The 95,267-nt window shown below is 73.4% G+C and carries 76 protein-coding genes, 3 pseudogenes and 1 riboswitch; of the genes and pseudogenes, 39 read left to right on the forward strand and 40 right to left on the reverse strand.

Going from position 1 to position 95,267, the window contains the following annotated elements; genetic code table 11:
• The 6 genes from ACY1JF_RS21995 to ACY1JF_RS22020 all read left to right on the forward strand — a co-directional run.
• On the forward strand, positions 1–4,144 hold a 4,144-nt coding region (locus ACY1JF_RS21995), incomplete at its 5' end, for a TIGR02680 family protein (protein WP_462706909.1).
• Positions 4,141–5,433 (forward strand): TIGR02679 family protein, encoded by a 1,293-nt coding sequence (locus ACY1JF_RS22000; RefSeq protein WP_462706910.1) that lies wholly within the window; start codon positions 4,141–4,143, stop codon positions 5,431–5,433. The genes ACY1JF_RS21995 and ACY1JF_RS22000, both read left to right, overlap by 4 nt.
• Before the next feature lie 328 nt (positions 5,434–5,761).
• Positions 5,762–6,355 (forward strand): TetR/AcrR family transcriptional regulator, encoded by a 594-nt coding sequence (locus ACY1JF_RS22005; protein ID WP_462706911.1) that lies wholly within the window; start codon positions 5,762–5,764, stop codon positions 6,353–6,355.
• Positions 6,356–6,562: 207 nt separating this feature from the next.
• Positions 6,563–6,766, forward strand: coding sequence for a DoxX family protein (locus tag ACY1JF_RS22010; RefSeq protein WP_462706912.1), 204 nt, complete (start codon positions 6,563–6,565; stop codon positions 6,764–6,766).
• 1,008 nt (positions 6,767–7,774) lie between these two features.
• Entirely contained in the window at positions 7,775–8,509 is a 735-nt protein-coding gene (locus ACY1JF_RS22015; protein ID WP_462706913.1) for a type 1 glutamine amidotransferase domain-containing protein, read from the forward strand.
• Positions 8,506–8,799: a DUF1330 domain-containing protein gene (locus ACY1JF_RS22020; protein ID WP_462706914.1), complete on the forward strand. Its 294-nt coding sequence runs from the start codon at positions 8,506–8,508 to the stop codon at positions 8,797–8,799. The genes ACY1JF_RS22015 and ACY1JF_RS22020 overlap by 4 nt, the downstream gene beginning before the upstream one ends.
• Before the next feature lie 477 nt (positions 8,800–9,276).
• Here ACY1JF_RS22020 and ACY1JF_RS22025 read toward each other — a convergent pair whose 3' ends face one another.
• The gene (locus ACY1JF_RS22025) at positions 9,277–9,687 is read right to left on the reverse strand and encodes a four-helix bundle copper-binding protein (RefSeq protein WP_462706915.1); all 411 of its coding nucleotides are present in this window, start codon (positions 9,685–9,687) and stop codon (positions 9,277–9,279) included.
• Positions 9,688–10,080: 393 nt separating this feature from the next.
• On the opposite strand from ACY1JF_RS22025, the gene ACY1JF_RS22030 reads away from it, so the two are divergent.
• A complete protein-coding gene (locus ACY1JF_RS22030; RefSeq protein WP_462706916.1) occupies positions 10,081–10,893 on the forward strand; it encodes an SDR family NAD(P)-dependent oxidoreductase in 813 nt (270 codons plus the stop codon).
• A 307-nt stretch (positions 10,894–11,200) separates the two neighbouring features.
• On the opposite strand, the gene ACY1JF_RS22035 is transcribed toward ACY1JF_RS22030, so the two are convergent.
• Positions 11,201–13,615 carry an Orn/Lys/Arg family decarboxylase gene (locus ACY1JF_RS22035; protein WP_462706917.1) on the reverse strand — a complete coding sequence of 805 codons (2,415 nt, stop codon included), beginning with the start codon at positions 13,613–13,615 and terminating at the stop codon, positions 11,201–11,203.
• Between the two features lie 301 nt (positions 13,616–13,916).
• On the opposite strand from ACY1JF_RS22035, the gene ACY1JF_RS22040 reads away from it, so the two are divergent.
• Both ACY1JF_RS22040 and ACY1JF_RS22045 read left to right on the forward strand, forming a co-directional pair.
• Positions 13,917–14,294: a hypothetical protein gene (locus tag ACY1JF_RS22040; RefSeq protein ID WP_462706918.1), complete on the forward strand. Its 378-nt coding sequence runs from the start codon at positions 13,917–13,919 to the stop codon at positions 14,292–14,294.
• 36 nt (positions 14,295–14,330) lie between these two features.
• On the forward strand, positions 14,331–15,536 hold the full coding sequence (locus ACY1JF_RS22045; protein WP_462706919.1) for an ABC transporter substrate-binding protein: 1,206 nt from the start codon (positions 14,331–14,333) through the stop codon (positions 15,534–15,536).
• Positions 15,537–15,719: 183 nt separating this feature from the next.
• Here the strand turns inward: ACY1JF_RS22045 and ACY1JF_RS22050 are convergent, their stop codons facing one another.
• From ACY1JF_RS22050 to ACY1JF_RS22060, 3 genes are all read right to left on the reverse strand, one after another.
• Complete coding sequence (locus tag ACY1JF_RS22050) at positions 15,720–17,807, reverse strand: SpoIIE family protein phosphatase (protein ID WP_462706920.1); 2,088 nt, start codon at positions 17,805–17,807, stop codon at positions 15,720–15,722.
• Positions 17,808–17,811: 4 nt separating this feature from the next.
• Positions 17,812–19,023 (reverse strand): acyl-CoA dehydrogenase family protein, encoded by a 1,212-nt coding sequence (locus ACY1JF_RS22055; RefSeq protein WP_462706921.1) that lies wholly within the window; start codon positions 19,021–19,023, stop codon positions 17,812–17,814.
• 773 nt (positions 19,024–19,796) lie between these two features.
• Complete coding sequence (locus tag ACY1JF_RS22060; RefSeq protein WP_462706922.1) at positions 19,797–21,698, reverse strand: sigma-54-dependent Fis family transcriptional regulator; 1,902 nt, start codon at positions 21,696–21,698, stop codon at positions 19,797–19,799.
• 219 nt (positions 21,699–21,917) lie between these two features.
• Here ACY1JF_RS22060 and ACY1JF_RS22065 point away from each other — a divergent pair, with 219 nt between their 5' ends.
• The 5 genes from ACY1JF_RS22065 (at position 21,918) to ACY1JF_RS22085 (ending at position 25,977) form a co-directional block, all read left to right on the forward strand.
• Positions 21,918–22,715 (forward strand): acetoin reductase, encoded by a 798-nt coding sequence (locus tag ACY1JF_RS22065; RefSeq protein ID WP_462706923.1) that lies wholly within the window; start codon positions 21,918–21,920, stop codon positions 22,713–22,715.
• A 43-nt stretch (positions 22,716–22,758) separates the two neighbouring features.
• Positions 22,759–23,766, forward strand: a complete 1,008-nt coding sequence (locus ACY1JF_RS22070) for an amidohydrolase family protein (RefSeq protein ID WP_462706924.1) — start codon at positions 22,759–22,761, stop codon at positions 23,764–23,766.
• Position 23,767: 1 nt separating this feature from the next.
• Complete coding sequence (locus ACY1JF_RS22075; RefSeq protein ID WP_462706925.1) at positions 23,768–24,535, forward strand: metal-sulfur cluster assembly factor; 768 nt, start codon at positions 23,768–23,770, stop codon at positions 24,533–24,535.
• Positions 24,532–25,557 carry an NAD(P)-dependent alcohol dehydrogenase gene (locus tag ACY1JF_RS22080; protein WP_462706926.1) on the forward strand — a complete coding sequence of 342 codons (1,026 nt, stop codon included), beginning with the start codon at positions 24,532–24,534 and terminating at the stop codon, positions 25,555–25,557. The genes ACY1JF_RS22075 and ACY1JF_RS22080 overlap by 4 nt, the downstream gene beginning before the upstream one ends.
• A gap of 90 nt (positions 25,558–25,647) precedes the next feature.
• Positions 25,648–25,977 (forward strand): putative quinol monooxygenase, encoded by a 330-nt coding sequence (locus tag ACY1JF_RS22085; RefSeq protein WP_462706927.1) that lies wholly within the window; start codon positions 25,648–25,650, stop codon positions 25,975–25,977.
• 73 nt (positions 25,978–26,050) lie between these two features.
• On the opposite strand, the gene ACY1JF_RS22090 is transcribed toward ACY1JF_RS22085, so the two are convergent.
• Positions 26,051–26,278, reverse strand: a complete 228-nt coding sequence (locus ACY1JF_RS22090; RefSeq protein WP_462706928.1) for a hypothetical protein — start codon at positions 26,276–26,278, stop codon at positions 26,051–26,053.
• The gene (locus ACY1JF_RS22095; protein ID WP_462706929.1) at positions 26,275–26,496 is read right to left on the reverse strand and encodes a hypothetical protein; all 222 of its coding nucleotides are present in this window, start codon (positions 26,494–26,496) and stop codon (positions 26,275–26,277) included. Before ACY1JF_RS22095 ends, ACY1JF_RS22090 begins: the two co-directional genes overlap by 4 nt.
• A gap of 199 nt (positions 26,497–26,695) precedes the next feature.
• Here ACY1JF_RS22095 and ACY1JF_RS22100 point away from each other — a divergent pair.
• The 5 genes and pseudogenes from ACY1JF_RS22100 to ACY1JF_RS22120 form a co-directional block, all read left to right on the forward strand.
• Positions 26,696–27,537: pseudogene (locus tag ACY1JF_RS22100) on the forward strand (helix-turn-helix domain-containing protein).
• Positions 27,519–27,728, forward strand: coding sequence for a DUF397 domain-containing protein (locus ACY1JF_RS22105; RefSeq protein ID WP_462706930.1), 210 nt, complete (start codon positions 27,519–27,521; stop codon positions 27,726–27,728). The pseudogene ACY1JF_RS22100 and the gene ACY1JF_RS22105 overlap by 19 nt, the downstream one beginning before the upstream one ends.
• A 28-nt stretch (positions 27,729–27,756) precedes the next feature.
• Positions 27,757–28,281, forward strand: a complete 525-nt coding sequence (locus ACY1JF_RS22110) for a hypothetical protein (protein ID WP_462706931.1) — start codon at positions 27,757–27,759, stop codon at positions 28,279–28,281.
• A 692-nt stretch (positions 28,282–28,973) separates the two neighbouring features.
• Positions 28,974–29,966, forward strand: a complete 993-nt coding sequence (locus tag ACY1JF_RS22115; RefSeq protein WP_462706932.1) for a DUF6891 domain-containing protein — start codon at positions 28,974–28,976, stop codon at positions 29,964–29,966.
• A 233-nt stretch (positions 29,967–30,199) separates the two neighbouring features.
• Positions 30,200–30,493, forward strand: a pseudogene (locus ACY1JF_RS22120) (Cmx/CmrA family chloramphenicol efflux MFS transporter); the annotation flags it as partial.
• A gap of 20 nt (positions 30,494–30,513) precedes the next feature.
• Here the strand turns inward: ACY1JF_RS22120 and ACY1JF_RS22125 are convergent.
• From ACY1JF_RS22125 to ACY1JF_RS22180, 12 genes and pseudogenes are all read right to left on the reverse strand, one after another.
• Entirely contained in the window at positions 30,514–30,711 is a 198-nt protein-coding gene (locus ACY1JF_RS22125; protein WP_462706933.1) for a hypothetical protein, read from the reverse strand.
• 200 nt (positions 30,712–30,911) lie between these two features.
• Complete coding sequence (locus ACY1JF_RS22130; RefSeq protein ID WP_462706934.1) at positions 30,912–31,769, reverse strand: PIG-L deacetylase family protein; 858 nt, start codon at positions 31,767–31,769, stop codon at positions 30,912–30,914.
• Entirely contained in the window at positions 31,766–32,998 is a 1,233-nt protein-coding gene (locus ACY1JF_RS22135) for a glycosyltransferase family 4 protein (RefSeq protein WP_462706935.1), read from the reverse strand. Before ACY1JF_RS22135 ends, ACY1JF_RS22130 begins: the two co-directional genes overlap by 4 nt.
• 56 nt (positions 32,999–33,054) lie before the next feature.
• Positions 33,055–33,963 (reverse strand): sugar phosphate isomerase/epimerase family protein, encoded by a 909-nt coding sequence (locus ACY1JF_RS22140; protein ID WP_462706936.1) that lies wholly within the window; start codon positions 33,961–33,963, stop codon positions 33,055–33,057.
• Entirely contained in the window at positions 33,960–35,447 is a 1,488-nt protein-coding gene (locus ACY1JF_RS22145; RefSeq protein ID WP_462706937.1) for a YcaO-like family protein, read from the reverse strand. Before ACY1JF_RS22145 ends, ACY1JF_RS22140 begins: the two co-directional genes overlap by 4 nt.
• Positions 35,444–36,271, reverse strand: a complete 828-nt coding sequence (locus ACY1JF_RS22150; protein WP_462706938.1) for an MBL fold metallo-hydrolase — start codon at positions 36,269–36,271, stop codon at positions 35,444–35,446. Before ACY1JF_RS22150 ends, ACY1JF_RS22145 begins: the two co-directional genes overlap by 4 nt.
• Positions 36,268–37,395, reverse strand: a complete 1,128-nt coding sequence (locus tag ACY1JF_RS22155) for a Gfo/Idh/MocA family protein (protein ID WP_462706939.1) — start codon at positions 37,393–37,395, stop codon at positions 36,268–36,270. Before ACY1JF_RS22155 ends, ACY1JF_RS22150 begins: the two co-directional genes overlap by 4 nt.
• The gene (locus ACY1JF_RS22160; protein ID WP_462706940.1) at positions 37,392–38,615 is read right to left on the reverse strand and encodes a class I SAM-dependent methyltransferase; all 1,224 of its coding nucleotides are present in this window, start codon (positions 38,613–38,615) and stop codon (positions 37,392–37,394) included. The genes ACY1JF_RS22155 and ACY1JF_RS22160 overlap by 4 nt, the downstream gene beginning before the upstream one ends.
• Positions 38,612–39,562: a hypothetical protein gene (locus ACY1JF_RS22165; protein ID WP_462706941.1), complete on the reverse strand. Its 951-nt coding sequence runs from the start codon at positions 39,560–39,562 to the stop codon at positions 38,612–38,614. Before ACY1JF_RS22165 ends, ACY1JF_RS22160 begins: the two co-directional genes overlap by 4 nt.
• Positions 39,559–40,803: an inositol-3-phosphate synthase gene (locus tag ACY1JF_RS22170; RefSeq protein ID WP_462706942.1), complete on the reverse strand. Its 1,245-nt coding sequence runs from the start codon at positions 40,801–40,803 to the stop codon at positions 39,559–39,561. The genes ACY1JF_RS22165 and ACY1JF_RS22170 overlap by 4 nt, the downstream gene beginning before the upstream one ends.
• 976 nt (positions 40,804–41,779) lie before the next feature.
• Complete coding sequence (locus ACY1JF_RS22175; RefSeq protein WP_462706943.1) at positions 41,780–42,751, reverse strand: GNAT family N-acetyltransferase; 972 nt, start codon at positions 42,749–42,751, stop codon at positions 41,780–41,782.
• Between the two features lie 247 nt (positions 42,752–42,998).
• A pseudogene (locus ACY1JF_RS22180) lies at positions 42,999–43,706 on the reverse strand (IS256 family transposase); the annotation flags it as partial.
• Between the two features lie 174 nt (positions 43,707–43,880).
• Here ACY1JF_RS22180 and ACY1JF_RS22185 point away from each other — a divergent pair.
• Positions 43,881–50,720 (forward strand): GH92 family glycosyl hydrolase, encoded by a 6,840-nt coding sequence (locus ACY1JF_RS22185; protein WP_462706944.1) that lies wholly within the window; start codon positions 43,881–43,883, stop codon positions 50,718–50,720.
• Positions 50,721–50,936: 216 nt separating this feature from the next.
• Here ACY1JF_RS22185 and ACY1JF_RS22190 read toward each other — a convergent pair whose 3' ends face one another.
• From ACY1JF_RS22190 to ACY1JF_RS22225, 8 genes are all read right to left on the reverse strand, one after another.
• A complete protein-coding gene (locus tag ACY1JF_RS22190; protein ID WP_462706945.1) occupies positions 50,937–51,728 on the reverse strand; it encodes an enoyl-CoA hydratase/isomerase family protein in 792 nt (263 codons plus the stop codon).
• Positions 51,725–52,975 (reverse strand): cytochrome P450, encoded by a 1,251-nt coding sequence (locus ACY1JF_RS22195; RefSeq protein WP_462706946.1) that lies wholly within the window; start codon positions 52,973–52,975, stop codon positions 51,725–51,727. The genes ACY1JF_RS22190 and ACY1JF_RS22195 overlap by 4 nt, the downstream gene beginning before the upstream one ends.
• A 93-nt stretch (positions 52,976–53,068) precedes the next feature.
• Positions 53,069–54,436 (reverse strand): cytochrome P450 family protein, encoded by a 1,368-nt coding sequence (locus ACY1JF_RS22200; protein WP_462706947.1) that lies wholly within the window; start codon positions 54,434–54,436, stop codon positions 53,069–53,071.
• A gap of 10 nt (positions 54,437–54,446) precedes the next feature.
• Entirely contained in the window at positions 54,447–54,977 is a 531-nt protein-coding gene (locus tag ACY1JF_RS22205) for a GTP-binding protein (protein ID WP_462706978.1), read from the reverse strand.
• A 66-nt stretch (positions 54,978–55,043) separates the two neighbouring features.
• Positions 55,044–55,427 (reverse strand): DUF742 domain-containing protein, encoded by a 384-nt coding sequence (locus ACY1JF_RS22210; protein WP_462706948.1) that lies wholly within the window; start codon positions 55,425–55,427, stop codon positions 55,044–55,046.
• Positions 55,420–56,244, reverse strand: a complete 825-nt coding sequence (locus ACY1JF_RS22215) for a roadblock/LC7 domain-containing protein (RefSeq protein WP_462706979.1) — start codon at positions 56,242–56,244, stop codon at positions 55,420–55,422. Before ACY1JF_RS22215 ends, ACY1JF_RS22210 begins: the two co-directional genes overlap by 8 nt.
• A 17-nt stretch (positions 56,245–56,261) precedes the next feature.
• Positions 56,262–57,407 (reverse strand): ATP-binding protein, encoded by a 1,146-nt coding sequence (locus tag ACY1JF_RS22220; protein WP_462706949.1) that lies wholly within the window; start codon positions 57,405–57,407, stop codon positions 56,262–56,264.
• Between the two features lie 521 nt (positions 57,408–57,928).
• A complete protein-coding gene (locus tag ACY1JF_RS22225; protein WP_462706950.1) occupies positions 57,929–58,672 on the reverse strand; it encodes an SDR family oxidoreductase in 744 nt (247 codons plus the stop codon).
• A gap of 168 nt (positions 58,673–58,840) precedes the next feature.
• Between ACY1JF_RS22225 and ACY1JF_RS22230 the strand changes: the two genes are divergently transcribed.
• The 3 genes from ACY1JF_RS22230 to ACY1JF_RS22240 all read left to right on the forward strand — a co-directional run bounded on the left by ACY1JF_RS22230 (position 58,841) and on the right by ACY1JF_RS22240 (position 63,616).
• Positions 58,841–59,785, forward strand: a complete 945-nt coding sequence (locus ACY1JF_RS22230; RefSeq protein WP_462706951.1) for a LysR family transcriptional regulator — start codon at positions 58,841–58,843, stop codon at positions 59,783–59,785.
• Between the two features lie 833 nt (positions 59,786–60,618).
• A complete protein-coding gene (locus ACY1JF_RS22235; protein ID WP_462706952.1) occupies positions 60,619–61,608 on the forward strand; it encodes a S66 peptidase family protein in 990 nt (329 codons plus the stop codon).
• A 346-nt stretch (positions 61,609–61,954) separates the two neighbouring features.
• Entirely contained in the window at positions 61,955–63,616 is a 1,662-nt protein-coding gene (locus ACY1JF_RS22240; protein WP_462706953.1) for a cellulase family glycosylhydrolase, read from the forward strand.
• On the opposite strand, the gene ACY1JF_RS22245 is transcribed toward ACY1JF_RS22240, so the two are convergent.
• Positions 63,588–63,788, reverse strand: a complete 201-nt coding sequence (locus tag ACY1JF_RS22245; protein ID WP_462706954.1) for a DUF397 domain-containing protein — start codon at positions 63,786–63,788, stop codon at positions 63,588–63,590. The two genes, ACY1JF_RS22240 and ACY1JF_RS22245, sit on opposite strands and share 29 nt — an antisense overlap.
• On the reverse strand, positions 63,785–64,618 hold the full coding sequence (locus ACY1JF_RS22250) for a helix-turn-helix domain-containing protein (RefSeq protein WP_462706955.1): 834 nt from the start codon (positions 64,616–64,618) through the stop codon (positions 63,785–63,787). The genes ACY1JF_RS22245 and ACY1JF_RS22250 overlap by 4 nt, the downstream gene beginning before the upstream one ends.
• Positions 64,619–64,993: 375 nt before the next feature.
• On the opposite strand from ACY1JF_RS22250, the gene ACY1JF_RS22255 reads away from it, so the two are divergent.
• From ACY1JF_RS22255 to ACY1JF_RS22270, 4 genes are all read left to right on the forward strand, one after another.
• Positions 64,994–65,557, forward strand: a complete 564-nt coding sequence (locus ACY1JF_RS22255) for a Uma2 family endonuclease (protein WP_462706956.1) — start codon at positions 64,994–64,996, stop codon at positions 65,555–65,557.
• 586 nt (positions 65,558–66,143) lie between these two features.
• On the forward strand, positions 66,144–68,084 hold the full coding sequence (locus ACY1JF_RS22260) for a protein kinase domain-containing protein (protein ID WP_462706957.1): 1,941 nt from the start codon (positions 66,144–66,146) through the stop codon (positions 68,082–68,084).
• A gap of 230 nt (positions 68,085–68,314) precedes the next feature.
• On the forward strand, positions 68,315–69,541 hold the full coding sequence (gene cbiE / locus ACY1JF_RS22265; protein WP_462706958.1) for a precorrin-6y C5,15-methyltransferase (decarboxylating) subunit CbiE: 1,227 nt from the start codon (positions 68,315–68,317) through the stop codon (positions 69,539–69,541).
• A 1-nt stretch (position 69,542) separates the two neighbouring features.
• The gene (locus ACY1JF_RS22270; RefSeq protein ID WP_462706959.1) at positions 69,543–70,280 is read left to right on the forward strand and encodes a cobalt-precorrin-6A reductase; all 738 of its coding nucleotides are present in this window, start codon (positions 69,543–69,545) and stop codon (positions 70,278–70,280) included.
• 58 nt (positions 70,281–70,338) lie between these two features.
• Here the strand turns inward: ACY1JF_RS22270 and ACY1JF_RS22275 are convergent, their stop codons facing one another.
• From ACY1JF_RS22275 to ACY1JF_RS22290, 4 genes are read right to left on the reverse strand one after another with little or no spacing between them, the layout of a single operon-like run.
• Positions 70,339–70,965, reverse strand: a complete 627-nt coding sequence (locus ACY1JF_RS22275) for a precorrin-8X methylmutase (protein WP_462706980.1) — start codon at positions 70,963–70,965, stop codon at positions 70,339–70,341.
• Positions 70,966–71,005: 40 nt separating this feature from the next.
• Positions 71,006–71,992 (reverse strand): methylmalonyl Co-A mutase-associated GTPase MeaB, encoded by a 987-nt coding sequence (gene meaB / locus ACY1JF_RS22280; protein ID WP_462706960.1) that lies wholly within the window; start codon positions 71,990–71,992, stop codon positions 71,006–71,008.
• On the reverse strand, positions 71,992–74,169 hold the full coding sequence (gene scpA / locus ACY1JF_RS22285) for a methylmalonyl-CoA mutase (RefSeq protein ID WP_462706961.1): 2,178 nt from the start codon (positions 74,167–74,169) through the stop codon (positions 71,992–71,994). The genes meaB and scpA overlap by 1 nt, the downstream gene beginning before the upstream one ends.
• Positions 74,166–75,983, reverse strand: coding sequence for a methylmalonyl-CoA mutase family protein (locus ACY1JF_RS22290; RefSeq protein WP_462706962.1), 1,818 nt, complete (start codon positions 75,981–75,983; stop codon positions 74,166–74,168). Before ACY1JF_RS22290 ends, scpA begins: the two co-directional genes overlap by 4 nt.
• Positions 75,984–76,187: 204 nt before the next feature.
• Between ACY1JF_RS22290 and ACY1JF_RS22295 the strand changes: the two genes are divergently transcribed.
• Positions 76,188–76,832, forward strand: a complete 645-nt coding sequence (locus ACY1JF_RS22295) for a hypothetical protein (RefSeq protein WP_462706963.1) — start codon at positions 76,188–76,190, stop codon at positions 76,830–76,832.
• Positions 76,833–77,199: 367 nt separating this feature from the next.
• Positions 77,200–77,883 (forward strand): sigma-70 family RNA polymerase sigma factor, encoded by a 684-nt coding sequence (locus ACY1JF_RS22300; RefSeq protein ID WP_462706981.1) that lies wholly within the window; start codon positions 77,200–77,202, stop codon positions 77,881–77,883.
• Positions 77,884–77,895: 12 nt separating this feature from the next.
• Here ACY1JF_RS22300 and ACY1JF_RS22305 read toward each other — a convergent pair whose 3' ends face one another.
• Genes ACY1JF_RS22305 through ACY1JF_RS22320 form a run of 4 tightly spaced genes read right to left on the reverse strand, consistent with a single transcriptional unit; the run spans position 77,896 to position 80,555 of the window.
• Entirely contained in the window at positions 77,896–78,759 is an 864-nt protein-coding gene (locus tag ACY1JF_RS22305) for an energy-coupling factor ABC transporter ATP-binding protein (protein WP_462706964.1), read from the reverse strand.
• Positions 78,756–79,505: a cobalt ECF transporter T component CbiQ gene (gene cbiQ / locus ACY1JF_RS22310; protein WP_462706965.1), complete on the reverse strand. Its 750-nt coding sequence runs from the start codon at positions 79,503–79,505 to the stop codon at positions 78,756–78,758. Before cbiQ ends, ACY1JF_RS22305 begins: the two co-directional genes overlap by 4 nt.
• Before the next feature lies 1 nt (position 79,506).
• Positions 79,507–79,848, reverse strand: a complete 342-nt coding sequence (locus ACY1JF_RS22315; protein ID WP_462706966.1) for an energy-coupling factor ABC transporter substrate-binding protein — start codon at positions 79,846–79,848, stop codon at positions 79,507–79,509.
• Positions 79,845–80,555 (reverse strand): energy-coupling factor ABC transporter permease, encoded by a 711-nt coding sequence (locus ACY1JF_RS22320; RefSeq protein WP_462706982.1) that lies wholly within the window; start codon positions 80,553–80,555, stop codon positions 79,845–79,847. Before ACY1JF_RS22320 ends, ACY1JF_RS22315 begins: the two co-directional genes overlap by 4 nt.
• 30 nt (positions 80,556–80,585) lie before the next feature.
• A riboswitch (cobalamin riboswitch) is annotated at positions 80,586–80,773 on the reverse strand.
• Positions 80,774–81,070: 297 nt separating this feature from the next.
• On the opposite strand from ACY1JF_RS22320, the gene ACY1JF_RS22325 reads away from it, so the two are divergent.
• The 5 genes from ACY1JF_RS22325 to ACY1JF_RS22345 all read left to right on the forward strand — a co-directional run bounded on the left by ACY1JF_RS22325 (position 81,071) and on the right by ACY1JF_RS22345 (position 84,871).
• Positions 81,071–81,460 (forward strand): cell division protein SepF, encoded by a 390-nt coding sequence (locus ACY1JF_RS22325; protein WP_215174469.1) that lies wholly within the window; start codon positions 81,071–81,073, stop codon positions 81,458–81,460.
• A gap of 133 nt (positions 81,461–81,593) precedes the next feature.
• Positions 81,594–82,856 (forward strand): AAA family ATPase, encoded by a 1,263-nt coding sequence (locus ACY1JF_RS22330; RefSeq protein ID WP_462706967.1) that lies wholly within the window; start codon positions 81,594–81,596, stop codon positions 82,854–82,856.
• Positions 82,853–83,215, forward strand: a complete 363-nt coding sequence (locus ACY1JF_RS22335) for a nucleotide pyrophosphohydrolase (protein ID WP_462706968.1) — start codon at positions 82,853–82,855, stop codon at positions 83,213–83,215. Before ACY1JF_RS22330 ends, ACY1JF_RS22335 begins: the two co-directional genes overlap by 4 nt.
• Positions 83,216–83,373: 158 nt before the next feature.
• Positions 83,374–83,841 carry a DUF6099 family protein gene (locus ACY1JF_RS22340; protein ID WP_462706969.1) on the forward strand — a complete coding sequence of 156 codons (468 nt, stop codon included), beginning with the start codon at positions 83,374–83,376 and terminating at the stop codon, positions 83,839–83,841.
• Between the two features lie 106 nt (positions 83,842–83,947).
• On the forward strand, positions 83,948–84,871 hold the full coding sequence (locus ACY1JF_RS22345) for an LLM class F420-dependent oxidoreductase (protein ID WP_462706970.1): 924 nt from the start codon (positions 83,948–83,950) through the stop codon (positions 84,869–84,871).
• A 243-nt stretch (positions 84,872–85,114) separates the two neighbouring features.
• Here ACY1JF_RS22345 and ACY1JF_RS22350 read toward each other — a convergent pair whose 3' ends face one another.
• A complete protein-coding gene (locus ACY1JF_RS22350) occupies positions 85,115–86,422 on the reverse strand; it encodes a cation:proton antiporter (RefSeq protein ID WP_462706971.1) in 1,308 nt (435 codons plus the stop codon).
• 244 nt (positions 86,423–86,666) lie between these two features.
• Here ACY1JF_RS22350 and ACY1JF_RS22355 point away from each other — a divergent pair, with 244 nt between their 5' ends.
• From ACY1JF_RS22355 to ACY1JF_RS22365, 3 genes are all read left to right on the forward strand, one after another.
• Positions 86,667–87,890 carry an arginine deiminase gene (locus ACY1JF_RS22355; protein WP_462706972.1) on the forward strand — a complete coding sequence of 408 codons (1,224 nt, stop codon included), beginning with the start codon at positions 86,667–86,669 and terminating at the stop codon, positions 87,888–87,890.
• 106 nt (positions 87,891–87,996) lie between these two features.
• Positions 87,997–89,004, forward strand: a complete 1,008-nt coding sequence (gene argF / locus ACY1JF_RS22360) for an ornithine carbamoyltransferase (RefSeq protein ID WP_462706973.1) — start codon at positions 87,997–87,999, stop codon at positions 89,002–89,004.
• A 115-nt stretch (positions 89,005–89,119) separates the two neighbouring features.
• Positions 89,120–90,559 carry an amino acid permease gene (locus tag ACY1JF_RS22365; protein ID WP_462706974.1) on the forward strand — a complete coding sequence of 480 codons (1,440 nt, stop codon included), beginning with the start codon at positions 89,120–89,122 and terminating at the stop codon, positions 90,557–90,559.
• Here the strand turns inward: ACY1JF_RS22365 and ACY1JF_RS22370 are convergent.
• Complete coding sequence (locus ACY1JF_RS22370; protein WP_462706975.1) at positions 90,519–90,956, reverse strand: ATP-binding protein; 438 nt, start codon at positions 90,954–90,956, stop codon at positions 90,519–90,521. The two genes, ACY1JF_RS22365 and ACY1JF_RS22370, sit on opposite strands and share 41 nt — an antisense overlap.
• A 296-nt stretch (positions 90,957–91,252) precedes the next feature.
• Here ACY1JF_RS22370 and ACY1JF_RS22375 point away from each other — a divergent pair, with 296 nt between their 5' ends.
• Together ACY1JF_RS22375 and ACY1JF_RS22380 are read left to right on the forward strand one after the other, a co-directional pair.
• Positions 91,253–92,080 (forward strand): enoyl-CoA hydratase family protein, encoded by an 828-nt coding sequence (locus ACY1JF_RS22375; protein ID WP_462706976.1) that lies wholly within the window; start codon positions 91,253–91,255, stop codon positions 92,078–92,080.
• 74 nt (positions 92,081–92,154) lie between these two features.
• Complete coding sequence (locus ACY1JF_RS22380; protein WP_462706983.1) at positions 92,155–94,416, forward strand: bifunctional salicylyl-CoA 5-hydroxylase/oxidoreductase; 2,262 nt, start codon at positions 92,155–92,157, stop codon at positions 94,414–94,416.
• Here ACY1JF_RS22380 and ACY1JF_RS22385 read toward each other — a convergent pair.
• On the reverse strand, positions 94,400–95,267 hold an 868-nt coding region (locus ACY1JF_RS22385; RefSeq protein WP_462706977.1), incomplete at its 5' end, for an elongation factor 1-alpha C-terminal domain-related protein. The genes ACY1JF_RS22380 and ACY1JF_RS22385 overlap by 17 nt on opposite strands.

Here is a 95,267-nt window from a genome sequence, read left to right on the forward strand (position 1 = left end):
GGGGGGCCCGGGCGGGCGCGCCCCCCGGGGCCGCCCCCCCCCGGCCCGCCCCCGGCGCCCCCCCCCCGCCGGGCCGCCCGCCGCCGGCAGCCGCTGGCAGCCCCACCGCGCCGGCATCCTCAACGTCTGGCGCTACTACGACGAGACGTTCACCTTCCACCAGGGCCGCCTGCTGCTGCGCGGCCAGAACGGCTCTGGCAAGTCCAAGGCCCTGGAACTGCTGCTGCCGTTCCTCCTCGACGCCAGCCTCCGCCCCAACCGCCTGTCCACGTTCGGCGGTTCGGAACGCACCATGCACTGGAACCTGCTGGGCGAGGGCGCCTCCGGCAAGACCCGCGTCGGATACGTGTGGATGGAGTTCCGCCGCGTCGGCGACGACGGCACCGAGCGGTGGTTCGGCTGCGGGGCACGCCTGCAGGCGAGCGTGCACACCAGCGCGGTGCACGCCGACTACTTCACCACCGGCTCCGGAATCGGCCGTCCCGACGGTGTGCTCCTCGTCAACGACGCGGGACAGCCACTGACCCGGGCCGCCCTCGCCGAAGCCCTGCGCGACCGCGGCGACGTCCATGCCTCGGCCACCGACTACCGCACGGCCGTACGGCGTGAACTCTTCGCGGGGATGGGGGAGCAGCGTTACGAGTCGCTGCTGTCCGCACTGCTCCAGCTGCGTCAGCCCAAACTGTCCGAGCGGCTCGACCCGTCCCTGCTCTCCACCCTGCTGTCCCGTGCCCTGCCCCCGCTGGGCGAGGGGGAGGTCGCCGAACTCGCCGAGGGCTTCGAACGGCTCGACCGGCAGCGCGAACACCTCAAACGGCTCGACGACGAGGTGACGGCCGCCGAGACCGTCGCGTCCCGGCAGCGTGCCTACGCGCGGCGCGTCCTGCGCGCGGGTTCCGCCGCGCTCATCTCGGCCACCACCGAGATGGACAACCTCACCCGCGTCGCCCGCCGGAGCGCCGAGGAACTCGAACAGGCGCTGGCGGAACGCGAGTCGACCCAGGCCCGACGCGAGGAACTGGAGCTGCGCGCGCATGCCCTGGAGGAGACCGTCGAGGGCCTGCGCGAGAGTGACGCGTACCAGCAGGGCGAGGACCTCGACCGGCTCCGCCGCCGCGCCGAGGACGCGGCAGCCGCCGCCGGGAGGCGGCGATCCGCCGCTCAGGCCGCGCAGGTCCGGTCACAGGAGGACCAGCGGCACGCCGAGGAGGCGGCGGACCAGGCCCGCACACTGGGCGAGCACGCGCGCGAAGCCGCCGGGGAAGCACACCGGGCGGCTCGGGCAGCAGGGCTGGAATCCATCCACCACGAGGTGAGGACGGTCCTCGACGCGACGGAGCCCGCGGCGGCCCTCCCCCGCACCCCGGGACGCGACCAGGGCCCCGGCGTCCCGCGCACGACGGCCGGGAGCGGAGCGCGACAGGCCCGTCGACTGGTGCGCGGCGCGGACACCGCCCGACGGCAGCAGGTCACCCTCGTCACCGAGGCGATCGACGGACACGATCGCGCCGTACGCGACCGGGGCGCCGCCGAGGAACTGCTGGACGAGGCCCGCACCCGTCTCGCGGAGGCGATCACCCGGCGGGACGAGGCGTCCGCCGCCTGGGACGACGCCCTCACCGCACAGGTGGAACGCCTGCTCGCCTGGGCCGAGGACTGCGCGGAACTGCGCATCACCGACCTCGACGAACTCGCTGCCGCAGCGGCGGCGGAGGCCGAGGTGACGGCCCTGACCGAAGCCGCCGCACGCCCGCTGGAACAGGAGATCGCCACGGCGGAGGCCACCACCCGGGCCGCGCGCCAGGGCCTGCGGGACGAGCGGAGCCGACTGGAGGAGCGGCTACGACGGCTGAGCGGTGAGACCGACCTGCCGCCCGCGCCCCCGCCCACCCGTACCGCCGTCCGTACGGCGACGGCGGGAGCGCCTCTGTGGCGATTGGTCGCCTTCCGGGAAGGGGTCCCGCTCCCCGTCCAGTCCGCGGTGGAGGCCGCACTGGAGGCGTCGGGTCTCCTGGACGCCTGGGTCAGTTCCCACGACGGACTGACGCTGCCGGGTCACGACACCCGCGCCGAGGCCGCCCTGGCCGCGACCGCCCCGGAGCCCAGCCTGCTGGAGGTGCTGAGGCCCGAGGAGGACATCCCCGTCCCGGCCGACACCGTGACCCGCATCCTCGCAGGCATCGCCTACGGCCCCACTCTGCCGGGCGGGCACCCCGCGGCGGTCTCCGCCGACGGCGCCTGGCGTCTCGCGCTCGCCACCGGCACCTGGAGCAAACCGGAGCCGGCCCACATCGGCGCTCTGGCACGTCATCGCGCCCGGCAGCGCATGATCGGCGAACTGACCGACCGTATCGGCGAGACGAACGCCTCCCTCGCCGCACTCGACGACCGGCTGCGCGACCTCGCCGCTCGCCGCGCCCGGCTGGACGCCGACCGCGCCGCCCGACCCGACCACCGGGAACTCGACGCCCGGCGGCGTGACCGGGACCGCGCGGAGGACACCGTGGCGGCTCGGGACGACGCCGTGCGTGACGTCGCCGGACGACTGGCGCGATGCGAGAGGGAGGTGGCGGTCGCTCTGCGCACGCTCGACCGCCGAGCCGCCGAACACGGACTGCCCACCGACCGCGCCCGGTTGCGTACGCTCTCCGACGCCGTCGACAGGTTCCGGGACACCGCCGAGAACTGGGTGGACGCCCGGCTCGCCGCGGCCGCCGCCACCGACCGGGCCCGCCAGCGGGCCGCCCAGGCGGACCGGTCACGCCGGACCGCGGAGGAACGCGCCGAGGAAGCGGCCGCCACCGAAGCGGAGGCGACGGGGCTGGAAGCGCGCCTGGCGGCAGTGGAAGCCACCGTCGGCGCGGACTACCGGCAGATCGTCGCGCGCCTCGCCGAGGCGCGCGACGAGCTGCGCCGCTGCCGTGAGGAGGCCGGCCGGGCCGCCGAACTCCTGCTGCGCCTGGAAGGACGGGTCGGGGAACTGCGTGCCGTCAGCGGCCAGGACGCCGAACGACGGGAACGGGCCGTCGCGACCAGGGACGCGGCGGCGCTCCGGTTCCGGCACCTGTGTCTGGCCGGGCTGGCCGAGGACGCCGGCATCCCACCGGCACTCGACGCCGGGGACGGCACCAAGGTCACCCTGGAGGCCGCCCGCGCCACAGCGGCGAAGTGGCCGGACCTCCCGCACGCCCCACGCAACCTGGGCGACGCCGCGACCCGCCTGTCCGAAGCGGTCCACGAGGCCCGCCGGCGCCTCGGCACCCGTGCCGACCTGGACCTGGAACCGGACGACGACATCCAGCTCTTCACCGCCACCCTGGACGGCGTACGCGTGGGGGCGACGGGCCTGCTCGGCACGCTCACCCAGGAGCGGGACCGCAGCCGGGACGACATCACGGCCGCCGAACGGCACCTGTTCGACCAGATCCTCACCGGCGACATCCGCCGTCACCTCGCGGCCCGCATCCGCCAGGCCGGCGAACTCCTCGACCGCATGAACGGGCACCTGGAGCGGGTCCGCACCGCCTCCAACGTCGCCGTCCAACTCGTCTGGGACGTCCGCCCGGACCTTCCGGACAGCACCCGCACCGCCCGTCAGCTGCTGCTCAAGGACCCCGGCCGGGTCACCGAGAGCGACCGGGAGGCGCTGCACGTCTTCTTCCGCGCCCGCATCGAGGAGGCCAAGGGCAGTGAGACGGCCGCGAGCTGGGAGGAACAGCTCGGTGAGGTGCTCGACTACACCACCTGGCACCGCTTCACCGTCCGCCTCGACCGGGCCAACGGGAACGGCTGGCAACCGCTGACCAAGAAGCTGCACGGCGCGCTCTCCGGCGGAGAGAAGGCCATCGCACTGCACCTGCCCCTCTTCGCCGCCGTCGCCGCCCACTACGAGGCCGTGCCCCTGGCACCCCGGCCGATCCTGCTGGACGAGGTCTTCGTCGGAGTCGACACGGCCAACCGCGGACAGGTCTTCGCGCTGCTCACCGCCCTCGACCTGGACCTCATGGTCACCTCCGACCACGAATGGTGCACCTACGGCGAATTGCCCGGCATCGCCGTCCACCAACTCCTCACCGGCGGGGACGACGACGCGGTCACCAGCGCCCGCTTCGTCTGGAACGGCGTCGACCTGGAGGCGCAATGACCAGCACCGAGGCGACGGTCCCCACGGAACCGGCCCCGGGCGGGGCCACCCTGCGCCGCCCCGAGCTCCGCCCCCTCTGGGACACGCTCCACAGCCGCCTCTCCTCCGGCCGCCCCGTCACACGGGTGCGCCTCGGACCGCTCGACGACACCCAGCGCGAGGCGCTCGCCGACCTCCTGGGCCTCGACCGTCTGCCGGACGCGCGCCCCTCCGTCCCCCTGACCCGCCTGGAGGAGGCCGTCACCGAACTCTCCGGCCGCACCGTACGGGAAATCGTCACCGAACTGGTCGGCCCCCTCGGCGACAGAGCCGGCGAGCGGCGCCGCCAGAAGGACGAGCGGGCCGAACTGTGGACCTGGCTGGCCGAGCACGAGACGGTGAGGGCCCAGCCGGCGCTCCTCGACTGGGCCGCCGCCTGCCGAGCCGCCGGCGTGGTCGCCCGCTCGGTGGAGCACACCCGTACGCTGCTCACGGACGCGCTCGAGGTGCTCGCCGAACTGCCCGGCCAGGCAGAACCCCTGCCCGTCTTCGCCGCCCGGGTCCTGAGCGGCCAGGCGCACGCACTCGACGACGGCACACCCCTGTCCGCACTCGTCCTGCGCGCCCTGGCGACCCTGTACGACACCGTCCCTCCGCAGTCCGCCGCGCAGCGGCGCGCCCTGTGGACCCGTGCGGGGGTCGCCGACGACGAGTTGTCACCCACCGTCCTCGCCGGCGGACTGCGCCCGTTCGGGAACGGCCTGCTCGCCCAGGTGGCCGCAGCGTGCGCAGACGCGGGTCAGGCCGCCTGTCTGACCCTCGCCCACGTCCGGTACCCGGGCGAGTTCATCCTTTCTGAGGCCCCCGCACCCGTCGTCCACGTCGTGGAGAACCCCAGCATCCTGGCACTGGCCCTACGCCGCTTCGGGCCCTGCTGCCCGCCGCTCGTCTGTACGTCCGGCTGGCCCAACAGCGCCGCTGTCCAGCTCCTGCGCATGCTCTCGGACCACGGCGCGGCTCTTCGCCACCACGGCGACTTCGACGGAGAAGGCATCCGCATCGCCGCCTACGTCCTGGACAAGACGCCGGCGCGTCCCTGGCGCATGGCGGCAGCGGACTATCGTGCCGCGGTCGCCCTCAACCCACGCGGTCCTCAGCCGGGACGCATCACCGAAGCGCCCTGGGATCCCGACCTGGCCGAGGCCATGGCGGAGCACGGCATCGCCGTGGTCGAGGAACTGGTGGCGGAAGTGTTGCTGGAAGACCTCGCCGGTATGGCTCAGCAGAGGCGTCGCCCTGGCTGGTCGTGACGCTCCTTTGACGCTCCAGGTGGCCGAGTGACCGTTCGGAGCGGCCGCAGATACACGCTGACCGGCGATTATTCGTCTCGCTTTTCATGTGACGTCATTTGGGGGACGCGTCATATGGAGGGCGTGGCGATTCTGGAGCCTGTGGGCAAGGGGGCCTGACCTGCGGTTTTGTGAACCGCCCGGGTTCGTTGGAGATCGGCGGCGTGCCGCACGGGCTGCTCTTCACCCACACCGCCGAGGTCGACGAAGCCCTCCTCGCCTCCCTCGAGCAGTGATCACTCCGAGAGGTCGATAGACGACTAGTCTAATCTATTGTTACCCTGCTGCCATGGCAGGAGCTACGCGCAGTACCGACACCCGTTCGAACATCCTCGGGGTGGCCCGACGTATCGTGGCCCACAAGGGCTACTCCGGTGTCGGCATCAACGAGGTGCTCGCGACGGCCGGCGTCCCGAAGGGCTCCTTCTACCACTACTTCGCCTCGAAGGACGCTTTCGGCGAAGCGCTCCTGCGGGACTACTTCGACGAGTACCTCGCGGACATGGACCGCATCGTCACCCAGCCGGGCAGGCCGGCCGTCGAGCGGCTGATGGCGTACTGGCGGCAGTGGCGGGAGACGCAGAGCTTCGACGAGTGCGAAGGCAAGTGCCTCGCGGTGAAACTCGGTGCCGAGGTCGCCGACCTGTCGGAGGCGATGCGGCTGGCCCTGAAGGAAGGCACGGACGCGATCGTCGAGCGCCTCGGGCGCACTCTCGCCGACGGTGTGGAGGACGGTTCGATCACGGTCGACGGCGACCCGGGCGAAATGGCTCAGGCGCTCTACGACATGTGGCTCGGCGCGAGCGTCATGGCCAAGATCCATCGCAGTCTCGCACCGCTCGACACCGCGGCGGCCATGACCCGGCACCTCCTCCATCTGTGACGGGACACCCGTGTTCGGCCTGGCGGGTGTCCAGCCGCACCCGCCCGAACACGCGTGGCGCAGCTCACGGGCGAGCGGGACGTCGCCGCCCGCGTCCGCGTCCGCGCCCGCGGCGTCGGTGACGGGCAGGAGAACTCCCGGCTCCGGCGGGCCGCATCGGTCGCTGCCGGCCGCACCTGCGCAAGCTGAGGTTCAACGACCCACCCGGTGATTCCGCCGCGTCGGCCCGTGCGGCCGATCGGCGTCTGGTGGAGGACACTCGGGGTCGCCGCGGCTGTCGGCCTGGCGCTCTATTTCGCCGGTGCGGTCGCCTCCCATCTGCGCGTCCGCGACCGCGAGGGCGCGTACCCGGCGATCGTTCTCACCCTGATCGCCATCGCTCTGATCGTGCTGCGCACCACCACGCTCTGACCGTCCGGGAGCACTGACGGCCACGTCCGCGTGGGCATTGCGCCAGCCGGGTGGGGGCGGACGGGTCCGTCCGCGGCCGTTGGGGGCTCTGCTGCCGATGTCGTCCTGCCGGGTGGCGCAGCCGGTCAAGACGCCGGAATCCGCGGGCCGGGGACGGCGGCTGCCCGGGGCCGGGTGTTCGACTCGCTTCAGCGGGGCACCTCGCGACTGCCGTTCCTCCGGGGAGCGGCCGGGCCTCGTGCCGGCACGCGCAACGCTTGCTCGCCCCCACCACGACGCGGGACACGTCCAGGGGGCGGGTGCGCGGGCCCGTCGTCCGCCCTCGTGCCCGGCCGGACGCGGTCGCCGGGGGCACGGCCCACTCGTCCCGGGAGACCGCGCCCGCCTGCGCGGGCAACGCGTCAAGGCGGTCATCCCGAAGAAGAAGGACCAGGTGGCCGACCGTGAGGAGGAGGGCTCCGGCGGCGGCCGGCCTGTCAGCCGCGACGCCGATCTCCGCAAGGAGCGGAACGCGGTCGAGCGCGCGATCGGCAGGACGGAGGCATGACGAGGCGTCGCCATCCGATACGACGAGACTTCGGAACGTCGCCTCACCGGGCTCGACCTCCGCGTCCGGACGTTCTGGACCCAGGCCCGCACGCGAGCCACTCCGCGATCACGGCCGAACGCGTTGCCTGGAACGGCTCGTCCGCCTCTCCGGGGGGGGGGCACGGCCTTGACTCGGAGCCGGAGCCCGATCGCCGCCTCTGGGGCTGCCGGTTGACGAACGTCGGCGCGGCCGCGGTGGCGTGCGGGGCCCGTGGCCTGCCGCGAAGCCTGTGTGCGGAGAGGGCGGCCGGGCGTCTTGGGGTCGCTGTTCCGCCCCCGCTCTCGCTGCCGCCGCTCGTGCGCACCTCTCCCATCCCTTCCCCCCGACCGGTCCGACTAGTCCGACCGGTCTACTTGACGGGCCATAGACGACTGGTCTACTTTCTTCTCGAGCGGAAAAACACTCGGAAGGAAAACGACATGACGAAGATCCTGATGGTGCTGACCTCGCACGACCAGCTCGGCGACACCGGACAGCCGACCGGATTCTGGCTGGAGGAACTGGCCGCTCCCTACTACCGGTTCAAGGAAGCCGGCTGGGACATCACTCTCGCCTCGCCCAAGGGCGGCCGCCCGCCCCTGGACCCCACGAGCGCCAAGCCCGACTTCCAGACGGACCTCACCCGGCGTTTCGTGGAAGACCCCCAGGCCCAGGCGCGGTTGGACTCGACCGTGCGCCTCGACGCGGTCTCGGCGGCGGACTTCGACACCGTGTTCTACCCGGGAGGACACGGCCCGGTCTGGGACCTCGCCGACGATCCGGTCTCGATCGGCCTCCTGGAGCAGTTCCTCGCACAGACCAAGCCGGTGGCGCTGGTGTGCCACGCCCCTGTCGCGCTGCGGCACGTACGTACTCCCGACGGCGGCCTCGCCGTCGCAGGCCGCCTGGTGACCGGCTTCACCGACACCGAGGAGGAGATCATCCTCGCCATCAAGGGCCTGCAGGAGGCCGGCGCGAAGGGAAAGGCGGCCGAGGTGATGCCCTTCCTGCTGGAGGACGACATGCTCGCCCGCGGTGCCCGGTACACCAAGGTCGCCGACTACGGCGAGAACGTCGTCACCGACGGACTGCTCATCACCGGCCAGAACCCGGCCTCCTCCGGTCCCGCCGCGGACGTCCTGGTCAAGACGGTCACGAACGGGAGTGCCAAGTGAGCGCCTACGTGGTGATGATCCGCGAGCACCTGCGCGACGCCGCGGAACTGGAGGTCTACACGGCGGGAGCCCGCGCCGCCCGCGCCGGGCACGACATCACCCCGCTGGCCGCCTACGGCCGGATCGACGTGCTCGAAGGCCCCCCGGCCGAGGGCGTGCTGATCAACCGCTTCCCCACCAGGGAGGCTGCGCTCGCCTGGTACCACAGCGAGCAGTACCAGGCCGCGCTTCCGCACCGCCGCCAGGCCGCCGACTACCGCGTCGTCATCGTCGAAGGCGTCGACGCGTAACCGCCACGCCCGCAGGGGAGCGAGGACGGCCCCGACCCGGCGGCCGTCCCCGGCGGGCCGCAAGGCCGCGTACGGATGAAGGCCGGGCGCGTTGCGGTCGAGGAGAGGCGGAACGCGCGGAGCGTCCGGACGGAAGGGAAGCGACCGACGGCCAGGCTCGAGCCCGAACTGTCCGAACGGCTCGACCCGTCCCTGCTCCCCACCCCGCTGCCCCGGACCCCGCCCCCCGCTGGGCGAGGCGGAGATCGCCGAACGCGCCGAGGGCCTCGAGCGGCTGGACCGGCAGCTCGAACACATCAAGCGGGCCGACGCGGCCCTGGCCGCGGCCGCCCGGGGAGCCGGCCCGCTGGAGGTGCTGAAGCCCGAGGAGGACACCCCCGCCGACACCGTGAACCGTGTCCTCACCGGCATCGCGTACGGGACAGCCCTGCCCGGCGGGCCCGGCCCGGGTGGTCACGGGGACCGGCCGGGCGGACGTCAGCCCAGGGATGTGAGCAGGTCGTCGCACGCCTTCTCGCAGCGGCGGCACGCCTCGGCGCAGACGCGGCAGTGCTCGTGCCGGTCGGCGTGGCTCGCGCACTCGTCGCCGCAGGCCTTGCAGACGGCGGCGCACGCCCTGAGGACGGCCCGGGTGACGTTCGCGTCGTAGCCCGTGTGGCGGGAGAGGACCGCGGCGGTCGCGGCGCAGATGTCGGCGCAGTCGGAGTCGGTCCGGACGCACTTGGTCAGCTCGGCGACCATCTCCTCCGCCAGGCACGCGTCCGCGCACGCGGTACACGCCTGGGCGCAGGCGACGCACTCCTCGATGCAGCGGGCGAGCCGGTCCCGGTCCACACCGCCCAGGCCGGCGGGGTAGGCGGCGAGCATGTCCTTGACCGCGGTGCTCATGGGAACCTCCGGTGTGCGCGGGGGCGCCGACACGCGGGGATCGGACGGCGCCCTGTACGCGTAACACGGAAGACGGGCGGGAAACCCGCCGCGGCGGACACGCCGCGTCCCTGGGACCCGTCGTCGGACGGCCGGCCCCGGAGACGGAGCCACCGGGGCGCCGGTCCCGGGGCGCGTGGTGCCGCGGGACCGCGGGCCCGCGGGCCAAGGAGGCCGCCGTCGACCCCGGACTGCCGGGCCGGTCCGGGGTGCGTGGTGCCGCGGTGCGCCGATGGCGGCAGTGCGTCCCCGCCTTCCTGGACGCGCTCCGCCGCCCGTGACGCGGCGCGGGACGAGCGGCGGCCGCGCGGTCCCGCCAGGCGTGACACGGGGCGGAACGGTTACTCGTCCGCCATGACTGAGACACGGCCACTCGCTCTGATCACCGGCGCGTCCAGCGGCATCGGCCACGAGCTGGCCCGGCAGTTCGCGCTGGGCGGCTACGACCTGGTGGTGAACGCGGAGGACGAGCGGCTGGAAGCGGCCGCGCGGGAGCTGCGGGAGACGGGCGCGCAGGTCCGGGCCGTCCGTGCCGACCTGCGGACCGGCGAGGGACGCTTCCGGCTCCTGGACGCGCTCGACGGTCTGACGGTCGACGTCGCCGCCCTCAACGCGGGGGTGGGCCGGGGCGGCGCCTTCGTCGACACCGACCTCGCCGACGACCAGGAGGTCATCGACCTCAACGTCACCGCGACCGTCCGGCTGGCCAAGCCGCTGCTGCGCGCCATGGTGCGGCGCGGCGAGGGCCGGCTCGCCTTCACCTCGTCCGTCGCCTCGACGATGCCCGGCTCCTTCCAGCCCGTCTACAACGCCTCCAAGGCGTTCGTGCAGTCCTTCGCCCAGGCACTGGCGGAAGAGGTGAAGGACACCGGCGTGACGGTCACCTCCTTCATGCCGGGCCCGACGGACACGGACTTCTTCGACCGGGCGGACATGGCGGACGACACCCGGATCGGCACCATGAAGAAGGACGATCCCGCACAGGTGGCCGAGCAGGCGTTCCGGGCCATCGTGAAGGGCGAGAAGAAGGTCGTGACCGGATCGTGGAAGACCAAGGCGCAGGGTCTGGCCGGGAAGGTGCTCCCCGACGGGGTCAAGGCGGCGGCCCACCGGCGGATGGCGGAACCGGGGACCGGTGCCGAAGAGAAGCCCGAGCGGCCGGAATGACGGCCGCCGCGGCGGCCGGTCTCCGTCCGCTTCGCGCCGGCGCCGCGGGGGTCCTGGCGGACGGCGCGGTCGGCCTGGCCGTACGGCACCGTCCGCCGACGGCGTCCCGCTGGGCGCCGCCCGGCGCACGTCCTCCGGCTCGGACGCCCGTGCTTCCCGCTCTCGCGCGGTCGGCCGTTCTCCGCCCGCGTCCCACGCCGCGTCCCGTCCCGTCCCGGTCCACCGGCTCCCGTCCCGGCCCACCGGGTACCGTCCCGCCGGGTGCCGCGGGAGTGCCCGCACCGGCGTCTCACCCGCGCCCCCGGGCTCACCCCGCCGGCCGGGCGCCCGCCCCGCCTCGCCGCTGGGCCGGCGTCACGGACCCGGCGAGCCCCTCCTGCCCGTCCGTACGCAGACACTCGATCAGGTAATCGCCGGTGTCGGGGGCACGGGTCACCCCGTGCGTCTCGCTGCCGAAGCCGGGAAAGCGGCGGTCGAAGGCCTCCAGGGCGCCGAGGTAGCGCAGCAGGGGGCCGCCCTCCGCCCCGACGCTCTCGCCCGGCATGAGGACCGGGATTCCGGGCGGCGTGACCGTGACCATGGCCGCGGCGACCCGGCCCGGCGCGTCCGCCAGGCGGATCCGCTCGGTGCCGCCGCGGATCAGGCGCTGGTAGCACAGCTGGGGCGGGGCGACCGGCTCCGGGAGCTCCTGGAAGGCCCTGTCGAGCAGCTCCACCAGACGGGCCTCCCGCAGGTGGTCGTGCATCTCCTGGCACAGGTCGCGCAGACTGAGCCCGCGGTAGCGTCCCGGGTGCGCGGCGACCAACGCGGGCAGGACGCGCTCCAACGGGACATCACCGTCGTAGAGGTCCTTGAAGTCCATCAGGGCGTCCAGCAGGGTGCCCCACTTGCCCTTGGTGATGCCCATGGAGAACAGCACCAACGTGGTGTAGCTGTCGGTCTTCTCCACGACGATGCCGCGCGTGGTCAGGTACGCGGTGAGCACCCGCGCCGGAATGCCCCGGTCGGACATCACGCCGGTCGCGTCGAGCCCCGGGCAGGTCAGGGTGACCTTGATCGGGTCGAGCATGCAGTAGCCGTCGGTCAGACCGGGAAAGCCGTGCCAGTCCGCGTCGGGCGCGAGGTGCCAGCAGGACGGCTCGGTCCGCAGCAGCTCCGCCGGAGCCTCGTCGAACGGCAGCCGCGCCCCGCTGGCGGGGTCGGTCACCTCATCCGGCTGCCACACCCCGAAGAACCACGGCGGCCGGTCCCCGGCGGCCTCGATCCGCCGCCCGATCCGCACCATCTCCTGACGGAACCGGACCGCTTCCGACACCGACTCGTCGACCAGCCACTGCCCCTGCGGACCGTCCATCATCGCCGTGGCCACGTCCAGCGAGGCGATCATCGGATACAGCGGCGACGTCGTGCCGTGCATCATCAGCGCCTCGTTGAACCGGTCGTGCTCCACCGGCGCCCGCGGCGCGGGGCGGACGTGCACCATGGCGCCCTGGGACAGCGCCGCCAGCAGCTTGTGGGTGGACTGGGTCGCGAACACCGTCGGCCGGTCGGCGCCGGGGAAGGCGCCCTCGTCCACCGACATGCCGTACCGCCCCGCGTACAGCGGGTGGAAGCGGGCGTAGGCGAACCACGCCTCGTCGAAGTGCAGCCGGGGCGTACTGGCCGCGAAGGCCCGAGCCGCCGCCACCGCGTCGTAACACAGCCCGTCGTACGTGGAGTTGGTGAACACCGCGTACTGGGCGCGCGACGACACCGCGTCCCTGGTGAGGGAGGCGCCCGCGATCCGCGCCGCCACCGAGTCCGCCGAGATCTCGGCCGGGGGCAGCGGTCCGGCGAGGCCGTAGCCGTTGCGGGTGGGGACCAGGTACACCGGCCGGGCGCCGGAGACGACCAGGCCGTGCAGGACCGACTTGTGGCAGTTGCGGTCCACCAGGGCGATCTCGTCGCGGGTCACGCTGAAGTGGCCCACCAGACGGTTGCAGGTGGAGTCGCCGTGCAGGACGAAGTAGGTGTGTTCGGAGCCGAAGACCCGCGCGGCGTTGCGCTCGGCCTCGCCGACCGGCCCGGTGTGCTCGAACAGCGAGCCGAGTTCCTCCACCGAGATCGACAGGTCGCTGCGCAGCAGCCGCTCCCCGAAGTAGTCGTGGAACGCCCGGCCCACGGGTGACTTGAGGAAGGCGACACCGCCGGAGTGCGCCGGAGTGTGCCACGAGTACTCGTGCGCGTCGTCGAAACGCCGCAGCGCCTTGAAGAACGGCGGGAGCAACGCGTCCTGATAGGCGCGCGCGGCGGTGCTGATGCGCCCCGCGATGAAGGCCGGCGTGTCCTCCAGCGGCCACACGTAGCCCACCACCGACTGCGACACCCACAGCGGCAGCTCACGCAGCCCCTCGCCCGCCATGACCAGGAACACCGGCAGGTTCTGGAAACGGCGCCCGATCCCGCGCAGCACCGACGCGCCACCGGGTCCGTCCTCGTCCCCGTCCCCGTCCCTGCCCTTGTCCCTGCCCCCGTCCCCGGACGGGAGGTCCCAGGCGATCACCGCGGCGGCCAGACCGGCCTCCGTCCTGAGCACCGCCTCGGCGTCGGAGACGCTCACCACCCACCGGACCCGCAGGCCGCGCGCCTGGATGCCCTCGGCGACGCGCGCCAACTGCCCGGCGGCGGCGCCCCCGTCCTCCGGGCGTTCCGCCACCGCCACCAGAACCGTGCCGTCGTTCACGCCGTCCCCCTTCCCCGGTGGCCCGCGCCACCCCCGGCCAGGCTCGTGGACCCGACCCGCCAGATCGGCCGACGGCCGGCCAAACCACCCCATCGGGGTATGACGCGGACCGGAGTTGACGTGTGGCGGCCATGCTTAGCCGTGCCGCCGCCGCAGGTGCCCCCTCTTGTCGAAGTACCTGGTCAACTGAATATCGGAGCATTCACCCGCTCGGCGTCGTGCCGTTCTTCCGACGGGTCGTTAGTCATAGCGCTCCGGCCACGAGGGCCGACGAGCGATCCGACGAAAGGACGAGTCACAGATGTACGGCACTCGACGCATGGCGGCAGTGACCTCGGTCGTGGGGATGCTCATGGCGGTTCCGGCCGGCATGGCCACGGCCCACGCCGGTGACGGAGACGCGGGGGCGGGCGGTGTGCTGTCCAACCTCTCCGGCCGCAACTCCTCCGGCCACGCCAACCTCTGTGGGACGGGCAAGGTGGCCCTCTTCAAGGAGCGCACCTGCGTGACCGAGGACGGCGGGAAGGGCGGCGGCGACCAGGTGGGCCCCAGCGGCGGCGTCCTGTCCAACCTGGTCTTCGCCCGGAACGCCTCGGGCCACAGCAACAACTGCGGCAACGAGACGGTGGCCGTGTTCAGCAGGACCACCTGCGTCACCACGGAACGTTCCGGTCACTGAGCGGCCGTGACAGGTCCAGCGGACAGAGGTGTCACGATGGCGTCCACTTCGTCAACTTCCCTGTGTGTCGGCGTAGTAGCGCCTCTGACAGGTCGGCTGGCCCCCCTCGGGTCACCGTTGTCGTACGCGCTGCGCAGGCTCGCTCCTCGACTCGCGCGCGTCCGCAACGGTGGCCGCCACCACGACGTGACCGTCGCCGTGCGCGACAGCCGTTCCGATCCCGGCGCGGCCCGGCGGGCCGCGCGCGACCTGGCCGACACCGACGGCGCGAACGTCGTCCTCACCATGGCCGGCACCCGGGTCCTGCCCGCGGTCACCACGGCCTGCGAGGAGGCCGGGGTCCCCTGCGTGTCGACCACGTTCCCCTGGCAGGCGTACGTCCACACGCGCGGCGTCGACCCCGGGCACCGCTTCCGGTGGACGTACCACTTCGCGTGGGGGCTCGACGACATCGCGGCCGTCTTCGCCGACCTGTGGGAGCGCGTGGACGGGCGAGGCGCCGTCGGGTGCCTGTGGAACGACGGCCTCCAGGGCGCCCTGCTGCGGCACGAGCGGTACGGCTTCGCCCCCGCGACGTCCCCGCGCGGACATACCCTCGTCGACCTCGGCGCCTACCCCGAACCGGCCGACGGCTTCCACCCGCAGGTCGGCCGGATGCGCGAGCACGGCGCCGATGTCGTCACCAGCGCCGCCACCGCCACCGACCTGGCCCTCTTCCACCGCCAGGCCCGCGAGGCCGGGCGGCGCCCGCGGCTGATCACCTGCTCACGCTGGCTGACCTACCCGCACACCCACACCACCCCCGCCCCCGGCGTCCACGGGGAACTCGCCGACGCGGGCGTGGCCACCCTGGTCTACTGGAGCCCCGACCACCCCTACCGCTCCAGCCTGGACGGCACCACATGTGCCGAACTCGCCCACGCCTACCAGCGGGACACGGGCGCGGCCTGGCTCCAGCCCCTCGGCCTGGCCCACGCCCTCCTGGAGACGGCACACCACGCCCTCACCGTCGCGGACGACCCCACCGACCGGGCCTCCGTCGCCGAGGCCCTGGCCGGCGCCCGGCTCGACACCATCGCCGGACGCCTCGACTGGACCCGGGGGCCGACGCCCAACACCGCGCTGCTTCCCCTGGTCGGCGGGCAGTGGCACCACGACGCGGCAGGCCCCCGGCTCGCCGTCGTCAGCAACCGCGCGCTCCCGGACGTACCGCTCACCGGGGAGCTCATGACGGCACGTTGACACGGGTACGGCCCCGGCGGCAGAACCCGGGGGCCGGGACCACCGGTGAACGGGCACGGGCGCGTGATGAGCGGGCCGCCCGTCGAACGGGCCGGGGCGCGTCGGCGGACGGGACGCCGCGTGCGGTTCCTCGCCCTGCCGCCGCGCGGCCCTGAGCCGCTCGTCGCGGGACCGCCCGTGCCGTCATCCGTCTTCCGCGGCGGCGTCCTCACCGGGCGGGCCGTGGTCCCCGGTCACCGTCAGGGCCAGGACGGCGAGGTCGTCGCGCAGCCGTTCGCCCCACCAGCGGTGAGCGTCGTCCATCAGGGCGGTGGCCGTCTTCCCGGCGGGCGCCGGCCCGTCGGGCGGCGACAGGGCGGCGACGAGGACGGCGAGGTCCTCCGTGGTCCGCTGGTCCGCGGCACCGGCTCCTTCGGTGAAGCCGTCGGTGTAGAGCACCAGGGTGTCACCGGCTCGCAGTTCCACCTCGGTGACCGGGTGGTACGGCGCCTCCAGCACACCGAGCAACGGACCCCGTATCGGCACCGGTGCCGTGTCGCCGGCCGCCCGGCGCAGAAGCGGCGGCGGATGGCCCGCGCTGGCGATCCGGAGTCGGGCCGGCGCGCGGGTGGCGTCGATGACCACGTAGACGAGGGTGCAGAAGGGGGTGTTCTGGCGGCGTAGCGCGACGTTGATCAGGTCGAGGACGTGGGTGGGGTCGCTGGTGTGCTGGGCGGCGGTCCACAGGGTGTGACGGACCAGGCCGGTGATGGCGGCCGCGTCGGGTCCTTTGCCGCAGACGTCCCCGAGGACCAGGACGTGCCGGCCGTCGGGGGCGGTGAAGGCGTCGTAGAAGTCGCCGCCGATGTGCAGGCCCTGACTGAAGGGGGCGTAACAGGCCGCCAGGTCGAAACCCGGCAGGTCGGGCAGGCGCGGTGGGAGGAGGGGCCGTTCCAGGGCACGGGTGGCCTCCTTCAGCCGGTTGAGCAGGCGGTCCTGCTGGACTCCGATGGCTATCTGGTCGGCGATGTTCTCCAAGGTGGCCAGGACGGTGCCGGGCAGCGCCAGGCGCGTGGTCATCACCAGTACGCCGAGCACCTCCCCGTGGGAGACGAGGGGGAAGCCCGCGACCGAGTCACGTCCGCTCCCGGACCGGCCGTCGTGCGGATCGGGCCGGGGGGCGATGTCCAGGTGCGGGCTGCGTGACGCGACGACACGTCTCACCAGCGCACGTTGGGCCGCGCGGCACGGAGAGGCGCCGGACGGTCCGCCGTCGTCCTCGGCGCACACGGCGTGTGCCAGCTCCCCACGGGTGCTCAGCGTCCAGATGCAGACACGGTCGGCGCCGAGACGGTCCGTGGTGGCGCGCACACAGGTGTGCAGGCGCGTGTCCAGTGGTCCCGGCGCCGTCATGGCGGCGGCGATCTCGGCGGTGAGCAGGGCGTGGGTGGTGCGTTCGGCGAGTCTGCGCTGGGCGTGCAGGCGGTCGGTGACGTCCTCGGTGAGGACCAGGGTGCGGCTGCGTCCCTCGCTGTCCAGGACCTGCCGGACAGCCATGCTCAGGACTTGGGAGGTGCCGTCGCCGCGGACACGTTCGAAAACCGCGTCGGGCTCGACGTCCTGGTGATGGCCGGAGACGGTCAGGTGGTGGTGCAGCGAGGTGCGCTGGTCCTCGGGGAACAGGTCGGTCACCGGCCGGCGCAGCGCCCCGGGCTCGGTCAACTCCAGTACGTCGGCGGCCCGGCGGTTCCAGGCGATGACCGCGTCGCCGTCCAGCATCAGCACACCGATCGGAGCCTGGGACAGGAACTGCCCCAGCAGCCGCTCGCCGAACTGCCGGCCGATCGACGTACCCGTGGACAGGCTCTGCTGGGCGGCGGCCTGTGCGGCGATGTGCGCACGCCGGTGACCGATGTGCCCGAGCAGCTCGCGCACCACGTGGGACATCCGCGACGCCGCCCGGTCGCTCCGGACACGACGCACGATGTCACCGGAGAACAGGAGCGGCAGTACGGCGAGTTGTTCCTCCGTGGCGGGAGTGGCCGTCACGGCGACGGCGAGGTCCGCGGGGTGCGGCCGCAAGGAGTGGACGACGCCGACGGGCGCCGTGACCGTCTCCCCGATCACGACCACCGTCGGCCGGCGTCGGCCGGGGGTGCCGCCGGTGTAGGCCAGCACGTCCTCGGCCGTGGTCTGGATGGTCTCGGTCGTCGCGGCCAGGTCGGCGGCGATGGTGCCGGCCGTCGCCGGCGGGACGCCGATGAGCAGCAGCAGGGGCGGGCTCTGGGTCATCGTGTCAGCCCTCGAGGAGAGGTTCGTCGAGCAGGGCTCTGCCGGTCCACACCCGCAGCAGGTCGGTCACGGGAGACATCACGTGCGCGGCGCGGGCGTCGCGGAGCAGACGGTGCAGGGGCGACCGCTCACCGTAGCCGGCCCCGCCCACCAGGCTCAGGGCGTCGTTGACGGTGGCCTCGGCGGCGTCGGCCACCTCGGCCTTGGCGGAGGCCAGCCCCAGCAGCGCGTTCGGGCCGCCGATCTCCGCTTCGGCGGCGGCGTGGTAGATCAGCCGCCGGGTGCGTTCCACCCGGGCCCACATCGTGCCCAGCCGGTGCTGGACGACCGGCTGGGCGGTGGCGGGCCGGCCGGTGCGCGTCCCCTTGCGCCGCAGCAGGTGGGCGCGTGCTTCTTCCAGGGCGGCCGCGGCCACTCCCAGATAGGTGCCGGCCATGGCCATCAGGAAGTAGGGAGCGACGACGTTGAACACGTACCAGATCTCGTCGCCTTCCTCTCCCAGCAGGCACCAGTCGGCGATTTCGACGCCGCGCATCTCCAGGCCGCGCGAGGCGTTTCCGCGCATGCCGAAGCCCTGCCACGGCGGCCCCCACTCCAGTCCCCGCACGGTGGCGTCGACCACCGTGCAGGAGAACTGCCCCGGCGGCGTGTCCGGTCCGACGGCCAGGGTGGAGACGACGTAGGTGTCCGCGTGGCCGGCGTTGGTGACGAAGCTCTTCGATCCGGTCAGCCGCAGCCGGTCCCCGGGCACCCGCTCCATGCGCATCTGCGGCAGCCAGAACTCCCCGCCGGTCCCCGGTTCCGACAGGGCCAGGGTCGTCAGGTGCTCACCGGCGGCGATCGGCTCCAGGTAGGCCTTCTGCTGTCTGCGGCTGGCCTTCGCGGCGATCACGGCCGAGCCGACGAGGTGCATGCCGAAGCAGATCGACGTCGAGGCGCAGGCCCGTCCCGTCGCCTCACCGACCTGCGCCACCGCCAGCAGACCGTGCCCCATCCCCCCGCATTCGGCCGGCACCACCAGGCCGCCCAGCCGGGACCGCAGCGCGGCCATGCCCTTCTCCGGCCATACCTGCCCCTCGTCCACGGCCGCGGCCTCCGGAAGCAGGACCTGCTCACCGATCTCCCGGGCCAGGGACACCGCGGCACCGAGTTCCACTCGTACCACCACTGCTCTCCACTTCGTCTCGCAGGCCCGGTCGAAAGCATCGGCGGGCACGACATCGCTCCTCGGCGCACTTCTGCCAGACGCCCCTCACCCCCACACCCTACGAGGCGCCCGGCCGGCACCCGCGAGGCGACCGTGTCCGGAGCCGCCACCCGCGCGCGGCCGACGAGGACGTCGACGGCGGCTCGGCGCCGTACCAGGTCCCCACGGGGCCGCCGCCGCATGGCCGGCCGCCGGGCCCGGGACGGCTGCGGGCCGCAGTGGTGAACCCCGGCATCCCGGCGCCGGCCGTACGCCGCCCGCCCGGAGCGCCCGCCGCTCGGGTGCGGGTCCGGCCGGCCCGGCAGCGCGCTGATCCGCCTTCCGCGTCCGCTCGCCGAGCACGGCGCCGCCCCGCGCCGCCACGGTGACTTCGGTGGCGGGCGACGTCATCGCATCGCCGCGCACCTCCCGGAAGCACCCCGGCCCGTCCCCGGCGCGCGACGGCAGCGGATCACCGCGGCGTACCCGCCCGCGCGCCGCACGGTCCTCGCCCCGGCCGTCCCACCGCGGTCTCCGGGACCCGAGCCGGCCCCTGCCATGCCCGGTCACGGCATCGCCGCGACCGGGGGACCGGTGGCCGGGGTCCTCCTGGACGACCTGGCCGGGGCGATCCGCCACGGACGGTGCTGCGGCGAGCCGGGACGCCGACTCGGCCTTCCCCGGCGCCGCCTTCCGGCACCAGGACTCGGAATCCCGGTGGTCGGCGGTCGGGCGTGTGGTGACGCTGGGTCCGGTTGTGTGGTCGGCGGTCGGGCGTGTGGTGACGCGGGGGCCCGGCCGTCTCAGTGGCGTGCGCGGGTCGGCACCGTGATGCCGTACGCCCGCATCTTGCGGTAGATCGTCGTGCGGGAGATGCCGAGGCGCTGGGCGGCCAGCAGTTTGTTGCCGTCGGCCTCCAGCAGGGCCTGCACCAGGGTGTCGCGTTCGGAGGCCTCCCAGACGCTCAGGGAGCGGCCGGCCGTGCTGTGCAGGGACGGGGGCAGGTCGCGCGGTTCGATGCGGTACGTGCGGCGGCCCGCGGCGGCCCTGCTCAGGACGTGGTTCAGCTGGCGGACGTTGCCGGGCCAGTCGTGCCGGCGCAGCAGGGGCAGGACCTCCGGCGCGCACTCCAGGTCCGGGCCGACGCGGCGCAGCAGGCAGTCGACCAGGGCGGGCAGGTCCGCGAGGCGGTGCCGCAGGGCGGGTACCGCCGCCGCTTCGGTGAAACAGCGCCTCAGGGGCTCGGGCACGCCCGCCGCGTGGTGGTGCGTGCCCATGATCCCCACGATCCAGGTGCCCTGTGCCGCGGCGGCGTCCAGGGCCCGGGCGACGGCCGGTGCCTGCTCGGCGGGTACGGCGTCGATGTTCCGCAGGACGAGGGCGCGGCCCGGCCCGGTGGGCGCGGTGCGCAGGGCGGCGGACGGGCCGGCGTCGGGTCCGGACCCGGTGCCGGCCGCGTTCGCGGCGTCGGCGCCCCCGAAGGCCGCGGCGTCCACGACGACGGGTGCCGAAGCCGCCCCGGTGAGCGCGTGCGCGGCACGGACCAGTGCGGTCTTCCCGGTGCCGGGCTCACCGTGGACCAGCAGCGGCGTCCGTTCGCGGGCGCACTGCGAGGCCGTACGGGAGACGGTGTTCCAGGCCGGGTCCGTCCCGGCCAGGCCCGGCAGCGGCCACGGCAGGGACGCGTTCCGCTCGCCACGGGAGCGGGAGCCGGTGCCGGTGCGGGAGCCGGTGCGGGAGCCGGTGTCGGTGCGGGAGCCGGTGCCGGTGCGGGCCCCGTCGGCGCCGGGGTGCTCCGGGAAGGCCAGCTCCAGCAGGTACCCGGCCGCGCCCGCGGAGCTGTCGACCTGGCGGCAGCGCATCAGCACGGTCTGCCCGCCGGTCAGCCGCACCTCCGTGCGGACGCGCGGCGCGTGTCCCGACTCGGCGGCGGCCTCGTGCAGCAGCCGGTGGTCGTCGCCGGTGAGCCGGGCCGAGGCGGCGGAGTTGGCGAGCACCAGGTCCTGGCCGAGGCAGAGCACCGGCCGGTCGCCGTAGTGGGTCACCTGCTGGAACGCCTCCAGCAGGGCACGCTGGTGGGAGCTGGTGGACTCGTACATCACACGCTCGATGTCGCCGACGGCTTCCTGCACCAGGGCCGCCATGAGGGTGCGCGTCGGGCCGTTCCAGCAGGTCAGGTTCATGGCGCCCTCGACCCGTCCGGTGACCGAGTTGCGGATCGGGGCGGCGGCGCAGGAGACGCCCTGCAGACGTTCGTTGAAGTGCTCGGTGCCCAGCACCACGTTGGGCCGGCGTTCCTCCAGCGCGACCCCGATGCCGTTGGTGCCGACGAACTGCTCGGCATAGTTGAAACCGGGTGCCAGGTGGACGCGGTCCAGGTGCGCCGACAGCCGTTTCTCGCCGACCCGGCGGTCGCGTACCCAGCCCTTGCGGTCCGTCACGATGACGCAGGCGTCCGATCCGGCCAGCGCCCGCTCCAGCCGGTCCAGGACCGGCGTGGCGGCGCGCACCAGGCGGCTCTCCCGGTCGTAGTCCGGCTGGTAGGGGACGACCACCTCGTCCGGGCGGATCCCCAGGTACTTGGAGCGCTGCCAGGAGTTGCGGATGCTCTCGGGCACGATCGGCGCGGGCGGGTCCTGGTTCTCCAGGAACTTCAGGCGTGCTCGCGCGATGGTCCGGTCCCGCGCTGTGCTGTCGCTGAGCATGGCGCCTCCGATGAGCGTGTTTCCGCCATATTACGAACGCGTTTGCACCTGTCAACGGGTGATTCGCCATGACTTTCCGGCACGTTCGCCGTGCCCTGACCACGGGTGGGCCGGGGTGTGTTCCACATTGAAAAACTCGACGCCGCTTCCCGCCCCCACGCTGATGGACAGCGCCGCACGAAGGTGCGGCCGCTCAACGTCGAGCACAGGAGCAGCACGATGACTTCTTCCTCCAGCAACGCAGCCCGTACCGCCATCGTCACCGGTGCCGCCCGCGGCATCGGCCGCGGCATCGCGGAGCGACTGGCCGCGGACGGGCTGGACGTGGCCGTCGCCGATCTCCCGGTCATGGGCGAGGAGTTGGCCGAGGTGGCGGCCGGCATCGAGAAGACGGGCCGCCGGGCCCTCGCCGTGCACGCCGACGTGACCAGCAAGGAGCAGACCGACGCGCTCGTCGCCGAGGTGGCGGACCGCTTCGGCAGGGTCGACGTCTACGTGGCCAACGCCGGCATCGCCCGGGTCACCCCGCTGCTGGACACCGACCTCGACGAGTTCGAGCAGATCATGGCCGTGAACCTGCGCGGCGTCTTCCTCTCCTACCAGGCCGCCGCCCGGCAGATGATCGCCCAGGGCGGCGGCGGAAAGATCATCGGTGCCGCCTCGATCGTCGCGTACCGCCCGTTCGCGCTGCTCGGCGCCTACTCGGCGTCCAAGTGGGGCGTACGCGGACTGACCCAGGCCGCCGCCATGGAGTGGGCGCGCTACGGCATCACCGTCAACGCGTACTGCCCTGGGATCGTCGGCACCGACATGTGGGACCTGATCGACGAGCGGCTGGCCGAGGAGGCCGGCATCCAGAAGGGCCAGGCCATCAAGAAGCACGCGGAGGCGATCGCGCTCGGCCGGGTCGAGGAACCCGCGGACGTCGCGTCCTTCGTCTCGTACCTGGCCTCGCCGGACTCGGACTACATGACCGGCCAGTCCGTCATGATCGACGGCGGCATCCAGTTCTCCTGACGCGCTCTGACGTCATTCCACTCATCGCGAACTGAGGAGAGAGATGTATTCCAAGGACGGCGAGAACTACTTCATCGTGGACGCGCACATCGCCCTGTGGGACGCGCGCCCCGAGAACCAGCGCAACATCCACGGCAAGCAGTTCATCGACTGCTTCTACGACTACCACCGCAACCTCGGCCCCGAGTCCGAGCACTGGCCGTACGAGGAGTTCCTCTACCAGGGCGGGGAACGCCTGATGAAGGACCTCTTCACCGACGGGTACGTGGACCACGCCGTCTTCCAGCCGGCCCGCCTCGGCGCCTTCTACCGCAACGGCTTCGGGCAGACCGAGGAGGCGTTCGCGCTCGCGAGCAAGCACCCGGACAAGCTGACGTACAACCACTCGTGGGACCCGCGCTACGAGCAGAAGGGGCTCGACCAACTGCGGCGGGACGCCGAGCGGTTCCAGCTCAAGGGCGTGAAGCTGTACACGGCCGAGTGGAAGGGCGACTCGCGCGGCTACAAGCTCGACGACCCCTGGTCGCGCCGCTACCTGGAGGCGGCGATCGAACTGGGCATCAAGAACATCCACATCCACAAGGGCCCGACCATCCGCCCGCTGGACCGCGACGCCTTCGACGTCGCCGACGTCGACTCGGTGGCGAGCGACTACACGGAGCTGAACTTCGTCGTCGAGCACTGCGGGCTGCCCCGCCTGGAGGACTTCTGCTGGATCGCCACGCAGGAGCCCAACGTGCACGCCGGCCTCGCGGTGGCCATCCCCTTCATCCACACCCGCCCGCGCTACTTCGCGCAGATCATCGGCGAGCTGCTGTACTGGCTGGACGAGGACCGCATCCAGTTCTCCAGCGACTACGCGCTGTGGACGCCGCGCTGGCTGATCGAGCGCTTCGTGGACTTCCAGATCCCCGAGGACATGCAGGACGAGTACCCGCCGCTCACGGTGGCCCAGAAGAAGAAGATCCTCGGGCTGAACGCGGCCGCCATGTACGGCATCGAGGTCCCGGCCGGGCTGGGCGTCGGCCTCGCCGAACCGGCGGTGGCCTGAGATGCCCGCCCGTACCGCCGCCGCGCGGGAGGAGTCCGTCCGCGCGGCGCTGGACACGGTCTACGACCCGGAGCTGGACGAGCCGATCACCGACCTCGGCTTCGTACGCTCCGTGACGACGGCCCCCGGCGGCAGGCTCACCGTCCACCTCAGGCTCCCCACCTCCTTCTGCTCGCCCAACTTCGCGTACCTGATGGCCTCCGACGCCAAGGACGCGCTGACGGCGCTGCCGTGGACCCGGGAGGTCGTGGTGCTGCTCGACGACCACCACGACTCGGACCTCATCAACCGGGGGCTGGCCGCGGACGCCGGTTACCGGGGCACCTTCGGGGCGGAGGCGGAGAAGGACCTCGAAGCGCTCCGGCTGACGTTCCGCCGCAAGGCGCACGCCGCGGCGATGGAGCGGGTGCTGACTCTGATGCTCCGCGCCGACCCGGACCTCACCGAGGAGGACCTCTACGACGTGGTCGTGGGCGACCTCCCCGACGTACCGGCGTCCGGCGCACTGCTGCGGCGACGCGAGGCCCTGGGCCTCGGCACGGCACCGACCGACCCGGTCCTGGTGGACGAGGAGGGCCGGCGCCACCCGCCGGGCGAGATCCCGCTCCGCCTGCGCTTCGCCCGCTCGGTCCGGGTGTCGATCGACGGCAACGCGCACTTCTGCCGGGGCCTGCTGCGCACCCGGTACCCGCAGTCCGCGGCCGACCAGACCCCGCGCGCGGAGGAACTCTTCCACCTCACCGCACCGCCGAAGGAGAACGTCTCGTGAAGGCAGTACAGGTCGTCGGCTACGGCAAGGACCTCGAAATGGCCGAGGTCCCGGCCCCCGAGGTCACCGGCCCGTACGACGTGATCGTCAAGATCGGCGGGGCCGGGGTGTGCCGCACCGACATCCACATCCTGGAGGGGCAGTGGGCCGAGAAGTCCGGGGTGACGCTGCCCTACACGATCGGGCACGAGAACGCCGGCTGGGTCCACGCGGTCGGCAGTGCCGTCACCAACGTCCGTGAGGGCGACAAGGTCATCGTCCACCCGCTGATCACCTGCGGGCTGTGCCGGGCGTGCCGGGCCGGTGACGACGTGCACTGCGAGAACAACCTCTTCCCCGGCATCGACACGGCCGGCGGCTACGCCGAGTACCTGAAGACCTCCGCGCGCAGTGTCGTACGGATCGACGACTCCCTCGAACCGGCCGACGTCGCAGCGCTCGCCGACGCGGGCCTGACGGCGTACCACGCCGCGGCCAAGGCGGCCCGGAAACTGCGGCCCGGCGACCGCTGCGTCGTGATCGGCGCGGGCGGCCTCGGACACATCGGCGTCCAGGTGCTCAAGGCCCTCACGGCCGCCGAGATCGTCGTCGTCGACCGCAACGCCGACGCGGTGTCCCTGGCCGTCTCCATCGGCGCCGACCACGGGGTCGTCGCCGACGGCGGACAGGTGGACCGGGTGCGCGAACTGACCGGCGGGAAGGGGGCGGAGGCGGTCATCGACTTCGTCGGCGAGGGCGGCGCCACCAAGGACGGCGTCGGCATGCTGCGCCAGGCCGGCGACTACCACGTGGTCGGCTACGGCGAGAACATCGACGTCCCCACCATCGACATCATCTCCGCCGAGATCAACTTCATCGGCAACCTCGTCGGCTCCTACAACGACCTGTGCGAGCTGATGGTCCTCGCGGCGCAGGGCCGGGTGCGCCTGCACACGGTCAAGTACCCCCTGGACCGCTTCCAGGACGCCCTGGACGACCTCGGCAAGGGCCGGGTCCGGGGCCGGGCGATCCTCACTCCGTGACGTCCGCATGACGCCGATGACGCCGATGACGTCCACGACACCCGTGACGTCAGTGACATCCATGACGTCCACGACGAAGAAAGTGACCCCTTGATCTTCATCACCGCGAAGTTCCGTGTCCTGCCCGAGCACGCCGACCGATGGCCCGAGGTGGTGGACGACTTCACCCGGGCCACCCGCGCCGAACCGGGCTGCCTGTGGTTCGACTGGTCCCGCAGCGTCGCGGACCCGACGGAGTACGTCCTGGTGGAGGCCTTCCGGGACGACGAGGCCGGCGCGGCCCACGTCAACTCGGCCCACTTCAAGGCGGCGCAGCGGACCCTGCCGCCGCACCTGGCCGCGACGCCCAGGATCGTCAACGCGAAGGTGGCGCAGGACGACTGGTCGCCGCTGGGGGAGATGGCGGTCCGCGAGGACTGACACGGTGGGACGGAGTCACGGAGGGGGCCGAAGCCGGGCGCACGGGCTTCGGCCCCCTCCGCGTACACATCGCTCACTTGGTGTGGTCGCGGCTGCGGGTGTTGGTCTCGGCGAGCCGGGCGCTCAGCAGTTCGTCCCGGGTCAGGCGTCGGAGGTGGCGCGGGTCGGCGTCCCATTCGGGGCCGCCGGCGAGGGGGCGGACCTGGAGGTACGGGCCTTCGTGGCCCATGACGTGGCCGACGCGGTCGCGGGCGGTGTCGTGGACGGGGTCTCCGGGGCCGAGCGGTTCCTCCCCGGTCATGCGTCGACCCCCTTGAGGATCACGTCCGCGAGCAGGTGCGCGACGGGGGCGGAGCAGACCCCGAGGTGGACGAGCGCGTAGCGGGCCCGCCCCGCGCGGTCGTCGGCCCAGGGAGTGCGGATCTCCATCGCGGGGAGCTGGAGGCCGGCGCGGCTGAGGGCGGAGGCGAGGGCGTCTTTCGCGTCGAGGGCTTCCCGGATTTTCGCGGACGCGCTCATCGGTGTCCCTGTCTGTCCGGTCGTACTGAATCCGTCACCCGGCCGCACCGGGCGAATTACGCCGCGTAGTCCGGGTGTCACGAGAATGCGCCCGGACGCGGGCGGTGACGGCGTGGGCCGGGGGCTGGTTCGCCGTGGCCCAGGACTCGTTCCACGCCTCCCACATCGTTCGTGTGCCGTCTCGGAAGGAGCCAGCCACATGTCGAAGCGTCGCGCCGTCACCGGCCGCAGTCAGGAACCGCGTCAGCGTTTCGCGGAGGAGCTGAGGGCCCTGCGGGCCAAGAGCGGGCTGAGTCTGCGGCAGCTCGGGGAGCGGCTGGGCTGGGACTGGTCCCTCTTCGGCAAGATGGAGAAGGGGGAGACACTGGGCAGCCCGGAGGTGGTGCAGGCCCTCGACACGTTCTACGGGACTCCGGGGTTGCTGCTGGCGCTGTGGGAGCTGGCCGCCGGGGACCACACGCAGTTCCGTGAGCGGTACCGGCGGTACATGGCGCTGGAGGCGAAGGCGGTGAGCCTGTGGCACTTCGCGGTGAGCGTGCTGCCGGGGTTGTTGCAGACGCCGGGGTACGCGCGGGAGGTGCTGTCGGCGGGTGGGCTCAAGGGGAAGGAGCTCGAGCAGCAGGTCGAGACGAGGACGGGCCGACGGGAGTTGTTGGAGGGGGAGGACGCGCCGCCGTTCCGGACGATCCTGTCGGAGGCGGTGCTGAGGACGCCGTTGAGGGAGACGGGGGAGTGGCGGGGACAGTTGGAGCATGTCGTCGACGTGGCGGAGCGGGACACCGTCACGGTTCAAGTGCTGCCGCAGAGTGCGGGTGTGCACGGCCTGGTCGGTACGGACGTGTGGTTCCTGCGCCTCACGGACGGACGTCCTGTCGCGTACACCGAGAATGCGCACTGGGGGAACTGGTCGAGGAAAGCACGAAGGTCGAGCGCTTGCTACGTGCCTACGATGTCGTACGCGACATGGCCCTGCCCCCTGGCGAGTCACGAGAGTTCATCCTGCGCATCTTGGAGGAAATGCCGTGCGACGTTCCGACCTGACCCACGTGACCTGGCGCAAGAGCAGTTACAGCAATCCGGACGGTGGCGCGTGCGTGGAGGTCTCCGGCGACCTCGCCCCCCTCATACCGGTACGCGACAGCAAGGCCCCGCGCGGACCGGTGCTCGTGTTCCCGACTCCCGCCTGGGCTTCCTTCGTGGGGGCTGTGAAGCACGGTCGGCTGAGCGGCTGACACCCGAAGTCCGACGGCCCGCGCGGGGGTGCCGTACCGCGAACGGGTCGGCGGCACCACCGTGGACCGGCTGCTGACCGGCCGCGAGCCGCAGCGCCCCTCCTGCGCGGCCCGCACGAGCGCGGCGGTCGTCCCCGGTCCGGGGCGCGAAAGACCGGAGGAACCGGTCGAGCGACTCACCACGGCAGACGAGGTGCTCGACCTCCTCGGCCTGTCACCCGGACTGCCGGAGTCGCCGGCCGCCCGGACGGACCTCCCGGAGAAAGTACTCGACCGCCACGGCCGATGGACGCGGGCCGCCACAGCCGGGGCGCGGTCCTCCGAACGGTACGTGCCAAGGCTCAGCCAGGTGATCGACGGCGGACGGCTCGGCGAACCGATCGAGATCGACGACCCGGTCGAAAACGCCCCGGTGGACCGCATCCGCCGCGTCGTCCTCACGGGCGGCCTGCGGATTCCAACTCCTTGGCCGGACACACCGGCCGGCGGGACGCCACCTCGGGACCGTCCCCTGGTCGCTGCGGCGCCATGTACCCACCGCCGCAGGACGTGAGCAGATGGGCAGTGAATGCCAGGAGGTAGCTCAAATGAGCGAAGGAAGGACGACAGGGCGGGAAGTGTTCACGTTTTTCCTGACGGGTGTTGTGTCCGGGAGGTGGCTGCTGAGCTGCCTCGAAGCCGTCGGAAGCCCTGCGGGTCGGCCGACGAGCACCGAGTACTTCGTGACCGACCGGGGGCGCGGTGGCCAGAGCGGTTCCGGCTCGCGGTGCGGGGGGCGCAGGGGGAACGCGTTCCGGTACGAGGTCCCGCACGGGTCTTTGCGGACGCGCCGGCCCACGAGACGCTCCGCCGAAGCGAGCCGTCCCCGGTCCGTGGCCTCCAGCGCCTTGATCGACCGCACCACCCGGCAGGACACCACCAGACCCTGACCCAGGGTTGTCCGGTACCGGGACGGACCGAGCTGTCACAGCAGCAGTCGCACCGCGGGCCGGTCGTGTTCCCGGTCGTGGTGTAGCCGATCACGGTCCGTCGCTTCCGCTTCGGAGCCGTCCGGTACGTGCCGTAGCCGGCCGTCGTGCGTTAACCGCTGGTCCCGGCCCAGCGAGCCTCAACGGGGCCTCCGGCGAGGGCGATTTGGGCCGCGACCTGGGGATTCCGTCAGTTTGATCGGCTACACCACTCGGCGGGACGCCATCCGCGGGCCCTGGGAGGTCCGCAGTCGGAGGGGCGTGTCAGAGTCCACGCATGCTTGAGATCGTGGTGGAGACGGAGAACCGGGAGCGGCACGTCCGCGTGTCCGCCGGGGAACTGGCGGGGCTGGTCCGGCGGATCGGTGGTGACGATGACCGGTTCTTGGTGATCCAGCGGATACCCGACCTGCCCGACGTCTTCGCCCAGGTGTGGCACGAGACCGGTGGCGACTACACGCTGGAGTACCGCGACGGCGCTGCTGACCGGCAGTTCCAGGCGATGGTCGACGGGCCCGAGGGCGTGGTCACGGCGATCGTCGGCTGGGCACGCCAGGAGGCCGGATGGGACGGTGGTCCGCAGTGGTCGCTGCTGGACATGGGCCCCGCCCGCGAAGTACCGCCACTCGACCTCGGCGAAGACGAACGCGAGGAGTTGGAGAAGCGCATGCGCGAGGTGCTGGTGGGCGGCTACACCTCCCGCGCCGAACTGGCCGAATTCGCCGAGGAGTACCTGGCCACCCATGACCGTCGGCCCGTCTCGCGCGAGCAGGCGCAGACACTGGCCGACCGGCTGTGGCTGGAACGGGTCGCGGAACAGGCCACGTGGCACGGCGAAACGGACCCTGAGCGGCTGACCCGCGCCTTCGCCGCCCTGCGGGACGCAGGTGTCACAGCCCGCGAGCACTTCACCTGCTGCCGCGGTTGTGGCCAGTCCGAGATCGGTGGCGAAGGGGAGCCCGGCGCCCGCGGCTTCGTCTGCTTCCACACCCAGTGCACGGACTCCGCGGCGGCCGGCCGCGGACTGACGCTCCTCTACGGCGGCTTCGACGGCTCGCCCGGGACCACTGCGGCCATCGGCCACGAGGTCGTGGCCGCCCTCGAAGCAGTCGGCCTGCACGCCGAATGGGACCACGACCCCGGCCGGGCCATCACCGTCACACCCTTGGACTGGCGCCGCCGCCTGGTCCAGGTGCCGCGGGACATGACGTCGGCGGCACCCGTCAACGCCGGTGGAACCAGGGTGTCTCGGCGGACTTCGGTCGGGTGACGTGCGGGCCATGTCGAGTCCTGAGCCAGACAGGGCGGGGGCTTTCGGTCACGCCGCCAGCCCCCTGAGCCACTGAGCTCGCAGTCCTGTCGTCGCGCCACGTTCCGCGGTCGGACGACGTGCGCCCCCGGGTGCTGACCGCGGTGACGGGATGACCTGCTCGTGCCCCTCCTCACCTCGGAACCCACTCGACGCCTTTCCCGCTGTACCTGCTTGCCCTGGCAATCTTCGCCATGGGCACCTCGGAATTCATGCTTGCCGGCCTCCTGCCGGACATCGCCCCAGGGCTCGACGTCACCGTCGGGACAGCGGGCACGCTCACCTCGGCATACGCGATCGAAATGATCGTCGGTGCCCCGCTCATGGCAGCACTTGCCCGCCACTGACCCGGACGGCCGAGCCCGCTCGTGTTCGTCCTCGTGTTCCTGGCAGCCCGCACGGCGGGCGCTGCCACCTCCGGCTTCCCGGCCCTGTTCGCGACCCGGGTGATCGCGGCACTCGCGAACGCCGGGTTCCTCGCCGTCGCTCCGAGAGGGCGTTGCCCCCGTCAGGACCGACGGGGGCAACCGGCGGTGTCAGCGGCCTCCTCGGCGTAGGTCTTCTGGCCGTCCTGCGAGGCCAGGCACTCGATGGACTTCTTGCCCGCGGCAGCGTTCTTGCTCGCGGTGTTCAGGCCGTAGGCGGCGGAGACGGCGCCCGGGATGCGGGTGGTGTCCGCGTCGTCCGACGCCGGCGGGGCGAACATGCCCGGCTCCGCGTCGCCGGCCTCCTTCTGCGCCTGCGGGATGCTGGTGGTGACCTGGACGACGCCGACGGCCTTGCCGGAGCCGACGTCGGCGAGGGACGCCTCGTGGGCCGCCCGGGCGGAGGGCCCGCGGCAGGAAACGCAGGAAGGGGAGAAGGCCGCGCAGGAGGGAGTGATCCCCGCCCGGCCGAACCGCCCGCTCAGCGGGTTCCCGGCTCGCCGCGGGCATGTCCGCCCTGGCGGGTGTGCCCCGGACCGGCGGTTTTCTCCAGTAACCGGCGGGCCGTGCGTCCGGCTCTCAGCGACTCGCCGTGGGTGTACGGCGTCCCGCCGCGGAGGGCCTCGGAACGGGCCACGGAGGACAGGACCTCGGCGGTTTCCCGGGGACCGCCGAACTGGAAGCCCAACTGGGTCGTGTAACACTGTGCCGCGGCGATCTTGTCGGCCAGAACAGCGTCGATGCCGACCGTCACCTCATCCACCCCCTTGAGCGTGCCAAACCGGGCCCCGGTGTCGGACACGGCCGCGCGGGCGACGTAGGGCACGTCGCGCCACCAGCCGGTGCGCGCGGGCGGTGCGACGGCGGCCGTCGCGCGGGCGGTGAGCAGGTGGTCGACGTGGCCGCCGATCGCCTGGGGGGCGAGGACGAGGTCCGCCGGCGCCAGGTGGGGGCGGAGCAACCGCTGCAGCTCCGTCTCGGCCACGTCGTCGGGACGGGGAGGTGTGAAAAGCTCCGGCGCACTGCCGTATCCCCGGTGCGGTGCCTCGGGCAGCGGGAGGTGGACCGGGACGAGCGTGCCCAGTCTCCGCTGGGCGGCCCTGTCCTCGGTACGGCGCAGGGCCATGTAGTCCACCTCGGCGGGCAGTCCCTTGTCGAGTTGGGTGGACAGCGCGAAGGGGCAGGGGTCGTCGACCGACGCGGTGAAGCAGGTGACGACCCGTACCCGCCAGCCCGTTCGGGACAGCAGCGCCAGGAGGCCTCCGGCGGAGAAGACCGCGTCGTCCAGGTGCGGGCTGACGGCGACGGCGGTGCCGGCGGCGGACACGTGCGCGGTCACAGCAGGTGGGGCTCGCGGCGGAACCGGCAGGACAGGTCCACGGGGGGTTCCGCGGATCCGTCGGCCGGGGGCTTCGCGGGCGTCGTCCTCCCCGGGCCGGCGGCGCACACCTCCTCGTACACGGCGCAGATCCGCGCGGCGGCCACCGGCCACGACCACTGGGTCAGCACCTGCCGCAGCGCCGTACGGGCGAGGCGGTGGCGCAGCGGCGCGTCGTCGAGCATCCGGTCGACGGCCTTGGCCAGGGCGCCGGGATCACGCGGGGGCGCCAGGAGCCCGTTGACACCGTCGCGTACGCAGTCCACCACGCCGACCACCTCGGTGGCCACCACCGGAAGTCCGCTCGCCATCGCTTCCAGGATGGTGTTGGAGAACCCTTCGCCCCAGGTGGGGCTGACGAAGACGTCGCCCCTGCGGTAGACGGCGGGGGCGTCGTGGTAGCCGGTGGGACCGAGCACCTCCACGGTGTCGGCCAGATCGTGCCGCCGTGCCCGGCGGATCAGCCGGTCCAGGTCGGGGCCCGTACCGGAGACCAGCAGCCGCAACCGCCTTCCCCCGGCACGCAGAAGCCCTACCGCCTCCAGCAGGTCGAGGACGCCTTTGCGGACGTCGATCCGGCCGTGGTAGAGCAGCACCGGCGGATCACCGAGGGATCCGGGTCGTCGTCGGGGCACGGGGTGGAAGAGGCCGGTGTCGGTGGCTCCGGGAATCACGGTGAAGCGTTCGGCCGGCACCTGGTGGCGGGCGGCGACCTCGGCTCCGAAGGAGGAGGAGCCGATCAGCAGGGCCGGTGCGTCCCGCAGCACTCGGCGGATCGCCGTGCGGTGGGTGCCGCAGCACGTGCCGACCCAGTGACCGTCGCCGCCCTGGACGGAGACCACGGCCGGGACCTCGAGCCGGTCGGAGGCCTCCAGTACGGCCAGGCCCGGAGGGTAGCCGTACTGGGCGTGCAGCACGTCCAGTGGTTCCCGGGCGTGCACGTCGGCGATCGCGTCGCGCAGCGCGGCGATGTCGGCCTCGAAGTCCGCGGGCAGTCCGTCGCCCACGGCCTGTTCGCCCAAGGACTCCAGCGCCACCAGACGCACGCCGTCGGGGACCCGTTCGGGCGGGGGAGGGCCGCCGCCGTAGACGGCGCGGCCCTGGCGGTCGCCTCGGTACTGGGACACCAGGGTGACCTCGTGACCCGCCGTGACAAGGGCCCGCAGCAGGTTCTCCGCGTAGGTGCTCATGCCCGACACGGCAGGCCAGTAGCGCCGTGAGACGAAACAGATCCTCATCGCACTCCTCAGGGGGCGCTGACGCCGTACGGGACGTGGCTCTCCGGGGCCCTGCCGGCTGCGGCGCGCTCGGCGTCGCGCAGCGCCTCCAGCGCGGAGCGCACCAAGGTGTCGGCGCGGTGCGCGTCCCGGGACAGCTCCAGGCTCACGAGTCCGCCGTACCGCACGGCGCGCAGCGCGCCCAGGACGGCGGGCAGGTCCATGTCGCCCTCGCCCGGGGCGCGGTGCTCGTGCCGGCCGTACGGCATGTCCTCCACGGCGACCGCGCCGAGGTCCCCGGCGTGCCGCGCCACCGCCTGATGCGGCGACAGGTCACCGGCGACCAGGCAGTGTCCGGTGTCCAGGGCCAGGCGCAGGCCGGGGACGAGGGCGGCCAGATGGGACCAGCCGGCGCAGTCCTCGACGAGCATGCCCGGCTCGGGTTCGAAGGCCGCCGTCACGCCCCGTTCGGCCGCGTACGCCGTGACGGCGCGTACCCCTTCCGTCAGATGGCCCCAGGCCGTCCCGTCCAGGGAGGTGTCCGTGCCCGCCGCGGGGACGCCCGCCCAGAACGAGACCGCCTCACTGCCCAGGTCGGCGGCGATGTCCACGCACAGGCGCAGGAACGCCAGGCGGCGGGCCCGGCCGGCCGGATCGGGGGTGATCAGGGTCGGCTCGTGCTTGTGCCGGGGGTCCAGCAGGAAGCGCGCCCCGGTCTCCACGGTGCTGCCCAGGCCCAGCCGGTCCAGGCGGCGGGCCAGCGCCGCCGTGCGGGAGGCCAGGTCCGGGGCGAAGGGGTCGTGGTGGCCCACGTCCACGGTGAGCGCGACCCCGTCGTAGCCGGTGTCGGCGAGCAGGGCCAGCGCGTCGTGCAGCCGGTGCGAGGTCATGCCGTTGGTGTTGTAGGCGTAGCGCAGCCCGCCGGCGCGGGGGGTCATCGGGTCGCTCCCGCGGCGGTGCGGGCCAGCGCGTGGCGGTCGGGCTCGCGGTAGAGCGGGTACAGCGCCCCCACCGTCTGCCGCGCGGCGTCGACGTCGAACCAGGCCGGGCCGCCCAGCCGTTCGCGGGCTTCGGGCGTCAGGTGCACCGGTCTCGCCCCGGGGCGGGGGAGCGGCCCCACCCCGGCCAGCGGGTGCCCGCGTTCCGTCAGCCTGCGCACGCCGCGTTCACCGATCCTGGCGTAGGACATCGTCTCCACCTCCATGCCGGGGACGAGCACCTTGACCGCGTACGCCCCGGGCCCGCCCGTCTCGATCACCAGGACGTCGAAGTCCTCCAGCCGTCGCAGCAGGTCCTCCAGGAGGGCGGCGGGGTCGTCCAGCGAGCCGGGGGGCACGGTCGGCAGGCAGGAGAAGGGCACGCCGGAACGCCGGGACAGCACGGTGGGCTCCAGCAGTTCCCGCAGCCGCGGGGCGTCCAGGGCGGCCCACGCCCTCATCGCCGACAGCGCCCTGGGTTCCTGCGCGGCCAGGGGCGAGGACAGTTCACGTTCGAGGTACCCCGGCGGGGCGACGCGGGCGGCCGTCTCCAGCGGGCCGTGGAAGAAGACCTTGCGCGCGCGGGAGGAGACGTACTCCGTGAGCGCCTTGCGCAACGCCGCCTCGCGGTCCGGGTGGGCGGCCTCGCCGCACGCGGTGAGCGCCAGCGCCGCCGCGTCCCCCCGCGTCCCCGGGCCGGTGTCCGTGCCGACGACGTGGATGTCGGCCAGGCCGAACTGGGTGGAGGCGAGCTTGGGCAGCACCTCGACGCCGGTTTCCCGCAGCCGGTCCAGGACGCGGCGGGTGACCGGGTCGCCCACCTCGTCCAGGTCGATGACCACGCCCTCGTCCATCGCCCGGTGCGCGGTGGCGTTGCCGTCGCGCTGGAGGATCTCCAGCAACGCGTGGGACAGGGCCCGCTCCAGGGTGTCCCCGGCCCCCAGCCCGTTGGTGACCGGTGTGGTCAGCAGGCCGTCGGGAGGGAGGCGGCCGGGCAGGTCCGAACCGCAGGAAGCGGCGAACTCGACGGGCACCAGCACCTCCTCACCCGTGCGGTGCCGGCGCGCGGGCACCCATCGCAGAGGGCGCTCGGGGGTGTAGTCGGCGCCGGCCGGCAGCACGAGACCGACCGGGTCGGCCACCCGGTCCCGGCCGCGCTCGCGCACCAGTTCCGCGTACGAGGCACGACGGCATCCGGTGCGGGCCAGGTGCCGTGCCAGCAGCACCTCCTCGGTGAGTTCGCCATAGGCCCCGGTACGGGCCTGGGCGAGGTCCGCCCCGTACCCGCAGGCGCTCTTGCGGACGCCGGCCGCGTCGAGGTGGTCCGCCGACACGACCGGCAGCCCGGTGCGGTCGACGGCGCTGATGTCGAAGTCCTGCTGTTCGCCGGGGGCGAGCGCCGCGCGGTAGGCCCTGACCACCGGGTGCTCCTCGGCGGCGCTCACCGGCCGGTTCCCAGCGGGAGGGGGGCCGTGCCGGGCCGGCCGGCCAGCTGGTGGTCGAACAGGCGCAGGACGTCCGCGGTGGTGACCGGGGCGGCGAACTCGAAGGGGGTGGCCACCGCCTCGAAGTCCAGCGCGCCGATCACCGACCGGTAGCGGCGCACCTCGTCGTGGGAGAGCGGTATCCGGGCGTGGTAGGCCTTGTGGCAGGACAGGGCACGTGGCACGGTGCCGTCCAGGTCGACCTTGAGGGCGTCGCCGCAGAACAGGATCTTGCGGCGTTCGTCGTGCAGCACGCAGTGACCGGGGAAGTGCCCGCCGGTGCGGTGCACGGTCAGACCGGGGGCCAGCTCGAGGCGCTCGTCCACCGGCCACGTGACCTGGAACGCCTTCGTCCACACCAGGTCCTGTACGCCGACGGCCACCACCGGTGGGGCGAAGCGGCGCTGGAGCTGCCACAGCGCGCCGTAACCGTGGACGTGACTGGCGCCCAGCCGGGCGACACCGCCGAGCCGTTCGATCTCGGCCAGCGCCTCGGGAGGGTAGTAGGGGGCGGCTTCCCAGGCGACGTTGCCGCCCTCGGCCTCGATCAGCCAGCCCGTCGAGGCCAGGCCGAAGGAGGGCAGGGTGCGGAAGCCGGTGACGCCCGGCACGGGCCGGCACCAGTCCGCGGTCAGAAGGGCCTCGAGCGTCTTCTCGCCGGGAATGTCCCAGCCCTCCTCGGGCAGCGCGTTGCGCACGTCGCAGCAGACCGGGCAGGCGGGCGGGGTGGCGAACCACCGCTGCCAGTGGCCGCAGTGGGCGCAGGCGTACATCGTCAGGGTCATCGTCGGCCTTCCTCGACGGTGGACGGGACCGGTGGCGGCGGTGCCGGGCGGGCGGGGGACAGGGCCCCCAGCAGCAGTCGGTGCAGGGCCAGGTCCCGGTGCAGCGGCCACGGCCATGCGCGCCCCGCCGGGCGGCCGGCGCTCACCGCGGCCGCGGAGAACTCCCGGACCTGGACGGCGAAGGGGGACGTACCGGTGTCGAACGGCACGGGCACGCGGCGCGTGGTGCGCGCGTCGGTGAGCCACAGCCTGCCCCCGGCGTCCTGGCCGAGGGTGTCGACGGCGGTCAGCTGCCCGAGGGTGCCGACGACCTCCAGCCGGCGGCGGGGCAGCGTGTCCGGGGTGTTGTAGGCGACGTGCAGGCAGACCAGCACCCCGCCGCCGGTCCGGCCGGCCAGGACGGCACCGTCGTCGACCGGGTAGGGGTGCACCCGGTGCTGCACCAGCGCCGTCAGCTCCGTCACGTCGTCCCCGCCGAGCAGGACGCCCACCAGGTCCAGTCCGTGCGGCGCCAGGTCCAGGACGGCCCCGCCGCCCGCCCGCGCCGGATCGGCACGCCAGTTGTCGTGCGGGCGGCCGTCCGGTGACCAGGCGGGCGGCAGCCAGCAGCAGTAGGTGATGCGCACCGCGGTGATCGTGCCCAGCGCCCCGGAGGCCGTCACCTCCCGCGCGGCCCGGTGGGCCGGGTGGAAACGCTGGTCGTAGGCGGTCGCCGCCGGTACCCCGGCCCGGTGGCAGGCGGCGACCAGCCGCTCGGCGTCGGCGAGGCCGGCGGCCAGCGGTTTCTCGCACAGCACCGCGGCCCCCGCCGCGGCGGCCGCCGTGACCGCGGGACGGTGGACGTGGTTGGGCGTCGCGACGTACACCGCGTCGGGCCGGTGGACGGCCAGCAGGGCGGGCAGGTCGGTGGCGGTCCGGACGCCGGGCACCCGGGCGGCCAGCCGGGCGGCGGCCGCGGGGTCGGCGTCGGTCACGGCGACCAGACGGGGCACCGCGCCGCCGGCCCGGCTGGCGGCCGCCGCCAGCAGCCCGGGCAGGAAGTGGTCCCGGGCCACCCATCCGCATCCCGCGACCGCCCATCGGCACACGGTGGCGGGGGCGGCCCGCCCGTCCGAGGCGTTCACCAGCGCTCCGGGAGGTCCAGGAGCACCCGGCGGCGGACCAGACCGGTCACCTCCGGTGTCAGCCGTCCGGCCCGGGCTTCGGCGAGGAGGGCGGGGGAGAGGTCGATCCGGTCGGGCAGGTAGGCACGGGCGGCGGCCCCGTACTCGTCCCGCCAGCGGTCTCCCGGCCAGTGCAGCAGGCCGTCGCGGTAGAGCGGGTTGGGGCGCAGGGGCCGTCCGGGGACGGGCCGGTCCGGGGACCGGGGGCCGTACCCGGGCGGCGGAGGCGGGGCACTGACCAGGGCCATGGCCTCGCAGCCCGCCAGTTGCCCCGCCGTGCGCGGCCGGGGAGGGGCCCCCGCGAGCAGGGCGCGGGTCAGGTCGGCGTCGTCGTAGCAGACGGCTCCGGGCAGCAGCGCACGCCATCCGGCGGGATCCAGCGGCAGACCGCTGACCGGTCCGGGGACCAGGGAGTTGTGGCAGTGGCCCAGGACGACACCGCCGCCGTCGGCGTACGCCAGTGCGCGGCGCACCACTTCCTCCTTGCGCGCCAGGAAGTACAGCGCGTCGTGGCAGACCACGTGGGCGGGACGGCCCGGGGGGAGCAGGGGCCAGGGCGCTGTGACATCGGCGCACACCAGCCGCGCCCGGGGGACGACGAAGCGCCGGGCCAGCCACAGCTTGGCGAAGACCACGTCGATCCCGGTCAGGTCCCGGTGCCCGCGCAGCCGCAGTTCCCGCAGCAGGTGCCCGGCGCCGCACGCCAGTTCCAGCACCGGCAGGCCGCCGGGGGAGTGCCGGGCGGTCAGGGCGAGCACGGCCAGCCAGGTCGGATCGCTCCACCGGTGCAGGAAGTACGTCCCGACCCTGCCCATGCCCAGCAGCGCCACCGCCTCGCGCAGGGTGGCCGCGCCCAGCGCGGCACGCAACGCGCCGGGGGAGGGGACCGGACCCTCCCACCAGTCGTCGGAGTCGGTGAGCAGGACGAGCGCGGCACCGTCCGCATCGCCCTCCTCCATCCGGCGCACCGCCCGCTCGCGCACCGTCTCACGGCCGGTGCGCAGCCAGGGGATACCCGCCACGACGGGCCAGCGCCGTTCGCCGTCGAAGAGCAGTCCGGGCCCGCAGGGCCGCAGCGCGGCCCCGTTGCCGGGGCTGACCAGACGGATGGCGGACCGGGCGGTGTCCTCGGCCGCGGCCGTCGCGCTTCCGGCCGTCGCGCGGCCCGCCCCGCCGCTCACGCGATCTCCGCCGCGTCCAGGACGGCCCGGTGGAAGCCGGACACCGCGCAGGGGTGTACCAGGTCCAGGTCCTCCAAGGCCTGCTCGGCGGTGAAGGCGACCGCCCGCGCGTGGTGGCGGACCTGCAGCACGCGGTCGAGGACGTCGGCGGCGTGGAAGGCCCGCGCGGCCGGGGAGTCGGCCCCCTCACGCAGAGCGAGCAACGCCTCCACGCGCGCCGCGAGGGCCGCGGGCAGGCCGGCGAGCGCCTGGCGCGTCGACCGTGCGAGGACAGCGGGCAGGTGCTCGCCCAGCAGTTCCTCCCCGGCGAACCCCGCGTCGGGCAGGACGACGTTGTGCAGGTGGTGGGCCAGACCGAGCAGGAAGACATCGCCCGGAGCCGCGTCGAACGCCCCGGCCAGCAGCGCTCCGTAGACCGCCACCGCCCAGCAGTGGTCGCCGTGGCTCTCGGGCGGCTCGACCATCAGCCGCGGCCTCCCCGGGCGGGTGGCGCCCGCCCGGGGCTGGGCGCACAGCACCACCGCGAACCCGGGGGCCGGGTTCTCGCACGGCTCCTCCACCAGCTCCGGCAGCACCTCGCGCAGCAGACCGGACGTCACCGGGTCCAGCCGGTCCGCGTGCTGGGCGACCGAGCGCTCCAGCACGGCCACCGCCTCGTCGGCGGCCAGCCCGCACCGCCGCAGCACCGGGCCGTCGATTCCCCCCAGACGCGCCCCGGCCACGGCTGCCGCGCACGCGCGCACGGCGATCCTGCCGGGGTCCCCGCCGCCCACCAGCCCGGCCCACGACCGGCAGAAAGCGCGTTCGCCCGTCGAGAGGCCGCCGCTGCCGGCCGTCCGGACCCGCTTGAGGTCGCCGATCTCGCGCAGCAGCGGGACGGCCTTCCGCAGCAACTCGCGCGGTACCTGCCCGTCCCGCCCCGCGGGACGGGCAGCGGCCTGTGTCACGACCGCCCGCCCGTTCGGCCCCCGCCGTCCAGCCAGTCCAGCAGCGCCTGCTCCTGCCGGTGCAGGGCGTGCTCCGGGACGCTCCCGTCGGCGGTCATCGGAGCCTTGAAGAAGAACCCGAACTGCTCCTGCACCCCGCGCTCCCCACGGCGCCGCGCCTCGGCCAGCAGCCGGATCAGTTCCAGTACCAGCGGAGCGGCCAGCACGGAGTCCCGGCACAGGAAGTCGATCTTCATCTGCATCCGGCGGCCGAGGAAGCCCACGAGGTCGACGTTGTCCCAGGCCTCCTTCTCGTCGCCGCGCGGCCGGTAGAACTCGATGCGCACCCGGTGGTCCTCCACCGGGTAGCCGAGCAGCGCGTCCAGCACCGACTCCTTGGTGGCCGTCTTGCTGGCCAGCGAGTCGGGATCCTCGAGCGCCCGGCCGTCGCGGTTGCCCAGCAGGTTGGTGGAGTACCAGCCCTCCACGCGCAGCGCCCGCGAGCGCAGGGCGGGGGCGAGCACCGTCTTGAGCATGGTCTGTCCGGTCTTGCCGTCCTTGCCGGCGATCGGTACCCCTTGCCGCTCGGCCAGACGTGTCAGCGCCGGAACGTCGGCCCCGCAGCTGGGGGTGAAGTTGAGGTATGCCATGCCCTCACGCAGGGCCGCGTAGGCGTAGAGCATGGCAGGGGTGATCGCCTCGTGGCCCGTGTCCAGTGCTTCCTCGAACGCCTCGGGTGAGGCGAGAGCGGGCGACGCCGGGTCGGGCAGGCGCTCGGTCGAGGCGAGGTTGACCACGACCACCTCGTCCAAGCCCTGTTCGTCCCGGAAGCGCCGCAGGTCCTCCCGGATGCGCCCCGCGCGCTCGCGCGGGCTGCCGAGCGCCACGACGTGGGCGCCGGTCACCGCGCGGCAGTAGGCGGGGTCCGCAACCGCCGGCCACGGCCGTATCCGCTGGAGCCGGGGAGCGGCGGCCTCGATCTGGGCCGGTTCCAGAACGCGGTGCAGGTGGGCGGCCTTGGCCAGGTCGTCGGCCGATACGTCCCAGCCGCCGAACACCAGTTCCTCGTAGGGCACCAGGTCCGTGCGTGAAGCCAGCGGGAGCCCGTCCTGACCGCACATGCCGAGCCGGAGCAGTTCCACTCCCGCCACGGCAGTGGTCGCGACTGCCCCGCCCAGCCCCACGACGGCGGCACCCAGGCGGCCCGTCGGCGCGTCCGGGATCCTGCCCCCGGCGGATCGTCCGTCGGTCGGTCCATGCATCGCTCTCTCCGTTCGCCTCGCCCACGGGACGTGACCGGGCGCCGTCCGGGAGGCGACGGGCACGGCCGATGGTCCTGCGCGGTCCGCGGAAGCCATTCCTCGTGCGGCGGTCGGGTCCGCCGCAACGACACCGCCCAGCCTCGGCGTGACCGCGAACCGGCGCATCCGGGGAAAAACCGAGGTTTCGGCTTTTCGTCCCGTTTCCGTGGCGATGACGTGTGGGAACCCGCCCGGCGGGTGCGTTCCACCGGACGGCCGGCCGCCCGAGCGGGGGGCCAAACGGGTGAAATCCGCCTCCTCTCCACGCCGCCCCGGCCGCGCGGAGGGCGTCGCGACGGGCGATCGGGCGGGCGGTGAGGTTGATGCACAGCGCTTCGGGACGGTGCCGGGGGCAGGCGGGCGAAGAGAGGGCGAGCCGGGAACCGGTGACCGGGCCCCGGCGCCGGGAAGCGGCCACGCCCCGGCTCCCAGCGGGGACTGCCCGGCCACGGCCTGCGGGTACGGCGGAACGGTGTGCTCGACGCCGTCGAGGGCGGTCACCCCGAGCGGCGGGGCGAGCGGCACGCTGAGGAAGGCGCGGTCCCAGAGGAGCCGCGGGTCCGGCAGGAGAGCGGCCGGCCGTCGTACGGAGGCGCCGGTGCTGACCGTACCGGCCGCGGCGGGCCGTCAGCGAAGGGCGCCGTCGGCGGGGCCCTTGATCCCGTACACCACGGGCGGGATGTCCGGCAGGAACAGCGCGACGCTCGCCGGGTCCGGCCTCCCGGGACCGGATCACGGTGCTCGGGCAGCGGCACCCGGGCGGTGTCGAGCGTGAGCCGCATGAGGGGCATGCCCCTGGGGAAGGCCGAGCTCCGCCGCCGGTGCGCCGGTACCGCTCCGCCGCCGGACCTGCCTGCCATGACCGGCCATCACCGGGCGATCCCACCCGATCCGCAAACACGCAAGGCTCCTGGCCCAGCCGAGCGCGGCGGTGGTCTCAGCGCCAGTCGTCGATCACATACGCGTCGGGGTGGCTGTATCCGGGTTCGTTGGGCCTGTGCATGGTCACGCCTTGCAACCAGGTGCGGAAACCGCGGTCGGTCATACGCCGGTAGGCATCCGGGCGGCCCAGGTTCATGCCGGCGTCCAGTTGCCCCAGGCCGCGCTCGGAGGCCAGCCACTCGCACGCGTCGAGCAGTCGCTCAAACCGGTCGGCGGCTCCCGGACCGGGGCGTACGGCACCGAATTTGACGAAGCACACGTCCGAGCCGGCCTCCGACCCGGCTCCGTAGTGGCAGATGGCCAGGCCATCCAGTTCGGAGGTAGCTCCCTGGAGCAGGACGGTGTCACCGAGTCCCTGCGCGTGTGCGGCCACGATCTCGCGTTCCGGGTCCAGGCCCTCGTACACGGATCCGGTCAGTGTGCGACACAGACTCAGCGCGTCAGGCCGCTCGGCAGCGGGCAGTTCACCGTAGAACACCCGGCCCGGGACTGCGGCACCGTCCGTGACCTGCTTCTTCATGATGGCTGTGAGGAAACGAGGCCAGAAGCCGTACCGGCGGTAGAACTCGAGGTGCTTGGGGCTGTGCGCGAAGGTGAACAGGCCGAGGTGGCGGTTCCCCCAGGCGTCGAAACAGTGCATGACCGGCTCCATCAGATGCCTGCCGATGCCCTGGTCCCACCGGTCCGGGCGTACGGTCAGCGGTCCGAAAAACCCGATGCTGCCCCAGTTGGTGGCGAAGTTCGATCCGACCACTTCGCCCTCGACCGTCGCCGCGAATGCCGCCTGTGGATCGGCCGCCCAGCGCGTACGGACATAGTCGACGGTCCCGAAAGGATCAGGGACCCCCAGAAAGGTCCCGAAAGCGCTCCTGCAGATCTCATCGGCCCGATCCAGGTCCGTCTCCCTCAGGGGGCGGACTGATACCGGGGCCGCGCCACCCTTGCGTTCCGCTACTGGTGGGATCATCGCTCTTTCCCTCCGACGCCCCTTCCCATCGCACCACGAAGGTACGCCGCAGGCGAGGTGAGCGGTCCGGCCCCGCCAGTGATCACCATGCCCGCCTGGACCGGCCTCTCCGATTTCTTGGACGCAGCCACTACGTAAAGTGACGGCCTATGAGCGAGCCGGGGTCCTCACCACGGGTGCCGAGGCTCAGGAAAGCCACCTGCTGTCGGGTGTGTCCAGTGGACGGCTGATCCATTTTTTGCAGGGGTCAGTCGGCGGCCGGGGTGAGCCGGCCTTCGAAGGCGATCCGGAAGGCGTTCAGGGGTGCCTTCCAGCGCATGGTCCACCGCTTGCGGCCCTTGCCGGTGGGGTCCAGGCTCATCGGCGCCACGCAGACGCACGCGGGGGCCGCGGCTTCGTCGGGGAAGTGTCCGCGGACCCGGACCGCCTTGTGGACGCGGGCGTTGACGGACTCGATCGCGTCGGTCGAGCAGATCATCTCGCGGATCTCGACGTCGAAGGAGAGGAAGGGCACGAACTCGGCCCAGGCGTTCCCCCGGAGCCGGATGCCCGCCGGGTACTTCTTGCCCCAGGCTTCCTGGAACTCGCCGAGCCGCTCGGCCGCGGCTGCCTCGTTCGGGGCCGTGCAGACGGGCTTGAGCGCCTTGGTGATCTTGTCCCAGTCCTGGCGGGCCGTGCGCCGGAAGCTGTTCCTCGGCAGGTGAACGACACAGGTCTGGGCAATTGTTCGGGGCCAGACGGTCGCCACGGCCTCGGGCAGGCCCTTCAGACCGTCGCAGACCAGTATCAGGACATCATCGATGCCCCTGATCTTCAGGTCCGTGAAGACGCTCAGCCAGTACGTCGCGCCCTCGCCGCCGTCACCGGCCCAGATCCCCAGGATGTCCTGGTGCCCTTCGGCCGTGACCGCCATCACGACGTAGACGGGACGGTTCGCGACCTGCCCGTCCCGGACCCCGGTGCGGTCGGCTCAGTAGCCGAATCCCCCTGTACGAACACTGTTTCCCCGCTGTACGACTACTCCGTATCTGATGACGGCAGTTGTGCACGCGGTGGAGGCAGCGGTGGCGACAACGTTGTCCCGACGGGGCCCGAGCGTGCGCGTACATCGCGATGCTGGAGAGGTTCCGTGCCCACAAGACCCGCAAGGCCCATAAGATCCACGCGAAGGACGAGACTCACCGCCACCCTGCTCGCCGGCGCCCTCGCGCTGGCCGCCCTGACCGGCACCGCCGCCACGGCCGCGGCCGCCCCGCAGGCGGCACCCGGCGGCAAGGACTACACCGCCCTCGTCGACCCCTTCGTCTCCACCGCCGGCGACGACGGCAACGACCTGCCCGGTGCGCAGGCCCCGCACGGCCTGGCCAAGGTCAACCCGATGACCACGCCCAACCGCAACCACTCGGGCTACGACTACGACGAGGACCGGATCGCCGGGTTCACCGCGACCAACCTCGACGGCGTCGGCGGTTCCGGCGGCGGCGGTGACCTGCTGGTCGTACCGACGTCGACGGAGTACACCGGCCGCCCCGCCACCAGCGGTTACGCCCACACGTACAGCCACGACGACGAGACCGCGGCGCCCGGCCACTACCAGGTCGGCCTGGACGCCCCCGCCGGGACCATCGACGCCGAGATGACGGCGACCACCCGCACCGCGCTGGAGCGGTACCGCTTCCCCGCCGGATCCAAGCCCCAGCTCGTGCTGGACCTCGCCAACAACTTCACCAGCCGCACCCGCGCCACCCTGGACACCAGGACGCTGGCGGACGGCACGACGGCGATCGACGGCCTCATCGCGGGGTCGTTCAACGGCGCCTCGTACCGCATGTACTACCACGCCACCACCAACGTCCCGGTGACGTCCCTGAAGACCTGGGGCGGTGACGGCAGGCTCACCGGCGCCACCGCGCAGGACGGCACCGACACCGGCGCCGTCCTCGGCTTCGACGAGGCCGACGGCGACGACATCGAGCTGCGGATCACCCTCTCGCCGGTCAGCGCCGAGCAGGCCGCCACCGACCAGGCGAACGAGACCGGTGACCTCACCTTCGACCAGGCGCGTGAGCGGACCAAGGCCGACTGGAACAGCACCCTCGGCGCCGTCGCCGTACAGGCGTCCAGGAAGTCCGACCCGGACGGGACGCTGACCAAGCAGTTCTACACGCACCTGTACCGCATGTACGCGCTGCCGGTGAACGCCACCAGCACCAGCGGGACGTACCGGGGCGTCGACGGCGCGGTGCACAAGGCCAACGGGTTCACGTACTACGACTCCTGGTCGTCCTGGGACGACTTCCGCAAGTTCTCCGTCGAGGCGTACATCGACCCGGCCGGCTACCGGGACATGGTGCAGTCGGCCGTCATCCTCTTCGCCGACGCGCACACCACCGGCAAGAGCCTCGGCAGCCTCACCCACTCGGTGCCGACCGTGCGCTGGGAGCGGCTGGCCGTCGTCATCGCCGACGCGCTGTCGAAGGGGTACGGCGGCTTCGACCGGCTGGACGAGGCGTACCCCGCGCTGAAGTCGTACGTCGGGTACTACACGGGTACGCAGCTGCGCCAGGGGTACATCGCGGGCGACCCGGGGACGACCGTGCAGCGCGGCTACGACCAGTGGGCGCTGTCGATCATCGCCGAGGAGCTGGGCGAGGACGCGGACGCCGAGAAGCTGCGCACCCAGGCCACGATGGCCATCGACAACCTCGTCAAGTCCGGCGCCTGGACGGCCGCCGACGGCACCGAGGTGGGCCTGCTCACCCCGCGCGACGCCGACGGCGACTGGCAGAGCGCCGACCACGAGAAGTTCGAGGCGGCCGGTCTCTACCAGGGCACGCTGTGGCAGTACCACTGGTACGACGCCTATGACATGGACGGTCTCATCGAGGCCATGGGCGGCACGAAGGCGGGCGAGGCCGCCGTCAAGCACATGTTCGGCGAGGACTCCGACGCCGACGACGGCTCGACCATGCTGCACTCCAACGCCAACGAGATCGACCTCCAGGCGCCCTACCTCTTCAACTACGTCGGCGAGCCGAGCCTGACGCAGAAGTGGGTGCGGTCCATCTACACCAAGGAGACCTGGAACCGGTACATCGCCACCGGGTCGACCGACGAGGCGCCCAGCTCGGGCGGCGAGTTCACCCCGCCGGTCAGGACCAAGGTGTACGAACTCGCCCCGGACGGCTTCCTGCCGACCATGGACAACGACGCCGGGACCATGTCGACGATGTTCGTCGCCGCCGCGCTGGGGCTGTTCCCGGTGACCGCCGGGTCCAGCCAGTTCCAGATCGGCAGCCCGTTCTTCGACTCGACGACGATCACCTACGGCAACGGCGGCACGTTCACGGTGAAGGCCGACGGGGTGTCGGACAGCAACTACTACGTGCAGCGCGCCACCCTCAACGGCAAGCGGTTCGACAACACCTGGCTGGACTACTCGCAGATCATCGCCGGCGGGACCCTGAACTTCACCATGGGGGCCGAGCCGTCCTCCTGGGGCGAGAGGACCGAGCCCGCGTACTCGATGAGCACCAGCGACGGCGACGACGGCACCGGCACCGGCACCGGCAAGGGCGAGTCCGTCCTGAGCGCCAGCCCGGCCACCGTCGCCACCGATGCCGACGGCACCGTCGACGACAGTGTGAAGCTCACCCTCTCCGGCAAGGCGTCGTTCGCCGCCCGCAAGGGCACCAGCCTCACCAGGAGCGGCGCGGCGAGCGTCACCGGCCTGCCGGACGGCCTCACCGCCGACCTGCGGGTCACCGGCTCGCGCACGGCGACGCTGACGTTCAGCGGCTCCACCGGCACCGACGTCCGGCTCGGCCTCACCTTCGGCGACACGGCCTTCGCGCACAAGGTCCCGGCCTCCTCGGTGACCGGCGCCGGTGCCTCCGTGACCGACCCGCTGGTCGTCTCCGCCGCCGCCGTGCCGCGCGCGGCACTGGCGGAACTCGTCGACCAGGCGCTCCTGGTGCGCGCCGGGAACTACTCCGACGGTTCCTGGACCGTCTTCCGCACGGCCCTCGAACGGGCCAGGACCGTCCTCGCCGACACCGGCTCCGCGACCGGCACGCTCATGGCGGCCCGCGACTCCCTCCAGTCCGCCATCGACGCCCTCACCCTCGACGAGGGCGGCTACGCCGTGCTCCAGGCCGAGGACCCGGACCAGAAGGAGGGGCCCAGCCTCGTCAGCGAGGCGTACTACTCCGACGGCGACCTCGGCGGAGTCACCGAGGGGTCGTGGGTGCGGTACGGCGGTCTCGACTTCGGCGGTGTCACCCCGCGCAGCCTCTCCGTGCGGTACGCCAACTCGCAGGCCACCACCGCCCAGCCGAGCGGCGTCGACATCCACGCCGGTGACGCCGACGGTCCCGTCGTCGCCACCGTCTCCCTGCCCGGCACCGGCGGCTGGCAGTACTACACCACCGTGCGGGCCGCCGTCACCGACCCGGACGCCCTGCTGGACGCGGGTGGCGTGACCTTCGTCTTCCACGCCCCGGCCGGGCAGCAGTGGGTGTCGAACTTCGACTGGTTCCAGTTCTCCCCGTACGACCTCCCCTCGTCCGGCGGGACCACGACCCTCGCCACGCTGACCGCCCCGAACGCCACCGCGACCGGCGACGGCGCGCTGCCGCTGAAGCTCACGGGCGGCGTCTTCGAGAACGTCACGAACGGCGCCTGGGCCGAGTGGAAGGGCACCGACCTGGGCGACGGCGCCGACACGGTGACCGTCAGCTACGACAAGCCGCAGTCCCGCGCGGCCTCCGACTCGCACATCGAGCTCCACCTCGGCGCCAAGGACGGCGACCGGAGCATCGACATCCCCCTCGACTACACCGGCTCCGGCTGGGGCACCGTCGCCACCACCTCCGTCACGCTCGACCCGGACGTCTTCGCCGACGTCCAGGACGTGTACGCCACGTTCGCGTCGAGCACCCAGACCGACGCCCAGCCCTACGTCGCCAACGTCCACTCCCTCACCTTCACCCGCGACGCCGACGCCCCCGTCACCCTCGACGCCACCGCGTGGCAGGCGAACAGCGGCGGCGGGCTGAAGAGCGAGACGACCACCTGGAGCGACGCCGGTTCCGCCACCAGCCTCGGCGGCACCTACGACGGGGCCTGGCTCGACTACGGCGACATCGACTTCGGCACCTCCGCGCGGAACACCGTCACGATCACCTACGTCAACAACTCCGCCCGCTGCGGCACCGGTTCCGCCGTCCAGCTCCACCTGGACTCCTTCGACGCGGACGACCCCGGCACCCCGTACGCGACCGTCCCGCTCCCGGTCACCGGCAGCTCCTGGTCGTCGGGCGGCACGACCAGCCTGACCCTGCCCGAGGGGATCACCGGCACGCACCGCGTGTACCTGCGGCTGACGACGACCGCCGACTCCTCGCACCCCTACGTCGCCAACCTCGGCCGGCTCACCTTCAGCCACGTCGAGGCGCCCGCCGCCACGGACACGACCGCGCTGCGCAAGGCGATCGAGCAGTACGAGGGCCTCGCCGACGACGCGGACCGGTACGGCACGGTCGACTTCGGGGTGTACGAGCGTGAACTCGCCGCCGCCCGCGACCTGCTGGCCGCCGCCGACCAGGCGACCCAGCTCGAGGCCGACACCCGCACCCGGAGCCTCACCCTCGCCGCCAAGCAGCTCACCCCGCTGCCCCGGCTGAGGCTGGAGAACCTGGTCACCACCGCGTCGGCCCTGACCGACGCCCGCTACACGGACGCCACCTGGGAGGCACTGACCACCGCCCTCGCCGCCGCCAAGGCCGCCCTCGCGGACGACGCGGCCACGGACGCGGCCCTGACCGCCCGCTACCAGGCCCTCGACCACGCCGTCTCCGCGTTGGAGACGAAGCGCAAGACGGCACCGACCGCACCGGACGCGGTGTCCGCGACGGCGTCCGGCACGAGCGTGACGGTCGCCTGGGCCGCACCCGAGGACGACGGCGGCTCGGCGGTCACCGGCTACGAGGTCACCCTCAGCGGCGGCCACCGGGTGCGGATCGACGACCCGGACAGCCGGGCCACGGTCTTCACCCAGCTGAAGACCGGCACGTCGTACACGGCCCGGGTCCGCGCGCTCAACGCCGTCGGCACCTCGGCCGCGAGCGCCGCGACCCAGCCCGCGATCACCGGCGACAGCATGCCGCAGTCCCCGACCGTGACGTCGGTGGTCACCGACGGCAAGCAGGTCCGCGTGACCTGGCGGACGGCCGGAGACGGCGGCCACCCGCTCATCGGCCACACCGTGACCCTGGACGACGGCACCACCCTCCACGTCCCCGGCACGGCGGACACCGCCCTGCTCACCACCGCGAGCAAGGCGAAGACCCACACCGCCACCGTCACGGCGCTCACCCTCGCCGGCACATCGGACGCCGCCACCGCGGCTACTGCCACCGACGAGCCCGCGACCTCCTACGAACCCTCCCCCTTCCCCGACGACACCCTCGACGCCGCCTACCCCTCCGACTCCTGGCCGGCCACCGGCGACGGCAGCGACTGGTTCAACCACCTCCTCAGCGGCATCGACGACCTCGGCACCGACATCCTCGGCGCCGGCACCGGGACCGACACGCTCACCGCCGAGAACGACGAGATCGCCGTACGCGTCAACAACGCGGCCACCCAGGCCCAGGTCGACCGGGCCGAGGTGGACGCGGCCGACAGCGGCACCGTCACCATGGCCGACGGCCTCGGCTCCCGGCTCGGCGAGATCTACCTGGAGGCGCTGAAGGGCGGAGACCTGCCGAAGACGGACGCCCTGTTCGGCCGGGTCACCGAGCACCTCGACACCCACGACGCGGCGAAGGAGCACTACGACTACCCCCGCCCGTACGTGCGGCTCGGGTTCGCCGGGGACGGCGGGTACGTCTACGAGTCGCAGGACAGCGACTACAGCGGACTGGCCGGCCAGGGCTCGTACCCCAGCGGCCACACCTACGGCGGCTACGAGGCCGGCACGATCCTCGCCACGCTGCTGCCGGAGCTGGCGCCGTCGATCCTCGCCCGCGCCTCGGAGTACGGGGACAACCGCATCGTCCTCGGCTTCCACTACCCGCTCGACGTCATGGGCGGCCGGATGACCGCCCAGGCCACCGTCGCCCACCGGTGGGCGGACCCCGAGTTCGAGAAGCTGCTGACGCAGGCGCACACCGAGATGGAGAACGTGCTGCTCGCGGCGTGCGAGGCGAAGGGGTACGGCGACACGCTCACCGCCTGCGCGGGCGACCCCTACGCCGGACTGAGCACGGCGCAGCACATCGACCTGTACACGCAGCGCCTGACGTACGGGTTCTCGCGGGTCGGCAAGGCCGGTCAGGCCCTGGACGTGCCGTCCGACGCGGCGGCGCTGCTGATCACGGCGTTCCCGGACCTGACCACCGAGCAGCGCGCACAGATCCTGGAGCAGACCGCGACCGACTCCGGCTACCCGCTGGACCTCACCGCCGAGGGCGGGGAGAGCTGGCAGCGGATCAACCTCGCGGCGGCGATGGCGGCCCAGGTCGTCGTGGGCGCCGACGGGTCGGTCACGGTGACCGACTTCTCCGACGCCACCAAGGCGAGCGTCGCCGACGCCTCCGCCATCACCGTGGGCGGGGTGGCCATCGACGGGTTCGACCCGGCGGTGTCCACGTACGTCGTCGACTGGCCGGAGAACGGCAGGCTGCCGGCCGTCGGCGCGGTGGCGGCCGAGTCCGGGGCGCGGGTGAAGGTCACCACCGGCAGCTCCACCGTCTCCTCGCCCGCCTCCGGGTTCACCACCCGCACCGTCACGGTGACGTCGGCCAACGGATCGGTGACGCGCACCTACACGGTCGGCTTCCAGCGGACGGACCACGACCACCGGTCGCCCGCGGCGGGCGGCGCCCGCGGTGGCACCGGCGAACGCACCGGAGCCGGCACCGGACTCTGGTCACCGGCCAGGCAGTGGGAGGGCGGTCCGAGCTGAGAACCGGCCGGCGCGCGCCGGCCGGTGTCGGCCGGCGGGCCCGGCCCGGTCTCCTCGGGCCGGGGCCGGGCCCGCGGGCGTGGGGAGCGGGAACCGTCACGGCGGTGCTCGGTAAGTCGGCTCGGCCTCACCTTCACGAGCTTTGGCGAGCGTCCCGGCCGACGTGACCCGAGACTGTTCCGCGCCACGGGGAAGGAGGGGCCCGCGGGGCGGGGGTCAGCCGGCCGGGCGGCGCGCGGCGGCCTGTCCGAGGTGGGAGCTGAGCAGGTGGGCGTCGAGCAGCGCGATGTCCGCCGTCCGGTGGGCCCGCGCGTAGCCGGTGAGCATGCGTTTGGTCAGCACCAGAGCTTCGGGGGAGCGCCGGGCGAAGGACCTCGTCCACGCGCCGATGGCGTGGTCGAGCCGGTCGAGGGGGGCCACCTTGTGCAGGAGGCCGATCCGCTGGGCGGTCGCGGCGTCGAACACGTCGCAGGTGAGCATGAGTTCGCGGATGCGCGAACCGCCGACCTCGTGGATCAGCCGGCCCATCGCCCCGCCCCAGGCCGGCGGCAGTCCGAGCCCCACCTCCGGCATCCGGAACCGGCAGGTGTCCGCGCCGGCGCGCAGGTCGCAGTAGGCGGCGAGGGCCAGGCCGGCGCCGATCACCTTGCCGTGCAGCCGGGCGATGGTGACGGCGTGGCACTCCTCCAGGGCCCGGCACAGGCGCTGGGCCTTGTCGAGCAGGCGCCGCAGTCCGGCGTCGGTGGGGTCGTCGGCGAGGGCCGCCTGGTACTCGGTGCGGTCGGCGCCCGAGCAGAAGTCGTCGCCGGCCGAGGACAGGACGAGGGCGCGGACGTCGGGGCGGTCGTGGAGGCCGTCGAGCAGGGCGAGGAGATCGTCGACGACGGCGGTGCCGAGGGCGGGGTCCGTGCCGTGGGGGTCGAGCAGGACGCGCAGGACGGGGCCGTCCTGGGTGACGTCGACGGCCTTGAGGCCGGTGACGGGGGAGGGAGCGGGTATGTGGTTCATGCGAGGGCTACATCCAGGCTCAGTAGGCGCCGGAAGACCACGCGCGGCGCCATCGGCGGGCGGCGCACGAGGGCGAGGCGGGGCAGACGGCGGACGAGGCGGCGGAGCAGGGTCTGGGCTTCCAGCCGGGCCAGCGGGGCGCCGAGGCAGTAGTGGATGCCTCCGCTGAAGGCGAGGTGCTGGGTGACGTTGCGGGCGGGGTCGAACCGTTCGGGGCCGGGGAACCGGGCCGGGTCGTGGTGGGCGGCGCCGACCATGAGGTGGACCATGTCGTCGGCGCGGACCTCGAAGCCGCCCAGCGAACCGTCCCTGGCGGCGACCCGGCTGATGACGTGGGTGGGCGGGTCGTGGCGCAGCGTCTCCTCCACGAAGGCGGGGACCAGGTCGGGGGAGCCGGTCAGCGAGTCCCACCGCCCGGGTCTCTCCACCAGGCGCAGCACCATGGTGGAGAGCAGGGTGGACGTGGTCTCCAGGGCCGCGAGCAGGACGAACAGGGCCAGGAAGTAGACACCTTCGTCGGCCTTGTCCCGGTCCGCCTCCAGCGCGTCCCAGGTCCGTATCCACCGGGAGACGGGGTCGTCGCCCAGATGGGTGCGCCGGTGCCGGATCAGGTCCAGGAAGTAGGCGCGCAGCTCGCTCAGGGCCGTGTCGGACCGGGCGAGCTGGCTGGCGGAGGGCAGCAGTTCCTGGGTGAAGACCTGCTCGTGGGTCAGGTCGCGCAGCCGGTCCCAGTCCGCGGACGGCAGTGCCAGCCAGCTCCCTATGGTGGCGATCGGCAACCGCTCGCTCACCAGGGCGGAGAAGTCGGCCTCCCCCTCGCGCAGCCGCTCGGCGAGGGAGTCGAGCAGCTGGTCGACTATGCCGTCCACGGTCCGGCCCAGTTCCTGGATGGTGGTGCGGTCGAAGGACCCGGCCGCGCGGCGCACCCGGGTGTGCTCCGGCGGGTTGAGCGCGGGCAGGGTGTTGCTGATCTCCCGCGAGGAGGGCGCGCTCCAGCGGGTGCGCGGCCCCTGCCGGGCCCGCCACTGCTTGTCCGGCTCCAGCCAGTCGCCGTCGCGCAGCAGCGCGGCGCACAGGTCGTAGCCGGTGACGACGAGACCGCCCCAGGGCGCCTGGCTGACCTCGCCCATGGAGCGGAGCTTCTCGTAGAGGGGGAAGGGATCGGCCTGGCCCTGCGGTGTCCGCAGGCGGGAGAAGAGAGCGACGGCGGTACGGCGATCGGTGGACGGGGTGGTGACACTTCCCATGGCGGCAGCTCCTTTCTCGGCAGCAGCCGCCATGCATACCCCCACGGTGATCACTACATCCAATAACTCCCTGTTCTCACAGGGTTACTTACGTCACTCGCCCTTGATCCAGGAGACGAAGTTGCTGAAGAGGCCTCCCTTGCGCTGCGGGGCGGCCGGGGCGGCGGTCCGGGTGGTGGCGGCGGCGCGCTGCGGCTGCGCGGGGGAGTGCGCCGTACGGTCGCCCACCGGGCCCGCCGGAGCGGCGTCGGAGGGCGCCGAGCGCGGCGTGAACTTCACCGGCAGGGTCACCAGGCAGCGGCTCCACGGCGCCGGGACCCACGGCAGGTCGCCGAAGGGCACCCGCAGCTCGACGTCGGGCAGCCGGTTGAGCAGGGCCTCCACGGCGGTGACCGTCATCTGGAAGGCCGGGTCCTTGGCGGGGCAGGCGTGCGGCCCGGCGCCGAAGGCCAGGTGCGCCTTGCTGAGCTGCTCGCGGTGGCGTTTGAGCTTCGGGTCCGTGTTGGCCGCCGCGAAGGAGATCAGGACCGGGTCGCCGGCCCGCAGGGTCCGGCCGGCCAGCTCCACGTCGTGGGTCGGGTAGTGCGCCGCGTAGTTGGCGATCGGCGCGTAGTCCCACAGCGTCTGCACGACCGCGTCCTCGACGGGCAGCCCGGACCGCCACTCCTCGCTGAGGTAGAGCGCGGCGCTGGTGCCGATGGCCGCCGACAGGGGCGCGGTGCCGCCGGACAGCAGCGTGACGAGCTGGTGCAGCACCTCCTCGTCGGTCAGCTGGGCGGAGTGCCGCATCAGCTGGGTCGTCAGGTCCTCGCCGGGCTGCCGGCGCTTGAGCGCGATCAGCTCGGTGAGCGCGCCGGCCAGCACCTCGTCGGCGCCGGCCGTGCCGTCGAAGATCCCGCTGATGCCGACGACGACCCGGTCGCCGATCTCGGGCGGGCAGCCGAACAGGTCGCTGAAGACCAGCAGCGGCAGCGGCTGGGCGTAGTCGGCCATCAGGTCCGCCTGGCCGCGCGCCGTGGAACCGAAGCGGCTGATCAGGTAGTCGGCGGACTGCTGGGTCTGGCGCACGAACCGCAGCTCGTCGAGGGTGGCCAGACTGTCGGTGACCGCCCGCCGCAGCCGGGCGTGCGCCGCGCCGTCGCTGAACAGCGCGTTGGGGCGGTAGCCCATCATCGGCAGCGCCGGGCTGTCCTCGGGGACGCGGCCCTCGTTCAGCGCGTTCCAGCGGCGGGCGTCGCGGACGAACCACGCCGGGTTCTGCAGGAAGTACAGGGCCTCGTCGTAGCCGGTGACCAGCTCGACCTCGACGCCCGGCGCGATGTCGACGGGCGCGCTGGGGCCGAGCGAGCGCAGGTGGTCGTAGTGCCGTTCGGGATCGGAGCCGAAGTCGTTGCCGAACAGCTGGACGTTGCCGTGTGCGGGGCAGCCGGGGGGTATCTCGGGGGTGTTGGAGTGCTGCATGCCGTGGCTCCTAGCCGAAGTGGGTCATGAGGTGTTCCACGAGGGCGATCAGCGCCTTCGCCGACGACTGGCTGTCGCGGACGTCGCACTCCACGACAGGGGTGTCCTCGGGGAGGTTGAGCGCCTCGCGGACCTCATCGAGCGGGTAGGCGGCGGTGTCGTCGAAGCGGTTGACGCCGATGGCGTACGTCAGGCCGAACCGCTCGACCAGGTCGAGGACCGCGAAGCTCTGGTCGAGCCGGGAGGGGTCGACGAGGACCAGCGCGCCCAGCGCGCCTCGGGACAACGCCTCCCACATCTCCTTGAAACGCTCCTGGCCGGGCGTTCCGAAGAGGTACAGGACGAGGGTGTTGCTGAGCGTACGCCGTCCGAAGTCCATCGCCACCGTGGTGGTGGTCTTGTCGGGGACGCCCGACAGGTCGTCGAAGCCCTCACTGGCCTCGGTGATCGTCTCCTCGGTCCTCAGCGGCTCGATCTCGGAGATGCTGCCGATGTAGGTGGTCTTGCCCACGCCGAAGTGGCCCACCACGAGGACCTTCACCGAGTGGGAGACGTCCGGGTTCAGATACTCGGGCGAGTGGGCGGCGTCTGGTTCGAGTTTCACGGGTCACGCTCCGAATTGGTTTCTCAGGCCGTCGAGCACAGCGCTGAGCAGTTCGCGGTCGACCCGTTCGGCGCGTGGGATGGGCTTTCGCACGAGGAGGAGACCGTCGTTGTCCAGCTGCGCCACCAGGATGCGCACGACACCCAGCGGCAGCCGCGTGTGGGCGGACACCTCGGCCAGGGACAGGAAACCGTCGGCGACCAGGTCCGTGACCCTGCGCGCCTCCGGGGAGAGGGCTCGGGTCGCGGTGGCCGGGGCGTTCTGCGCGGTCACCAGCGTGGTGTGCTCGTACTCGTGGTCCGGGGGCAGCGAACGCCCCTCGGTGATCACGAACAGTGGTACTAACGACCCGGTGAGTTCCGGTCCTTCGTCGGGCCCGTCATGCATCGCCGGACCTCCTCGCACCGGTCGTGCCGACCGTGACCAGCCGGGGCGCGGCCTCGGCCAGCCGCGCGGTGAACCGGTCGATGTCGCAGTCGGGCGCGGCGGAGGCGGCCAGGAAGGCGCCGTCACCGGCGGCGATCAGGAAGATCCACCCGTGCTGGAACTCGATGACGGTCTGCCGCCACTGGAAGTCCGGGTCGCCCACGAACTGCGCGGTGGCCCGGCTGTAGGCCTGGATGCCGGTCATGGCCGCCGAGATGGTGTCGGCCAGGTCCTGGCCCATGCCGGAGGACGCCCCGCGGGGCAGCCCGTGCGAGCCCAGCAGTACGGCGTGCCGGGCGCCCGGCACCTCGGCGATCACCTTGTCCAGCTCCGGCAGGACGAAGCCGGGCGGGGCGGCGCCGGTCGACAGCCGGGCGGCGTGCTGCTCCGCCTCGGCGGCGTTCTCCCCGGCCACCCGCGGCGGCGCCGTCAGGTTCTCGCCCAGCCGGGCGACCAGCCGGTGCATCCGGAAGGAGATCTGCTGGAGGTCGACGTCCGGCTCCGCGGCGGCGGCCAGGTACGCGCCCTGCCCCGCGCCGATCAGGAAGGCCCAGCCCTCGTCGAACTCGACGACGGTCTGGTTCCACCGCCGCTCGGCCGCCGGTCCGGCGAAGTGGGCGGTGGCCTTGCTCAGGGCCTGCATGCCGGACATGGCGGCGGAGATGGTCCGCACGTCCTTCTCGGCCAGGCCCTCCGTGGCACCGCGGGGAAGGCCGTCGGCGGACAGCACCACGGCGTGCCGCGCACCCGGCACGTTGTCCACGATGTCCCGGACCATCCACGACATGTCTTGGTTCACGCCTCTTCAGACCCTTCGGGCGTCGGTGCTGCGAGGTCCCGGCCGCGGAGCGTGCCGCGCTGGAGTCCGCCCAGACCGCGGCGGGGAGCCCTGATGGGCGTGATCGGGCCGGTGCCCTCGTCGCCCTGGACACTCTCGACCGGAGCCTGCCGGGCCCCCCGCTTCGGCAGGCCGTGCGCCGTACGGGCGGCGGGTTCGGCGGTGTCCTCGACGCGCCGGATTCTGCGGACGGGCGCCTCCTCGGTGGGCGGCGGTGTGATCTCCTCCATGGTCCACAGCTCCTCGGGCAGCAGGACGACGGCCCGGACACCGCCGTAGCGGGAGACGCCGGTGACATCCACCTTGAATCCGTAGTGGCGGGCGATCAGGCCGATCACCGGGAAACCGAATTTGGGCTGGGTCCCGAGCTGGGACAGCTGCGGGGGAGTGTCACCGGACAGCAGCGCGGTCGCCTTCTGGCGCTCCTCGTCGCTCATGCTGACACCGGCGTCGTCGATGATGATGCACAGGTTCTTCTGGACCTGCTGGAAGGTCACCTCGATCGGCGCGTCCGCCTGGGAGAAGCTGGCGGCGTTGTCGAGCAGTTCGGCGACGGCCAGGGCGACGGGCGCGACGGCGGACGCCTTCAGCGCCATCCCGTTGTGCTGCATGACCGAGACCCGCGAGTAGTTGCGGATCTGGCCCTGGGCGCTGCGGACGACGTCGTAGACGCTGGCCGGCTGGGTGCGGCGGCCCAGCGGGGCGCCGCACATCACCGCGATGCCCTGGGACTTGCGGGCCATCTGGGCGTTGGCGTGGTGGACCTCCAGCAGATCGGCGAGCACGGGGTGGCCGCCGTACTTCTGCTGGATGCCCTCGAGGATCATGGTGGCCTCGGCCGTGAGGCTCTGCAGCAGGCGCGCGGCGCCCTTCAGCACCACCTTCGTGTTCTCCTCCGCCGTCCGCTCGGCCTCGCGGATGGCGGCGTCCTGCTGGCTGAGGACCTGGCGCAGTTCGTTCTCGCTGCGGGCCAGGCTGCCCTGGACGTCACCGAGCTGTCGTCTGGACTCCGCCAGCTCGGCCTCCAGCCGCCGCTTTCTCGTGTGCAGGGCTCTGCTGCGGACGAACAGGACCGCGGCTGTGGCGGCGGCTACAGCCGCCACCGCAACCAGGCACCATATGAGCACGTCTCGATTCATAGAAACCTTCCCGGCGCGTGGCATGCAGGCATCTGCGGACAGGCCTCGGGGGATCCGCGTGACATCCGCTGGGAGCTGCATCACCGCTGTCGCGCGATGCGCAGGCCGACCTCGGATCAGCACCTAAGCCGAGTGGATCAAGGTCGTGAACGCCGGAAGGCTATCACCGCGCGCCACCCTGAAAAGAGGGGCCCTCTATGCCCAATAAGGGGGCAACGCGTCGCTCACACAGGAATGTTGTGACGCGATCCGGCCAAGGGATGGCCGATTGCCGCTTCTTTGGCAACATGCCTCGCGCGCGGGTCGTGAATCTTCACAGAAAGGACAGCGGGAGCACATCAATCGCCGCCCGCTATGGGGGCCTCGGTGACGATCCGAGTGCTTTGGCCGCTGCGCTGACGACTGTTGTGCATATGCCGGAGGAAAATCGACGCCGGGCACCGGCCCGCCGTGGCGGTCCGGCGCCCGGGCGGTCCGGCGGCGGCTCAGACCTGCGAGCCGCCGCCGTCCACGGCGAGTTCGGCACCGGTGGTGAAGGTCGCCTCGAAGGCGAGGAACAGCACGGCCCTGGCGACCTCCTCGGGCCGGCCCATCCGCCCCATCGGGTTCTCCGCGGCCATCCCCGCCTTCATCCGCTCCGCCGCCTCCTTCGGCATCGACTTCTCCAGGATCCCGGAGTCGATCGGGCCGGGGCTGACCGCGTTGACGCGGACCTTCCGGGGGAGCAGCTCCCGGGCCAGGCTGCGGGTCATCGACCGCACCGCCGCCTTGCCGGCCGCGTAGGCGCTGAGCGCGGGGAGGCCCAGGACGTTGGCGACGGAGGTGGTGAACACCACGCCGCTGCCCTCGGCCAGCAGCGGGGCGAGCTTCTGCACCGTGAAGTACGGCCCCTTGGCGTTGACGGCCATCAGCTGGTCGAAGAGTTCCTCGCCGGTCTCCTCGAACGGGGCGAAGCCGTTGACGCCGGCGTTGGCGAACAGCGCGTCCACCGTGCCGAACTCGGCCTTCACCCGGTCGGCCAGCGCGTCGATCTCGGCCAGCTCCCCCGCGTCGCTGCGGACCGCGACCGCGTTGCCGCCGAGCCGCGCGGCGGCCGCGTCCAGAGCGTCCTGGCCGCGGCCGGTGATCAGCACCCGCGCCCCTTCGTCCACCAGCAGCCGCGCGGTGGCCAGCCCGAACCCGCTGCTGCCTCCGGTGATCACGACCTTCTTGCCCTCGTACTTGCCCATGACGGACACACCCCTCTTGCGATACGGGCTTCGGATGAGATGAGTCGAACGGCGGGAGGTCCCCGCCGGACACCACCGAGTCAACCCCCGCCCTCACCAGGGCGTCCAAGACCCGTTCCGCACCCCGTCATGCGGCAGCGGCATGACGCGCGGACGTAGGGTGGCCGGATGGCTGACAGCACCCCGCCCCCGGACCTCGACCTGAGGCTGGTCCGGTACTTCACCGTCGTCGCCGAGCACCTGAACTACGCCCGCGCGGCCGAGGCCCTGCACGTCGCCCAGCCCTCCCTCAGCCGCCAGATCCAGCGGCTGGAGAAGACCCTCGGGGTACGCCTGCTGGAGCGCACCACCCAGGGCAGCACGCTCACCGCGGCCGGCGCCGCCTTCCTCCCCCGGGCCCAGGAACTGCTGTACGCCGCCCAGCGGGCGACGCTGGCCGCCCGCTCCGCCGCCCCGCAGCGCACGGTCACCGTCGGCTACGTCGAGGACCTCGTCATCACCCCCGCGGTCCGGGACCTGCGGCGCCGCCGCCCCGACGCCCACGTCCGCACCCTGCACCTGGACTGGGACGAGGTCCGCGCCCTGCCCGAGGGCCGGGTCGACGCGGTCGTGGTCCGCACGCCGCTCCCGATCCCGGCCGACGGCCTGGAGACGACCGTCCTCTACCAGGAACCCCGGGCCCTCCTCGTCCCCGCCGCGCACCGCCTCGCCGGCAAGGAGTCCGTCGCCCCGGACGACTTCGCCGGTGAGCCGCTGGTCGCCTGCGCGGGCATGGCCTCGGCGTGGACCGGCTTCTGGCGTCTGGAGCCCCGCCCGGACGGCTCCCCGGCCCCGCTCGGCCCCCTGCTCGTCGACACCTACGAGGACAAGCTCGAAGCGGTGGCCGACGGCCGCGCGCTCGCCCTCGTCCCGTCCGGCGACCGCCGCAGCGCCCTCCGCGACGACCTGGCCATGGTGCCGGTGGAGGGCATCGAGCCCTGCGAGGTGGTGGTCGCGAGCCGCCGGGGCGAGACCAGCCGACTGGTCGCGGAGTTCCGGGAGTCGGCGAGGAGGCTGCTCGTCGCGGGCGCGGGCGCGGGCGCGGGCGCGGACGTGGACGCGGGCGCTTCCTGACCACGGCCGCGGGGCGACCGCGGCGACGCCGCCGAGCACGGCCGGACGTCGCGCCCGGCCCGCACGCGGACAAAACCGTCCAGTACCACTTCTTCGCGCACGCCCAGCTGCCGCCGGCGCCGTCGTAGTGCTCCACGCAGGGGCGGGTGGCGAGGCCGGCGCCGGCCATCGTGCTGTAGGCCGCGTGGTTCGGGGACGCGTGGAACACGTACGGCCTGCCGTTCCTGATGTCCAGCTTGCCCCTCCAGGCGTCGTTCGCGGCGGAGTCGAAGCGCGCCCGCACGGCGTCGCGCTTCCGCGAGTACCGCAACTGGACGCCCGGCCCGCCGCCGGCCGACCGGGCCACCGCTCCCGCGGGAGTGACGGCGTCCTTGTCGCAGCCGGTCGCATGGGGGTTCTTGCCGGTGCAGGAGGCCCCCTCGCAGGCGGCCGCGGGCGCGGCCGGTGCGAGGGCCTGGGCGGGAGCGGTCACGCCCAGCGCCAGGACGGCGAGGGTGCCCGCCAGGAGACGCGGAAGCCGGTGAGCGGCCAAGGGGACCCCTTTCCCGCGCTGTGGCGGGACACAGCGCGTCAGGTTCGCGTTCACGTGGTAGGTGACAGCCGGGGTGCGTGCCGGGTAGACCAGGGCGGTGTGGGGATCACCGCGAAGAGTGGACTGTGCCCCGGGCCGTGGCGCGGAGTTGATCCGGCCGGGAGGGGCCGCCGGGGCGTGTTCCGCCGGCTCCCCGTCGGGATTCCGGGGGCGCGGGGCATCGGGTGATCGCGTCGGGGACGCGGAACACCAGCGGCCCCCGCGTGGTTGTGAAGTCGTCGTCGATCAACAAGGAGGACCCGTGCACACGATCCGCCGCCCCCGTGCGCTGCGTTCCGGCGATCTCGTGGTCGTCACCGCGCCCTCGGGCCCGCTGGAGCCCGGCGAGGAGCCGCTGCTCGCCCGGGGTGTGGCGGTACTGGAACGGATGGGTTTCCGCGTGCGGGTCAGCCCGACGGTCGACCCCGCGCGGAGCCGCTGGTGGGCGGCGGGCATACCGGCGGAGCAGGCCGCCGAGCTCAACGCGCTGCTCCGGGACCCGCAGGTGCGGGCCGTCGTCGCGCACACCGGCGGCCAGGCGACCGTCGCGTACCTCGACCTGATCGACCTGGACGCGATCCGGGCCGACCCGAAGCCGATCCTCGGCTACAGCGACATCTCGCTGCTGCACATGGCGTTGTACGCCAGGACCGGCCTCGTCGGCCTCCACGCCGACATCGCCACCCACGGCTTCGGCAGCGACTGGTACACGTTGGGCGACGAGGCCCGCCGGTCCGAACTCGTCGACCTCTACGCCCGGGTGCTCACCAAGGCCGAGGCGCCGGGCGCGCTGCCGGCCGGGGGGACGTGGGAGACCTGGCGGCCGGGCCGCGCGCAGGGCCCTCTGGTCGGCGGTCTGCTGAACCGCCTGGTCCTGCTGCAGGCGACCCCGTTCGCGCTGGACGCCGAACGGTTCGACGGCGCCGTCCTGTTCTGGGAAGAGCTGCAGCGGCCGGTCTCGCGGATCTGGTACGACCTGCACGCCCTGCGGCTGTCCGGTGTGCTGGACCGCATCGCGGGCATGGTGGTCGGCATCCCGAGCGAGGTCACGCCCTACGAGGACGGCGCCGACCGCGTCGATCTGCGCGACGTCGTGCTCGACGTCCTCGCGGAGCGTGACATCCCCGTCCTCGCCCAGGTCGACTTCGGCCACACCTCCCCGAACCTGCCCCTGCCCCTCGGCGTCCGCGCGGACGTGGACGCCGACAACCGGACCCTGTCCCTGCTCGAACCGGTGGTCGCGGAAGGCTGAGTCCTGGCGTACCGCTGCCACGCCGGCCGGATCCGGAAGCAGGCGGTCGCGTCCGGACGCGGCCCGGCCGTCGGGACCGGGGGTCCGCTGAAGGACCGCCCCGCCTCGGACCGGGCCCGCCCGCCCCCGTCCGTACGGACGGAGACCGCAGGGGCGGGGTGCCGGCTGTTCCCGCCCCGCGGCCCGAGGCCGGCGGACACGCCGAACCGACGTGTCCGCCCCTCCCGCGCCGGCGGGACCGGAGGCGACCGCCACGGACCGAGGACTTGACGTGCACCTGTCGTACTGGCTTTATGGGAGCGCTCCCATAACCATTCCGCTTTCTTGCCTCACTCCAGGAGCCGCAGTGAGAACGACAAGAAGCACGACCCTCCCCGCCGCGACCGCCTTGTGGACAGCCCTGGTCACCTTCCTCGCCCTGCTCATCCTCACCCCGACCCCCGCCCACGCCGCCGCCGAACCCCCCACCGCCGCCGCCACCGGCCTGCACATCAGTGACGGCCGCCTGCTCGAAGGCAACGGCAACGACTTCGTGATGCGCGGCGTCAACCACGCCCACACCTGGTACCCCGGTGAGACCCAGTCCCTCGCCGACATCAAGGCGCTCGGCGCCAACACCGTCCGCGTCGTCCTCTCCGACGGCCACCGCTGGTCACGCAACACCCCCGAGGACGTCGCCGCGGTCATCGCGAACTGCAAGGCCAACCGCCTGATCTGCGTCCTCGAAGTGCACGACACCACCGGCTACGGCGAAGACGCCGCCGCCGGCACGCTCGATCACGCCGCCGACTACTGGATCAGCCTCAAGGACGTCCTGGCCGGCCAGGAGGACTACGTCATCGTCAACATCGGCAACGAGCCGTGGGGCAACACCAACCCGGAGGGCTGGACCGCTCCCACCACCGCCGCGATCCAGAAGCTCCGCGCCGCCGGCTTCGAGCACACCATCATGGTCGACGCCCCCAACTGGGGCCAGGACTGGCAGCAGGTCATGCGGACCAACGCCCAGGCCGTCTACGACGCCGACCCCACCGGCAACCTGATCTTCTCCATCCACATGTACAGCGTCTTCGACACGGCCGCCGAGATCACCGACTACCTGAACGCCTTCGTCACCGCCGGACTGCCCCTCGTCATCGGCGAGTTCGGCGGCCCCGCCGACGCCTGGGGCGACCCCGACGAGGACACCATGATGGCCACCGCCGAGCAGCTCGACCTCGGCTACCTCGCCTGGTCCTGGAGCGGCAACACCGACCCGATCCTCGACCTCGTGCTCGACTTCGACCCGGCACAGATGACGTCCTGGGGCGAGCGCGTCTTCCACGGCGCGAACGGCATCGCCGCCACGGCGAAGGAGGCCACGGTCTTCGGCGGCACCACCCCCGACACCCAGGCCCCGACCGTTCCCGGCACCCCGGTGGCGTCCGCCGTCTCCGCCACCTCCGTCACCCTCACCTGGCCCGCCGCCACCGACAACACCGGCGTCACCGGCTACGAGGTGGTCCGCGTCAGCGGCGCGACGGAGACGACGGTCGCGTCCTCCACGACCACCTCGGTCACCGTGCCGTCCCTGACCGCCGGCACGGCGTACACCTTCGCCGTCTACGCCAAGGACGCCGCCGGCAACCGGTCAGCCCGCTCCGCCACGGTCACCGTCACCACCGACGAGAACACCGGCACCCCGGGCGCCGCCTGCTCCGTCGGCTACCGCGTCGTGGGCGAGTGGCCCGGCGGCTTCCAGGGCGAAATCACCGTCCGCAACACCGGAACGGCGGCGGTGAACGGCTGGACCCTGGGCTTCACCTTCCCGTCCGGCCAGACCATCACCAACATGTGGGGCGGCACGCCGACCCAGAACGGCTCCTCGGTGACGGTCGCCGCCGCGTCGTACACGTCGGTGATCCCGGCGGCCGGTTCGGTCACGGTGGGCTTCACCGGCACCAAGCTCTCCGCGAACGCCGCGCCCACGGGCTTCACCCTCAACGGGACGAGCTGCTCCGCCGGTTGAGCGGGGCGGTGAACGCGGCCCACGCGTTCGGGGACACGGCCAGCGGCTGCCTGGCCGTGTCCTTGGAGTCGCGGACGAGGACGACGGCGCGGTGGGGGGCGACCTCTACGCAGTTGTCGCCGGAGCTGCCGCTGTAGCTGCTCTTGAACCAGGTTGGCTCAACGGTAGTCATAACGCTCCTCGCATCTGCCTCAGCAGGCTCATCGTGGCTTCGCGGCCGAGGGCCTGTGAACGCAGCTTGCCATAGCGCTGGAGCAGGGCGCTGACGTCTTTCGGTGAAGTGATCAGGATGCTTGACTGCTGGCCTTCGGAATAGCCCACCCACTCGTGCTGTGAGGTCTCAGCCAGGTACATCAGCCCGTCGATACCTGCGTGGTCGTACTGACGGAGAGGCATCACCTGGAGTTCGACGTTCCGCCGTTCCCCCTGCTCCAGCAGATGATCGAACAGGCAGCGGGTGACCTCCGGTCCGCCCATGTGCCGCTCAAGCAACGCTTGCTCGATGACAAAGCTGAAAGCCGTGTTCGGGCTGTCGGTCAGCAGCCGTTGCCGCTCGAGTCGCGCCATCACCTGTCGTTCGATCTGTTCCTCGGAAAGCGGCGGCAGTCGTCGCTCGAAGATCGAGCGGATGTACGGCTCGGGTTGCAACAACCCGGGAATGGCGCGGCACTCATAGGTGTACAACGACACCGCCTCCTCCTCGATCCCCGCCCACTGCCGGAACCAGGAAGCCAGCCCCGCCTTCCGCGTCAGGCTCCGCGCCGCCGCCTTCAGCACCTTCGCCGCGACAGCTCCCAGGACCTCCTCCGACCGGTCCAGCAGATCCCCCGGCGGGAACCGCTTCCCCTGCTCGATCTTGGCGATGTACGCGACCGAGTACCGCACCAGGGGCGCGAACTGCTCCTGAGTGAGACGGGCTTCTTCCCGCAGGGCCTTGAGCACCGCGCCGAACGTCTTCAAGCTGTCCGACAGTTCCGGCTCGCAGCCGTTGTCCGCCGCCATCGCCGCCGCCTTCCACCGTGCCGAACACTCATCGTCACGCACCGCGACCGATCCGGTCCAGCGAGTCACCCCATACAGTGCGGTCTGTATCAGCGCGGGACCTGCCGACGAGCGCCCGCCGGCGGCACCGGCACCGTCGGGGGTCTCCGTCGACCACGGCGCGTATCGCCTGCGCCTACGGCGAGGGCGACGCGGGCCCGCACGAGGGCGTGCCATGCCGACGCCCCGGGGCGGGCGGTTGAACGGCGCGCTCGTTCGAGGTCTCGCTCACGGCGGTGGAACTCGTGTCAGCAGGTGGGAGCGCCCGTAGGCTGGCCGTGTACCGCCTGTCGAGGTCACACCGAGACTGCCGGTCGGACGAGGAGGTGAAAGGGAATGGGCGCTGCCATCGACCACATCGGGCCCTGGACCGTCGCCGACGTCCTGGACCTGCCCGAAGACCGCACCGCTCGCTACGAGCTGCTGGGGGAGTCCCTCGTGATGTCCCCTGCCTTCGGCGTCCGCCACCAGCGGGCCTCGTTCCGCCTCCACGTCGCCCTGAAGGCGGCCGCCCGGGCCGTCGGCGTGCCGGTGGAGATCCTGGAAGGTGTCAACGTCGTCCTGCCGTCCGGGCTGTTCGTGCCCGACCTGGTCGTGGCCGACGCCGGCGCGACCGCCGACGACCCCGTCACCGTCGATGTCGACGCGGTCCAGCTTGTCGTCGAACTCGTCTCCCCCGGCAACAGCACCATGGACCGCAAGGTCAAGCCCATGCTGTACGCCGAGGCCGCCATTCCGCACTTCTGGCGCCTGGAGTTCGACCCCGCCCCCATGCTCGTCATCCATGAACTGCGGGGCGGTCGCTACGTGGAGCGGACCACGGCACTCGCGGGCGCGACCACCCGCCTTGACGCTCCGTTCCCGATCGCGATCGATCCGGCGGGACTCTCCCGGCAGTAGATGCCCTCTGACGGCGACCGGGCCTGCCTGAGGCGGATGTCAGCGGATTTCCACGGACCCGTCGATTGGCGTTGGCCTGAGGGAACGCAGGCGAACCGGGGGTGCCGAGCATACGTACCATGTGCCGGCGGGAACATCGCAGTACACCACCCTGAGGTCAGTTCCGGCGCGGCGTCCCGTGTCGGACTCCGCGCCGCATTTCCGTGTGCGGGTACCTACCGCCGTGCACAGTGGACCGACCCGGTCCAGTGACGCCCCGGAAGGGGACGGCGGTCGTGGCCCGCTCCGCGTCGACGCGCTCGCCGTCGGGGGAGGAGCGCGTGACCGGCCCGGCCCCGGCGAGACGGTGCGGGCCGAGTGCGACGTGTCGTGACCGACGCGGACGCGGGGAGGCCGCCCCCCTCCCAGGGCCGGCGGGCGCCGGACCGGAAGATCCGCCCGGCGACCTGATGGCTGTAGGCTTCGCGCTCGAAGTGGACCGCAACGCCGTTGTGACAGTGGGTTGTTGAGCCTTCGCGCTACGCATCGGTGGCGCCGGGCGACGGCCCCCGAACCCCCGTATGCGACTGCCTGGAGGGCACGTCAGGTGTACCCGCTGCAAGACTCCGATCCGACGACCGTCGGCCGCTACCGCCTGCTGGGCCGGCTCGGTTCCGGAGGGATGGGAAGCGTCTACCTCGGCCGGACTCCGGGAGGCCGGCCCGCCGCGGTGAAGGTCATCAACGCCCACCTCCAGGACGACGCCGGGGCGCTGGACCGGTTCCGCCGCGAGGTGGAGACCCTGGGCGCCGTCCGCAACGCGTTCACCGCCGCCCTCATCGACGCCGAGGTGACCACCCCGCCGTTCTGGATGGCGACCGAGTACGTGCCCGGCCCGACGCTGGCCGACGCCGTCGAGGCGTCGGGGCCCTTCCCGGCCGACCTGGTGCGCGCCGTGCTGGCCGCGCTGGCGGAGGGGCTGGCCGACATCCACGTACACGGCGTGCTGCACCGCGACATCAAGCCGCAGAACATCATCCTCTCGGCCACCGGGCCCCAGCTCATCGACTTCGGGATAGCCCGCAGCGAGACCATGCCGAACATCACGCTGGCCGGCACCGCCATCGGCACCCCGGGTTTCATCGCGCCGGAGACCCTCACCTCGGGCGAGACCGGCCCCGCGTCCGACGTCTTCGCGCTGGGCGTCACCATGGCGTACTGCCTCACCGGCCGTCCACCGTACGGTCAGGGCTCGCCCGCCACCGTCTCCTACCGCTCCGTGCACGGGGAGATCGACCTCGACGGAGTTCCCGAGGAGACGGCCAGGCTCATCCGGGCGTGCGCGGACAAGGACCCGGCGCGGCGCCCGGAGCCGCTGCGCATCGTGGAACTCTGCGACAGCGAGACCGACATCGTCCGCCACCCCGCCTACCAGCGGATCACCGCCGCGACGCCGGCCCCGGACGCGCCGGCCCCCGAACCCACGGTGGTGGACGCCCCGGCCCCCGCCCACCCCCCGACCGCCGTGGCCACCGCCGCCCTCGACGCCGGTCCGGCGGCCGGGCCCATGGCCCCCACCGCCGCCCTCGACGCCGGTCCGGCGGCCGGGCCCATGGCCCCCACCGCCACCCTCGACGCCGGCCCGGCGGCCGGACCCCTGGCCCCCACCGCCGTCGCCGGCACCCGGTTCCTCCCGCCCCCGGAGCGGCCGGGTGGACCGGCCGTCCCGTCACGAAGGCGCCGGGGACTGCTCGTCGCCGTCGGCGTGGTCGTCGCCGTCGGGCTGACGGCGACGGCGATCGCCGTGACGCGGGGGACGGACTCGACCACCGCGGCCGGGAAACCGAAAGCCTCCGCGAGCCGCGGCAGCGCTCGGCAACTCCCGCCCCAGGAGCTGACGGTCACCGCCGAGCGGACCCTGGCGGCCGGTGAGTCGTTGCGGACGGCCCACCTGGAGCTGACCATGCGGAAGGACGGCAACCTCGTCTCCCTCGACGAGAACGGCCGGAGCCTGTGGGAATCCGGTACGTCCGGTGAGAACTACCGGGCGGTGTTCCAGGACGACGGCAACCTGGTCGTCTACACCGCCGACCACAAGCCGGTGTGGGCCTCGCGGACGGGTGCCCACGCCGGCGCTGTCATGGAGCTGCGCCCCGACGGCGTCATGGCCATCGTCAAGGACGGGCAGGACCTCTGGCGGTCCGTCGTGGACCCCGCGCTCCCGCAGGACATGACGGTCACCGCCGAGCGGACCCTGGCTGCCGGTGAGTCCCTGCGGACGGCCCACCTGAGGCTGACCATGCAGAAGGACGGCAACCTCGTCGCCTACGACGAGACCGACCAGCGCTCCTGGGAATCCGGTACGTCCGGTGAGAACTACCGGGCGGTGTTCCAGGACGACGGCAACCTGGTCGTCTACACCGCCGACCACAAGCCGGTGTGGGCCTCTCAGACGGGTGCCCACGCCGGTGCCGTCATGGAACTGCGCCCCGACGGCGTCATCGCCGTCGTCAAGGACGGACAGGACCTCTGGCGGTCCGACGACTGACCCCGCACCGCGCCCCGGCACCGCGTCCCGGCACCGCTTCCGGACGGACGTTGCCGGAAGACGGCAGTGCGCCGGCCGGCCGAGGCGGGCACCATGGGCCGCGGGGAGCACCACGGTGGGTCCCGGTGCCGGGCGCCGGCCAAGGCCCGGCGCCGGGACCGCGTAAAGTGCGGTTCCGCCCCCGCCGCACCGCGGGAGCGCCCCCACCGCCAGACCCGAGGAACCGAGCCGTGAACCCCGCCCCCATCCCGCCCGTGACCGTCGTCGGCATCGGGGCCGACGGCTGGAGCGGCGTCCCGGACGCCTCCCGGGCCGTCCTGCGCGCGGCGGAGGTCGTCCTCGGCGGTCCCCGCCAGCTCGCCCTCCTGCCCCCCGAGTGCGCCGGGGAGCGGATCGCCTGGCCCTCCCCGCTGCGCCCCGCCGTCCCCGGCCTGCTCGCCGCCCACGCCGGCCGCCGGATCGCCGTGCTGGCCAGCGGCGACCCGATGTTCTACGGCATCGGCCGCGCCCTCACCGAAGTACTGGGCGCCGGCGCCGTGCACGTCCTGCCGCACCCCTCCTCCGTCTCCTACGCCGCCGCCCGGCTCGGCTGGCCGCTGGAGGACGTGGAGGTGGTCACCCTCGTCGGGCGCCCCGCCGCCCGCCTGGCCGCCGCCCTGCACCACGGCCGCCGGCTGCTCGTGCTCAGCGCCGACGCCACCACCCCCGCCGCCGTCGCCGCCCTGCTGCGCGACCGCGGTTTCGGGCCGAGCCGGATGCGGGTGCTGGAGCGGCTCGGCGCCGAGGAGGAGCGGGTCGGCGACCCGGTGAGCGCCGACGACTGGGCGGCGGCTCCCGGCGACCCCCTCAACCTCGTCGCCGTCGAGTGCCGCCGCGCCGCCGGCGCCCCGCACCTCGGCGCCGTACCGGGCCTGCCGGACGACGCCTACGAGCACGACGGCCAGCTCACCAAGCGGCACGTGCGGGCCGCCACCCTCGGCGTGCTCGCCCCCGCCCCCGGCGAACTGCTGTGGGACATCGGCGGCGGCTCCGGATCCGTCGCCATCGAGTGGATGCGCGTCCACCCGTCCTGCCGGGCCGTCACCGTCGAACGCGACCCCGCCCGCGCCGGGCGCATCGCCCGCAACGCCGAGCGGCTGGGCGTACCGGGGCTGCGGGTCGTGACCGGCACCGCGCCCGAGGCACTCGCGGACCTCCCCGCCCCGGACGCCGTCTTCGTCGGCGGCGGGCTCACCGCGCCGGGCCTGCTGGACGTCTGCTGGGAGGCGCTCCCCACCGGCGGGCGGCTGGTCGCCAACACCGTCACCCTGGAGTCGGAGGCGCTGCTCGCCGACGCCCGCCGCCGCTACGGCGGCGAGCTGGTCCGGCTCGCCGTCGCGCACGCCGTTCCGGTGGGCGGCTTCACCGGGTGGCGGCAGGCGATGCCGGTGACGCAGTGGGCGGTACGGAAGGTCTGACGTGCACGTCCTCATCCTCGGCGGGACCGCCGAGGCCCGACGGCTCGCCGAGCTGCTGACAGCAAAACGGCCGCACGCGCGCGTGACCACCTCCCTGGCCGGACGGGTCGCCGCGCCCCGGGCGCTCCCCGGTGAGCTGCGCGTCGGGGGGTTCGGCGGGGCCGAGGGGCTGGCCGGCTGGCTGCGCGCGCACGCCGTGGACGCGCTCGTCGACGCCACCCACCCCTTCGCCGGCACCATCAGCCGCAACGCGGAACAGGCCGCCGCAGCCACCGGCGTACCGCTGCTCGTCCTGCGCAGGCCCGGCTGGCAGCCGGTCGCGGGGGACGACTGGCACGAGGCCGGGTCCTTGCCGGAGGCCGCCGCGCTGCTGCCCTCCCTCGGCCGCCGGGTCTTCCTCACCACCGGGCGGACGGGGCTCGCCGCGTTCGCGGACGGCCCGGACGACCTGTGGTTCCTCGTACGGTCCGTCGACCCGCCCGGGCCCCCGCACCCGCCGCGCATGGAGGTGCTGCTCGACCGGGGGCCGTTCACCCTCGACGGGGAGCGGCACCTCCTGGCCCGGCACCGGATCGACGTGCTCGTCACCAAGGACAGCGGGGGAGCGGCCACCGCGCCGAAGCTGACGGCCGCCCGGGAGGCGGGCGTGCCGGTGGTGGTCGTACGGAGGCCGCCGGTGGCGCAGGGGGTGCCCGTGGCCGCCGACCCGGAGGCCGCCCTGCGGTGGGTCACCGGATGAGGCCGTCTGCCGGTGGTCACCGGATCAGGCCGTCCCCCGGCGGGTCACCGGACAGGACTCACTCCGCCTCGCTCGCCAGCGCGTTGACCGCCGCCGCGGCCATCGCGCTGCCCCCGCGCCGGCCCCGCACCACCAGGTACTCCAGGCCGAACGGGTTGGCCGCCAGGGCGTCCTTCGACTCCGCCGCCCCGACGAAGCCGACCGGTACGCCGATGACGGCGGCGGGGCGCGGGGCGCCGTCCCGGACCATCTCCAGCAGCCGGAACAGCGCGGTCGGCGCGTTGCCCACCGCCACCACCGCGCCGTCCAGCCGCTTTCGCCACAGCTCCAGCGCGGCGGCGCTGCGGGTCGTGCCGAGCCGGGCGGCCAGGCCGGGGACGGCCGGGTCGGACAGGGCGCACAGCACCTCGTTGCCGGCCGGCAGCCGGGCGCGGGTGATGCCGCTCGCGACCATCCGCACGTCGCACAGGACGGGTGCTCCGGCGCGCAGTGCCGCACGCGCGCGGGCCACCACGCCGGGCGAGTACCCGACGTCCTCGACGAGGTCGACCATCCCGCAGGCGTGGATCATCCGCACCGCCACCCGGCTCACGTCCGCCGGCAGCCGCTCCAGGTCGGCCTCCGCGCGGATGGCGGCGAAGGACTGCCGGTAGATCTCGGCGCCGTCCTTCTCGTAGGCGTACACATGGTCCCTGCGGTCGTGCTTCGTCACCGCGTGAGCATATCTACCGCCCGCCGGGGTCCCCGAAGGCGTCCAGGATCTGCTCCGCCGCCCGCGTCGCCGTCAGCTCGCCCTCCCGGACCCGCCGCTCCAGCTCGGGCGCGAGGCGGCGGACCGCCGGGTGGGCGTGCAGACGGCCCAGCAGTTCGTCGCGGACCATCGTCCACGCCCAGCCGACCTGCTGCTCGCGGCGCCGGGCGGCGAGGCGGCCGGTGGAGTCCAGGAGCGTACGGTGCTGCTCCAGGCGGTCCCAGACGGTGTCCAGGCCGGTCGACTCCCGGGCGCTGCAGTGCAGGACCGGCGGGGTCCAGAAGGCGTCCTTGCCGTGCATCAGGCGCAGCGCGCCCGCCAGTTCCCGGGCGGCGGCCCGCGCGTCGCGTTCGTGCGGGCCGTCCGCCTTGTTGACGGCGATCACGTCGGCCAGCTCCAGGACGCCCTTCTTGATGCCCTGCAACTGGTCGCCGGTGCGGGCCAGGGTGAGGAGCAGGAAGGAGTCGACCATGTCGGCGACCGCCGTCTCCGACTGGCCCACGCCCACCGTCTCCACCAGCACCACGTCGTACCCCGCCGCCTCCATCACCACGATCGACTCGCGGGTCGCCTTCGCCACCCCGCCGAGCGTGCCCGCCGTGGGGGAGGGCCGGACGAACGCCGCCGGGTCGACGGCGAGGCGCTCCATCCGCGTCTTGTCGCCGAGGATCGAGCCGCCGGTGCGGGTGGAGGAGGGGTCGACGGCGAGGACGGCCACCCGGTGGCCGAGCCCGGTCAGCAGCGTGCCGAAGGCGTCGATGAACGTCGACTTGCCGACCCCCGGCACCCCGCTGACCCCGATCCGCCGGGCCCGGCCGCTGTGCGGGAGCAGCTCGGTCAGCACCTCCTGCGCCAGCGCGCGGTGCTGGGGGCGCGTCGACTCCACGAGGGTGATCGCGCGGGCGATCACCGCCCGTTTGCCCTCCAGGACGCCCTTGACGTAGCCGTCGGCGTCGAGCATCACGGCTCGCCGTGGCCGAGGTCGGCCGCCAGCTTCGCCACCAGGTCGTACGCGGCGTCCGGGATCACCGTCCCGGGCGGGAAGACCGCCGCCGCGCCCCTCTCCAGCAGCGTGGGCACGTCCTGCGGCGGGATCACCCCGCCCACCACGATCATGATGTCCTCCCGGCCCTCCTCGACGAGCCGCTCGCGCAGCGCCGGGACGAGGGTGAGGTGTCCGGCGGCCAGCGACGACACCCCGACGACGTGCACGTCCGCCTCGACGGCCTGCCGGGCCACCTCGGCCGGGGTCTGGAACAGCGGGCCGACGTCCACGTCGAAACCGAGGTCGGCGAAGGCGGTGGCGATGACCTTCTGGCCCCGGTCGTGGCCGTCCTGGCCCATCTTGGCGACCAGGATGCGCGGCCGGCGGCCCTCGGCCTCGGCGAAGGCGTCCACCAGGGCCCGGGTGCGGTCCACGTTCGGCGCCTGGCCTGCCTCGTTGCGGTACACCCCGGAGATCGTACGGATCTGTCCCGCGTGCCGCCCGTACACCTTCTCCAGGGCGTCCGAGATCTCACCCACCGTGGCCTTGGCCCGAGCCGCGTCCACCGCCAGCTCCAGCAGGTTGCCGTCGCCCCCGGCGGCCCGGGTCAGCGCGTCGAGCGCGGCCCGGCAGGCACCCTCGTCCCGCTCCTCGCGCAGCCGCCGCAGCTTGGCCGTCTGCTGAGCGCGCACCGCCGAGTTGTCGACCTTGAGCACGTCGATCTCCTCGTCGGTCTCCACCCGGTACTTGTTGACGCCGATCACCGGCTGCCGCCCCGAGTCGATCCGGGCCTGCGTGCGCGCCGCCGCCTCCTCGATGCGCAGCTTGGGGATGCCCGCGTCGATGGCCCGCGCCATGCCGCCCGCCGCCTCGACCTCCTCGATGTGCCGCCAGGCGCGGCGCGCGAGGTCGTACGTCAGCCGCTCCACGTAGGCGCTGCCGCCCCACGGGTCGATCACCCGCGTCGTGCCCGACTCCTGCTGGATGAGCAGCTGGGTGTTGCGGGCGATGCGGGCGGAGAAGTCGGTGGGCAGCGCCAGCGCCTCGTCCAGGGCGTTGGTGTGCAGCGACTGGGTGTGGCCCTGGGTGGCGGCCATCGCCTCCACGCACGTACGCGTGACGTTGTTGAACACGTCCTGCGCGGTGAGCGACCAGCCGGAGGTCTGGGAGTGGGTGCGCAAGGAGAGCGACTTGGCGTTCTTCGGGTCGAACCGCTTCACCAGCTTCGCCCACAGCAGGCGGGCCGCGCGCAGCTTGGCGATCTCCATGAAGAAGTTCATGCCGATCGCCCAGAAGAAGGACAGGCGGGGCGCGAAGGCGTCCACGTCCAGGCCGGCCTCCCGTCCCGCCCGGATGTACTCCACGCCGTCCGCGAGGGTGTACGCCAGCTCCAGGTCGGCCGTCGCGCCCGCCTCCTGGATGTGGTAGCCGGAGATGGAGATGGAGTTGTAGCGGGGCATCCGCCGCGAGGTGTAGGCGAAGATGTCGGAGATGATCCGCATCGACGGCTTCGGCGGATAGATGTAGGTGTTGCGGACCATGAACTCCTTGAGGATGTCGTTCTGGATGGTCCCGGCGAGCTTCTCGGGCGGCACGCCCTGCTCCTCCGCCGCCACGATGTACAGCGCCAGCACCGGCAGCACCGCGCCGTTCATCGTCATCGACACCGTCATCCGGTCCAGCGGGATGCCGTCGAAGAGCTGCCGCATGTCGAGGATCGAGTCGATCGCCACACCCGCCATGCCGACGTCACCGGTCACGCGCGGGTGGTCGCTGTCGTAGCCGCGGTGGGTGGGGAGGTCGAAGGCGACCGACAGGCCCTTCTGCCCGGCGGCGAGGTTGCGGCGGTAGAACGCGTTGGACTCCTCGGCGGTGGAGAAACCGGCGTACTGGCGGATCGTCCAGGGCTGGTTCACGTACATCGTCGGGTACGGGCCGCGCAGGTACGGGGCGATGCCCGGGTAGGTGTCCAGGAAGTCCAGGCCCTCCAGGTCCTGCCCGGTGTACAGCGGCTTGACCGTGATCCCCTCGGGGGTCTCCCAGCGCGGGTCGTCACCGCCGGTGGCGTTCTTCACCGCCGTGCGCCACTCGTCGAGTCCGGCGTCGGCGGACGGGGTGCCCAGCTCGATCCCGGAGAAGTCGGGGACGGTCATCGGGACGCTCCCTTGTGGTCGAGCACGCGGTCGAGCGTGGCGGTCAGCACGGCTACGGCGTCACAGCCGGCGAAGACGTACGTGTCGATCCCGGCGTACCCCCCGCCGGGTCCCGGGCGGCCCGCGAGGAACAGGTGCCCGGCACCCGCCGCCCGCAACCGCTCGGCGGCGCCGGCGGCCTGCTCCTCGTACACCGCGTCACTGGAGCACAGGCACGCCTCCCGCGCCCCGCTCTCCTCGAAGGTGCCCTCGGTGACGGTCTCGATGCCGCCCGCCTGGAAGAGGCCGGCGGCGAAGGAGAGGCGGGCGCTGTGCGCGGCGGCCGGGCCCAGCGCGGCGAGGTAGATGCGGGGCCGGGCGCCGGTCGCGGCGAGGTGGGCGTCACAGCGGGCCCGCAGCGCCTCGAACGCCTCGTCCCGCCGCACCCGGGGCAGCCCCCCGGACGGCGGCTCGGGCGCGGGGTCGCGGACCACCGGCCGCTCGGCGAGGTGCGGGAACTCGCTCACCCCCGTGACCGGCTCCCGCCGGGTGGCGAGCCGCGCGCTCCGCGCCGCCCAGGTCGCGGCCAGCCGGTCCCCGACCAGGCCCGAGCGCAGGGCCGCCGCCTGGCCGCCGCCGCGCTCGATCTCCTGGAAGAACTCCCAGGCCGCGTGCGCCAGTTCGTCCGTCAGCCGCTCCACGTACCAGGAGCCGCCCGCCGGGTCGATCACCTGGGACAGGTGGGACTCCTCGATGAGGATGGTGGAGGTGTTGCGGGCGATACGGCGCGCGAACGCGTCCGGCAGCCCCAGCGCGTCGTCGAACGGCAGCACGGTCACGGCGTCGGCGCCGCCCACCCCGGCGGCCAGCGCGGCGACGGTGGTGCGCAGCATGTTCACCCACGGGTCGCGGCGGGTCATCATCACCGGCGAGGTCACCGCGTGCTGGAGCTGGCCGCCCGCCCGAAGCGCCCCGCAGACCTCGGCCACCCGCGCCCACAGCCGCCGCGCGGCCCGCAGCTTGGCGATGGTCAGGAACTGGTCGGCGGTCGCCGCGTACCGGAACTCCAGCTGCCCGAGGGCCTGTTCGGCACCCATCCCGGCCGCGCCCGTCAGCTCCCGCAGGTACGCCACCCCGGTCGCCAGCGCGCAGCCCAGCTCCTGCGCCGCCGACCCGCCGGCCTCGTGGTACGGCAGCGCGTCCACGGTCAGCGTCCGCAGCCCCGGGTACCGCCCGGCGTACCCGGGCACGTCCGCGAAGGCGAAGTCGTACGGCCCTCCGGTGCGGGCCTGGTGGCCCAGCGGGTCGGCGCCCAGGCTGCCGCGCACCGCCTCGGGGGCGACGCCCCGCTCCTCGTACAGGTCCAGCAGCCGTCGTGCCGCCGGGCCGGTCTCCGCGCCGGCGTCCAGGACGACGGGCGCCAGGTCCAGGTGGACGCCGTCGAGGGCGGTGGCGAGGGCCCCTGCCGGGAGGCCGGCCAGCCACAGGGAGGTGACGCCGTTCTCCAGGTCGGCCAGGACGGCGGCCCGGTCGGCGACCGTGTGCCGCTGGCGCACGTCCCAGCCGCCCGCCGTACGGCCCTGTGCGCGGCCACCGCGTACGAAGGGCGCGAAGCCGGGCAGCCCGGGGGCGGGCGCGGTGTCCCGGGAGGTGTAGAGGGGCCGGACGCGGAGTCCGTCTTCCAGCTCGGTGGACAGGTGCTGTTCCGCCTCGGTGTCCGAGACCTCCTTGCCGGACTTGCGCAGGACACCCGCCACGAGGTGCTGCCACTGCTCATGTGTCGCGTCAGGGAACTCGGCCGCCAGTGGGAGCCTGTCGTCAGGCAGGACCGTCATGGTCGGGATGCTAGGGCAGGAGGGTGAAGGCGCAGCAGAGGGCGTGGGGTGATCTTGTTTACTTCGACCGTGTGACGTGGGACGCTCGCCCGTTCGACGCAGTGGGTGTGAGGCGCATCACTCCGCTCGGGTTGAGTGGGGTGCCGGGATGATGTCCGTACGCTCCCGTGAGGCGGGGGACACGGATGCGGGGATGAGGGCGCCATGACGGCTGGGGGGTGCTCGCGGGCGGTGCGTGCCGCGGTGTTCGCGGCCGTCTGCGTCGTGCTGGCCGCGCTCGGGCACGTCCTGATGTCGGGTGCGGCGGTGCCCTGGTGGGCGATGGCCGGGGGCGCGGCGGTCACCGGCGGCGCGGCGTGGTGGCTCGCGGGCCGGGAGCGCGGGCCCGTACCGGTCGTCGCCTTCACGGTGACCGCCCAGGCGGCGCTGCACGTCTGCTTCTCGCTCACCGGGGCGGCGGCGGACGTGCCGGGCACGCCCGCCGCTCCCGTCGCACCGGCGATGTCCGCCATGCGGTCCATGGGTGCGATGGGAACCGGCCACGCGCACGTCATGGAGCACGGCGGTACGGCCGGCGCGTCCACGGCCGACATGCTCGCCGCCCACCTGCTGGCCGCCCTGCTCAGCGGGGTCTGGCTGGCGCGCGGGGAACGTGCCGCGTTCCGGGTGCTGCGCGCCCTCGCGGGCTGGCTCCAGACGCCGCTGCGCCCGCTGCCGAGGCCCCCCGCGCCCCCGCGGCGCCCGCGGGTGCGCGCTCGCCGGGACGGCTTCGGCCGCGCGCCGCGCCCGCTCCTCCTCGCGCACGCCATCACGTCCCGGGGTCCGCCTGCGGGGGCCGCTGTCGCCTGACGACAGCCGGCTTCCCGAGGCCGCCGCGGACCGGCCGACCGTCCGCCGCCTCGGGCACCGGCCGCGCACAGCCGTGCCCGGCCGCCCCTTTCCCATGCACCGGCACGGGCCGCCGTGCCCGTCGCACGCTGCTGCCCGACGCCGGTCGCGGACCCCGAAGGACACACAGGTGACCCTTGTGACCACTGCGACCACGGCTGTTTCGCCGTACCCACCAGGAAGGCCGGGAGGACCCGGAAGGCCGGGAGGACCCGGAAGGCCGGGAGGACCCGGAGGGCCGGGAGGACCCGGAGGACTGGAAGAACCAGTAGGACCCGGAGGACTGGAAGAACCAGTAGGGCCGGGAGGACCCGGAGGACGGGGAGGACTGGGAGGACCAGTAGGACCAAGAGGAGCAGGAGACCAGGCGACGCCCCAGGGAGAGGAGTCGATAACCGCCTGGGCGCTGGCCGCCCGCACCGGGGACGCCGACGCCGTCGAGCGCTTCGTCCGTGCCCTGCACCGTGACGTCCGCCGCTACGTGACCTTCCTCGGCGCCGATCCGCAGAGCGCCGACGACCTGGCCCAGGACACGTTCCTGCGGGCCCTCGGCAGCCTGCACCGCTTCGAGGGCCGCTGCTCGGCCCGGACCTGGCTGCTGTCGATCGCGCGCCGCGCGGTGGCCGACAGCATCCGCCGTACCTCCCGCCGGCCCCGGCTGTCGGACACCGGCGACTGGGAGACGGCCGCCGAACGCGCCCAGTCGCGGGACCTGCCCGGCTTCGACGAGGGGGTGGCCCTCGCCGGACTGCTGGACGCGCTCCCCGCCGACCGCCGCGAGGCCTTCGTGCTGACCCAGTTGCTGGGGCTGCCCTACGCGCAGGCCGCCGCCGTCAGCGACTGCCCGGTCGGCACGGTCCGCTCCCGCGTGGCCCGCGCCCGCGCCGCGCTGCTCCGTTCCCTGAACGAGGCGGAGGCCGGGCGCGAGGCGGAGGCCGGGCGCGAGGCGGAGGCCGGGCGCGAGGCGGGGGCCGGGCGCGAGCCCGTACTGGCTGTCGCGACGGCGGGGTGACGCGGGCCGGGGTCAGGGACTGGGCGGCGTGCCCGCCCGCCCGGCCGCCGCCGCCAGCTCCGCCAGTTCCTCCGCCGTGCGCGGACCCGGTGCCGTGTCCGGCAGCAGGCCCCGGGCGCGCAACAGCCCGGTCGCCGCGACACCCCACGGCAGGCGCAGGCCCGCGCGGGACAGCAGATCCGTGCGGGCCAGCGTCCCGGCGGCGGGCCCGGTGCGCACGCCGTCCGGGGTGAGGAGCGCCGCGTCGTCGGCCCAGCGCAGGGCGAGGTCGACGTCATGGGTGGCCATCACCACGGTGGTGCCGCCCGCGCGCAGCCCGTCGAGGGTGGCGAGCAGCCGCTCCTGCCCGTCCGGGTCGAGTCCGGCGGTCGGCTCGTCCAGGATCAGCACCCGGGGCCGCATCGCCACCGCGCCCGCGATCGCGGCCCGTTTCCGCTGCCCGTACGAGAGCAGGTGGGTGGGCCGGTCGGCCAGCGCCGTGATGTCCAGCGCGGCGAGGGCCCCGGCGACCCGGGCGCGCACCTCGGCGTCCGGCAGGCCGAGGTTGAGCGGCCCGAAGGACACGTCCTGCGCGACGGACGCGGCGAAGAGCTGGTCGTCCGGGTCCTGGGTCACCGACTGCACCGTGGTCCGCAGCCGGGTCAGCCCCCGACGGTCGTACGTCACCGGCTGCCCGGCCAGCGTCACGCACCCGCCGCGCGGCCGCAGCCCGCCGCTCAGCAGCCGCGTCAGCGTCGTCTTGCCGCTGCCGTTGCGGCCCAGCAGCGCGAGCGCGCGTCCCTCGCGGACCTCGAAGTCCAGGCCGTCGAGGACGACGGGACCGTCCTCGTAGGCGAAGGACGCGCCCCGCAGGGCGACGAGTGCCGGCTCGCTCACGTCAGCGCTCCCCTCAGGGCGAAGGTGAGCGCGGTCAGCGCCGTGAGCAGGGCGAGGCTCGCCCCGGTGAAGGGGACGGAGACACGCGCCGCGGGCACCAGGACCCGCAGCGTGCCGTCGTAGCCGCGTCCGGCGAGGCCGGCCCGGAGCCGCACCGCCCGGTCGAAGGCCCGCACGAACGCCGTGGCGCCGAGCCCGCCCAGCGAACGCCACGCGGCGGCCCGCGTGGTGTGCCCGAGCCGCGCGGCCTGCGCGGCGCGGACCCGGCGTACGGAGTCCAGGAGCAGGAAACCCATGCGGTACGTCACCAGCGCCACGTCCACGACCGGCGCCGGCACCCCGGCCCGCACCAGCCTGGGCAGCAGATCGGACACGGGGGTGGTGAAGGCGAACAGCAGCACGCCGAGGGAGGCCGCCGAAGTGCGCAGCAGCAGCTCGCCGGCGCGCACCGGGCCGTCGGCGGCCGGGCCCAGGAAGGCACCCGGCCCGCCGACCCGCACCAGCAGCGGCAGCGCGCCCGTCACACAGAACCCCAGCGGCACCCGGTAGGCCCGCCACAGCCGCCGCCCCGGCACCCCGGCCGGGCCGAGCAGCACGGCCAGCGCCGTCACCAGCACCAGTGCGGCGCCCGGCCAGGGCGGCAGGCAGACGGCGAGCACGGTGAGGCCCAGCCCCAGCACGGCCTTGTCCACGGGGTGCCGGCGGCGCCAGCGGCTGCTGTGCGCCGCCGCGTCGATCGACAGCACCTCAGTCCCCTTCGGGACCGGCCGGGCGGGCCTGGGCCAGGGCCCGTTCCTCGCCCTGCCGCCGTCCCCGGCGCACCCCGAAGCAGTACGCCAGCACCCCGGCGCCCAGCGCCGCCTGCACGGCGAACAGCGCCGACTCGACCTCCCCGGACGGGGGCTCGTACAGCGGTGAGAACCACGGTTCGTAGTCCGGGTCGATCTCGGTGACCGCCGTCTCCGCCTCGGCGTCGGCCCCGGCGAACGGCTCCTCCTTGTGGTCGCCGAGCCCGAGCACCAGGGGCAGCGCGGCCAGCGCGGCCACCGCGAGCAGCAGCAGGAGGTTGGTCCTCGTGTTCCGCGTCACCGCGCCACCGCCTCCTCCCGCTGTCCCCGCCTCCGCCGCTCCCGCCGCGTCACCAGCACGCCCAGCCGGGCCAGTTCCCCCTCGCCGGACTGCACCAGCAGCCGCATCACCAGCACCGTCAGCAGCCCTTCGCTCACCGCGAGCGGGATCTGCGTGATCGCGAAGATCGACCCGAACTTGCCGAGCGCGCCCCAGAACCCGCTGCCCGGGTCGGGGAAGGCCAGCGCGAGCTGCACGCTGGTGACGCAGTACGTGGACAGGTCGGCGACGAACGCGCCGCAGAACACCGTGCCCGTCAGCGGCACGCCGAAGCGGCGCAGCAGCCGGTGGACGGCGTAGCCCGCCCAGGGACCGGCGACCGCCATGGAGAAGACGTTGGCGCCGAGCGTGGTCAGACCGCCGTGCGCCAGCAGCAGCGCCTGGAACAGCAGCGTGATCGTGCCGAGCACCGCCATCACCGGCGGCCGGAACAGGATCGCCCCCAGCCCGGTACCCGTGGGATGGGAGCAACTGCCCGTCACCGAGGGCAGTTTCATAGCCGACAGGACGAACGTGAAGGCCCCCGAGGCGCCGAGGAGCAGCGTGCTCTGCGGGTGGGCGCGGACCTCACGGGTGAGGGAACGTACTCCGTGGACGACGAACGGCGCGGACGCGACGCCCCAGGCGATCGCGTGCGCCGGAGGCAGGAAGCCCTCGGCTATGTGCATGACTCGGCAGACCCTCTCCAGCACCTCGTGGATGGACGACGCGCCTTGGCCGGTCTCCTGGCTGACGGGTACCACCGCCCGCGCTCCGCCTTCCCGGGCCTCCTAGGACCCAGTGGCTGCCCCTCGCGAGGGGCCGGAGCCGGACTTCCCGATCACAGTGGCGAGGGCCGCACCGGTGTCGCACCGATTTCCCGTTCACCAAGGCGTGACGACGGTAGTGCTCGTCCCGGGGCGGTGACAAGGAGGCCCGGGCCCATGCCGTCCGGTGCCGGCGGGGTGCCGGTGCGGTGTCGGCACGGCTCCGGTGCGGTGTCGGCGCGGTGCCGGTGAGGTGCCTCCCCCGGCCGCCGCCCAGGACGCGTCCGGGCAGGTCAGGCGGGCTCGTACGGCCGTCTTCCGGGGTTCCGGTTCGGTCGCGGATCGTGTCGCTGTTGGGCCGAACGGGTGACTTGGCGTAAGAATTGGCTGGTGCAGGCATTGAAGGCGAGTCGGAGCGGTCGGATCGGGGGGAGCCGGTGAACAGTCACGACGTCACCGATGAACAGTGGGAGGGGCTCGCCCAGGTCGTTCCGTTGCGCGGACGCGACGCGTGGCCGTCCTCGGTGGGGCACCGCGCCCTGCCCGAGGCGGAGACCGAGGCCCGGCGCCGATTCGTGGTGATGCGGGTCAATGTGTTCGCGGACGCCCGCGAGGTCGCCGAGACGCTGATGTCGGGCATCCCGGTGCTGCTCGACCTGACCGGCGCGGAGACGGACGTCGCCAAGCGCGTCCTGGACTTCAGCACGGGTGTCGTCTTCGGCCTGGCGAGCGGGATGCACCGCGTCGACCGCAATGTGTTCCTGCTCACACCGGCGGGCACGGAGGTCACGGGGCTGATGCAGGGAGCCGGGATTCCCGGGATGTGACGGCGGGGGCGGGGCGTGTCGCCGGCCCGTGAGGGTGACGGTGGTCCGTGGTGCGCCGGTGCCGGTACCCCGATCGTGGGACGGCCCGGAGGCGGAACGGTTCGCCGGGCGAGCCGGACCCTACGGTCCGGACATGACCGCGCCCCTGTCCTCGGCCGTCCCGTCTCCGGCTGTCCCGTCTCCGGCCGTCCCGTCTCCGACTGTCCCGTCTTCGGCTGTCCCGTCTTCGGCCGTCCCGTCCCCGACCGCGTATCCCCCGTCTTCCCCGGCCGCGCCCGCCGGCGGAATCCGCCCGCGCGTCACCGAACTGCGGCTGTCCGCGTTCGCCGGGCACCGGGGCCGGACGGTCCGGTTCGGGCCGCTCACCCTCCTCGCCGGCCCCAGCGGCAGCGGCAAGACCGGCGCGCTGCGCGCCTACGAGGCACTGGCCCGGCTCGGCGGCGGCGCCGAGGCCGGCGCGGTCTTCCCGGACCCGGCCGGGTGCGTGCCCGACGAGGCCCGCCCCGACGCCCAGCGCCGCCGGGGCTTCCGCATCGGCTGCACCGCCGACGGCCCCGCCGGCCCGGTCCGGCTGGACGTCGCCGTGCAGGCCGAACCCGAACTGCGCATCGTGGGCGAACGGCTGACGGCCGACGGCCTCGTGCTCCTCCAGACCGCCCTGCGCGATCCGGGGCGCCGCACCGTGCAGGCGGCCTGGTACACCGGCGGGACCGCGCCGGTGACCCGCGCCCCGCTGCCGGACGACCGGCTCGGCACCGCGCTGCTGCCGCTGCGGGTGGCCGGCCGGACCGACGGGCAGCGCCGGGTGCTCGCCGCCGCCGAGCAGATGGTGGTCGCCCTGCGCTCCGTCTTCGCCTGCGACCCCCGGCCCGCCCGGATGAGGACCCCGGCGCCGGCCGGCTCCGGCCGGCTGCTCGGCGGCTGCGACAACCTCGCCGACGTGCTGTGGCGCACCCGCGACGAGTGCGGGCGCCGGCACGCGCGGCTGGTCGCGGCGGTGCGGGCGGGCTGCGCCGGGCCGGTCGCGGACGTGCTGGCCGAGCCCGGCCGCGACGGAACGGTCCGCGCGGTGCTCGACCGGGGCGACGGGACGCGCACCGGCCTGGCCCGGCTCGGCCACGGCGAACTGCGTTACCTCGCCCTCGCCCTGGTCCTGCTCACCGGCCCCGGGGTCCTGGCGGTCGACCCGGCCGGCGAGGTGCCGTCCGCCCTCCAGACGCTCACCGTGCTGGCGGACGGGTTCGACCGGGGCCTGGACCCGCGCCAGCGCCGCGAACTGCTGGAGCTGGCCGCCGCGATGTGCGCGCGGGGGCACATCCGGCTGGTGGGCGCGGTCAGTGACGCCTCCTGGGCGGCCGGGACGGCGGGCGTCACGGTGGTACACCTGGAGCCGTGACCGATGAAGCCCCCCTGGACGTGGCGGCGCTCCAGCGCCGTCTGGCCGAGTTCGCCACCGCGCGGAACTGGCAGCCGTACCACACCCCGAAGAACCTCGTCGCCGCGCTGAGCGTGGAGGCGTCCGAACTCGTCGAGGTCTTCCAGTGGCTGACGCCCGAGCAGTCGGCCCGGGTGATGGACGACCCCGGCACCGCGCACCGGGTGCGGGACGAGGTCGCCGACGTCCTGGCCTATCTGCTCCAGCTCTGCGAGGTACTCGGCGTCGACCCGCTGGCCGCCCTCGCGGAGAAGATCGGCCGCAACGAGACGCGCTTCCCGGCGCCCGGCTCCGACCTGGCGGAACCGCCAACTCCGTAGTTACGTACAGTAGTTGTTTCTCCGCCCGAAACCGAATTGTTGTCCAGAGATTTCCGTCTTCCTCTGGCTTTTCGGGCCCCTCGCCCTCACTCTGGGTAGTGAACAACGGAGTTCGGGCGGACGCGCCGCGAGCGCGTCGGGACAGACGGGGACGGCCCATGGACGCGGTGCGGCTCATCGTGACGAGCAGACGTGCCCTGACCGCCGGCGGCGACGTGCCGCACATGCTGGCGGAGGTGTGGCAGGCGCAGGCCCTGGCCCAGGCCATCGGCGGCCGGCTGGCGGTCCTCGGACCGCCGGCCCTGCGCGGCGAGGCCCGGGGCCTCACCGAGCTGGCCGGACGCGGCTGCGGCGTCCTCGGCGATCCCGGCCTGCCCCCCGGTGAGCTGCGCGCCGCCCAGCTCACCGAACTGGGCGACGCCCGCCAGACCCTGATGCGCCTGGGCACCCTGCTCGCGGAGACCGGCATCGCCCTGGTCGCCCTGGCCTGCGCGGCGGACGACGAGGGCACGTACTGGCGGTGCGTGGAGGCCATCGACGCGGCCGACGAGTCCCGCGACCGGGTCCTGAAGATGCTGGGCAGGCTCGCGGAGGAGGACGGGGTGCCGGAGCGCGAGGCGGGATAGCGGTCCCGGACCCCCGCCATGACGGCGGGCGCCGCCGGGGGCGACGGCTCCGGCGCGCAGGGCGGGGGTCGGGACCCGGAGGCGGCCGAGCGTGCAGGATGGAGCCATGGATCTCCGCATCTTCACCGAGCCCCAGCAGGGGGCCACCTATGACACCTTGCTCACCGTCGCCAAGGCCACCGAGGACCTCGGCTTCGACGCCTTCTTCCGCAGCGACCACTATCTGAAGATGGGCTCCGTGGACGGCCTCCCCGGCCCCACCGACGCCTGGATCACCCTGGCCGGCCTGGCCCGCGAGACCAAGCGCATCCGCCTCGGCACGCTGATGACCGCCGGCACCTTCCGGCTGCCCGGCGTGCTCGCCATCCAGGTCGCGCAGGTCGACCAGATGTCCGGCGGACGCGTCGAACTCGGCCTGGGCGCGGGCTGGTTCGAGGAGGAGCACAAGGCGTACGGCATCCCCTTCCCGAAGGAGAGGTTCGGCCGCCTGGAGGAGCAGCTCGCCATCGTCACCGGCCTGTGGGCGACCGAGGCCGGCAAGACCTTCGACTTCCACGGGAAGTTCTACGACCTCACCGACTCGCCCGCGCTGCCCAAGCCCGCGCAGTCCAAGGTCCCCGTCCTCATCGGCGGCCACGGCGCCACCCGCACCCCGCGGCTGGCCGCCCGGTACGCCGACGAGTTCAACATCCCGTTCGCCTCGGTCGAGGACACCGAGCGGCAGTTCGCGCGGGTCCGGGCCGCCGCCGAGGAGGCCGGCCGCGGCGCCGACGCGCTGACCTACTCCAACGCCCTCGTCGTCTGCGTCGGCAAGGACGACGCCGAGGTGGCCCGCCGGGCCGCCGCCATCGGCCGCGAGGTGGACGACCTCAAGGCCAACGGCCTGGCCGGCTCCCCGGCCGAGGTCGTCGACAAGATCGGCCGCTACGCCGAGGCCGGCGCCCAGCGCGTCTACCTCCAGCTCCTCGACCTGCACGACCTGGACCACCTGGAGCTGATCTCCGCCCGGGTCCAGTCCCAGCTGGCGTAGCCGTCCGGGCCGGGAGGGCGCGGGACGGGCCCGGCACCGCGCCCTCCCGCCCCGCGTGAGAACCCGAGAGCGCCGTCGCCGGGCTCGGCGGCGTCGACCCCGGCGATCGGCTGATCCCCGTCCCGGCCTGGCCGGGAGGGGGAGCACAGCGTTGTTCAGGTCGCCTCGGTCGCCGGCGCCCCGACGGCGGCCGGACCGGCAGCGCGTCGCTCGCCGGACAGCGGGCCGGCGGCGGCCGGCCCCTCACCCCTTGTCGCTGACCGACGCCCTCGCCCCGTCCGGCCGCCGTCGGGGCGCCGGGAGGGCGCCGGCCCGCTCCCGGACGGCCAGCCGGCCGGTGAGCCGCAGCAGCGGCTGGGTCAGCAGCGTGGTCGTCAGGGCCATGAAGACCAGGACCGTGTAGAGGGGGCCGCTCAGCAGGCCCGCCTGGCGGCCCGCGTCCAGGGCGATCAGCTCGGTCAGGCCGCGGGCGCTGAGCAGCACGCCGACGGTCCGCGCGTCGTGCCGGCCGAGGCCGCCCAGCCGGGCGGCGACGGTCCCGGCGCCGACCTTCGTGGTCACCGCCAGCACCGTCACCACCCCCAGTGCGACCCAGCCGGTGACGCCCATGCCGGCCGGCGTCACCGACTGCCCCGAGACCACGAAGAAGAACGGCAGCAGCAGCGAGCCGACGTCGTGCAGCGGACGCAGCAGGTCCGGATCGAGCGTGCCGTCCTCCTCGCGCGGCGTCACCACCCCGGCGAGCAGCGCCCCGAAGATCACGTGCAGCCCGAGGGAGTGCGTCACCCACGCCGAGGCCAGGGCGAAACCGAGCAGCAGCGCCAGCCGCAGCGAGGGCTCCAGCCGCGTACGCCACAGCAGCCGTCGCAGCACCGACCGGGCCGCGACCCCCATCACCGCCACGAACCCGGCGGCGAGCGCCACCCGCCACGGCCAGCCCAGCCCCCGCGCACCGCCGCCGCGGTCCATCATCGTCCCGGCCAGCACCGTCCAGCCGATCACGTCCAGCACACCGGCCGCCGAGACCGCCACCACACCCGGCACCGACCGGGACAGGTCGTTCTCCCGCACGATCGCCGTCAGCACCGGCACCGCCGTGATCGACAGGGCCACCCCGGCGAAGACCACGGCGGCCGGCGGCAGGTTTCGGGGCATGCCCAGGTCGTGGAGCCGGTCCCGGAACAGCAGGGCGCAGCCGCTGCCCACCGCCATCGGCACCACGAACGAGGCCAGCGCCACCGTCACCGCCGTACGTGCCCGGTCACCGAGCATCCGCAGGTCCAGCTCGTAGCCCACGCCGAACAGGAAGACCACCAGGGCCAGCTGCGCCAGCCCAATCAGCGCCGGTTCGAGGGCCGCCGGGAAGAGCGCCGGGTACGCGTCGGGGGCGACCCCGCCCAGCAGCGACGGGCCCAGGGCGATGCCCGCGGCGAGCTGGCCGACGACGGCGGGCTGCCGGAGCCGCCGGGCCAGCCATCCGGCGGCGTGCGCGGCCACCAGGATCAGCGCCGAGGCACCCACGAAGTGAGCGATCAGGGCGTCATGGTCCACTGGCGTCTCCTGTTTCTCCGTACCGCTCGCGAACGACCGTCCCAGCCTGTGGGCACCGGGCGCCGCACCGCAGGTGGTACACGCACCGCGCGCCCGAGCGCCGGGAGCACGGCCCGGCGGCCGGCGGCCCCCCGGCGCCCCGGGAGCGGCACGGCGGGCCCCGGTGCGCCCGAGGGGCGCCCCCCAGCCGGAAAATGCGCCCGTCGGCCGGGTGAACACCCGCCCGACTGGTCAGGATGGAGACATGGGATTCCACGTCGACTCCGAGACCGGGCGGCTCGGCCGCGTCATCCTGCACCGGCCGGACCTGGAGCTGAAACGGCTCACGCCCAGCAACAAGGACGCCCTTCTCTTCGACGACGTGCTCTGGGTGCGCCGGGCGCGCGCCGAGCACGACGGTTTCGCCGACGTACTGCGCGACCGCGGGGTCGCCGTCCACCTCTTCGGCGACCTGCTCACCGAGACCCTCGACGTCCCGGCCGCCCGCGAGCTGGTCCTCGACCGGGTCTTCGACGAGAAGGAGTACGGCGTCCTGGCCACCGACCACCTCCGGGCGGCCGTCGAACCCCTGCCCGCCCGTGACCTGGCGGAGCTGCTGGTCGGCGGCATGACCAAGCGCGAGTTCCTGGACGCGCACCCCGAGCCGGTCTCCGTGCGCTTCCACGCCATGGAGCTGGACGACTTCCTGCTCGCCCCGCTGCCCAACCACCTGTTCACCCGGGACACCTCCGCCTGGATCTACGACGGCGTCTCCATCAACGCGATGCGCTGGCCCGCCCGGCAGCGCGAGACGGTCCACTTCGAGGCGATCTACCGGCACCACCCCCTCTTCCGGGAGGAGTCCTTCCCCCTCTGGTCCGAGGGCCAGGCCGACTACCCCTCCACCATCGAGGGCGGCGACGTCCTGGTCATCGGCAACGGAGCGGTCCTCATCGGCATGAGCGAGCGCACCACCCCGCAGGCCGTGGAGATGCTCGCCCACAAGCTGTTCGCGGCCGGCTCGGCCCGCACCATCGTCGCCCTCGACCTGCCGAAGTCCCGCGCCTTCATGCACCTCGACACCGTGATGACCATGCTCGACGGCGACACCTTCACCCAGTACGCGGGGCTCGGCATGCTGCGCTCGTACACCATCGAGCCCGGCGCCGGGGACAAGGAGCTGAAGGTCACCGACCACCCGCCGGAGCACATGCACCGCGCGATCGCCGCCGCGCTGGGCCTGAGCGAGATACGGGTGCTGACCGCGACCCAGGACGTCCACGCGGCCGAGCGCGAGCAGTGGGACGACGGCTGCAATGTGCTCGCCGTCGAGCCGGGCGTCGTCATCGCCTACGAGCGTAACGCCACGACCAACACCCACCTGCGGAAGCAGGGCATCGAGGTGATCGAGATCCCCGGCAGCGAACTGGGCCGGGGCAGGGGAGGCCCGCGCTGCATGAGCTGCCCGGTGGAGAGAGATCCCGTATAAGAATTCAGGGGGACGTATAGTATTCCGCTAGTATTCGTCTCATACCCCGCAGTCGAACGTACGCACCCCACGGCCGTACCCCGTTCTCGTACCTCTGGAGCGCCCCATGGCGACTGTCCCGACCGCCCTGGCCGGCCGGCCCTTCCTCAAGGAGCTGGACTTCACCGCCGAGGAGTTCCGCGGCCTGGTCGAGCTGGCCGCCGAGCTGAAGGCCGCCAAGAAGGCCGGGACCGAGCCCCGGTACCTGCGCGGCAAGAACATCGCGCTGATCTTCGAGAAGACCTCCACGCGCACCCGCTGCGCCTTCGAGGTCGCCGCCGCCGACCAGGGCGCCTCCACCACCTACCTGGACCCGTCCGGCTCGCAGATCGGCCACAAGGAGTCCGTGAAGGACACCGCGCGGGTACTGGGCCGGATGTACGACGGGATCGAGTACCGCGGCGACAGCCAGGCCAAGGTCGAGGAGCTGGCCGCCTTCGCCGGCGTCCCCGTCTTCAACGGCCTCACCGACGACTGGCACCCCACCCAGATGCTGGCCGACGTGCTCACCATGACCGAGCACGGCGACAAGCCCCTGGACGAGACCGCCTTCGCCTACCTCGGCGACGCCCGCTTCAACATGGGCAACTCCTACCTGGTCACCGGCGCCCTGCTCGGCATGGACGTGCGGATCGTCGCCCCCAAGACCTACTGGCCCGCCCAGGAGGTCGTCGACCGGGCCCGCGAGCTGGCCGTCACCAGCGGCGCGCGGATCACGCTGACCGAGACCGTGGCCGAGGGCGTGCGCGGCGCCGACTTCGTCGCCACCGACGTGTGGGTCTCCATGGGCGAGCCCAAGGAGGTCTGGGCGGAGCGGATCGCCGCGCTGGCCCCGTACGCGGTGACCATGGACGTGCTGCGCGCCACCGGCAACCCGGACGTGAGGTTCCTGCACTGCCTGCCCGCCTTCCACGACCTGGGCACCAAGGTCGGCCAGGACGTCTTCGACGCCCACGGCCTGGACTCCCTGGAGGTCACCGACGAGGTCTTCGAGTCGCCGCACTCGGTAGTCTTCGACGAGGCCGAGAACCGGCTGCACACCATCAAGGCCGTCCTGGTCGCCACCCTCGCCTGACCCGCCCCCCCCACGGCACCCGGCGGCCCGGAACCACCCCTTCCGGCGTCACCGCGCGCGACCACCCCCGCGCCCCCGGCACCACCGCGCACCACCAGAAACGAGCACCACCCGCATGCCCCGCACCAAATCCCCCCACCTCCTCGTGGCCGAGGCCGGCGCCGACCGCGCGGGCCACAGCCTGAAGCGCACGATGGGGCTGTTCCAGCTCGTCTGCTTCGGCGTCGGCGCGATCGTCGGCACCGGCATCTTCGTCGGCCTGTCCGACTCGGTCGGCGAGGCCGGCCCGGCCGTCGTGGTCTCCTTCGTCCTCGCCGCGATCACCTGCGTGCTCACCGCCTTCGCCTTCGCCGAGCTGGGCGGCGCGATCCCGGTCTCCGGCTCCTCGTACTCCTTCGCCTACGCCGGCCTCGGCGAGACCACCGCCTTCCTGGTCGGCTGGTGCCTGCTCCTGGAGTACGGCGTCTCGGTCTCCGCGGTCGCGGTCGGCTGGAGCCAGTACGTCAACGAACTGCTCGACGGCGTCCTCGGCGTCCAGCTCCCCGAGGCCCTGTCCGCCGGTCCCGGCGACGGCGGCGCGGTCAACCTGCCCGCCGTGATCGTCATCGCCCTGGCCTGCGTCCTGCTGGTCCGGGGCGTGCGCGAGAGCGCCCGCGCCACCGCCGCGATGGCGGTGCTGAAGCTCGCCGTCCTGGTCGCCTTCTGCGCCATCGGCTACACCGCCTTCGAGGACGGCAACCTCACCCCGTTCTCCCCGGCCGGCCTCGGCGGCATCGGCGCCGGCACCACGGCCGCGTTCTTCTCGTACATCGGCTTCGACGCGATCACCACCGCCGGCGAGGAGGCGAAGAACCCGCGCCGGGACATCCCGGTCGCCATCCTGGTCTGCATCGGCCTGGTCACCCTGCTGTACTGCGCGGTCGCCCTCGCGGCCATCGGCGCCATCGGCGGCGACGCCGTCGGCGACCGCCCCGCCGCCCTCTCCTACGTCGTCGACCAGGTCACCGGCTCCGCCGTCGGCGGCACGGTCGTCGCCTTCGGCGCGGTGGTCGCCATCGCCTCCGTCGTCCTCACCGTGATGTACGGCCAGACCCGCATCCTGATGTCCATGTCCCGGGACGGCCTCATCCCGCGCGTCTTCGAGAGGATCTCCCCGCGCACCGCCACCCCGGTCGCCGGCACCTGGATCGTGGGCCTGGTCTTCGCCCTGCCGGCCGCGTTCGCCTCGCTGGACTCGGTGGTCAACCTGTGCACCATCGGCACCCTCGCCACCATGGCCGTCGTCAATGTCGCGGTCCTGGCCCTGCGCCGCCGCGAACCGGGTCTCGCCCGCACCTTCCGGGTGCCGCTCTACCCGGTCACCCCCCTGCTGGGCGTCGCCTTCTGCCTCTACCTGATGTACGAGACGGGCAGCGCGACCTGGATCCAGTTCGCCGTGTTCCTCGCGGCGGGCCTGCTGGTCTACGCCGGCTATGGGCGCCGCAACTCCCGGCTGGCCCGCGCCGGGGCCGGCGTCACACCGGACGCCGCTGAGCGGGGACCACGGGGAGCCTGAACCAGACCGCCTTGCCGGAGCCGGTGGGGCGGTGCCCGCAGGAGGAGCTGAGGGCGCGGATCAGCAGCAGTCCGCGCCCGCCCTCCTGCAAGGGGTCGGGCTCGGGCGGATGCGAGACGGTGAGGCCGGCCGGCGGCGCCGGGTCCGGGTCGTGCACCTCGACCCGGCAGCCGGTCGGCAGCAGCTCCACCACCAGCTCGATCGGCGTCTCGCCGGCGGTGTGCTCGACGGCGTTGGCGACCAGCTCGGCCGTCAGCAGCTCCGCCGTGTCGCAGTCGGCGGCGTGCCGCAGCTCGGCCAGCGCCGTACGCACCAGGGCACGGGCGACCGGCACGGCCGCGGCGGTGTGCGGCAGCGCGACGCGCCAGGAGGCGCGGGCGGGAGTGGGATCGTGCACGACGGTTTCCGTTCGTGGAACAGGCGGCCCTGTCCTGCTTTCAACTTTATGAATGGTACGGCGCCGCCCGACAGGATCCTCCGACGGGCACCCGACGGGCGCCCGACGGACACCCGGCGGACACCCGGCGGGCACCCGGCGGATGCCCGACGGGCCCCAGGTCGGGACTCAGGACGGGACCCAGGACGAGCCCAGGACAGGACCCAGGGCGAACCCAGGACCTGTATAGCGCACTCGTGACGACGGTCACAGGACAGTGATAACTTCGTCATGTCCCCCATGAGGAGGCCGCCGTCATGAGTCCCTTCACCGGCTCCGCCGCCCGCACCCCCTCCTGGCGGCACCTGCGCGTCGATCTCACCGAGGGCGTCGCCACCGTCACCCTGGCCCGCCCCGACCGGCTCAACGCCCTCACCTTCGGCGCCTACGCCGACCTGCGCGACCTGCTCGCCGAACTGTCCCGGGAACGGAGCGCGCGTGCCCTGGTGCTGGCCGGCGAGGGCCGCGGCTTCTGCTCCGGCGGCGACGTCGACGAGATCATCGGCGCGACCCTGTCCATGGACACCGCCCGCCTCCTCGACTTCAACCGGATGACCGGCCAGGTCGTCCGCGCCGTCCGCGAGTGCCCGTTCCCGGTGATCGCCGCCGTCCACGGCGTCGCGGCGGGCGCCGGTGCCGTCCTCGCGCTGGCCGCCGACTTCCGGGTCGCCGACCCCGGCGCCCGCTTCGTCTTCCTCTTCACCCGCGTCGGCCTCTCCGGCGGCGACATGGGCGCCGCCTACCTGCTGCCCCGCGTCGTCGGCCTCGGCCACGCCACCCGCCTGCTGATGCTCGGCGAACCCGTCCGGGCCGGGGAGGCCGAGCGCATCGGCCTGATCAGCGAGCTGGCGGACGAGGGCCGCGCCGACCAGGCCGCCCGCGCCCTCGCCCGCCGCCTGGCCGACGGCCCCGCCCTGGCCCACGCCCAGACCAAGGCCCTGCTCACGGCGGAGCTGGACATGCCCTTGTCGGCGGCGGTCGAACTGGACGCGGCGACCCAGGCCCTGCTGATGACGGGGGAGGACTACCGGGAGTTCCACACGGCGTTCACGCGGAAGCGCCCGCCGAAGTGGAGCGGACGGTGACCGCGGTCCCCCCAGGGGCGGGACCGGCCACGACGAACGGACACGCGCTCCCGGGGGCAAGCCGCCCCCACCGCATCGCCGTCCTCGGCGGCGGCCCCGGCGGCCTCTGCACCGCCGCCCTCCTCAAACGCCTCGACCCCACCCGCGAGATCACCGTCTGGGAACGCAACCCGCGGACGGAGACCTTCGGCTTCGGCGTCGTCCTCTCCGACGAGGCCCTCGGCGGCGTCGAACACGCCGACCCGCAGGTCTACGAGGCCCTCGCCCCGCACCTCGTCCGCTGGGACAGGATCGACATCGTCCACCGGGGCACCCGCCAGACCTCCTCGGGACACGGCTTCGCCGCCCTGGCCAGAAGCCGCCTGCTGGCCGTCCTCCACGCCCGCTGCCGCGCCCTCGGCGTGGACCTCCGCTTTTGCGCCCCGGCCCCGCCCCCCGCCGGACTGGCCCGGAGCCACGACCTGGTCGTCGCCGCCGACGGCGTCCACAGCGCCACCCGCGCCACGTACGCCGCCGCCTTCCGCCCCCGGATCACCGAGCACCGCTGCCGCTACATCTGGCTGGCGACGGACTTCCCGTTCGACGCCTTCCGCTTCGATTTCGCCGAGACCGGGCACGGCCTCATGCAGCTGCACGGCTACCCGTACGCGCCCGACGCCTCCACCGTGATCGTCGAGATGCGCGACGAGGTCTGGCGCGCGGCCGGCTTCGACGTGCTCGACGTCGCCGGCTCCACCGCCCGCTGCGCGAAGATCTTCGCGGACGCCCTCCGGGGCCGCCCCCTGCGGGCGAACACCTCCGCCTGGGCCACCTTCCGCACGGTCGTCAACGACCGCTGGTCGCACGGCAACACCGTCCTCCTCGGCGACGCCGCGCACACCGCCCACTTCTCCATCGGCTCCGGCACCAGACTCGCCGTCGAGGACGCCCTCGCCCTCGCCGCCTGCCTGGAGGAGCAGCCCACCACCGAGCGGGCCCTGGCCGCCTACGAGGCCGAACGCCGCCCCGTCGTCGCCTCCGCCCAGCGCGCCGCCCGCGCCAGCCTGGAGTGGTTCGAGAACGCGGCCCGGCACCTCGGCCGCCCGCCCCGCCAGTTCGCCTTCGACCTGCTCACCCGCAGCCGCCGCGTCACCCACGCCAACCTGCGGCTGCGCGACCCCCGCTTCACCGAGACCGTCGAGCGCGAGTTCGGCTGCCCGCCCGGCACCCCGCCGATGTTCACCCCGCTGCGGCTGCGCGGCCTCACCCTGCGCAACCGGGTCGTCGTCTCCCCGATGGACATGTACTCCGCCGTCGACGGCGTCCCCGGCGACTTCCACCTCGTCCACCTCGGCGCCCGCGCGCTCGGCGGCGCCGCACTGGTGATGACCGAGATGGTCTGCGTCAGCCCCGAGGGCCGCATCACCCCGGGCTGTACGGGCCTGTACACCGCCGGGCAGGCCGAGGCGTGGCGGCGGATCACCGACTTCGCGCACGCCCACGCCCCCGGCACCGCGCTCGGCGTCCAGCTCGGCCACAGCGGACGCAAGGGCTCCACCCGCCCGATGTGGGAGGGGACGGACGAACCCCTCCCCGCCGGCAACTGGCCGCTCGTCGCCGCCTCCGCGCTGCCCTACAAGCCGCACAGCCAGATCCCGCGAGCCCTGTCCCGGGCCCGGCTCACCGACATCCGCGAACAGTTCGCCGCCGCCTCCTCCCGCGCCGCCCGGGCCGGCTTCGACCTGCTCGAACTGCACTGCGCCCACGGCTACCTGCTCTCCGGGTTCCTCTCCCCGCTCACCAACCACCGCACCGACGCCTACGGCGGCACCCTGGCCAAGCGGCTCCGCTTCCCGCTGGAGGTCTTCGACGCCGTACGCGGGGTGTGGCCCGAGGAGCGGCCGATGACCGTCCGCATCTCCGCCACCGACTGGGCCGAGGGCGGCACCAGCGCCGACGACGCCGTGGAGATCGCCCGCGCCTTCGCCGCGCACGGCGCCGACGCGATCGACGTGTCCACCGGGCAGGTCACGGCCGACGAACGCCCGGAGCCCGGGCGTTCCTACCAGGTCCCGTACGCCGAGCGCGTCCGCCACGAGGCCCGCGTCCCGGTGATCGCGGTCGGCGCCATCTCCTCCTGGGACGACGTCAACTCCCTGGTCCTCGCCGGACGCGCCGACCTGTGCGCCCTCGCCCGGCCGCACCTGTACGACCCGCACTGGACGCTGCACGCGGCGGCCGAGCAGGGCTACGACGGTCCGGGCGCCGTCTGGCCCCTCCCGTACCGGGCGGGCAGCCGGCGCCCGCCGACCGGCCGCACGGACGCCCCGCGCCCCCGGCTCACGCCGGGTCGCTGAGCGCCACCATCCCGGCGGTGAGGGTCGCCCCGTCGGCCGGGTCGATCAGCAGGAAGGCGCCGGTGCGTCGGGAGACCGCGTAGTCGTCCAGCGGCAGCGGCTCGGCGGTGCGCAGCACGATCCGCCCCAGGTCGTTGGCGGCCAGCGAGTCCGCCCCCGCCAGGTCCTTGACGATCGCCTTCACGGTCCGGGTCGTGTGCCGCAGCAGCACCCGGTCCCCGACCCGCAGCTCACGGTCGGCGAGGTGGCAGACGGCGGCCCGCACGTCCTGGGTGAGCGTCGGCGCGTCCACCCCCGCGGTGATCATGTCGCCGCGGGAGACGTCCCGCTGGTCGGCGAGGCGCAGGCTGACCGACTGCGGGGCGTACGCCGCGGCGGCCGGGGTGCCGAGCACGTCGATGCCGGCGATCTGGGAGGTCTCCCCGGACGGGTGCACGGTCACCCGGTCACCCACCCGCAGGGCGCCCGACACCAGCTGGCCCGCGTAGTGGCGGTCCTCGCCGTGCCGGATCACGTACTGCACGGGGAACCGGGCCGGCGCGGCGACCGGCCCGGCGGCGACCGGCACGGTCTCCAGGTGCTCCAGCAGGGCCGGCCCCCGGTACCAGTCCATGTGCGCCGAGCGCTCCACCACGTTGTCCCCGGCGAGCGCGGAGACCGGGATCGGCGTGAAGGACGGCAGCCCCAGCTCGGCCGCGAGCGCGGCGAACTCCTCGCCGATGTACTCGAAGACCTTCTCCTCGTACCCCACGAGGTCCATCTTGTTGACGGCGAGGACGACGTGCGGGACGCGCAGCAGGGCGGCGATGGCGGCGTGCCGGCGGGTCTGCTCGACGACGCCGTTGCGGGCG

The organism is Streptomyces sp. SYSU D01066-1 (assembly GCF_054956795.1).

Excerpts from the sequence above, each read along its gene's own strand:
- ACY1JF_RS22250 (WP_462706955.1), bottom strand. The coding sequence starts at position 64,618 with ATGGCGGCGGACAACGGCTGCGAGCCGGAACTGTCGGACAGCTTGAAG.
- ACY1JF_RS22175 (WP_462706943.1), bottom strand. The coding sequence starts at position 42,751 with ATGATCCCACCAGTAGCGGAACGCAAGGGTGGCGCGGCCCCGGTATCA.
- ACY1JF_RS22200 (WP_462706947.1), bottom strand. The coding sequence starts at position 54,436 with ATGCAGCACTCCAACACCCCCGAGATACCCCCCGGCTGCCCCGCACAC.
- ACY1JF_RS22040 (WP_462706918.1), top strand. The coding sequence starts at position 13,917 with ATGTACGGCACTCGACGCATGGCGGCAGTGACCTCGGTCGTGGGGATG.
- ACY1JF_RS22255 (WP_462706956.1), top strand. The coding sequence starts at position 64,994 with ATGGGCGCTGCCATCGACCACATCGGGCCCTGGACCGTCGCCGACGTC.
- ACY1JF_RS22140 (WP_462706936.1), bottom strand. The coding sequence starts at position 33,963 with ATGACCCCCCGCGCCGGCGGGCTGCGCTACGCCTACAACACCAACGGC.
- ACY1JF_RS22190 (WP_462706945.1), bottom strand. The coding sequence starts at position 51,728 with ATGAACCACATACCCGCTCCCTCCCCCGTCACCGGCCTCAAGGCCGTC.
- ACY1JF_RS22355 (WP_462706972.1), top strand. The coding sequence starts at position 86,667 with ATGGGATTCCACGTCGACTCCGAGACCGGGCGGCTCGGCCGCGTCATC.
- ACY1JF_RS22095 (WP_462706929.1), bottom strand. The coding sequence starts at position 26,496 with ATGAGCGCGTCCGCGAAAATCCGGGAAGCCCTCGACGCGAAAGACGCC.
- ACY1JF_RS22295 (WP_462706963.1), top strand. The coding sequence starts at position 76,188 with ATGACGGCTGGGGGGTGCTCGCGGGCGGTGCGTGCCGCGGTGTTCGCG.
- ACY1JF_RS22375 (WP_462706976.1), top strand. The coding sequence starts at position 91,253 with ATGAGTCCCTTCACCGGCTCCGCCGCCCGCACCCCCTCCTGGCGGCAC.
- ACY1JF_RS22170 (WP_462706942.1), bottom strand. The coding sequence starts at position 40,803 with ATGCATGGACCGACCGACGGACGATCCGCCGGGGGCAGGATCCCGGAC.
- ACY1JF_RS22045 (WP_462706919.1), top strand. The coding sequence starts at position 14,331 with ATGGCGTCCACTTCGTCAACTTCCCTGTGTGTCGGCGTAGTAGCGCCT.
- ACY1JF_RS22320 (WP_462706982.1), bottom strand. The coding sequence starts at position 80,555 with ATGCACATAGCCGAGGGCTTCCTGCCTCCGGCGCACGCGATCGCCTGG.
- ACY1JF_RS22330 (WP_462706967.1), top strand. The coding sequence starts at position 81,594 with ATGACCGCGCCCCTGTCCTCGGCCGTCCCGTCTCCGGCTGTCCCGTCT.
- ACY1JF_RS22115 (WP_462706932.1), top strand. The coding sequence starts at position 28,974 with ATGCTTGAGATCGTGGTGGAGACGGAGAACCGGGAGCGGCACGTCCGC.
- ACY1JF_RS22030 (WP_462706916.1), top strand. The coding sequence starts at position 10,081 with ATGACTGAGACACGGCCACTCGCTCTGATCACCGGCGCGTCCAGCGGC.
- ACY1JF_RS22060 (WP_462706922.1), bottom strand. The coding sequence starts at position 21,698 with ATGCTCAGCGACAGCACAGCGCGGGACCGGACCATCGCGCGAGCACGC.
- ACY1JF_RS22065 (WP_462706923.1), top strand. The coding sequence starts at position 21,918 with ATGACTTCTTCCTCCAGCAACGCAGCCCGTACCGCCATCGTCACCGGT.
- ACY1JF_RS22125 (WP_462706933.1), bottom strand. The coding sequence starts at position 30,711 with ATGTTCGCCCCGCCGGCGTCGGACGACGCGGACACCACCCGCATCCCG.
- ACY1JF_RS22290 (WP_462706962.1), bottom strand. The coding sequence starts at position 75,983 with ATGACGGTCCTGCCTGACGACAGGCTCCCACTGGCGGCCGAGTTCCCT.
- ACY1JF_RS22005 (WP_462706911.1), top strand. The coding sequence starts at position 5,762 with ATGGCAGGAGCTACGCGCAGTACCGACACCCGTTCGAACATCCTCGGG.
- ACY1JF_RS22365 (WP_462706974.1), top strand. The coding sequence starts at position 89,120 with ATGCCCCGCACCAAATCCCCCCACCTCCTCGTGGCCGAGGCCGGCGCC.
- ACY1JF_RS22050 (WP_462706920.1), bottom strand. The coding sequence starts at position 17,807 with ATGACCCAGAGCCCGCCCCTGCTGCTGCTCATCGGCGTCCCGCCGGCG.
- argF (WP_462706973.1), top strand. The coding sequence starts at position 87,997 with ATGGCGACTGTCCCGACCGCCCTGGCCGGCCGGCCCTTCCTCAAGGAG.
- scpA (WP_462706961.1), bottom strand. The coding sequence starts at position 74,169 with ATGACCGTCCCCGACTTCTCCGGGATCGAGCTGGGCACCCCGTCCGCC.
- meaB (WP_462706960.1), bottom strand. The coding sequence starts at position 71,992 with ATGCTCGACGCCGACGGCTACGTCAAGGGCGTCCTGGAGGGCAAACGG.
- ACY1JF_RS22210 (WP_462706948.1), bottom strand. The coding sequence starts at position 55,427 with ATGCATGACGGGCCCGACGAAGGACCGGAACTCACCGGGTCGTTAGTA.
- ACY1JF_RS22070 (WP_462706924.1), top strand. The coding sequence starts at position 22,759 with ATGTATTCCAAGGACGGCGAGAACTACTTCATCGTGGACGCGCACATC.
- ACY1JF_RS22230 (WP_462706951.1), top strand. The coding sequence starts at position 58,841 with ATGGCTGACAGCACCCCGCCCCCGGACCTCGACCTGAGGCTGGTCCGG.
- ACY1JF_RS22000 (WP_462706910.1), top strand. The coding sequence starts at position 4,141 with ATGACCAGCACCGAGGCGACGGTCCCCACGGAACCGGCCCCGGGCGGG.
- ACY1JF_RS22015 (WP_462706913.1), top strand. The coding sequence starts at position 7,775 with ATGACGAAGATCCTGATGGTGCTGACCTCGCACGACCAGCTCGGCGAC.
- ACY1JF_RS22215 (WP_462706979.1), bottom strand. The coding sequence starts at position 56,244 with ATGGTCCGGGACATCGTGGACAACGTGCCGGGTGCGCGGCACGCCGTG.
- ACY1JF_RS22245 (WP_462706954.1), bottom strand. The coding sequence starts at position 63,788 with ATGACTACCGTTGAGCCAACCTGGTTCAAGAGCAGCTACAGCGGCAGC.
- ACY1JF_RS22195 (WP_462706946.1), bottom strand. The coding sequence starts at position 52,975 with ATGGGAAGTGTCACCACCCCGTCCACCGATCGCCGTACCGCCGTCGCT.
- ACY1JF_RS22150 (WP_462706938.1), bottom strand. The coding sequence starts at position 36,271 with ATGACCCTGACGATGTACGCCTGCGCCCACTGCGGCCACTGGCAGCGG.
- ACY1JF_RS22225 (WP_462706950.1), bottom strand. The coding sequence starts at position 58,672 with ATGGGCAAGTACGAGGGCAAGAAGGTCGTGATCACCGGAGGCAGCAGC.
- ACY1JF_RS22135 (WP_462706935.1), bottom strand. The coding sequence starts at position 32,998 with ATGAGCACCTACGCGGAGAACCTGCTGCGGGCCCTTGTCACGGCGGGT.
- ACY1JF_RS22075 (WP_462706925.1), top strand. The coding sequence starts at position 23,768 with ATGCCCGCCCGTACCGCCGCCGCGCGGGAGGAGTCCGTCCGCGCGGCG.
- ACY1JF_RS22345 (WP_462706970.1), top strand. The coding sequence starts at position 83,948 with ATGGATCTCCGCATCTTCACCGAGCCCCAGCAGGGGGCCACCTATGAC.
- ACY1JF_RS22340 (WP_462706969.1), top strand. The coding sequence starts at position 83,374 with ATGGACGCGGTGCGGCTCATCGTGACGAGCAGACGTGCCCTGACCGCC.
- ACY1JF_RS22025 (WP_462706915.1), bottom strand. The coding sequence starts at position 9,687 with ATGAGCACCGCGGTCAAGGACATGCTCGCCGCCTACCCCGCCGGCCTG.
- ACY1JF_RS22090 (WP_462706928.1), bottom strand. The coding sequence starts at position 26,278 with ATGACCGGGGAGGAACCGCTCGGCCCCGGAGACCCCGTCCACGACACC.